The 115,343-nt window shown below is 45.0% G+C and carries 86 protein-coding genes and 1 rRNA gene (2 of these 87 only partly in view); 41 read left to right on the top strand and 46 right to left on the bottom strand.

The window, feature by feature from the left end; genetic code table 11:
- The 3 genes from ADJ77_RS05080 to ADJ77_RS05090 form a co-directional block, all read right to left on the bottom strand.
- Positions 1 to 902, bottom strand: a 16S ribosomal RNA gene (locus tag ADJ77_RS05080); it reaches 629 nt to the left of the window's first position.
- A gap of 915 nt (positions 903 to 1,817) precedes the next feature.
- Entirely contained in the window at positions 1,818 to 2,678 is an 861-nt protein-coding gene (locus ADJ77_RS05085) for an OmpA family protein (RefSeq protein WP_025077908.1), read from the bottom strand.
- A 333-nt stretch (positions 2,679 to 3,011) separates the two neighbouring features.
- Entirely contained in the window at positions 3,012 to 4,622 is a 1,611-nt protein-coding gene (locus ADJ77_RS05090) for a leucine-rich repeat domain-containing protein (protein ID WP_154663384.1), read from the bottom strand.
- A gap of 930 nt (positions 4,623 to 5,552) precedes the next feature.
- Between ADJ77_RS05090 and purL the strand changes: the two genes are divergently transcribed.
- The 3 genes from purL to ADJ77_RS05105 all read left to right on the top strand — a co-directional run bounded on the left by purL (position 5,553) and on the right by ADJ77_RS05105 (position 10,700).
- Complete coding sequence (gene purL / locus ADJ77_RS05095) at positions 5,553 to 9,299, top strand: phosphoribosylformylglycinamidine synthase (RefSeq protein ID WP_050696097.1); 3,747 nt, start codon at positions 5,553 to 5,555, stop codon at positions 9,297 to 9,299.
- A 137-nt stretch (positions 9,300 to 9,436) separates the two neighbouring features.
- A complete protein-coding gene (locus tag ADJ77_RS05100; RefSeq protein ID WP_025077905.1) occupies positions 9,437 to 10,030 on the top strand; it encodes a chromate transporter in 594 nt (197 codons plus the stop codon).
- Positions 10,031 to 10,121: 91 nt separating this feature from the next.
- On the top strand, positions 10,122 to 10,700 hold the full coding sequence (locus tag ADJ77_RS05105; RefSeq protein ID WP_025077904.1) for a chromate transporter: 579 nt from the start codon (positions 10,122 to 10,124) through the stop codon (positions 10,698 to 10,700).
- 361 nt (positions 10,701 to 11,061) lie between these two features.
- Here ADJ77_RS05105 and rseP read toward each other — a convergent pair whose 3' ends face one another.
- From rseP to tsaB, 6 genes are all read right to left on the bottom strand, one after another.
- Complete coding sequence (gene rseP, locus ADJ77_RS05110) at positions 11,062 to 12,462, bottom strand: RIP metalloprotease RseP (RefSeq protein ID WP_025077903.1); 1,401 nt, start codon at positions 12,460 to 12,462, stop codon at positions 11,062 to 11,064.
- A gap of 14 nt (positions 12,463 to 12,476) precedes the next feature.
- Entirely contained in the window at positions 12,477 to 13,634 is a 1,158-nt protein-coding gene (locus tag ADJ77_RS05115; RefSeq protein WP_050696098.1) for a 1-deoxy-D-xylulose-5-phosphate reductoisomerase, read from the bottom strand.
- Between the two features lie 26 nt (positions 13,635 to 13,660).
- Entirely contained in the window at positions 13,661 to 14,182 is a 522-nt protein-coding gene (gene rimM / locus ADJ77_RS05120; protein ID WP_025077902.1) for a ribosome maturation factor RimM, read from the bottom strand.
- A gap of 204 nt (positions 14,183 to 14,386) precedes the next feature.
- Positions 14,387 to 15,700, bottom strand: a complete 1,314-nt coding sequence (gene murA / locus ADJ77_RS05125) for a UDP-N-acetylglucosamine 1-carboxyvinyltransferase (protein WP_050696099.1) — start codon at positions 15,698 to 15,700, stop codon at positions 14,387 to 14,389.
- 11 nt (positions 15,701 to 15,711) lie between these two features.
- A complete protein-coding gene (locus ADJ77_RS05130; protein WP_025077901.1) occupies positions 15,712 to 16,311 on the bottom strand; it encodes a DUF4290 domain-containing protein in 600 nt (199 codons plus the stop codon).
- A gap of 165 nt (positions 16,312 to 16,476) precedes the next feature.
- Positions 16,477 to 17,169 (bottom strand): tRNA (adenosine(37)-N6)-threonylcarbamoyltransferase complex dimerization subunit type 1 TsaB, encoded by a 693-nt coding sequence (tsaB, locus tag ADJ77_RS05135; protein ID WP_025077900.1) that lies wholly within the window; start codon positions 17,167 to 17,169, stop codon positions 16,477 to 16,479.
- Between the two features lie 90 nt (positions 17,170 to 17,259).
- Here tsaB and ADJ77_RS05140 point away from each other — a divergent pair, with 90 nt between their 5' ends.
- From ADJ77_RS05140 to ADJ77_RS05180, 9 genes are all read left to right on the top strand, one after another.
- Positions 17,260 to 18,138 carry a YicC/YloC family endoribonuclease gene (locus ADJ77_RS05140; RefSeq protein ID WP_025077899.1) on the top strand — a complete coding sequence of 293 codons (879 nt, stop codon included), beginning with the start codon at positions 17,260 to 17,262 and terminating at the stop codon, positions 18,136 to 18,138.
- 295 nt (positions 18,139 to 18,433) lie between these two features.
- Positions 18,434 to 19,048: a guanylate kinase gene (gene gmk, locus ADJ77_RS05145; RefSeq protein WP_025077898.1), complete on the top strand. Its 615-nt coding sequence runs from the start codon at positions 18,434 to 18,436 to the stop codon at positions 19,046 to 19,048.
- Between the two features lie 166 nt (positions 19,049 to 19,214).
- Positions 19,215 to 19,871 carry a nicotinate (nicotinamide) nucleotide adenylyltransferase gene (nadD, locus tag ADJ77_RS05150; protein ID WP_082224144.1) on the top strand — a complete coding sequence of 219 codons (657 nt, stop codon included), beginning with the start codon at positions 19,215 to 19,217 and terminating at the stop codon, positions 19,869 to 19,871.
- Positions 19,872 to 20,363: 492 nt separating this feature from the next.
- Positions 20,364 to 22,217: a phosphoethanolamine transferase gene (locus tag ADJ77_RS05155; RefSeq protein WP_050696100.1), complete on the top strand. Its 1,854-nt coding sequence runs from the start codon at positions 20,364 to 20,366 to the stop codon at positions 22,215 to 22,217.
- Between the two features lie 85 nt (positions 22,218 to 22,302).
- Entirely contained in the window at positions 22,303 to 23,472 is a 1,170-nt protein-coding gene (locus ADJ77_RS05160) for an acyltransferase family protein (protein ID WP_025077896.1), read from the top strand.
- A gap of 38 nt (positions 23,473 to 23,510) precedes the next feature.
- Entirely contained in the window at positions 23,511 to 24,536 is a 1,026-nt protein-coding gene (locus ADJ77_RS05165; RefSeq protein WP_025077895.1) for an acyltransferase family protein, read from the top strand.
- On the top strand, positions 24,533 to 25,423 hold the full coding sequence (locus tag ADJ77_RS05170; protein WP_025077894.1) for a decaprenyl-phosphate phosphoribosyltransferase: 891 nt from the start codon (positions 24,533 to 24,535) through the stop codon (positions 25,421 to 25,423). Before ADJ77_RS05165 ends, ADJ77_RS05170 begins: the two co-directional genes overlap by 4 nt.
- 3 nt (positions 25,424 to 25,426) lie before the next feature.
- Positions 25,427 to 26,026 carry an HAD family hydrolase gene (locus tag ADJ77_RS05175; RefSeq protein ID WP_025077893.1) on the top strand — a complete coding sequence of 200 codons (600 nt, stop codon included), beginning with the start codon at positions 25,427 to 25,429 and terminating at the stop codon, positions 26,024 to 26,026.
- An 8-nt stretch (positions 26,027 to 26,034) separates the two neighbouring features.
- On the top strand, positions 26,035 to 26,424 hold the full coding sequence (locus ADJ77_RS05180; protein WP_025077892.1) for a GtrA family protein: 390 nt from the start codon (positions 26,035 to 26,037) through the stop codon (positions 26,422 to 26,424).
- A gap of 252 nt (positions 26,425 to 26,676) precedes the next feature.
- Here ADJ77_RS05180 and ADJ77_RS05185 read toward each other — a convergent pair whose 3' ends face one another.
- From ADJ77_RS05185 to ADJ77_RS05215, 7 genes are all read right to left on the bottom strand, one after another.
- Positions 26,677 to 27,210 (bottom strand): hypothetical protein, encoded by a 534-nt coding sequence (locus ADJ77_RS05185; protein WP_025077891.1) that lies wholly within the window; start codon positions 27,208 to 27,210, stop codon positions 26,677 to 26,679.
- A gap of 46 nt (positions 27,211 to 27,256) precedes the next feature.
- Positions 27,257 to 28,321 (bottom strand): Gfo/Idh/MocA family protein, encoded by a 1,065-nt coding sequence (locus tag ADJ77_RS05190; RefSeq protein WP_025077890.1) that lies wholly within the window; start codon positions 28,319 to 28,321, stop codon positions 27,257 to 27,259.
- Positions 28,322 to 28,328: 7 nt separating this feature from the next.
- Positions 28,329 to 29,396, bottom strand: coding sequence for a radical SAM/SPASM domain-containing protein (locus ADJ77_RS05195; protein WP_025077889.1), 1,068 nt, complete (start codon positions 29,394 to 29,396; stop codon positions 28,329 to 28,331).
- A gap of 519 nt (positions 29,397 to 29,915) precedes the next feature.
- The gene (locus ADJ77_RS05200) at positions 29,916 to 31,613 is read right to left on the bottom strand and encodes a sigma-70 family RNA polymerase sigma factor (protein ID WP_042740843.1); all 1,698 of its coding nucleotides are present in this window, start codon (positions 31,611 to 31,613) and stop codon (positions 29,916 to 29,918) included.
- Between the two features lie 346 nt (positions 31,614 to 31,959).
- Positions 31,960 to 33,009 carry an NAD-dependent epimerase/dehydratase family protein gene (locus ADJ77_RS05205; protein ID WP_025077887.1) on the bottom strand — a complete coding sequence of 350 codons (1,050 nt, stop codon included), beginning with the start codon at positions 33,007 to 33,009 and terminating at the stop codon, positions 31,960 to 31,962.
- A gap of 89 nt (positions 33,010 to 33,098) precedes the next feature.
- Positions 33,099 to 33,833, bottom strand: a complete 735-nt coding sequence (locus tag ADJ77_RS05210; protein WP_025077886.1) for an IspD/TarI family cytidylyltransferase — start codon at positions 33,831 to 33,833, stop codon at positions 33,099 to 33,101.
- 155 nt (positions 33,834 to 33,988) lie between these two features.
- Positions 33,989 to 34,819 (bottom strand): LicD family protein, encoded by an 831-nt coding sequence (locus tag ADJ77_RS05215; protein WP_025077885.1) that lies wholly within the window; start codon positions 34,817 to 34,819, stop codon positions 33,989 to 33,991.
- 336 nt (positions 34,820 to 35,155) lie between these two features.
- On the opposite strand from ADJ77_RS05215, the gene ADJ77_RS05220 reads away from it, so the two are divergent.
- From ADJ77_RS05220 to ADJ77_RS05235, 4 genes are all read left to right on the top strand, one after another.
- Positions 35,156 to 35,638 (top strand): hypothetical protein, encoded by a 483-nt coding sequence (locus ADJ77_RS05220; protein WP_050696101.1) that lies wholly within the window; start codon positions 35,156 to 35,158, stop codon positions 35,636 to 35,638.
- 267 nt (positions 35,639 to 35,905) lie between these two features.
- Positions 35,906 to 37,348, top strand: a complete 1,443-nt coding sequence (locus tag ADJ77_RS05225; protein ID WP_025077883.1) for a lipopolysaccharide biosynthesis protein — start codon at positions 35,906 to 35,908, stop codon at positions 37,346 to 37,348.
- Between the two features lie 60 nt (positions 37,349 to 37,408).
- The gene (locus ADJ77_RS05230; RefSeq protein WP_025077882.1) at positions 37,409 to 37,972 is read left to right on the top strand and encodes a serine acetyltransferase; all 564 of its coding nucleotides are present in this window, start codon (positions 37,409 to 37,411) and stop codon (positions 37,970 to 37,972) included.
- Positions 37,973 to 37,990: 18 nt separating this feature from the next.
- The gene (locus ADJ77_RS05235) at positions 37,991 to 38,818 is read left to right on the top strand and encodes a glycosyltransferase family 2 protein (protein WP_244148534.1); all 828 of its coding nucleotides are present in this window, start codon (positions 37,991 to 37,993) and stop codon (positions 38,816 to 38,818) included.
- Positions 38,819 to 38,988: 170 nt separating this feature from the next.
- On the opposite strand, the gene ADJ77_RS05240 is transcribed toward ADJ77_RS05235, so the two are convergent.
- On the bottom strand, positions 38,989 to 40,353 hold the full coding sequence (locus tag ADJ77_RS05240; protein WP_025077881.1) for a DUF6080 domain-containing protein: 1,365 nt from the start codon (positions 40,351 to 40,353) through the stop codon (positions 38,989 to 38,991).
- A 9-nt stretch (positions 40,354 to 40,362) separates the two neighbouring features.
- On the bottom strand, positions 40,363 to 41,715 hold the full coding sequence (locus ADJ77_RS05245) for a DUF6080 domain-containing protein (RefSeq protein WP_025077880.1): 1,353 nt from the start codon (positions 41,713 to 41,715) through the stop codon (positions 40,363 to 40,365).
- Positions 41,716 to 42,029: 314 nt separating this feature from the next.
- Between ADJ77_RS05245 and ADJ77_RS05250 the strand changes: the two genes are divergently transcribed.
- A complete protein-coding gene (locus tag ADJ77_RS05250; protein WP_050696102.1) occupies positions 42,030 to 44,672 on the top strand; it encodes a DUF2339 domain-containing protein in 2,643 nt (880 codons plus the stop codon).
- Positions 44,673 to 44,797: 125 nt separating this feature from the next.
- On the opposite strand, the gene ADJ77_RS13740 is transcribed toward ADJ77_RS05250, so the two are convergent.
- On the bottom strand, positions 44,798 to 44,971 hold the full coding sequence (locus ADJ77_RS13740; protein ID WP_154663385.1) for a hypothetical protein: 174 nt from the start codon (positions 44,969 to 44,971) through the stop codon (positions 44,798 to 44,800).
- 698 nt (positions 44,972 to 45,669) lie between these two features.
- Here ADJ77_RS13740 and ADJ77_RS05255 point away from each other — a divergent pair.
- The 3 genes from ADJ77_RS05255 (at position 45,670) to ADJ77_RS05265 (ending at position 50,403) form a co-directional block, all read left to right on the top strand.
- Positions 45,670 to 47,697 carry a M13 family metallopeptidase gene (locus ADJ77_RS05255; RefSeq protein ID WP_025077879.1) on the top strand — a complete coding sequence of 676 codons (2,028 nt, stop codon included), beginning with the start codon at positions 45,670 to 45,672 and terminating at the stop codon, positions 47,695 to 47,697.
- A gap of 1,142 nt (positions 47,698 to 48,839) precedes the next feature.
- Positions 48,840 to 49,298: a thioredoxin-dependent thiol peroxidase gene (gene bcp, locus ADJ77_RS05260; protein WP_025077878.1), complete on the top strand. Its 459-nt coding sequence runs from the start codon at positions 48,840 to 48,842 to the stop codon at positions 49,296 to 49,298.
- Between the two features lie 331 nt (positions 49,299 to 49,629).
- Positions 49,630 to 50,403, top strand: a complete 774-nt coding sequence (locus ADJ77_RS05265; protein WP_025077877.1) for a TIGR02757 family protein — start codon at positions 49,630 to 49,632, stop codon at positions 50,401 to 50,403.
- A gap of 737 nt (positions 50,404 to 51,140) precedes the next feature.
- Here the strand turns inward: ADJ77_RS05265 and ADJ77_RS14355 are convergent.
- Positions 51,141 to 51,266 (bottom strand): hypothetical protein, encoded by a 126-nt coding sequence (locus ADJ77_RS14355; RefSeq protein ID WP_262499337.1) that lies wholly within the window; start codon positions 51,264 to 51,266, stop codon positions 51,141 to 51,143.
- A 200-nt stretch (positions 51,267 to 51,466) separates the two neighbouring features.
- Between ADJ77_RS14355 and ADJ77_RS05270 the strand changes: the two genes are divergently transcribed.
- Together ADJ77_RS05270 and ADJ77_RS05275 are read left to right on the top strand one after the other, a co-directional pair.
- Positions 51,467 to 53,623 carry a helix-turn-helix domain-containing protein gene (locus ADJ77_RS05270; RefSeq protein WP_050696103.1) on the top strand — a complete coding sequence of 719 codons (2,157 nt, stop codon included), beginning with the start codon at positions 51,467 to 51,469 and terminating at the stop codon, positions 53,621 to 53,623.
- A gap of 1,130 nt (positions 53,624 to 54,753) precedes the next feature.
- On the top strand, positions 54,754 to 56,943 hold the full coding sequence (locus ADJ77_RS05275) for a glutamine synthetase III family protein (protein WP_050696104.1): 2,190 nt from the start codon (positions 54,754 to 54,756) through the stop codon (positions 56,941 to 56,943).
- A gap of 872 nt (positions 56,944 to 57,815) precedes the next feature.
- Here the strand turns inward: ADJ77_RS05275 and ADJ77_RS05280 are convergent.
- Entirely contained in the window at positions 57,816 to 58,808 is a 993-nt protein-coding gene (locus tag ADJ77_RS05280) for a GNAT family N-acetyltransferase (protein WP_025077876.1), read from the bottom strand.
- A gap of 83 nt (positions 58,809 to 58,891) precedes the next feature.
- Positions 58,892 to 59,719 (bottom strand): glycerol acyltransferase, encoded by an 828-nt coding sequence (locus ADJ77_RS05285; protein WP_025077875.1) that lies wholly within the window; start codon positions 59,717 to 59,719, stop codon positions 58,892 to 58,894.
- Between the two features lie 252 nt (positions 59,720 to 59,971).
- Between ADJ77_RS05285 and mraZ the strand changes: the two genes are divergently transcribed.
- From mraZ to ftsZ, 13 genes are all read left to right on the top strand, one after another.
- Positions 59,972 to 60,484, top strand: coding sequence for a division/cell wall cluster transcriptional repressor MraZ (gene mraZ / locus ADJ77_RS05290; protein WP_025077874.1), 513 nt, complete (start codon positions 59,972 to 59,974; stop codon positions 60,482 to 60,484).
- A complete protein-coding gene (gene rsmH, locus ADJ77_RS05295) occupies positions 60,481 to 61,425 on the top strand; it encodes a 16S rRNA (cytosine(1402)-N(4))-methyltransferase RsmH (RefSeq protein WP_025077873.1) in 945 nt (314 codons plus the stop codon). Before mraZ ends, rsmH begins: the two co-directional genes overlap by 4 nt.
- Positions 61,418 to 62,056 (top strand): FtsL-like putative cell division protein, encoded by a 639-nt coding sequence (locus ADJ77_RS05300; RefSeq protein WP_050696105.1) that lies wholly within the window; start codon positions 61,418 to 61,420, stop codon positions 62,054 to 62,056. The genes rsmH and ADJ77_RS05300 overlap by 8 nt, the downstream gene beginning before the upstream one ends.
- Positions 62,057 to 62,059: 3 nt before the next feature.
- Complete coding sequence (locus tag ADJ77_RS05305; protein WP_050696106.1) at positions 62,060 to 64,213, top strand: penicillin-binding protein; 2,154 nt, start codon at positions 62,060 to 62,062, stop codon at positions 64,211 to 64,213.
- 78 nt (positions 64,214 to 64,291) lie between these two features.
- Positions 64,292 to 65,749: a UDP-N-acetylmuramoyl-L-alanyl-D-glutamate--2,6-diaminopimelate ligase gene (locus ADJ77_RS05310; RefSeq protein ID WP_025077872.1), complete on the top strand. Its 1,458-nt coding sequence runs from the start codon at positions 64,292 to 64,294 to the stop codon at positions 65,747 to 65,749.
- Between the two features lie 70 nt (positions 65,750 to 65,819).
- On the top strand, positions 65,820 to 67,091 hold the full coding sequence (locus ADJ77_RS05315; RefSeq protein WP_025077871.1) for a phospho-N-acetylmuramoyl-pentapeptide-transferase: 1,272 nt from the start codon (positions 65,820 to 65,822) through the stop codon (positions 67,089 to 67,091).
- Positions 67,092 to 67,295: 204 nt separating this feature from the next.
- A complete protein-coding gene (gene murD / locus ADJ77_RS05320) occupies positions 67,296 to 68,627 on the top strand; it encodes a UDP-N-acetylmuramoyl-L-alanine--D-glutamate ligase (protein ID WP_025077870.1) in 1,332 nt (443 codons plus the stop codon).
- A gap of 59 nt (positions 68,628 to 68,686) precedes the next feature.
- On the top strand, positions 68,687 to 69,976 hold the full coding sequence (locus ADJ77_RS05325; protein ID WP_050696107.1) for an FtsW/RodA/SpoVE family cell cycle protein: 1,290 nt from the start codon (positions 68,687 to 68,689) through the stop codon (positions 69,974 to 69,976).
- Between the two features lie 85 nt (positions 69,977 to 70,061).
- Complete coding sequence (gene murG / locus ADJ77_RS05330) at positions 70,062 to 71,168, top strand: undecaprenyldiphospho-muramoylpentapeptide beta-N-acetylglucosaminyltransferase (protein ID WP_025077869.1); 1,107 nt, start codon at positions 70,062 to 70,064, stop codon at positions 71,166 to 71,168.
- A 99-nt stretch (positions 71,169 to 71,267) separates the two neighbouring features.
- Positions 71,268 to 72,644, top strand: a complete 1,377-nt coding sequence (gene murC / locus ADJ77_RS05335; RefSeq protein WP_050696108.1) for a UDP-N-acetylmuramate--L-alanine ligase — start codon at positions 71,268 to 71,270, stop codon at positions 72,642 to 72,644.
- A gap of 65 nt (positions 72,645 to 72,709) precedes the next feature.
- Positions 72,710 to 73,648: a cell division protein FtsQ/DivIB gene (locus tag ADJ77_RS05340; protein WP_025077867.1), complete on the top strand. Its 939-nt coding sequence runs from the start codon at positions 72,710 to 72,712 to the stop codon at positions 73,646 to 73,648.
- Between the two features lie 50 nt (positions 73,649 to 73,698).
- Complete coding sequence (gene ftsA / locus ADJ77_RS05345) at positions 73,699 to 75,150, top strand: cell division protein FtsA (protein WP_025077866.1); 1,452 nt, start codon at positions 73,699 to 73,701, stop codon at positions 75,148 to 75,150.
- Between the two features lie 61 nt (positions 75,151 to 75,211).
- Positions 75,212 to 76,537, top strand: coding sequence for a cell division protein FtsZ (gene ftsZ, locus ADJ77_RS05350; RefSeq protein WP_025077865.1), 1,326 nt, complete (start codon positions 75,212 to 75,214; stop codon positions 76,535 to 76,537).
- A 996-nt stretch (positions 76,538 to 77,533) separates the two neighbouring features.
- Here ftsZ and ADJ77_RS05365 read toward each other — a convergent pair.
- Both ADJ77_RS05365 and recO read right to left on the bottom strand, forming a co-directional pair.
- Positions 77,534 to 78,580: a YeiH family protein gene (locus ADJ77_RS05365; RefSeq protein ID WP_025077862.1), complete on the bottom strand. Its 1,047-nt coding sequence runs from the start codon at positions 78,578 to 78,580 to the stop codon at positions 77,534 to 77,536.
- 257 nt (positions 78,581 to 78,837) lie between these two features.
- A complete protein-coding gene (recO, locus tag ADJ77_RS05370; protein ID WP_025077861.1) occupies positions 78,838 to 79,563 on the bottom strand; it encodes a DNA repair protein RecO in 726 nt (241 codons plus the stop codon).
- Between the two features lie 210 nt (positions 79,564 to 79,773).
- On the opposite strand from recO, the gene rpsT reads away from it, so the two are divergent.
- The 3 genes from rpsT to ADJ77_RS05385 all read left to right on the top strand — a co-directional run bounded on the left by rpsT (position 79,774) and on the right by ADJ77_RS05385 (position 83,508).
- Entirely contained in the window at positions 79,774 to 80,028 is a 255-nt protein-coding gene (gene rpsT, locus ADJ77_RS05375; RefSeq protein WP_025077860.1) for a 30S ribosomal protein S20, read from the top strand.
- Between the two features lie 384 nt (positions 80,029 to 80,412).
- A complete protein-coding gene (gene gyrB, locus ADJ77_RS05380; RefSeq protein WP_025077859.1) occupies positions 80,413 to 82,386 on the top strand; it encodes a DNA topoisomerase (ATP-hydrolyzing) subunit B in 1,974 nt (657 codons plus the stop codon).
- A gap of 237 nt (positions 82,387 to 82,623) precedes the next feature.
- Entirely contained in the window at positions 82,624 to 83,508 is an 885-nt protein-coding gene (locus ADJ77_RS05385) for an AraC family transcriptional regulator (protein ID WP_025077858.1), read from the top strand.
- Positions 83,509 to 83,591: 83 nt separating this feature from the next.
- Here ADJ77_RS05385 and ADJ77_RS05390 read toward each other — a convergent pair whose 3' ends face one another.
- The 7 genes from ADJ77_RS05390 to ADJ77_RS05420 all read right to left on the bottom strand — a co-directional run bounded on the left by ADJ77_RS05390 (position 83,592) and on the right by ADJ77_RS05420 (position 89,307).
- Positions 83,592 to 84,194 (bottom strand): DUF3109 family protein, encoded by a 603-nt coding sequence (locus ADJ77_RS05390; RefSeq protein ID WP_025077857.1) that lies wholly within the window; start codon positions 84,192 to 84,194, stop codon positions 83,592 to 83,594.
- A 243-nt stretch (positions 84,195 to 84,437) separates the two neighbouring features.
- Positions 84,438 to 85,127, bottom strand: coding sequence for a uracil-DNA glycosylase (ung, locus tag ADJ77_RS05395; protein ID WP_025077856.1), 690 nt, complete (start codon positions 85,125 to 85,127; stop codon positions 84,438 to 84,440).
- Between the two features lie 15 nt (positions 85,128 to 85,142).
- A complete protein-coding gene (locus ADJ77_RS05400; protein WP_025077855.1) occupies positions 85,143 to 85,808 on the bottom strand; it encodes a uracil-DNA glycosylase in 666 nt (221 codons plus the stop codon).
- 249 nt (positions 85,809 to 86,057) lie between these two features.
- Complete coding sequence (locus tag ADJ77_RS05405) at positions 86,058 to 86,363, bottom strand: hypothetical protein (protein ID WP_042740838.1); 306 nt, start codon at positions 86,361 to 86,363, stop codon at positions 86,058 to 86,060.
- A gap of 148 nt (positions 86,364 to 86,511) precedes the next feature.
- A complete protein-coding gene (gene gpmI / locus ADJ77_RS05410) occupies positions 86,512 to 88,029 on the bottom strand; it encodes a 2,3-bisphosphoglycerate-independent phosphoglycerate mutase (RefSeq protein WP_050696109.1) in 1,518 nt (505 codons plus the stop codon).
- Positions 88,030 to 88,347: 318 nt separating this feature from the next.
- Positions 88,348 to 88,830: a TonB family protein gene (locus tag ADJ77_RS05415; RefSeq protein WP_025077854.1), complete on the bottom strand. Its 483-nt coding sequence runs from the start codon at positions 88,828 to 88,830 to the stop codon at positions 88,348 to 88,350.
- A 12-nt stretch (positions 88,831 to 88,842) separates the two neighbouring features.
- A complete protein-coding gene (locus ADJ77_RS05420) occupies positions 88,843 to 89,307 on the bottom strand; it encodes an energy transducer TonB (protein WP_050696110.1) in 465 nt (154 codons plus the stop codon).
- Between the two features lie 409 nt (positions 89,308 to 89,716).
- Between ADJ77_RS05420 and ADJ77_RS05425 the strand changes: the two genes are divergently transcribed.
- Together ADJ77_RS05425 and ADJ77_RS05430 are read left to right on the top strand one after the other, a co-directional pair.
- Positions 89,717 to 90,943, top strand: a complete 1,227-nt coding sequence (locus ADJ77_RS05425) for a hypothetical protein (RefSeq protein WP_050696111.1) — start codon at positions 89,717 to 89,719, stop codon at positions 90,941 to 90,943.
- Between the two features lie 61 nt (positions 90,944 to 91,004).
- Positions 91,005 to 93,194: an alpha-galactosidase gene (locus ADJ77_RS05430; RefSeq protein WP_050696112.1), complete on the top strand. Its 2,190-nt coding sequence runs from the start codon at positions 91,005 to 91,007 to the stop codon at positions 93,192 to 93,194.
- A 485-nt stretch (positions 93,195 to 93,679) separates the two neighbouring features.
- Here the strand turns inward: ADJ77_RS05430 and ADJ77_RS05435 are convergent, their stop codons facing one another.
- From ADJ77_RS05435 to ADJ77_RS05465, 6 genes are all read right to left on the bottom strand, one after another.
- On the bottom strand, positions 93,680 to 94,876 hold the full coding sequence (locus tag ADJ77_RS05435) for an SGNH/GDSL hydrolase family protein (RefSeq protein ID WP_050696113.1): 1,197 nt from the start codon (positions 94,874 to 94,876) through the stop codon (positions 93,680 to 93,682).
- Positions 94,877 to 95,174: 298 nt separating this feature from the next.
- Positions 95,175 to 96,080: a helix-turn-helix transcriptional regulator gene (locus ADJ77_RS05440; RefSeq protein WP_042740837.1), complete on the bottom strand. Its 906-nt coding sequence runs from the start codon at positions 96,078 to 96,080 to the stop codon at positions 95,175 to 95,177.
- A gap of 135 nt (positions 96,081 to 96,215) precedes the next feature.
- Positions 96,216 to 96,971 carry a hypothetical protein gene (locus ADJ77_RS05445; RefSeq protein ID WP_025077853.1) on the bottom strand — a complete coding sequence of 252 codons (756 nt, stop codon included), beginning with the start codon at positions 96,969 to 96,971 and terminating at the stop codon, positions 96,216 to 96,218.
- Between the two features lie 30 nt (positions 96,972 to 97,001).
- On the bottom strand, positions 97,002 to 98,669 hold the full coding sequence (locus ADJ77_RS05450) for a RagB/SusD family nutrient uptake outer membrane protein (RefSeq protein ID WP_025077852.1): 1,668 nt from the start codon (positions 98,667 to 98,669) through the stop codon (positions 97,002 to 97,004).
- A 47-nt stretch (positions 98,670 to 98,716) separates the two neighbouring features.
- Entirely contained in the window at positions 98,717 to 101,992 is a 3,276-nt protein-coding gene (locus ADJ77_RS05455) for a SusC/RagA family TonB-linked outer membrane protein (RefSeq protein WP_025077851.1), read from the bottom strand.
- A gap of 1,378 nt (positions 101,993 to 103,370) precedes the next feature.
- Positions 103,371 to 103,973: a ribonuclease HII gene (locus tag ADJ77_RS05465; RefSeq protein ID WP_025077850.1), complete on the bottom strand. Its 603-nt coding sequence runs from the start codon at positions 103,971 to 103,973 to the stop codon at positions 103,371 to 103,373.
- 172 nt (positions 103,974 to 104,145) lie between these two features.
- On the opposite strand from ADJ77_RS05465, the gene ADJ77_RS05470 reads away from it, so the two are divergent.
- A complete protein-coding gene (locus ADJ77_RS05470; protein WP_025077849.1) occupies positions 104,146 to 104,472 on the top strand; it encodes a hypothetical protein in 327 nt (108 codons plus the stop codon).
- A gap of 79 nt (positions 104,473 to 104,551) precedes the next feature.
- On the opposite strand, the gene ADJ77_RS05475 is transcribed toward ADJ77_RS05470, so the two are convergent.
- The 9 genes from ADJ77_RS05475 to ADJ77_RS05515 all read right to left on the bottom strand — a co-directional run.
- Positions 104,552 to 105,769, bottom strand: a complete 1,218-nt coding sequence (locus ADJ77_RS05475; RefSeq protein ID WP_050696114.1) for an aminotransferase class V-fold PLP-dependent enzyme — start codon at positions 105,767 to 105,769, stop codon at positions 104,552 to 104,554.
- Positions 105,770 to 105,823: 54 nt separating this feature from the next.
- Positions 105,824 to 107,167 (bottom strand): Fe-S cluster assembly protein SufD, encoded by a 1,344-nt coding sequence (sufD, locus tag ADJ77_RS05480; protein WP_025077848.1) that lies wholly within the window; start codon positions 107,165 to 107,167, stop codon positions 105,824 to 105,826.
- A 151-nt stretch (positions 107,168 to 107,318) separates the two neighbouring features.
- The gene (gene sufC / locus ADJ77_RS05485) at positions 107,319 to 108,077 is read right to left on the bottom strand and encodes a Fe-S cluster assembly ATPase SufC (RefSeq protein WP_050696115.1); all 759 of its coding nucleotides are present in this window, start codon (positions 108,075 to 108,077) and stop codon (positions 107,319 to 107,321) included.
- Between the two features lie 12 nt (positions 108,078 to 108,089).
- On the bottom strand, positions 108,090 to 108,494 hold the full coding sequence (locus ADJ77_RS05490; protein WP_025077847.1) for a hypothetical protein: 405 nt from the start codon (positions 108,492 to 108,494) through the stop codon (positions 108,090 to 108,092).
- Positions 108,495 to 108,512: 18 nt separating this feature from the next.
- Complete coding sequence (gene sufB, locus ADJ77_RS05495) at positions 108,513 to 109,958, bottom strand: Fe-S cluster assembly protein SufB (RefSeq protein WP_025077846.1); 1,446 nt, start codon at positions 109,956 to 109,958, stop codon at positions 108,513 to 108,515.
- Between the two features lie 365 nt (positions 109,959 to 110,323).
- Positions 110,324 to 113,203 (bottom strand): translation initiation factor IF-2, encoded by a 2,880-nt coding sequence (gene infB / locus ADJ77_RS05500; protein ID WP_025077845.1) that lies wholly within the window; start codon positions 113,201 to 113,203, stop codon positions 110,324 to 110,326.
- A gap of 142 nt (positions 113,204 to 113,345) precedes the next feature.
- A complete protein-coding gene (gene nusA, locus ADJ77_RS05505; RefSeq protein ID WP_025077844.1) occupies positions 113,346 to 114,611 on the bottom strand; it encodes a transcription termination factor NusA in 1,266 nt (421 codons plus the stop codon).
- Positions 114,612 to 114,615: 4 nt separating this feature from the next.
- On the bottom strand, positions 114,616 to 115,083 hold the full coding sequence (gene rimP / locus ADJ77_RS05510) for a ribosome assembly cofactor RimP (RefSeq protein WP_025077843.1): 468 nt from the start codon (positions 115,081 to 115,083) through the stop codon (positions 114,616 to 114,618).
- 156 nt (positions 115,084 to 115,239) lie between these two features.
- Positions 115,240 to 115,343, bottom strand: the 3' end of a protein-coding gene (locus tag ADJ77_RS05515; RefSeq protein ID WP_025077842.1) for a DUF2335 domain-containing protein. The gene runs 403 nt beyond the window's last position; 104 of the gene's 507 nt are visible here — the last part of the coding sequence; its start codon lies off the right edge, out of view; the stop codon is at positions 115,240 to 115,242.

Genomic DNA, 115,343 nt, shown 5'->3' on the forward strand with positions numbered 1-115,343 from the left:
CCGTTGCCGGCGTACTCCCCAGGTGGGATGCTTAATGCTTTCGCTTAGCCGCTGATACCAGGTACCAACAGCGGGCATCCATCGTTTACCGTGCGGACTACCAGGGTATCTAATCCTGTTCGATACCCGCACCTTCGAGCTTAAGCGTCAGTTGCGCTCCCGTCAGCTGCCTTCGCAATCGGAGTTCTTCGTCATATCTAAGCATTTCACCGCTACACGACGAATTCCGCCAACGTTGTGCGTACTCAAGGGAACCAGTATGCGCTGCAAGTCAGACGTTGAGCGTCTACATTTCACAACACACTTAATCCCCGGCCTACGCTCCCTTTAAACCCAATAAATCCGGATAACGCCCGGACCTTCCGTATTACCGCGGCTGCTGGCACGGAATTAGCCGGTCCTTATTCGTACGGTACCTGCAAGGACGGACACGTCCGCCGTTTTATCCCCGTACAAAAGCAGTTTACAACCCATAGGGCCGTCGTCCTGCACGCTACTTGGCTGGTTCAGGCTTGCGCCCATTGACCAATATTCCTCACTGCTGCCTCCCGTAGGAGTTTGGACCGTGTCTCAGTTCCAATGTGGGGGACCTTCCTCTCAGAACCCCTACTGATCGTAGCCTTGGTGGGCCGTTACCCCACCAACAAGCTAATCAGACGCATCCCCATCCATGACCGATGAATCTTTACTTCACATATGATGCCGTCAGTGAAGGCCATGGGGTATTAGTCTGCCTTTCGGCAGGTTATCCCCCAGTCATGGGAAGGTTGGATACGCGTTACTCACCCGTGCGCCGGTCGACGTCCGGAGAGTGCAAGCACCCTTCGCCGTTTCCCCTCGACTTGCATGTGTTAAGCCTGTAGCTAGCGTTCATCCTGAGCCAGGATCAAACTCTCCATTGTAAAATATGTCTTGGTGATGGATGACGGGTGGCGGGTGGTAACGAATACCACGCTGCTCCCGGCACTTCACCGAGTAATCCCTGTTCCAGAACGCCTATCCTGAAATATCAAGCTCAAAGAACCACCTTGTGTTCAAAAGTAATAGGGAAAGGGAAGATCCCGGACCCCAGTACCGAATTGAACGGTTCGTTTCTTTTACCCGTCCATTTGATATAATACCAAACAGACGCTTCTTGTACTACTTCTCTGTCTATGTAAATCTTTTCAAAGAACTCTTTTCCTTGTCGCCTCACTCTTGTCAGCCAGACGGCTTGTTTCGTAAAGCGAGTGCAAAGGTATAGAGAATTTTCATTCCCACCAAATGTTTTGAGGAATATTTTTCAAAAAACTAAAAATTAACCTGTAGTCTTGACACAAGTCAACCCAAAACCGCCAAACACACCCCTACGATTCACCAGAAAGCCCCAAAACAAGAAAAAGCAGAAAGAAAGCAAAAAGACAAAAACAAGCCACCAGGCGCAAAATCGAAAACAAAGGAAGTTTCTTTTCTTCCACGACTTACAGCAATTACCCATAAACAGGCAAAACTGCAAATCAAAGCCACCAAAGCCTGCCCCCTTGCTTCAAAACAATCATCGGACGACTTACCATACTACTATTGATTATCTAAAAGCATATCACTTTTTACAGCAAAAGAAAAATCTGCATCTTGCCAGCATGATGCAGACAAGATGCAGATTCATATATATGTCCAAACGTTTCAGTTCCTATCAATGTAGCAGATACCACACTGCTTCACCAAAGCACTTCCCACAGAAATAAATCATATATACGGAAAGTACAGCCAAAATCCACCTATACCTCCGTGGACATCGCTGGAGAATCAAGGACAGAACGTCATTATTCATAATCAGATTACTTTGCCGACTTAGTCTCAGGAGCCTCACCGATGAGATCCATAAACTGGTCAAGTTTCGGAGTAATGATAATCTGTGTACGACGATTGCGCTGCTTGCCCAACTCAGTATCATTGGTAGCAAGTGGGTTATACTCACCACGACCACCAGCAGTCAGACGCTTAGGATTAACACCGAAACGGTCCTGCAGATACTGTGCCACAGAAGCTGCACGCAGACAAGAGAGATCCCAGTTGTTACGGATATTCTTCATCTTATCATTTGCTGTATTGATAGGCACGTTATCCGTGTTACCCTCAATCAGCACGTCATAATCCTTATAATCAGTGATAATCTTGGCAATCTTGCTCAATGTCTGCTCAGCACGGTCATTCACCTCATAAGAGCCACTCTTATAAAGCATATTGTCAGCCAAAGAGATATAAACAACACCTTTCAGCACCTGTACATCAACCTCCTTGAGTTCCTCACGGCTCAGTGAGCGTGTAAGGTTATTGGTCAGCACCATGTTCAGCGAGTCACTCTTTGACTTCACCTCCACCAGGTGGCGAATGTACTGATTACTCTCATTGATCTGGTCAACGAGTTTAGAAATGTTGATGTTATTTGAATTGGCATTTCTCAAACTGTTATCGAGGCTTCCCTGCAACGCAGCAGCACTTTCCTTTGCCTGAGCCAGCTGATCTTCCAAGCTCTTGATACGTGCATTATTGGCAGCGATAGTTTCCTTGGCATTCTGATAATCTGACGCCAGCCTGTTATTCTCTGTACGACAGTTTTCCAGATCCTTCTTGCTGGCACAACTGCTGAAAGCGAGTGTACCCACAGCCAAGGCTACAATAAAAAGACTCTTTTTCATAATCATATCTTGTTTTGGGTTATTATTCTGTTGTAAAAGATAATGCAGACAGAGCAAACGAAAAATTAAATCTCGTTTTGCCGAATGCAGTTTAATCTACTGCAAAGGTATTATAAAGACGTGTAAAACAAATAGTTGTATAACGAGTTTAGACATTTTTAACCTGAAACTAACAATTAACGAAACTTTTTGATGAAATTATACAGAATAAACGGTTGGAAGACAAAATAAAAGTTGCTTCTATATACAAGTTATTTAAGGGGCATAAGATAGAGCTGGGAATAACGCCAAATCCTATGCAGCCCCTTAAAAAAACGTGAAATAATAATTCAATTATTTTACAACCTTATGCACTGCCCCATTTTTCATTTTTACAATATTCACACCACGAGCCATTGACGCACGACGTCGTCCTTGCAAATCGTATATCTCTGCTACAGTGTCTGACTCATCCTGTATCATATCAATACTATTGACAATGTCAGTACCTTCAAACTCTATTCGCTTTCCCTTATCATTGAATGTAAACACAAACCAACCTAAATCCTTAGCCTTCTTCATACTTTCTTTACTACACTCATTGCCCTCGGGGAATCCTTGTGACGCATATCGAGTATCATACGGATAGAGGTATCTTTTTTTACCTGTAGGAGCCTGTACTAAGTGGTTTACAATTTCATCCATCTTCTCACGCTTGATATTATTCACAGCAACTCCAATTTCTTCCAAACGCGGATTATTTGAAATATCCAGCTCAGTTAGGTTATTATGAGAAACATTAAGCATGCCCAACTTTTTATTTTGAGAAATATCAAGAGAAGTAATCATATTGTCATCACACTTTAAGAAATGCAGGTCTGGATTATTCCTAACATCAAGTCTTGTCAACAAATTACCAGTACAAGTCAAGTTGTAGAGTTTAGGGAGTTGGGAAAGGTCAAGTTCCTGTAAAAAGTTATATTTCAAAGTCAAGTCTTTCAAATTTTCATACTTACTTAAATCAATGGATGAAAGCGCCTGATTGTTACAGGAAATATAGATCATGCTGGCGGGATTTGAACACGAAAAGTCCGTAATCTCTGCTTCGGTGCCAATTTCGAAGCCTGAGATACAAATTCCTCTCACAGAGAATTTCCCATCAGTTCCGGTATACTTCATTTTCAAGGGTACGGGGGCATTAAGCATATACAAATTAGAACACGTTAAATTCTTCAGCTCAAAATACGAAGGAGCAGTGCCTGTCTGTATTTCTATTTCAAACTCCGTACCTGGCGCCATGTTTGTTTTGAATTCTATCTCTTCCCATTTATACGCTGTGTATAACTCAGAATAATCAACCCATTTGTCACCAGCTTGATATGTAAATATCTTTGGCGTCCAGCCCCGATCACGGAACTTCTGTATCTGTTCATCGGTCATGTAATTATTCTCATACGTATAATATGACGCCTTGCCTCTATAACCTGTATTTGGTTTCAAAAACCTCAACTCACCTTGTTTACATTGTGGAAGAGAAGAAGCCAACCGGTCAAAAACTTCACCTCTAAGCAGATTCTTTGAAAGTTCAAGCCACCTCAACTTAGGACAATTCTCTATAACCAAGTCTGAAATGAAATTATTGCCACAATTAACTTCGGACAAAAGTGGACAATCCCTTATTTCAAGGTAAGATATTCTTTCTCCTATAACATAAGGAGAATTACAATTAAAAGAACTCAAATCACCAGTCAGTACAACATCTACTCCAGGAGTAGTTTTGTAAATAGTATATCCTTTGTAGTCCTTTTCTTTCTCAGCACCCGTTATTTTAACATTTGATCCACTATAACGAAAAACAACTTTATCACTTTTGGGTTTAAATTTAACAATAGGTTCAGCCTTCACATGTAAAGATGAACAACAAACCAAAAGTACAAACAAAACTTTAAGTAATCTTGCATTCATTATTTTCAACATCATTAGGTTAATAAATATTTGACGTAAAACAGTTCTATTTTATTTAGCTCACAATATTTCAAAAATAGAAGAGTAACGATTAATTATCCCTTCTTTCATCGCGTTGCAGAACGCACACACCATAGTACTACTAAGTCAAGCGGCAAATTCCAACAACAAACATGGCAAAGATATAAATTAAATTTGAAAAACCTAATATTTTTGAAAATTATTTTTAATTACGTATCATTTTGATTACTAAAATGTATTAGAAAGAATATATCAAACCATAACAAGGTGTTATTTCAAAAAGAAGTAACGTTGAAGATGGTAAAATAATATCTTACATAGCCATGTTCTACAATATATTATGATACACAATTACAGAAATAAAGACATAGTATCAACAACTACTACTAAATAAGTTTTAGACCAGTCTACAATTAGTAAAAAAGACCAAAAGGAGTCAACCAAAATCATTAAAGTATAGAATTATTTTCACGAAAGAAAGAAATTATTTTCATGAAAAGAAATATTTTTCTTCATGAAAAAAAATAATTATCTTCATGAAAAGAAATTCGAGACAGCTGTTCGATGGGGTCTAATCCACACCTTGATGAAAGGGCAGAAGAGTACTTTTAACTATAGAAAAGCTGCTGAATAAGCTATGCCTAAAAGAGTTTTTACAACGGGAAAAACGACTTGGAAAGCCATTAGGAATACACATCAGAAAGATAAGGAAAGTAGCTTCATAGTTACACAAAAATAAGGTTCGCCCTTAATTCCCACTACAACTTCAACAACATAATTCCAAACAAAATAGAGCTTGAAGATTTATAATACCTAAGAAGACTAAAAAACAATCGACAAAAAGGCAGTATATCCAAAGAATATCGTATCTTTGCAAACAGAAGTAACACCAAATTTTATATAAAGACTATGATTCTTTTCTTCAGAACTCAGTCCAAAAGCGTGATTGCCACAGAAGTCAATCATGCGTTATCCGATGCGGAAATCAAAGAACTTTGCTGGCTCTATGGCGATGCTACCTACTTGCAGAACGAAGAGACGCTGCAGGGCTACTATGTGGGACCACGCCGTGAGATGATTACTCCTTGGAGTACAAATGCCGTCGAGATTACTCAGAACATGAGCCTTGACGGCATTTTGCGTATAGAGGAGTACTATCCTGTAAGCAGTAAAGAGGCTGAACACGACCCGATGTTGCAACGTATGTATGACGGTCTGGACCAGACCATCTTCACCGTCAACCACGAGCCTGAGCCTATCAAACGTGTGGAGGACTTGGAGAAGTTCAACGAAGAGGAAGGCTTAGCACTCTCACCAGAGGAGATGGAATATCTCCATAAGATAGAGAAGCAGAACGGCCGACCACTCACCGACTCAGAAATCTTCGGTTTCGCACAGATTAACTCAGAGCATTGCCGCCATAAGATTTTCGGTGGTGAGTTCATCATTGATGGCAAGGTGATGGAGAGCAGCCTCTTCAGCCTCATCAAGAAGACAACAAAAGAGAATCCCGGTAAGATTCTTTCAGCTTATAAAGACAACGTAGCCTTTGCTCAAGGTCCAGAAGTTGAGCAGTTTGCACCAGCAAACCAGAGCACATCCGATTTCTTCCGTGTGAAGCCTATCGAGAGTGTTATCTCTCTAAAAGCTGAAACTCACAATTTCCCTACTACTGTTGAGCCATTCAATGGGGCTGCAACAGGTACAGGTGGTGAGATACGTGACCGCATGGGCGGTGGCGTCGGCTCATGGCCTATCGCTGGAACCGCCGTATATATGACCGCCTACCCGCGTCTGACAGAAGATGACGGTACAAATCCTAATTTACGTGATTGGGAAGACATCCTTCCTGTTCGTCAGTGGCTCTATCAGACTCCAGAGCAGATCCTTATCAAGGCATCTAACGGTGCGAGCGATTTCGGCAACAAGTTCGGTCAGCCACTGATTACTGGTTCTCTGCTTACTTATGAGCATCAAGAGAATGGCGAGAAGTATGCTTACGATAAGGTGATTATGCTTGCTGGCGGTGTGGGCTATGGTACCAAGCGCGACTGTCTGAAGGGCGAGCCACAGGCAGGCAACAAGGTGGTTGTCGTTGGTGGTGATAACTACCGTATCGGACTTGGTGGCGGCTCTGTATCATCGGTTGATACGGGTCGTTATTCAAATGGTATCGAGCTGAATGCCGTACAACGTGCCAACCCAGAGATGCAGAAACGTGCCTATAACCTTGTGCGCGCATTGGTAGAAGAAGACAACAACCCAGTTGTTTCCATTCACGACCATGGTTCTGCAGGACACTTGAACTGTCTGAGTGAGTTGGTTGAAGAGTGTGGTGGCAAGATTGACATGACACAGTTGCCAATCGGCGACAAGACACTAAGTGCCAAGGAAATCATTGCCAACGAGTCACAGGAACGCATGGGCTTGCTCATTGACGAGAAGCACCTCGACCACGTGAAGAAGATTGCAGAGCGCGAGCGTGCACCGATGTATGTTGTTGGTGAGACAACAGGCGATGCTCACTTCGCATTCGTACAGGGCGATGGCGTAAAGCCATTCGACTTAGACGTAGCACAGATGTTCGGTCATTCTCCAAAGACAATCATGAAGGATGAGACCGTAGAGCGCAGGTATGAGAATGTTTCTTATAGTATAAATAAGGTGGAGGAATACCTCCAGCGTGTGCTTCAGTTGGAAGCCGTGGCTTGTAAAGACTGGCTGACCAACAAGGTTGACCGCTCCGTAACGGGTAAGGTAGCCCGTCAGCAGTGCCAGGGTGAGATTCAGTTGCCACTCTCAGATTGTGGTGTCGTAGCCTTGGACTATCGTGGTCACAAGGGTATCGCTACTGCACTCGGTCACGCTCCACAGGCAGGACTCGCTTCACCAGAGGCAGGCTCTGTCCTTTCCGTAGCCGAGTCATTGACCAATATCGTATGGGCACCATTGGCAGACGGCATGGATAGCCTGAGTCTTTCAGCCAACTGGATGTGGCCTTGCCGCTCACAAAAGGGTGAAGATGCACGTCTTTACAGTGCTGTTAAGGCATTGTCAGACTTCTGCTGTGCTATCGGCGTGAACGTTCCAACAGGTAAGGATTCACTTTCCTTGACCCAGCAGTATCCTAATGGTGATAAGATTATCTCTCCGGGAACGGTCATCGTGACCAGTGGTGGTGAGGTGAGCGATGTTCGTCAGGTGGTTTCTCCAGTACTTGTAAACAACAAGAACACACGCCTCTATCATATCGACTTCAGTTTTGACGAGCAGCGTCTTGGCGGTTCAGCCTTTGCACAGAGCCTCGGAAAGATCGGCAGTGACGTTCCAACCGTAAAAGAACCACAGTACTTCTGCGACTGCTTCGATGCTGTACAGGAGATGATTCGTCGTGGATGGATACTCGCTGGACACGACATTTCAGCAGGTGGTTTGATTACAACATTGCTTGAGATGACCTTTGCCAATGCTGAAGGTGGCCTGCATATCAACCTCCACGACATCAAGGGTGACGATGTTATCAAGAAGCTCTTTGCAGAGAATTCAGGCGTCGTAATCCAGGTTGCTGACGAACATAAGGAAGAAGTCAAGGAATTCTTGACAGAAAACTGCATCGGCTTTGCCCGCATCGGCACACCAAGTCCAGACAAACGCACCCTCAGTATTGCTGATGGTGACTGGAAAGCAGCGTTCGATATTGACGCATTACGTGATACGTGGTATAAGACATCTTACCTGCTCGACCGCAAGCAGAGTATGAACGGCATGGCTAAAAAGCGTTACCTGAACTACAAGAAGCAGCCCATCGAGATAAAGTTCAATGCAGACTTCACTGGTACACTTCAGCAGTACGGTCTCGATGCAGACCGTTGGAAGACTTCAACACCTAACACCCAACATCCAACACCAAAGGCAGCTATCATCCGTGAAAAGGGAACCAATGGTGAGCGTGAGATGGCTTACGCACTCTATTTGGCTGGCTTTGAGGTGAAGGATGTCATGATGACCGATCTCATCACAGGTCGTGAGACCTTGGAGGAGGTGAATATGATCGTCTTCTGTGGTGGTTTCTCTAACTCTGACGTACTCGGTTCTGCAAAGGGATGGGCTGGCGCTTTCCTCTATAATCCAAAGGCAAAGCAGGCACTCGACCGCTTCTACGCACGTGAGGACACACTGTCACTGGGTATCTGCAACGGCTGTCAGTTGATGGTTGAGTTGAACCTCCTCAACCCAGAGCACAAACATCGCGCTCACCTCTGCCACAATAACAGCAAGAAGTTTGAGAGTTCATTCCTGAACTTGACCATTCCACAGAACGACAGTGTGATGTTCGGTTCACTGAGCGGCAACAAACTCGGTATCTGGGTAGCACACGGTGAGGGTCGCTTCTACCTGCCAGAGGCTGAAGACAAGTATAATATCATCGCTAAATACAACTACGCAGAGTATCCAGGCAACCCTAACGGCTCTGACTACAACGTTGCAGGTATCTGCTCGGCTGACGGTCGTCACCTTGCAATGATGCCACACTTGGAGCGCGCTATCTTCCCATGGCAGCAGGCTTACTATCCACGTGAGCGTCGTCAGGAAGAGGTTACACCATGGATTGAGGCATTTGTAAATGCCCGAAAGTGGGTTGAAAGCAAACTGTAAAGACTGCTTCTCACCATTAAAGACAACACTGGGAAACGCCCTCATCTGAGTAATAAGCACCTAAGTAGGTATATGTGAACAGATGGGGGCGTCTGTGCCTATCCAATATTGATTCCCCCCACAAATAACAAGACAAAGTGGACAAAGATAACATTTCATCAACACCCAACACCCAACACCCAACACCCAAAGGATTCTACTGGGACGCCTTCAAGACCTTCTTCAAGATTGGAGCCTTTACGCTTGGTGGTGGTTATGCTATGATTTCGATTATTCAGAACGAAGTAGTGGTGAAAAAAAAGTGGATTCCTGAAGACCAGTTCGTCGACCTGATAGCCGTTGCGCAAAGCTGCCCGGGCGTTTTTGCTGCCAACATCAGCATCTTTATCGGCTACAAGATACGGAAGACGCCGGGTGCACTCTGCACCTGTCTGGGCACAGCTCTTCCCTCTTTCCTCATCATTCTCTTTATAGCTCTCTTCTTCCATCAGTTTATGGACATCCCTTGGGTAGCCGCAATGTTCCGTGGAATACGCCCTGCTGTGGTGGCATTGATAGCTGTACCAACCTTCACTTTGGCAAAGAGTGCAAAAATATCATTGGCAAACTGCTGGATTCCTATTGTCACCGCCATTGCCATTTGGTTGTTAGGCGTTAACCCTGTCTATGTCATTATTGCTGCAGGACTGGGCGGATTTCTCTATGGGAAGTTCATCAAGCCGACGGAGTAAAAAACCTCCCCCAGCCCCTCCGAAAGAGGGGAGAGCCTAACGGGATATATTTCGGACAAGAAACAGCACACTAACAACAGAAACAACAATTATGACATTATACTTAGAACTATTCTATACATTCTTTATCATCGGACTCTTTGGATTCGGTGGAGGGTACGGAATGTTATCACTGATACAAACTGAAACGGTTGTGAACCATCATTGGCTCAGCTCGGCTGAGTTTACTAACATCGTTGCTGTTTCACAGATGACACCCGGACCTATCGGCATCAACTCTGCAACTTATTGTGGCTACACAGCTGCACACAATGCTGGATTCAGCGGAGGAATGGCGGTATTGGGTAGTGTCACAGCTACCGTTGCCCTTGTGCTGCCATCACTGATAATGATGATTCTTATCAGCAAGATGTTCCTCAAGTATATGAACACACCCATCGTGCAGTCTGTCTTTGCTGGTCTGCGCCCAGTTGTTGTAGGACTGCTGGCTGCTGCCACCTTATTATTATGCAATGCCGAGAACTTTTCAGCACCGAACGTTAACCCCTGGCAGTTCTATATCAGTCTGTTTCTCTTTGCTGCCACCTTTATCGGCACGATGTGGCTAAAGATAAATCCCATCCGCATGATCTGTTATGCCGCCTTTGCTGGGGCCGTATTATTATATTAGAGGACTCTACCCCCGGCTAAAGGATTAGTCCAAAGCTGCCCAAACTGCTTTTCTAACAATATCCAGCATATTTCCCGACAACTTATTGCAAGACATTTAGCCGTCTATCATTTTCGTATTGACCCTTAGCACCACTCGTGCGGGGGCTTAGCACCATTCGTGCTAACCAACAACACCAACCGTGCCAAGACCAAACATCTTAGGACCTGAGAGCTGAAAGAGTTGTACAGACCTGCAAATGAAAGGCATTATGCAACCTATAACAAACAAAATCACGCAATACCTGCATTTGCAAGTATTGCGTGATTTCTTATTAAATCCCTCTCAGAAAGGCTTATTTCATTAGAAGCAGGTTCTTATCTTACATGATATGCAACCAACGAAGAATATCGTTGAGGTTGGCAAATATCATGAGGAGAATCAGCAGGGTGATACCCACATACTCCGCACGAATCATGAACTTCTCAGATGGTTTACGACGGGTAATCATCTCATAAAGAAGAAAGACCACGTGTCCACCGTCCAATGCCGGAATAGGAAGAATGTTCATGAAGGCAAGGATGATGCTCAGGAAAGCTGTCATCGACCAGAACATATACCAGTCCCAGAAAGGAGGGAAAAGACTGCCGATAGCTCCAAAGCCACCAATGCTCTTGGCACCGTCAGCCGAAGCAAGGTAACGGAAGTTGCCGACGTAGCCACGCAGTACGTTCCAACCGTGCTTGATACCAGCTGGAAAGCTCTCAAAGAATCCGTATTCCTCCTGTACTGGCTTATAGTATGTGGCAAGTGTTGACTGCATAACGCCTAACTTCAAGTCGGGTGTCAGCACCATCTTCAGCGTATCAATCTTTGATTTTCCCTTATGCTGAACAGTCAGCACTATCGAACGGACAGCAAGAGAATCCTTATGAGTATTCTTCACTGACATAACATCACTCAAGACACCCGTCTGATAGTTCATATCCGTCCATGTCTCAACTGGCTTCCCGTTGATAGACTTGATTATATCGCCTGCCTTGATACCAGCCTTGGCAGCAGGAGTACCACCCAGTACGCTGTCAACCTGTGCCGGAATGAAAGGCTCAACAAAGAAAGGACGTGTCTTTATCATCGGCAGCATATCCATGTCACCGGGCAAAGATATACTGTGTTTCTTACCATTTCGCAGTACATCCACACGCTTTGCCTGTGCAATCTGACGGAAGAAATCGCCATTCACATTGGCATACTCACGGAAAGGTCCCTGGTCGGTACCAAGCATCACATCGTGGTCGTGGAAGCCCAAAGCCTTTGCATCAGCATTGAAACGCATACCCATGCTCATGTCAGACACCTTGAAATAGCTATCGCCCCATGTGAACATAATCATGGAATATATGAAGAGGGCAAGCACAAAGTTAACCAATACACCACCAATCATAATCAGCAGACGCTGCCATGCAGGCTTTGTACGGAATTCCCACGGCTCTGGTTCCTTCTTCATCTGCTCGGTATCGAAACTCTCGTCAATCATACCGGAAATCTTGCAATAGCCACCCAACGGCAGCCATCCCATACCATATTCAGTATCATCCTTCTTTGGTTTCCAACTGAAGAGTTTGCCCTTCCACTTACCGATACCCACATCGAAGAAGACGAAGAACTTCTCAACACGAACGCCGAAGAGCTTCGCAAAGAACATGTGTCCGCCTTCATGAAGCAGAACAAGCAAAGAGATTGCCAGAACAAACTGAAGCAACCTGATCAAAAATGTTTCCATTATTTATCAATTCATTATTTATTATTCATAATATCCAGCGCAACACGGCGCGCCTCAGCATCCGTCTGCACATAAACGTCATAGTCTGGATTACTGTCAAATGCTACTTTCCGCATTGTTTCCTCAATAATTTCGCCCATTGCCAGGAAAGTGCAAGCCCCCTTGCGGAAGCCTTCGTTGACAATTTCATTGGCAGCATTGACGATACAAGGCATATTGCCGCCCTTGTTGATGGCTTCGTACGCCATTGCAAGACACTTGAACTTCTCCACATCAGGCTCAAAGAATTCCAAAGGCTGACGGAACAGGTCTAACCTGTCACCACTCAACTGCAACCGTTTCGGGAACGAAAAAGCATACTGAATGGGCAGACGCATGTCAGGAACGCCCAACTGTGCCTTTACACCACCATCAAAGAACTGTACCGCACTGTGGACGATAGACTGCGGATGTACTAACACTTGTATCTTATCTGCTGGTACACCGAAGAGCCACTTGGCTTCTATCACCTCAAATCCCTTGTTCATGAGGGAGGCAGAGTCAATGGTAATCTTTGCGCCCATATCCCATGTAGGGTGCTTGAGAGCATCGGCAGCAGTAACATTCCTCAACTGTTCATGGCTGAAAGTACGGAAAGGACCACCCGAACAGGTGAGAAGAATCTTCTCAATCTCGTTCTCATCCTCTCCTACCAGGCTTTGGAAGATGGCACTGTGCTCACTGTCTACTGGCAGGATAGGCACATGATACTGTTGAGCCAACTGAAGAATCAACTCACCAGCTACAACAAGTGTCTCCTTGTTTGCCAGGCAAATCTTCTTCTTTGCCTTGATGGCATGTATCGTTGGTGCAAGACCAGAATAACCAACCATCGCTGTGAGCACCACATCTATTGATGGCGACTCTACAATATCCTCCAAGGCTTTGCCACCGGCATATACCTTTACATCAGGCATATCAGATAACTCTTGCTTCAAAGCGTCATAGTAAGCCTCATCAGCAATGACAACAGCAGCCGGATTGAAGCGACGAGCCTGTTCTGCAAGTTCCTTCCAACGATGGTTGGCAGTGAGCGCATACGCCTCATAGAGGTCAGGATGCTGACTGATGACATCAAGGGCTTGCGTACCGATACTGCCTGTTGACCCTAATATACAGATTTGTTGTTTCATTTAATTCTTTTGTTTTATGCAGCGGATCAAAGGTCGAGCAGACCTGCAGGAATCCGCATAGTAATCGTCTGAGACGCTATGTCTGTTGCAACAATCAGTTCGTCACTGGCAGGAATAAGAATTTCCTCACCTTCAGGCGTACTCACCTCAAAGAGCGTATTGACTGTTGTTTCATCTACAGCAACAATCTTGCCAATCACATTGTTCGCAGCTTCATCTATCAAGGAATAACCGACAATCTGCGCCCATGACACATCATCTGTCCCTTCCTCTGCCAATTTGCGTGGGAAATAGACATTACATCCTGTCAGTTCACGTGCCTGTGCGTCGCTGTCAATATCGCAGAATTTCATCAGGGCTATCTCGTCAGAACGGAATCGGTATTCCTCCATAAAGAAAGGAACGAGGATTCCGTCAATGTCCAATATAAGGTAATCAGCATCTACCACATCAAAAACGTCATCGGAGAACTGCAGCTGCAACTCTCCGTGTACGCCATGCGGCTTCCCGATGCGCCCTATCTTATAGACTTCTTCCTTCTTTATCATCTTTTCACTTATATCAACAGTGCTGATAAAACTACTGTTTATTTCAACACCAAATTGTTTGTTCAGTAAAACAGTCGACCGTTTTGTTCAAAACCATCAACTCTTTTGAGAAGAAAGGTCAACCCTTTTGCAAGAAAAGGTCAACTCTCTTTACCTAAAACCTACAACACATACTCTCAAAGTGCGGTTTTAGATACGATGAGACTAACATATTTCTGATCGCCGAATCTTCGCGCCAAGGGCATTCAGACGTCCTTCGATATTTTCATATCCACGGTCAATCTGTGCAATATTATCAATACGACTCGTTCCCTGTGCCGTCAATGCAGCTATGAGCAGGGCGATACCTGCACGGATATCAGGGCTGGACATACGTCCGGCACGGAGTTTCCTGGCATTGTCATGACCAACGACCACTGCACGATGAGGGTCGCAAAGGATAATCTGTGCACCCATATCAATGAGCTTATCCACGAAGAACAACCGACTCTCAAACATCTTCTGATGGAAAAGAACACTTCCCTGCGCCTGTGTTGCTACGACAAGAAGCACGGAAATAAGGTCTGGGGTAAGTCCCGGCCATGGCGCATCACTGATTGTCATGATTGACCCGTCAATAAAAGAATCTATCACATAGTGGTCTTGACGAGGAATGATAAGGTCGTCCTCATCTTCTATTATCTGCACACCAAGCCTACGGAAGGTATCAAGAATCAGTCCCAGATTATGAACTGATGCGTCTTTTATACGGATGCCGTCACCGATCATGGCAGCTATTCCTATGAACGAGCCTACCTCAATCATATCAGGTAGAATACGATGTTCTGCAGCATGCAGTTCCTTCACACCTTCAATGGTAATCAGATTGCTGGCAATGCCGCTTATCTTTGCCCCCATTGCATTGAGCATGTGGCAGAGCTGCTGGATGTAAGGCTCACAGGCTGCATTGTAAATCGTTGTTGTTCCTTCTGCCAGGACCGCAGCCATAATGATATTCGCAGTACCCGTAACGGATGCTTCATCCAAAAGCATATAAGTTCCCACAAGTTTATCAGCTTGTATCTCATACACATCACGGTCCTCAACACGCCCGAAGTGTGCACCGAGATTCTTGAAACCAAGGAAATGAGTATCCAGACGGCGACGACCGATCTTGTCGCCACCCGGCTTGGCAATAGTAGCCTTACCGAAACGTCCCAGCAACGGACCAATCATCAGAACGCTGCCACGCAGGGATGAGCACTTCTTCACAAAGTCATTGCTCTCCAGATAGTCAAGGTTCACTTCATCTGCCTGGAACGAGAACTCGTTGGGAGCAAGTTTCTTCACCTTCACTCCTATATCCTGCAAGAGCTTGATGAGATTGTTCACATCAAGAATATCAGGAATATTGCGGATGACTACCTCTTCTTTTGTCAACAGTGTTGCGCAAATCACCTCCAAGGCTTCATTCTTTGCACCTTGTGGAGCAATCGTGCCACTCAGCCGATGTCCACCTTCTATAATAAAGGATTCCATGTGTCGTTATCTTACTTTTTCTTCTTGTTACGGGGCTGGACAAACTCCCTTACATTAATCTTCTCAAACTTGAACGTATCAAGGTCAAGCTGTATCTTACCATCTGTAAAGCGGGCAAGGTCAGATGCTATCTTCTCATCAACACTGGTACCATGTCCCCATTGCATCAGACTACGTTTCATCTGATTGGCAACAGAGCGCACGAAAGCATCCCGACGATCACCAGGTTCCATTGCCTTCAGTTCTTCAAAAGCCTCGAAGAGCAGTTTGCCATAATGTCTTACGGGAATATTCGACATGGGATAAGGCATTGGCTCAGGCTTAGCGGCAATCTTCAATGCCTGCGATACGTCACAGGGATAGTCGATATCCAACTTAAAGTTAGCCATCAATGCCAGATGATCCCATAGTTTCTCCATGTGGTCAACATTCCCACGGTTCTGGGCATTCATCCTGTCCATGATGGAAATGATGGTCTCTGCACACCGCTGACGCTCTTCCTTTGTGGGAAGTCCTACGGCATGGTCTACCATGTTTTGTATCTCTCGTCCATACTGTGGAAGTATGAGCTTCTCTCGCTGTGTGTTATAATCTAATCCGGGTATGTTCATTGGGTGATAGGTGTTAAGTGATGGGTGTTGATGGATTGTGGGAAACGAAATGGTTAGGGATTGACAGACTATAATCGCCTTTATCCTAACAGGCTTCTGTCAGTCACTTTCCATCTTTACTTTACTCTGTCAGTAAGCACCGTCTCAAAGGGAACGGGAAAACGTCTACAACAATGGCTTCGCCTGTTTGGCAACAAAGTCCTTGAGGTAGAATGGAACAAAATAGGCAACATCCTCGAACTTCTCCTCTGCAATACGCTTTTCTGCCAATGGAAACATATTCTTAGCCAAGGCGTCAACTCCCTTGATGAGATGCGCATTAGGATGATTGATAATCTCCATACACTTCTCTGCGCCATTACCAAAGAAGTAAACAGGACCACGGTCAAGGTATTCTTTGTAGGTATCCTCGTCTACTACATCCGCCTGAATGCCACGCACCTCCTTCAAGGCACGATTATATACGGCAGAATAAACCTCCATACGACGTGCATCAATCATCGGAACAAGGAGGGCATTATCCTCTACTTCCTCGTGATGAAGTAATACAGGCACTGCCAACAGTTCCAATGTAGGCACTGCCAACAGCTTCACGCCACGACCATAGCAGATGCCCTTTGCCATGGATACGCCGACACGCAGACCGGTATATGACCCCGGACCGCTACTAACAGCCACTGCATCCAGCGGCAATTCATTATTATCAATAAAGGCGAGTGCCTCGTCAACGAATGTTCCTAACTTCTCTCTATGCTTAGGATCGAGTGTATCTTGCTTCTCGAAGATACTGGACCCATCCTGACTTACTGCAACAGAGCACACATTTGTGCTCGTATCAATGTTTAATATACAAGACATAAAAAACAATTATGTTCTAAATAACATGCAAATATACTCTTTTTATTCCACATTTTTTGTACATTTGCAAAAAATTAACGCGAAAAGCTCATGATACTATCAATGACGGGCTACGGCAAAGCTACCGTAGCCTACAAGGAAAAGAAAATCAACGTTGAGGTGAAATCACTTAACAGCAAGTCGCTCGACCTCTCAGCACGCATCGCACCTCTCTACAGAGAAAAGGAAATGGACATCCGTCGCCTGCTCGCACAGAAACTGGAACGTGGCAAGGTTGACTTCTCCCTTTGGGTTGAAAAGGAGTCAATGGTTGACGCTACTCCCATCAACGCTGCTCTTGTAGAAAACTATTATAAACAAATCAAAGCCATCTCTGAGTCTACGGGTATTCCAGAGCCTGAAGATTGGTTTACGACACTTCTCCGCCTACCCGATGTAACAACCAGAACCGAAGTTGAGGTGTTGGACGAGGAGGAATGGGTAGCAGCACTGCAGGCTATCAACGAGGCTATTGACAAACTCACCGAATTCCGCAAACAGGAAGGTGCGGCACTGCAGAAGAAGTTTACCGAGAAGATTGACAACATCGCCAACCTGCTGAAGAGCATTGAGCCTTTCGAGAAGAGCCGTGTACCAAAAATCAGAGAAAAGATTATCGATGGTCTGAAACAGATTCCTGAGGTAGACTACGACAAGAATCGTCTTGAGCAGGAACTGATTTACTACATTGAGAAACTTGACATCAGCGAGGAGAAACAGCGACTGACTAACCACCTCAAATACTTCCATGAGACGATGGAAGAAAGTGGTCATGGAATTGGCAAAAAGCTCGGTTTCATCGCACAAGAGATGGGACGAGAAATCAACACCACAGGCTCCAAGAGCAACCAGGCAGAGATGCAGAACATCGTTGTCAAGATGAAGGACGAGCTGGAGCAGATCAAGGAACAGGTCTTGAATGCGTTGTAAACGCAAGTTAACCAGCCTTTTTAAGTGACTGATAATGCTGTAATAAGCCACATTGCACTAATTTGAAACAACATTATCAGCCACTTCTATCAAATTTTCTTCACGAAAAAAATTATTTATTTTCACGAAGAAAAATATTTATTTTCATGAAAAAAAATATTTTCTTTCATGATAATAATTTGAAATTAAGACATTGTACCGTTTGAAGAGGTCATTTATAACTATACAAAAAGGCTTCTCTAACAACGTAAATCATATAGTTTAAAACACTCATACCATCCTATATTCATCCAACATGGTAACAACAAAAAACACCACATCAAATGTTCAAAATTCTGCCTGTGGCAGATTACTCATCCTCTCCGCACCTTCTGGTTCTGGTAAAAGCACCATCGTACAGTGGTTGATGCAGGAACATCCAGAATTAAAGTTAGCATTCTCTATCAGTTGCACCACCCGTGCACCACGTGGTACGGAACAGGACGGCGTGGAATATATCTTCCTTTCGCCTGAACAGTTCAAGGAGAAGATTGCTAACGAGGAGTTTCTCGAGTACGAAGAGGTGTATGAGAACCGTTTTTATGGTACATTGAAATCACAGGTAGAGAGCCAGTCTGCAGCTGGTCAAAACGTTGTTTTCGATGTTGATGTAAAGGGGGGATGTAACATCAAGAAGTTCTATGGCAATCGTGCCTTGAGCCTTTTCATCCAACCTCCATCAGTTGAAGAGCTCCGCCGCCGCCTTGTTGGCCGACAGACTGACAGTGCTGAAGCCATCGAAAACCGCCTTGCCAAGGCTTCCTACGAACTCACCTTTGCCGATAAATTTGACAAAATCATCGTCAATGACGACCTTGAGAAAGCTAAGCAGGAGACTTACGAGGTTATAAAGGAGTTTTTAGAAGGATAAAAAGCCTCCCCCGCCCCCTCCGAAGGGAGGGGAGCTTAACCATATACTAAGAATAAAAAGGAACCCTTTATCATAAAGATTGGTATTTTTCCCAGAACAGATAGAATCTCTCCAGGATTACTAAAACAACTAACCCATCTATAACTAACACCCCCAACCACCTCCAATGAAACCATCATCCCACTTCACCCCGTCAGGCACTCCCCTCCCTTTGGAGGGGCTGGGGGAGGCTTCCATCGGCATCTTCGGTGGTTCCTTCAACCCTATCCACAACGGACATATAGCTTTAGCAAAGGCTTTTCTTGAAAAAGAAAACTTAGACCAGGTGTGGTTCATGGTATCACCCCAAAACCCATTCAAGGTGAACCAGCAACTCTTAGCTGACCATCTGCGTCTGGAACTGGTGTGTAAGGCAACAGCTGACAATCCTCATTTCAAGGCTTCGGACTATGAGTTCCAACTCCCGAAACCTTCCTATACTTGGAACACCCTGCAGCAGCTCAGCCATGACTTCCCCACTTACCGCTTCACACTTCTCGTTGGTGGTGACAACTGGGAAGCCTTCGACCGCTGGTATCATGCAGAAGACATACTTGCCAACTACCCGATTGTGGTTTATCCTCGGCAGGGGCAGGCAGTCTCTCGCACAACACTTCCCGATGGCGTAAGCATTCTCAACACGCCTCTCATAAACATCAGCAGCACTGAAATTAGGCAGCGTGTTAAACAAGACGAAGACATCAGCCAGTTTGTTCCTGCAGACATAGAAGGAGATGTCATCCGCCTTTATAAGACAGCTGATACATCCTTGCAACAGGAATAAGCAGAAGGACGGCAACTGAATCCATAAGTCATTGTTCCCCTCCTCTATCTTCTTTGGGAAGCCTACCTCATAAACATTGCTGGTCACCCAATGTCACAGACCTGCTTCAAATCACAGTTTGTCAAAATAATTCCAACGCCTTGAATCGTACTGATGCTTGACAGCACTCCAACTAAGCACTAATTGACATCCAATAGGTGCTTAATTGAAGGCTAAGTAAGGCTTAATCGGAGCCCAATTAAGCACCACTTATTTACTATTTATCGTAACACTCTGTCAGGATGAGCGTTACATCGAACTGAATTTTTCATTTCACCCCTGACTTATTAGTAGGCAAAAAAATCAGATATGTAAAGATACTTCAGCGTTGCAAACACAAGAAAACACAATACAGACTTCACATGAACGGATAACAGTGGCATTAATTTTATACTTAAATTTTGACTTATACTAAAAATAGTGTTAACTTTGCAAGTAAATATATACGTTTACATGAAATTTATTAAACAAGCTGTCTGCTTACTGAATAAGGCATATCAACCCATTAGGGACAATGCCTCATTCTTTTTCTTCATGTACCTTATCGGTATATTAGTATCGTATGCGGAGTTGCCTGCCAACAACCCCAATGCTGCCGTATATGGCAATCTGTGGTTAGAGCTGTTTCTCGATCTGTATATTATCTGCACCATCCTCTCACTGATTCCAAAGAAGATTCGCCGATGGATTCGTGCTTTTCTCTATATCATAGCTTACAGTACAAGCATTGCTGACCTCTTCTGCTGGGTAAAGTTCCAGTCGACATTAAACCCGTCAATGCTCCTACTTGTCGGCGAGACCGATGAACGTGAGGCAAGTGAGTTTTTCAGCAGCTATTTTACGTCTGACCTTATCCTTTCAAGTGTAGGACTGCTACTGCTCGTTATGCTTATCCATATCCTCAAAGCATTTTGGAAGAAGGTAAAACTGCCGCCAGCTATCAGCTACAAAATGATGGTTGTGAGCCAAATCATCAACCACATCCAACCTGTTCTTGGAGGTATTTGCATTGTATTTCTTGGCTGGTCAATTGAATCCTCAGCCCACAACAAGAAAGAAATGGTGCAGATGTTCTCTTTAGACACCATCGGCTCTGTAGAACATGAACTGACAACCACGGATTGCGCACAGTTCTATCTGCCCGTCTACCGCCTTGCTTTCAGCATCTTTTCCAACGAACTGGCATCGCAACAGATTGATCGCCTCATCGAAGCAAAGGACAAGATGGAAGTGGACAGCTGTTCGTTCAAATCGCCCAATATCGTCCTTATCATCGGCGAAAGTTATGGCAAACATCATTCACAGCAATATGGTTACTTCATGCCGACCAACCCTCGGCAGATAAAACGGGAAAAGTCGGGGCTGCTCGTACCTTTCAATGATGTCGTAGCACCATGGAATCTGACCAGCTTCGTGTTCAAGAATGTCTTTTCCCTACACGTTGTCGGACAGGAAGGTGAGTGGTGTGACTATCCACTCTTCCCCTCACTGTTCCGCAAGGCTGGCTATCATGTCACTTTCATAACCAATCAGTTCCTGCCGAAGGCAAAGCAGGCTGTATATGATTTCAGCGGCGGATTCTTCCTGAATCATCCGGAACTTTCGCAGGCAATGTTCGATTCCCGCAATGAACAACTATACCAATTTGACCGCGGTCTGCTCGATGATTACGACAAAAAACAAGAACAACATAACACCGAGCACTACCTCATTATCTTCCATCTCATCGGACAGCATGTCAACTACAAGCAACGTTGTCCGAGCGACCGCCGCCACTTCAAGGCTGAAGACTATGCCAAGAAGCGTGCCGACCTTGACGGGAAACAGCGGAAGATTCTGGCTGATTACGACAATGCCGTACTGTATAATGACTCCATCGTCGACGAGATCATCAAGCGGTTTGAAGACCAGGAAGCAGTCGTCATCTACATGCCGGACCACGGAGAAGAGTGCTATGAGGACAGTCGTGGCTTCATCTGCCGCAACCATTCAGCAGCCATCGACTACGATCTGGCACGCTATGAGTTTGAAATCCCTTTCTGGGTCTACTGCTCACATAAGTATGCAGCCAAGCATCCAGACATTTTCCAGGAAATTATCAGTGCAAGGAACCGCCGCTTTATGACGGATGCTCTACCCCACATGCTGCTTTATCTGGCAGGAATCCACACGAAAGATTACCACTCCGAATATAATATTCTCAGTCCGCAATACAACGAGATGCGACCGAGAATACTCAAGAATACTACGGATTACGATAAACTCTCCCGCCCATCCGACCACCATTCGCAACGTAAAGGAAAGTAAGGAGACAACAGCCATACGAAGCCCGGGCAGGACTTCCAGCTGAAACACACCGGAGAGAACACAAAAGCAGAATACAATAAAAACAATGTTCAATAAGATATTTAAATCTGAACGCAACAGACTTTCGCCCATTTCATCGGAAAGAAACGAAGGCGGAACGCTCACTCGGACGGAATGTAACGCATTACGGGGACTTGCCATCATTGGAATCTTCCTGCACAACTACTGCCACTGGCTGCGACCTGTGGTGAAGGAGAACGAATACCAGTATTTCCAGCACAATGTAGACGGACTCTACCAGGTGCTGCAAGGGCAGTGGGATGAGCTTTTCTTCTTTCATATCCTGTCATTCTTCGGACACTATGGGGTGCCGGTATTCCTCTTCCTGTCTGCTTACGGCTTGACAATGAAGTACGAACAAAGACCAAACACAGCCCCAGCAGGCAGTCAGCAGACACCATCAAACCTGCCACTCTTCGGCTTCATCAAGTACCATTGGCTGAAGCTCTTCCGCATGATGATTGTCGGCTTCGTCGCCTTTACGATGGTTGACGCCATTACAGCAGGACAGCACCATTACAAAATGATGGATATTATCGCTCAAATGGGACTTTTCAACAACCTGCTTCCCCACCCTGACGACATCATCTGGCCCGGTCCTTACTGGTTCTTCGGGCTTATGATTCAGCTTTACATTGTTTATCGGCTCCTTCTCTATCGCCGCCATTGGGCGTGGAACGTGGCTTTGATTGTTGTTTGTTTTGCCATACAGCTGGCTTGCGAGCCAGAGAGTGAGGCACTGAACCGCTGGAGATACAACTTTATCGGTGGTATGCTGCCCTTCGGAGCAGGTCTGCTTTATGCAAGATATGCACGCCCTTGGAGTACAGCTACCAACCTTGTTGCCTTCATCCTTTCCATGTTTGCTATCCTGCTGATGAGTTTCAGCTACGCCACATGGCATCTTGTACCGCTTGCCGTTTGCATTGCTTCCGTTACATTCGTGAAGCTGTTGGGACAGTTGGAAACAGGAACAGGATACAGGAACATATCCATAATGAACGTTCTTTCATGGGTAGGCAGCATTTCTGCAGCCCTTTTCGTCTGCCACCCCATCACAAGAAAGATATTTATTCCTATCTCCAAAGAGGGCGACTATTGGGCAGGTCTCCTGCTTTACATCATTGCATCGCTTTGTCTGGCATGGCTGTTCAAGGAACTGATGAAGAAGATTCCTGGTCCGAAACTAAAATAAAAAAGATATAAGAATCACACGATTTCATCGAAAAAACAATGAAGATAAAAGACATCGAATTAGCTAATATAAGCCGCTACCGTGGCGAGTTGATGGGAGCAGCAATGCTTTTCGTCATCCTCTTCCATGTGAGTTTGCCACGGGAAGACGCTTTCTTCGGATTGAGGAGAATGGGCAACATTGGTGTTGATATCTTCCTTTTCCTAAGCGGTATAGGACTGTGGTTCTCCTGGACTAAGCACCCTTCCCTGCGACACTTCTACCTGCGACGCTTCTTGCGCATCTATCCTGCATGGCTTCTTATTGCCTGTCTGTATTATATCCCCGACTTCCTCTGCCTCGACATCACAAAACATCAAGGGCACAGCACGAATATCATCGATCTCATCGGTGACATTACCATCAACTGGGACTTCTGGCTACACGACGAACTGACCTTCTGGTACATCCCTTGCATTATGTTCCTCTACGTAGTCAGCCCGTTCTATATGCGCCTCATAATCAAGCATCCCATCTACCGATGGCTACCCGTAATAATGATCATGTGGTGCATCCTCGTACAATACGTTACCCCCATTCACGCAGTGGTGGGACACTTGGAAATCTTCTGGAGCCGGATACCCATCTTCTTCATCGGAATCAACATTGCAGCAGCGGTGAAACGGAAGGAAACAATGGATGGTGCATCCATCTGGATGATATGGCTAATATTCATAATGGCACTCGCCTCAAGCATATTCCTTGAACAGGAGAAACACGGACAGTTCCCGATTTTCCTCGAACGTATGCTCTATATTCCTCTCACGGTAACAACAATTCTACTGCTGAACCGTGTCTTCCGACGCACGCCACGAACCATCAACAGTACTTTCAGACTTGTAGGAGCAATGAGCCTGGAGGCATACCTCATCCATGAACACTTTGTACTGGATTACATCGAACTGAACAACTGGACCTACTGGCCTACTTTCTTTGTGACCGCAAGCATCTCCCTGCTACTGGCATGGCTTCTGCATAATGCACTCGAACGAATAATAATCCCCATAGAGAAAAGGATAAAATGAAATACCTCCTACAACTAATCCGCCCACACCAGTGGATAAAGAATCTCATTGTTCTCCTTCCCGTCTTCTTTGGAGGAGCTTTGTTGCAGTGGGAAGCTGTTTATGCAGGACTGATTACAGCCCTGTCATTCAGCCTGGCTGCCTCATCCATCTACTGCCTCAACGACATTGTGGATATAAATGACGACCAACAGCATCCCGTGAAGTGTCACCGTCCGCTGGCATCAGGTGCCGTCAGTATCGCACAGGGCTATATTCTGATGGGAATGATGTTCGTTCTGTCGATGACTTCGACGTTTTTATTACCTGCCCACCAGACTGAAACCGCCAGCGTAATACTCTTTTACTGGCTGCTGAACATAGCCTACTGCCTCCGACTGAAGCGATATGCTATCATTGACGTGTGCATCGTTGCCTTCGGATTTGTCCTTCGGATTCTTGCCGGAGGATATGCCACTAACATCAATCTGAGCAAGTGGATTGTATTGATGACCTTCCTCCTGATGCTCTTCCTGTCCTTTGCCAAACGTCGAGATGACGTTGTAAGAATGAACGAGACAGGACATGCTCCTCGGCAGAACACCATCCGTTACAACCTCACCTTCATCAATCAGGCGATTACGATAACAGCAAGTGTTACCTTGGTGTGCTACATCATGTACACCGTAAGCCCTGAAACTATCCAGAACTTCCACACCGACCATCTTTATCTGACCAGCGTCTTCGTACTTTTAGGACTGCTGCGATATATCCAGATTTCGGTTGTCGACAAGAAGAGCGGCGACCCCACGAAGGTGATGCTACACGACCGTTTCATGCAACTCATCGTCCTGGCTTTCGGTCTGGCATTCCTTTTCATCATCTATGTACTCAAGAACATCCAATAGGAAATGAAAAAGATATATGCTTTCGACTTCGATGGTACACTGACGACCAAGGATACACTTCTCGAATTTATCCGCTTTGCAAAGGGAAGCGGGCTGATGTACGCAGGTTTTCTGCTCTTCTCTCCCCTGCTCATACTGATGAAACTGCATCTTTACCCTAACTGGAAAGCAAAACAAAAGATATTCTCATGGTTTTTCAAGGGTATGAAGATTAACGAATTTGACCTTCTTTGCCGGACTTTCGCACAACAGAACCAACATCTTCTTCGCCCTGAAGGAAAGGAAAAGGTCAGAAAAATATTAGAAGAAGATGACATCACAGTGCTGGTTATCAGTGCAAGCATAGACAACTGGGTACGCCCTTTCTTCGATGAATTCGGAGAAAACATACGGGTAATAGGAACACAGATTGAAATAAAGACCGACCGAGTTACAGGACGTTTTACCACAAAGAACTGCTACGGACAGGAAAAGGTAAACCGCCTGAAAGCACTTTACCCACAGCGTGAGACCTACGAACTGATTGCCTTTGGCGACAGCAGAGGCGACAAAGAACTGCTTGCATACGCAGACAAAGGCTTTTACAAACCTTTCAGGAACTAAAAGAAAAGATGCAGAAAAGCGAAACAAGAAACAAGGAAAAGCTCGGCGAAATCGTCCGTTTCATCATTGTGGGCACATTGGCAACAGCTATCCAATACGGCACTTACCTGTTGATGATTCTCTGGGTACAACCTCTTGGTGCCAATACCATTGCATACCTTGTCAGCTTTACATTCAACTATATTGCATCAACCCGCTACACTTTCCGCGTGAAGTCCACCACCAAACGTGGTGCAGGCTTCATCCTTTCACACATCATCAACTATGCCTTGCAGACCATCTGCCTCCATTTCTTCCTTTGGGCAGGGCTCAGCAAGCAGATAGCAATGATTCCCATGTTCGCTATCTGTGTACCTATCAACTTCCTTTTGGTGCGTTTCTTCCTGCATAAGAAGTAATATTTTTCCCATCAACAAAGCCCGTTCCCGAATTCTTTTCATGAAAAGAAATATTTATTGTCATGAAAATAAATTCTTATCTTCATGAAAATAATTCACGGTAATGTGAACTATGATATAATAAAAATTGCTAAAGGAAGAGCAATATACTTTCTTGAAAGAAGAAAACAGCCCTCTTTGGCATAAAACCCAAGAGGGACTATTCTTAAGAAAAACACTTTTGGAGGTACAAACAGTATCTATGATTTACGGTCAGCATTCTGGCAAACTCTTCCCCGAGTTGAATTTCACACTTGTCTTCTTGTTCTTCTCAATGCTAATCTGACCGTTATACATGACATACTCTTCCATACATTTCATGTCAGTTCCTGCATAATAAACCTTCAGATGATAATTACCAGATGAAAGTTTACTCATCTTGAAGTCAACATCGTAATCACAGGTGCAATCTGCCCAAGAATCGATGTTCCCATTATGATATATAATGAGTGTAATCTGATTGTCATGATTAGTTACATTTACGAAACGTTCACGTATAGCACAATTATCCTTAACATTCTCTATCTTACATTGGGCTGTCCCGTCTTTTCCCAATTCAATGCCAAGAGTTGCAGGTCTTGTGTCATACTCCTGATAGAAATCACTACGTGATTCCGTTTTCGATAAAGCAACTTTACATGCGGAGTTTGTTAGATCATAGACTTTTAGTGCATCAAGAACTACATTTTCTGATGAGCATGCTGATAATCCAATAAGACATATCAGACAATACAATACCTTTTTCATAATTACAATGGATTAAGTATGTTAATATTAAATACGTAATTACTTATTATTTATTGCTTTCATATACCGCAATTTCAGATATTAACGAATAAACATCCTTGACGCTTTCCAATCCAAGAGAGGAGTCTTCCTTGCATCGTTTTTCAACCATATCAGCAAAGGTCTTAATTTCTGAGAAGAAACCTTGAGAGACTATTTGATTATTACCCACAGTCGGAGTAAAGCTGTTTCTCCCATAGAGATTGACAACGGTAACATTGCTATGGAAGACTTTTTCCAATGGTATACCAAATACAACAGAATGTCTTGGGGTGAAATCAAGCCTTTCCATTCTATCCAACTGATACAGCCCCTTATCTGTACTGATACTTAAAAGTTCTTGTGCTTCCTGCCAGGAATAGCCTGTTGAAAGTTCCATTACGCCTGTTATGTCCTTGTGTTCTAATATCAAAAACAAGGTCTGCCCACCATCCCCACAGCTGATAGTATCTGCCATTTTCACCTTTGCTTTGCCAAAAAGAAATATCACATAATCAAGCGGATGGATGAAAAGATCGAGCAAAGCATTACCTTCTGGGTATAGTCCTGTCAAATAACGATAATGATAATGTCTTTTACCTTCCCTTTTTAATCTGTTTTGCAGTATTCGGGTCACAGGTGCAAAGCGTCTTTGTAGTCCGACTACAATATGTTTTGAACCATAAAGTTTGATGGTATCTATCAAGAGCCTAAGTTGCCTTTCATTCTCACAAGGTGGTTTTTCAACAAACAAAGACTTCTCTGCCTTGATGACCTCACTTGCTATGTGAAAATGTGAATGTGCATTGGTGGCAACAAAGATTCCCGAAACCGTATCATCATGTAAAATGTCATGTAAGGATGTTGTGCTTTTGACTCCCTTATACTTTTGAGAAATCAGTCTGGCTTTCTTTTCAGAAGTACAGCAAATGTACTTTATTGGCAATTGAAGATACTGCATGACAGGCAGCAGATTATTGACACAATGGCTGCCAAAACCAACAAGGGCATACTGTTGCGTGTAGGTTTGATTCAATTCCTTCATACTACGCATACTCTTGTACCTGTTGATGATATTATTTAAATATTCCATATTCTAATTATGCTGTTGTTTTTCTGAAGTGTCTTTTATAAGTGATATGTCTGTCATCTGTCCATTGATATTTCCCATAGAACAGTTCTATCAACCTTTTTGGCAGTATTCTTTCCAAATTTCTCAAGAGGATAATATCATACTTCCGATGATAATTTATCCAGCATTGATTACATTCTTTGGAGTATTGACACTGGACTTTACAACTTCTCCGTGAATTGAATATTTCATCAAGTGTATTTTCGTGGATGTTTCCTAAAACTATATCCAAGTTCTGGCACAAGGGAACATCACCGTTTGAATGGATAACCAACTCACTGAAAATGCTATGGCATCGAAGTTTAAGTCTACTGTTCTTCCACTCATCATAAAGAGCAACAAAGTCAAAGTTCTCATCCGTCTGATGTATGGAAGGTGGAATTTGACTGACAAAGTCTTTGTCGTTGGCTTCCATCAGTTCCTTTGTCGTGTCGAAAAAAGACATTGTGCTGTAGATTCCTATACGTATATCGACACCATATTTCTGTGCAACGCTTATCACATGTTCCATATCCTTAAACGAATTCCACGGAGAAAGGCAAAACATCAAGGATATGGGAACTGTGTCTTTACATGCCTCGATTACCTCAACGACCTTGTCATAGCCATCCCGTCCACGCATATAATGATAGGTATCCCTGTTTCCGTCAAGAGATATATACAGATGTTTAGGATGGTGTTTTTTAACAGCAGAGATAACTTTTCCTGTTGCAAGGCAATTAGACAGCAGTGTATAATTGGGATGATGTGTATCAAACCAACTCAATATCCTGTCTGCTTCGGGGTGAAGGATAAATTCTCCTCCTTCCAATCCGACCATTGTCCGTTTGGTTATACACTTGCTGTTCATTATACTGGCTATATCCTTTAAACTTAGATTCTCTATAGGTTTCTTCCAAATGGAACAGTGTTTGCAACGAGACTGGCAGTTTGTAGTAGAATATATCATCAGAGAAGTGAGTTCCTTATGCTGCCTGCGTACCATATTGTTTACAAATACCATTCCATTATGGATGTAGTCATAAATACTGTACATTCTTTTGGGTTTAACTTTTTACTATTAAGAACCAAAAAATGTAAAAAGACTGCATGACGTTAATGATTTTTCCTTCTCGGTTAGTCCATCTTCAGATTTAGGAAAAGTACAGGCGTTACTTATATTCCATTAAACACCTTATTCTTATATATAGAGTTATACTTTCAGAAAGTTAGTCTATCTGTAAAAAGAGTTTCTACATAAACAAAAGACATATCATAAACTCGTTTTTATCATCCATATATAGACTTGAAAGACTATGGACAGGAATACCATTTCGGATGAATACAAAAGTTTCTTCTTCCTTAATCTCTGAAAAAAGCTGTTTTGCAGTTTATTCTTATCAGGTAATCCAAGGAAAACAAATGCCCTATAAAACAATCCTATATGTCTCCTAAGAGAAATTAGATTGTTTTACAGGACATTACCAAGCGTATACCCAGGGATATTGATTTCTGCATTTTAACGGAAACAACTCCCTTGACATTTCCGGATTATCAGCTTACTATCAGTTATAACTTACCAGGTAAGACGCAATCCAAATGGGACTGTTATAATGAACGGATGTTCTGTACGATAAGTTTCAAGTCCGCTACCATTCCCAAAGTAATAGAACATATTTGGTTCTATATACAAGCTGAACGGTTTAAACACCTTATACTGAACACCAACACCTAAATTCACTGACCATTGTTGACGTGTCTTGATGTGTTCCCTTAACATAAACGACGAATCAGATGTAATAATATAATTCTTTTCAAGCGAGTTATGAACAGGCATTTCAAATGTAACTCCGCCTGTTGTATATGCATTGAAACGTCCCTTACCCCATACACGATAGGTTAACCGTAATGGAACACCCACATAATCTATCTTTTGAGTCTTCTGCAGTTTTGTATTTCCATGTTCGCTTTTAAATTCAGATTTCAACCTGGTATAGGTTATACCAGTTCCGAATGTCCAACGAGAATTCAACTGCTTGTTTATAGAAAGGCTGAATGTTCTTGGACGATCATGGTTCGCCACTTCTCTCAATGGACTGTTACCATCTGCCGAATGTTCACGGATCATCAAGGACATCCGTGCCCTTTCAACAGAATCCATCAGACTGTTATTTCGTGCATAATATTCCTCTAAGTCTGACCATGTGTACAGCTTTGCAGTTGCCCCGCCATTGGCATAATCAATTACAGACAGATAGTTAAGATTTGGAATAGAACCATTTGCTTCAGCATTCGATGAATAACCGAAGTTAAAAGTCCATGGATACTTTTTCTTATGCCTTGTATTGAAATTACCATCTCCCCCTAGAACCATTAACTTACCTTGCGGAACTTGTGGAAGATCAAGCAAGCTGTCTTCAATGGTAAAACCTTTAGTCATACACTTATGTAATGAGTCCACATAGGATGGTACTGTTACCTTCTCAGGAACAATGCTATCTGTCCTGATTTGTGAAGTAAGTTTTTCCTCAGAAACAGTTGGAAAAGTTGGAACACTGCCATAATAACCTTTGCTGTTTAAGGGCTCAGAATACTTAGACTTTCCTTTCCTTGCTTTCTCTGCTTTACACTGAACACGTTTTGTCTGTCTCTTCTGGCTCGTCAAGGCTGTCGATTTGTTATTGGAAGTCCCAATATTCCTATCTCTTGTCGCAAAATAAATATATACTGGTATCAAGACAGGTAACAAGAACAGTGCCCAATAGTTGGCAAGTAGTTCACGTAGCATCTTCTTTGCTCGGGACAGCTGGGAAGAAGAACTGTGGGCATTAATCCCAAGCATTGCTCCTATTTCCTTGTGGGACAGACCGTCCAGCACTGAGAGCTTAAACACTTCCCGGTATCCCTCAGGTAATGATTCTAATGCTGACAACAACATCTGCAGCTCTACGCTCTTCTTGTCTTCACCCTCTATATCGGCAGGTTCTATTGTCAAATAGGACAATGGAATATCTGCTTTCCCTGCACTTTGCAGATACCTCAAAGTAAGGTTTCTTACTATTGTTATCATCCACCCCTCCACTTTCGAGTTGTCTTTCAGCGTTTTTATGGAGGTGAAAATGATGATAAAAGCGTCATGCAGAATATCTTCTGCAATACTTTCATCTGCTACATAGTGCCGGCATATCTTCATCAACCTGTTGGAATATGCCTTATATAATTCTCCGAGAGCATCCTGTTCTCCCTGCTTGCATGCGTCTATATCTATGTTCATGGATATATTTTTCCTTTTTATTAAAAGGAGCAGACTATGCTTGAAATACTGCATGAGGGTGGGAGTTTTTTTAAACAAAGAAAGAAAAAAATAATTAAGACACTTGTTTTAATGAAAAAACACCATCAACATATGAATTATAGTGCTTCTACGTTTGCCGCTTCGACTATCTTTCATATAGTAACGGTAACATATCTTCTTTCTTACTACAGGCTCTCATATTGTTTAACATGATATGGTAAACATCACAACATAGAAGAAGTGATGTTTTGGAAAGTATGACCTTTTGAAAGTTCTCTACATTAACATATAAATATTACTCCTGCTTTCTCCTTGTTGAGGTGACTCATACATCATCCACTTTCATGGATTCTATCAGACGGCTGAACATTTCCTTGAGCCCGTACTCTGGCTGCCAACCTATCTGCTTAATACGCTTTGTGTCAAGGCGTAGCTTTGTTACAGGAGAATAACCCAAGCCTTCCTGCGGACATATCACAACCTTCACATTCCCAGGATTGAAACTCTCTGCCACGAACTCAGCCATATTTCGGATAGAAATATAGGTATCACTGTTGGCAACATTATACGCCTCGCCGTTCTCTCCACGCAGCAGAAGATAGAGCATTGCGGTGATAGCGTCTATCGTATAGCAATAGCAACGGCAGAGTTCGCCTGTGGTGTGCAAGATAATATCCTCGTTGTTGATGACACTCCGTGCGAACTGGGCAAAGACACGGTTATCAGTCTTGCTGACTCCCGCACCGAATGTCTGCGCAAGACGTGCTACCTTCACGGGCACTCCATACTCAGCTGCATAATTATGGCACAACGCCTCGGCCGCTCTCTTTGCCAACGGATAGCTGCTACGGGTAGCCATCGGGTCAAGATAGCCCTGCATCTGCTCGGTGAGCGGTTCCGTATCGTCGGTAACAGTACCGTAAACTTCCAGCGTCGAGGCCAAGACAAGTGATTGTACTTTCGCCTCACGTGTATATGAAAGAAGGTTCTGCATGCCCAGATATACCGTATTCATCGTCTCAACAGGCTTGTCAACAAAATCCTTTGAGGCTGTGGGAGCAGCGAAATGGAAGAGGTAATCCACCGTCCTTAGAGGCTTGAAAGGCTCCGACGATGAGAAGTCGTAGTTATAATAACTTATCTCTTCACGTTCCTCACCAAACATACCTGCTGCTTTCTGAATATTCCTTGCAACAGCTATAACATGCAGGTTGATGCCCTTCTCCGTGTACAAAGCCAAAAGGCAACGCACCATACAGGAGCCTAACAGTCCTGTTGCGCCTGTCACTGCTATCACCTTACCTTCGAGTTCCTCAGCCAGAGCAAACTTACCGACAAAGTTCTTTATGTCTTCTTTCAGTACTTTATTATCCATCATTTCAATATCATAGGAAACAACAACAGCCAGCCCCTCTCCCTTGAGAGGGCTGGGATGTTTTTTACTGTTGGTTAGTGGGTTATTGATTACAAACCGAAGATCTGCTGGTCCTCGTGCACTTTCACCATAGCACGTAACACGAAGAAGTCTGTCGGAGTGGTAATCTTGATGTTCTCCATCGGTCCTATGATTGTTCCAAGTTTGTAACCATAATGGCTCATCATCGTACAAGAGTCGATGAAATCGCCCTTTTCTTCCTCTAAGGCACGGCGATGTGCCGCCATGATATCCGACAATCGGAAACTCTGCGGTGCACGTGCAATGAGCGAATCGGCACGTGAGGGAATCTCCAACGAGCCGTCAGCCTGCTTCACAATGAGTGTTTCCGTTGCAGGAATACAGGTAATACAGCTCCCTACTTCTTCCACCTTATTGATATTATCCGTAATTGTTTCTTCCGTAATAAGCGGACGGACACCATCGTGGATGAGGACTGTAGCCTTCTCACTGTCAACACTCCGGCCACGGACGTATGCTTCGGCAGCACACAGTCCGTTGTATATAGATTCCTGTCCCGACTTTCCTCCCGGAACAACCTTCACCACCTTATTGATTTCAAACTTGCGAAGCTGTTTCTCAAGGAAGGGAATCCAGCTCTCAATGCACGCCACAACGATAGCATCTATTCCCGGATGATTGTCGAACAACTCCAAGGTATAGATAATAATCGGTTTCCCGTTGAGGTCGAGAAACTGCTTAGGGCGCGACTTTGTGTGCATCCTTAGCCCTGAGCCACCTGCAAAAATTACTGCTATGTTCATAATTGTATTTTAGGAATTAAAGGAGTTCAAGAGTTGGATGGAGACAATCCACAACTCCTACCTGCTCCCTTTAAAATATAGGGGTGTCTCATTAATAACAGGTGTATATCTGTATCCACACCCTTCCCTGCGATGGAAAGGAGCTTCTTCGCTCCTTACTTAAACACCACGTCCACCTTATGCCTGTCGCGCTTATCCCTCGGTGGCAGGTCCATATAGTTCCCGTAGGCAATACGGCAAAGCTCATCAGGGTCGGCAGGACCCTCAAAGGTATAACCCTCAAAGACTATATCCTTATGTGGCGTCATACAGCGGCGTGGGTTCTGTTCATAGAACCAGGCACCATAAGAGTGCATATAGAGGTCTGGATTGCCAAACAGCCTGCCGACAAGACGGAACATAGGGAAGACGATGTTGTGTAGAAGTTTATAGCTGGTCTGTGCCAACCGGGGGTGACGTCCTGCAAACTTCACGTTCACATTCACCGACAGCTTTGCTGCAAAACGCTGCAACCAAGGAATCATATTACCCTCGTATGGGAATATGTCCACGTGCAGACCTCTAAACTTCTGTGCTTCGTGCATCCTTCGGTCAACACTGTCATTGGCTTCATGACTGCGGTTCTCGCTTTTCAAGTCACGCAGACACGCCCACTCCTTGTAGAAGCCGGGATCCGTATCGTTGTCCTGCAGAACATATTGCGGATGTGGATGCGCTTTCAGATAATCACAGAAACGTTTGAAATCCTTATAGCTTACTACCATATCAATATCATCATCCCACGGAATAAAGCCCCCATGGCGCATTGCTCCGAGCACATTCCCCCCATCGATACGGCAGGGAACGCCTATCTTTTTGGCAGTTTCCTGCAAATAGATAGCCATATCAAGCAGCCTCAGCTGTGCTTTTCTCAGCACGGAACCATTTGGATTATATTCCTGTCGGAGACTTTCCTGCGTCTCTCCAGTGTTGAAAGTTTCAATCATCTTTCCTTTATATACTTGTTGCAAAGATAATAAAAGATTATGACTTCACCTTCTCTCTCTATAAAAACTTATGTTTTGATTTCATGATTTGAACTAATATACTTATATTTGCGGAGGCAATTAAGTTTCTACTTTATTGCTGTCTGTATGGTGTTTTGCCATCAGCACGAGTGGTGCTTGTCTTCAACACTATTGGTGTTTGCCAAGAACACCACATGTGCTGGACAACAACACGTCAGTTAAAAGCGGCAAGTGAGGTTGTTACTGTCAATATAAAACATAGTAAGACACTAACCTTATACAGGAAATGTTTACTGGATAGCATAAATTTATTTGATGATTAGAAAATTATTACGCTGCCTGTTGTGGACCGAGCTGTTATGGCTGGTGTTCAACTGCATATCACCTTGGAAGTTTTGGAGTTATGCGGACGTCATAGTTGACTGTACTTTACCTTGGGTGTTACTTTTCTTCCTTATCCAGCATATCAAGAGGAGAAGGAAGGAGGATGGTGATGCCGTTATAGGTTGTTTGCATACGGTTTTGTGGATGAGTGTTCCTTTCATTATTATAGCACAACTATTCTTTGGCAGGTTATGGCTCTTAAGGAATGATTCAACAAAGATAACGTTTGAAGACGATAAGTATCGCGTAACAATTCTTTATGCACTATTCGCAACACAGATGGATAAGATACAGATTATGGAACACTGCGGTCCATTCTATCACGAAGTATATAGCAGCGACCTCTATGATGTTGATACGGACAAATTGAAAAGTAAAGCTGCTATTGAAGACTTCCTTAAGAAACAGAAGTGATAAATATAGTGGCAGAAAAGTAACTTTACCATTCCTGAGTATATGAGATTTGGCTTTTCCAAAGAAAAGCGTTACATTTGCACGTTAGATTGTTTATGCCTATCAATGTGGGACAGAAAAAACAATATATTCCCTTTTCCACACCTGCAATGAAAAGTTTTTCACGACGAGAACTTTAGATAGCAGAAGGCAACCGACCTCCTGTTGAGACAGAAAACGCTTTGGACAGGAGATAAGAAACAGCGTATCATACAGATACAAGAGCGAATGGAAAAAGAAACACTGAAGGAGAAAACAGCCAAAGGACTCTTTTGGGGTGCATTGAACAACGGAACAATGCAGCTGCTGAATACCGTCATCGGCATCTTTCTGGCACGTCTGCTTTCACCGGCTGATTATGGTCTGGTGGGAATGCTGGCTGTATTCACGGCTATTGCAGGCGCCTTGCAGGAAAGCGGATTTACCGCAGCACTTGCCAACATGGACCATCCCACGGACAATGACTATAATTCCGTGTTCTGGTTCAGTGCCTTTATGGGCTGGATTTCATACACGGTTCTCTTCTTTTCAGCTCCCTTGATAGCTGGTTTCTTTCATCATTCAGAGCTTATCGACCTGTCACGTTTCATCTTTGCATCACTGCTGTTCTCATCACTGGGAACCACCCCTGCCGCTTACCTTTTTAAGAACATGATGGTCAGGGAAACTGCCCTGCTACGCATTACCTGCCTGTTCGTCTCGGGCGTGGTGGGTATTATATTGGCATTGAGGGGCTATGCTTACTGGAGTCTGGCTTGGCAGCAGGTACTTTACATCAGTCTTACCAGCCTGTGGCGTTTCTTCATCATCCCCTGGCGACCGTCTATACATATCGACTTCACCCCCGTAAGAAAGATGTTCTCTTTCAGTTACAAGATTCTTGTAACGACGATTGTCAATACTATCAGTCAGAATATTCTTACCTTCATCTTCGGTCGTTTGTATTCCGCAAAGGCTGTGGGCAACTTCTCTCAGGCGTTCAAGTGGGACACGATGGCAAGTACCTTCGTGTCTGGCACTGTATCGCAGGTGGCACAACCAGTGCTTGTCGAGGTGAACAACGACCCTGAAAGACAGGTGAATGTCTTTCGTAAAATGCTCCGTTTTACGGCTTTCCTGGTTTTTCCGGCTATGTTTGGATTAGCGATGATAGCGCACGAATTCATCATTCTGCTTATATCAGATAAATGGATTGAGAGTATTCCTTTACTGCGTATCCTCTGTGTCAGCGGAGCCTTCCTGCCGTTCTATACGATGTATCAGAATCTGATTATCAGCCGTGGAAAGTCTGTGGTCTATATGTGGTGTACGGTAGCTTTAATCATTGCACAGATAGCCTTTGTCGTTGCTTCTTACCAACAGGGAGTAGAGTTTATGGTAAGTGCCTACACGGTCGTAACAGTCTTGTGGCTCTTTGTGTGGCAGTTCTTTGCCGGAAGGGAGACTGGCTTGCGGCTTATAGATGTGCTGAAGGACATCAGTCCTTACCTCGTGGCATCGGTGGCGGTGATGCTTGTGACCTATTTTATTACCTCTGTTATTCATAACCTCCTGTTTCTGCTTGTAATCAGAATCGTTATAGCAGCTGTGCTTTACTTCCTCATCATGAAGTGGGCAGGTTCACAGATACTCGTGGAGTGCATGAACTATGTGCGCCGACGCAAGCGATAGCAGGGAAAGAGAGTTTGGGATTTTAAGGAATAAGTTGTACATTTGCATAAAAAAGAGAAGATGAACCCATTTGTTCAAGGCGTAATACTCACCGCATCCTCGCTGAGGCTGATACCGCACATCCTGCTTTACAAGCTGCACAGCGAGCTGATTGATGATGACCTTCTGCAAGTGCAGGACCGTAAGCGAGGGGTGTGTAACTTCGTGAAAGTGATGACCCGTGAGCGTACCTTCCGTAACCTGTTCTATTACAGGATAGGAGAATACAAGGCAACGCTCATCAAATGGCTGTGTCCCGGTGAACGGACATTGAACATCTGGTGCCCTTCCATCGGGAAAGGTGCCCACTTTGAACATAATTACGCAACCTATCTGAATGCCGAAAGTATCGGTAAGAATTTCTATTGTCTTCAGCTTGTAACCTTAGGAACAGGGCACCATGAGGGACGGGAAGGGCGACCTGTGATAGGCGATAACGTAAAGATAATGACAGGAGCAACGGTCTTCGGTCCTATCCGTATAGGCAACAACGTTACGATAGGGGCTGGAGCTGTAGTCTTTAAGGATGTCCCCGACGGCTGTACCGTGGTTGGTAACCCTGCCCGAATAGTAAAACAAGCATAAGCGGAGACCATAATAACAATGATGATGGAATATCCAAAGATAACAGTTGTGACACCGTCCTACAATCAAGGACAGTTCATAGAAGCGACATTGAAGTCAGTAATCGGACAGCAATATCCTAACCTGGAGTACATTGTCTGTGATGGTGGATCTACCGATGAAACCGTGGAAATATTGAAAAAGTACACAGATAAGATTACTTGGTGGTGCAGTGAGAAGGACAAGGGACAAAGCGATGCCATCAACAAGGGTATGCGCAGGGCTACAGGCGACATTGTCTGCTGGATCAACAGTGATGATGTACTACTGCCGGGAACACTGCACACGGTTGCAAAGTTCTATCGTGACCATCCTGATACAGACTTCGCCAATGGCTATACGGTCGAGATGGACAAGGAAGGGAAGATTATCAACTTCACGCATATCGTGATGAATCACTTTTTCTTCCGCCACGGTTGTTATAATATCTCACAGCCGGGAATGTTCTGGAGACGTGAGATTTTCGATAAAATCGGCTATATTGATGAGTCTTTCCACGCCAAGATGGATGTGGAATGGCTGATAAGAGTGTACGAAGCAGGACTGAAAGTAAGACGGATCAATCGCAACCTTGGTGCCATTCGTATCTATCCAGAGACCAAGACAGCACAAGGTGGTACCATCTGGAAGCGTGACACAGACGCACTTCGTGAGATGTACCACGGCAAGTACCTGCCTGAAAACGGTCGGTTTTATCGACCTTTCTTCAAGCTCTTCAAGCTCTTGGATGGCTGTAAGTTCCGTAACGCAATCAGGAAATGGCAGTATTGTGGCAAGCCTGTCACGGATTATAAAGAGAATCTCTGACAATCCTTGCTTCAGACTTAACAGACGGGAAAAGGACGGGAAATCCTTGCGCAGAAGAGAAGTTGTCTCCGAACAGGATTCACCAGACCCTCCAGACGCTTTCAAACAAGCGTTTACAAGATTTCAGACATACAAAAAACGACTTCCTCACAGCGTAAGGAAGTCGTTTTTTATTGTGGTGCTACGAAGCCTCGGAGCATGAAAGGAATGATAAGACTAAGGTTATAAGCCATCGAGCCAATGGTAAGGAGTGCCACAAGCAGCCTTACTCCTATCATTGCCTGTCGCTTTCTTATACGCTTGAAAAGGAAGGCTACGGCAATAGGGATGACGAACAACCAGTGTGCTCCCATAATATACACCTCGATAATTCCAAAACCAAGAACAATATGGAGCACTATATCCGTAGCAAACCACAGCAGACATAACCGCAGGAACTTATCCCTCCAACCCACGATGATTCCACCTAAAAACAGCAGAAAGACAAGTAATTCAGCGATGTAATTGAACACACTGCTGTATCTGACTATAATAGGACGCGATTTGTTTACGTCCTCCAACACGTGTTTCTGATGTAACTGTATGCTCTCCCCGAAGAGGTTTTCAACGATTGCATCGGTCCTGGAGCTCGAAAGGTCAGTCCATTCAAAGAACCTATTATCAGCCACCTGCGTCCCGGTACGGCTCTTCATAAACTCGTGTTGCTTCTCATACTTGGCAGCAAACTTACGGTCTTTCTTTAACTTCTTCTCCTTCACCTTTGCCTGTAGCTTGACATCCGGCTCAACAAAGGTTGTCTGCTGGTACGCATAAATGGCAAACAATGCACCAAGGGGGAGGATGAAGCCCAGGAAGAGGTGCTTGATACGGAAGGTACGTTTGCCATTAACGAACAAATCGGCTAATCCTATCTTTGCAATATTGGTAAAGGTAATACCCGTTGCGAAGAACGTCAAGAGCATGGTCTGCCATGCTTTCATGCGCCCTTTTTCCCGTTTCATCGCTTTTCCGGCAATATACAACGTCATTGTCAGGAAGAAAAGCGAGAAGACAAAGTGGTCGGGAACAAAGCAGGTGAGCAGGATGGAGGCAAAAGAAAAGAAGAATACGGTAAGCAAAACAGCGTCTTTCCTCGATAAATCCAGCACTTCTTTGAATATCCTATAGATGAAAAGACTACTGTAGGTAGACGCTATTACATTCAGAAAAGCCTCGATGAAAACGGCAAAATTCGCACCCGTCTCGTCCATCAGCCAGTGGTTGACGTAATAGAATGGATAGAAGAAGGTGGGCAGCAGCGGATGGCGATAGAGCTGATAATAGATCTTCCAGCGTGACATCGTCATATATGACAGATTGTCAAAGCCTGACACCGTATAATGATCGAAGAATAATCCCCAGAAGCCAAAGTTTCCGCCTTTCGTAAACAGGCGGAAGTTATAGGCTACCATAAGCCCGTTCAAGGCTATGAAAGCAATGACAGCCACCAGACAAAAAAGTCTTTCACCCCGTTTGATTGCAAAGATATTCCGCATAACTCCCTCTTATAAGTTCAGTAGATAGTAAGCCGTCTGTCCGCCGTTGTATATCCAGAGGTAGATGGTAAGTACCAGCAGCAGACCACGCAGCAGCCGTCGGGGTTTATGCGACAGTCCTTTCAGAAGATAACCACAGGCTATCGGGATGATGAATGCCCATCCCGCTGTCATGATATACACTTCAGTAATACCAAAGCCAAGAATAAGATGAAGGGTTACATCACATGCAAACCATGCCAACAGCATCTGGAAGAACCGCCTCCGACGACCGAGCAGGATGCCAAGGATGAACAACAGGACGATAACTGCCTCGACAACATAGTTTACTATCCAGCTGTAAGACACGAAAACAGGGCGGTTCCATGACACGTCCTTCAGCAGATAACGCTGGTGCAGCTGGATGGATTCGCCAAAGAAATTCTCTACCAGCGTAGTTGTACGTGGTGTAGAAACATCCAGCCATCTTGTAATTGCTCCTTGTCCTACCGGCTGTCCCAAATGGCTTCTTTGCCAGGCATTGCGTTTCCTGTAGTGTTCAGCAACGCCCTTAGGGTCCTTCTCACGTTTGATTTTCTCAATTTTATGGATGACAGCCTTCTGAGGAACTTCCAGAAGATAGTACTGCGACTGCTGGATTCCTACGAGCAGGAGGACAGGAAGAACAACACCTATGGTGATGTACTTCCACGTAAAGAACTTCCTTCCGTTTGTGAAAAGACCTGCGAGAAGCGTCTTGACACCGTTTGACGTAGCCATACCAGCCGTGAAGAATGTCAGGACAAGCGACTGCCAAGCCGTCAGCATCTGTCCTTTCCTTATCTTCTTGCCGGTGATATACAGCGTCATGGAGAGGAGCATCAGTGAAATGATGAAGTGGTCAGGCACCATCGAAGGTATCAGTATATGTCCGAATGAGAAAAGGAAAAGTGTAAGAATGGTGGAATCCGATTGTTTCAATCCCAGTATCTCACGAAATATCCTATACATGAACAACACTGCATAAAAAGCAGAGAAGATGATGATTACAGCCATGAAATACACGGCAAAGTTATATCCGAACACTTGTATGAGCCAGTGGTTCAACAGGTAGAGCGGATAAAGGAAGGTAAGGTAAAGCGGATGACGTGTAGTAACGAAATGGATACGCATCCCGGAGATGGTTATCCATGACCAGTTATCATAACCCGACATACGGAAGTTCTTGGTAAAGAGACTCCAGAAACCATTGTGTGCTCCCATCGTATAAACGTGGTAATGACTGGCAATGACCAGGGCATTGAACATGACGAAGACTGCAAACATGGCGAGTGCCAGCCAGCGTTCCTCTTTCTTCACCTTGAATATATTGAATATGTGCATTGAACGGCTTTGAATTAGTGGCTGCAAAGATACGAATTAAAGCAGACTAAACAAAGGAATAACAAGAAGAAGTCGCTTTGCACGTATCTTGCAGGCAACCGGAAACTAATTCTTTTCATGAAAAAAAGAATTTCTTTTCATGACAATAAATATTTCTTTTCATGAAGAAAAATATTTCTTTTCATGAAAAGAATTCGGGAACTGCCCCTTTCTACTGTATAAAAAACAATAACAGAAATGAATTTTATTGGTTAAAATTCGTCTTACTCATGCTAAATTACTAATTTTACAACCAAAACAAAATCTTTACGCTTATGGAATTCGAATTCTTAACCTTTTTAGGTCTCTTACTGTTTGGAGCACCACTGGTTGTTTTTATCATTCTCATCACCAAAATGAGCAGCATGAACAATGCGCTTGAAAATATCAGTTTTGACATATCAACGCTGCAGACGATGATTGAGAAGATGCAACAGGAAGGCATCAAGCAGACAGCACAAACAACAGAAACAAAGCCAAAGGACGACCTGGAAAAGGCTGAAGAGCAGGGTACTGAAGCTCCGAAGGAAGAGCCAGACACCCTTGGCTGTAGTAATCCTTACTGGTGGCAAGAGCCTGTGAAAATCGAAACAGAGATTGTCAACGAGACCGAAACGACAGAAAACAAAACAGAAGACATACAGATGGAAGCTGTTGAGACACCTGAGAATGTTGAGGTTCCTGAGCCTATGGAAGTACCGGAAACAACTGAGACAGTCGTGACACAGAACGAAGATGTCAGACCTTCTACTGTGGAGATACCTGTCATGGACACGGAAGAAAAGAGCCCTGAAACGGAAGAAGAAGAACCAGAAGCCGTTGAAGAACCTGTCGAAGAGAAGGAGGAAGAGCCGGCTATGACTATGGAAGAAGAACCAGAAATGGAGACGGAAGAAGAATATACTGTCTCGGAAACGAACTATGAGAAATATATCGGCGAGAACCTCTTCGGAAAAATCGGTATTCTTATTTTCATCATCGGTATCGGTTTCTTCGTGAAATACGCTATCGACCAGAACTGGATCAACGAGACTGCACGCACGATGTTGGGCTATGCCGTCGGAGCCGGTATGCTTGTACTGGCAGAACGACTGCATAAGCGTTATCACACCTTCAGTTCGCTGCTGGCAGGCGGTGCCTTCGGTATCTACTATCTCATTACGGCAATCGCCTTCCATTACTATGACCTGTTCTCGCAGACAACGGCATTCGCTATCCTATGTGCCACGACAATCTTCATGACTGTCGTCTCCATCCTGTACGACAGGAAGGAACTGGCGGTTACAGCACTCATCGGCGGCTTCATTGCACCTTTCATCATCAGCACCGACTCTGACAGTATCATTGCCTTGCAGACCTACATCAGCATTCTGAACATCGGCATGTTCTGCCTTGCTATGTACAAGAAATGGGGAATACTGCCTGTCATTTCCTTCTGTTTCACATACATTATCTTGTGGTGGGCACTGGTGACAACTTCTTTCATTTACAATGATACAACGACATCATACGAAGCCCTATTTGCTTTTGCAACACTGTTCTACATCATCTTCCTATTGCCTGTGGTCTTCATTCTGCGGACAAAGTGCAGCGATAATATGAGAAGCGGACTGTTAACTATCATCACTGCCAACAGCTTTATGTATCTGGCGTATGGTAATTACGTGGCACAACACTGCGAATCAACGTTCTACAAGGGTGGTTTCGTTGCCTTCCTCATTGCCGGTGTCAACCTGGCAATCCACCTCTACCTGCGCTTCCGTGTCGAAGGACAGAACACCCTGCGCAACCTTATGCTGGCTCTTGCAATTGCATTCCTATCTATCGGCATCCCGATGCAGTTCGATACGGACAATATCCTCATGATATGGGCAGCTGAGGCAGTGCTCCTTCTGTGGCTCTTCACCAAGGAAAAGAGCAGGATATATGAATTTGGATTCATCATTCTTTCCTTCCTTACGTTCGCCACACTGTTGTATTACAGGTTTACGGTTATGATAACCGGCCATTCCGGCGACAGCTTATTCTTCAATGAAAACTTCTTTGTGAATATGTTTGTAAGTGTTGCATGCTTTGCAACAGCCATCATCATGGAATACAACAAGGAGCTGTTCAGCGATTCCAAGAGTATGACCAACTATTCCCCTTGCAATGTTATTGCATACATTTTGGGCTTCATCATCCTGTTCCTTGCATTCTGGGATGATTTCCACGCCCATCTCGAACAGCTGAGAGCTGACTATGCTTCCCTGCTCATGGCAAACGTCATACTTTTGGGTGGTGCACTTGCCCTGTGCAAACGCTTTGAAATATACAAATACAAGACTGCATACGACATCAGCATCTACCTCGCTACAGGTTTATATGCCATAGCAGTATGGAATCTGAACACTCCGGATGAACTCACGCTTCGGTGGGCTATGACCCTTGTAACGATTATCTATATTACATACAGTATGCGAGGTCTGCTCCTTGCAGGACTTAACCAAACCATTTCAAATGATGTCCTGGCGGATGAAAATGCGCAGGAAGGCACCTCTGCAAAACCTGCCAACAAGCAACAGCACACCGAGTTTGCCATCATTTCCACACTGGTATGGATCACGGTGACACGTCTGTTGATGCTGACCTTCAACATCTATGACTTCACCACAGCCTTCTCACTCTCGTTGGGTGTTGCCGCTTTCATCCTGATGTGTATCGGCATGCGCTACCACAGCAAGCAAGTACGCCTCGTCAGTCTGGCAGAATTCGGTATCATCATTGGTAAACTCGTTCTGAATGACGTGTGGGCAATGTCAGCACTTGGCAAGATTATCGTCTTCATCAGCCTCGGTGCCATCCTCCTTACGCTCTCTTTCCTCTATCAGAAACTAAAGGATGCGCTTTTTGAGGAGGAGGAGAAAGAACAGGAGTAGGCTTCGGTTCAGACCTTTAACATAAGACAAAGCACCCTCATCCGCCCGGGAATTCATTATCATCCAGGACTGATGAGGGTGCTTGTATTGATATTGTACGAATCATCTTCTATATGACTCATCGGCTAACACCGTCCGGAAAAGAAATTACCAACGCCTAAGACTTTTATTTGTAACGGTGCCGTCTGACTAACACTTCCCATATATAAGTCGGTCATCAGCGTCTTACTATATACAGTATAATGACCATCATGAACCTCTATTGCCATCTTCAGCCGATGTGTTATAGCCTCGCACATATGGTGTTGATGGTAAACACCAATGGTGCTGGGCACTAAATGCGACACAATATATTGTCGGGATGTAAGCAACTTGTTGTCAGGAAAGAGTTGTATTACCAAAAGTAAACAAACCTTATTTGACCAGGATACTTACTTTCCAAAGACAACACAATATCATTAATTTAAAAGATGCTCCGTATCGGAGTGTATGCTATTTCAGTTTTATCGGACAACAATAATTTGCAAAGTACCAACAAAGTGTTTACAACATGTAGAACTCCTCTGCTGGTTGTGCTATATCAAAGACAAAACTACACATTATATATAATAGAAGGGCACAACATTATTCGCAAGTAGTTCTTACTACTCTGTAAAAAAGCATTACACGGCAGTGCAATTAACGTCAAAAACAGTACTCCCCACAGCACGACCCGTGCTTTCACACACAACAACTGATACTTCCCAGACTTTCTTCTTACAGCGTGCAAGACATAGAAGAAGGCCGACTTAGCTGTTAAAAGAATTAAAAAACAACGGCAGTAGCGTAGTTTTTCATCAAAATAAACGACTAATAGAATAACATTTGTCTTTTTTACTTACCTTTGTAAAAAGATAATTCATGATTCGGAACCTTAGCTAACATCACCCTTCAAGGTGAGAGAAAGTAAATTTAAAGAGCTGAAAAATAAACATTCAACACATAAAACAATAAGCAAATGAAAGTAAAAATGCTACTTTTTGCAGCCTCTTTCATAGCCACATCCGCTATGGCACAGGGGTTGAAATCGGGCGTAGACCGCAACAACATGGATCTTAACGTGAAGCCCGGTGAGAATTTCTATGAGTATGCTGCAGGCAACTGGCTGAAGACCCATCCGCTTGACAAGGAGCATCCGATGAACGGAGCCTTCGTTGATTTGGAGGAACTGAACAAGAAACGCATCCGTGAGATGGTGGAAGACTATGCCAGAAAGCCACAGACAAAAGGCACTGTTGCGCAGAAGATTGCCTCAATCTACAACCTCTACATGGACAGCACACGCCGCAACCGTGAGGGATATGCGCCCATCAAACCTGTTCTGGCAAAGGTGCGTGCCGTGAAGAACCGCAAGGAACTCATCAAACTGATGTACGACCTCGATGTGAAAGGTTACGGAACCTTCCCTGTCGGCTTTGGAATGACGGTTGATGCCATGAACTCCAGTCGTTATATCATCGGCATTTCGCAGGGTGGAATCGGGCTTGACCCAGAATACTACACCCAGCCTAACGAGCAGCAGAAGGCTGTCGTAGAGGCTTACAAGAGCCTTAACAACGACTTCCTGAAGATGGTCGGCAATGCTCCGGCAGTTGCCAAGAAGAAGATGGAGGCTGCCTTTGCACTGGAAAACCAGATTGCCAAGGTAAGCTATGACCAGGTCAAGTCACGTGACCCACAGGCAAATTATCACCCGATGACGTGGGAACAGCTCTTGAAAGACTATCCCGGCATTGACTGGAACTATCTTTTGAAATCGGCAGGATTCCCAAACAACGGCGGAAAGGTTGACGTTGGGCAGCCTGAACCAGTCCACGAGGTGGAGAAAATACTTGCTACAGCACCGTTGGAATCACTGAAATCCTACATGGAGCTGGCAGTTGTGTCCAGTGCAGCTGGCATGTTGTCTGATGATTTCTCTAACCGCAGCTTTGAATACACCAAGGTGGCTTACGGCGTTCAGAAGCAGCAGCCACGCTGGAAGCGCGCTTTATCCTTCGTACAGGGCATCATGGGCGAGGCTGTAGGTAAGCTCTACGTTCAGAAATACTTCCCGGAAAGCAGCAAGCAGCACATGATTACATTGGTAAAGAACCTGCAGGATGCCTTTGCACAGCGCATTGAAGAGAACACATGGATGACTGCTGTTACCAAGCAGAAGGCACTGGAGAAACTGCAGGCATTCGACATCAAGATAGGCTATCCTGACAAATGGCAGAACATGGACAGCGTATTCGTAATTGATGATGCCAAGTCCTTGTTCGACAATGTAAAGGGAGTGCAGGAAGCAGCTATGAAATATCGCATTGCCAAACGCTGGGGCAAGCCCGTTGACAAGAAGGAATGGCACATGACACCACAGACTGTCAATGCCTACTACGACCCTACAACCAACAGCATCAACTTCCCTGCAGCCATCCTGCAGCCTCCTTTCTTCGACCCAGAGGTTGACGATGCAGCCAATTATGGCGGTATCGGTGCCGTTATCGGACACGAGATGAGCCACGGTTTTGACGACCAAGGATGCCAGTTTGACAAGGAAGGCAACATGAAGAACTGGTGGACTGAAGAGGATAAGAAGAACTATGACGCCCGCACAAAGGTGCTCGTTGAGTGGTTCAACCAGCAGGAAGTAATCCCAGGATTGAATGTGAATGGTGAAAAGACACTCGGCGAGAACATCGGAGACAACGGCGGTCTGAACATTGCTTTCCGTGCACTTGAGAACAGCATGAAGACAAATCCATTGTCCGACATAGATGGCTTCACCCCAGCCCAGCGTTTCTTCCTCGCATGGGGACGCGTATGGGCAAGCAACGTGGCTCCTCAGTTCGTTGCCTACATTGTCAACTCTGACGTTCACTCACCAAGCATCAGCCGTGTAAATGCTGCCCTGCCGATGATTGACAACTGGTACAAGGCATTCAACGTCAAGGAAGGTGACAAGCTCTTCGTACCACAGGAGAAGCGTGCGCACATCTGGTAAGAGACAAGTTTACAAACAAATATCATTCAAGAAAAGAGCGTGTGTCCAGCTAATGGGCACACGCTCTTTTTTTTCACAACTAATCGGTACGTTCGGATGTACTATATCCCATCAAAAAAAGATGAATATCCTGTTTGTTAACGTAAAACTTTTCACACAGAAACACTGCTGCTGCGAATTATTTTCATGAAAAGAATTATTTATTTACGTGAAGATAATTCGGTACTGACGTAATATGAGAACCCAAAAGAAGAAATAGAGAATGCAAAAACATGACTCCTGAAAAACGAACTTATACTAATCACACAACTGAAAGCAATAAGTTTTATCTTCTGAAAAGTATATAATCTTTACAGCAAAGCATAAAACAAAAACAATATTTCAAGCCAACCCTGATGCTCTCAAGCAAAAATACGACAGGAACTTGTAATATAACCACAAGAACAACAAAGTTTATAACAATCATATCAAAACGCATTTTTTTGATAAGAAACAGCATTTTTTATCTATTAATTCAATAAATAATTGTATATTTGCATCCAACAACAATATTAATCACCCGTCTATAGGGTAAAAAGATTTGTACCAACAGTCCATAGGGAGCGTATCATCAAAGCTGACGGTTCGGAAACAATCCTGCTTAACAACAAAAGACATTGCCGCAGAAAGAGAGCTGACAACACCCCTTCATAAAAGTTCTTTGAGCACATACACATCATAACATCCTTTACTCAAACATTTAAAGGCGTCATCCGCCTCACTTGTTTCAATGCCAAAGATAACAGCAAGGAAACAATGGAACTAACAAGAAAAGTCTTCATGAACAAGGAATTAAACTCTTTCAAAACCAACATAAAACAAGAAAGAACTACCAAGATCCTATTTTTTATGGGATATTTTTAGTTACCAGTGGGACTTCATCGCGAGATGAGGTCCCACGCCTTGTTTCATCATCATACCATACCATGCTGCTGAATAGCTGCTGAATGAAGTAGAATTACGACTGTAAAAAGTTACGTTTCCTGCTCACTTGAGAATGAAAAGCTGTTTTATACCATGATTTATTACCTCGTATTGTAATCATTCCATTTCTTTTCACTATCTTTGCGTTCGGAATAATAATCACTTAAAAAGAAAGAATTATGAACGTAGGAGATAAAGCACCGGAGATTCTGGGTACTGACCAGGACGGAAAAGAAATCAAGTTGAGCGATTACAAAGGGCAGAAGATTGTTCTTTATTTCTATCCAAAGGATTCAACATCGGGCTGCACGGCACAGGCATGCAACCTGCGTGACAACTACGAGGACTTGAAAGCCAAGGGTTACACGGTCATCGGAGCCAGCATACAGGACGAGAAATCGCACAAGAAGTTCATTGAGAAGAACGAATTGCCTTTCCCTCTCATTGCCGATACTGACCTGAAACTGGTTGAGACATTCGGTGTGTACGGTGAGAAGAAGATGTATGGACGCACCTATATGGGTACTTTCCGCACTACTTTCATCATCAATGAAGACGGCATTATTGAGCGTATCCTTGGTCCAAAGCAGATTAAGACAAAGGATCATGCTGCACAGATTCTTGCTGAAGACAAGTAAGCTGTTCCCGTGAGGACAGGGCAATGCACCGATGAAGACGGAATATTGCCGTGTAAAGACATAGTAACAGAAAGGCAGAAACACACTCATACAACAGGAGAAGCGTAATAACAAAAGAACGGAAAAGCACTCTTTGCAGAAAGAGATGTGATAACTGAAAAACGGAACGGCTATGTCCAGACCTCAAGGCGCAGGCAGTAAGAAAACAAAGAGAATGACTCCAACCAGTAAAAGACCCATAAACACTGGGGATACCCACACATCACCCCCCTCTCCACACGGAGAGGGGAAGGGGGTGAGGCTTTCCCAAAAGGAAGTTGCAACAACATCTTTGAAGGAAAAACTCCTTACCCTTGCAGCGCAATATGAAACTCCGTCATTCCTCAACGGTGACCCTTCCTGGTTCATGCACCAGGTAACAGGAAAAAGAAATCAGGAAACAATGGCTTTCATTGCTTCCTGTCTGAGTTATGGTTCACGGCAGGTATTCATGCCTCGCATACAATATCTGCTTGACTGTTCACGAAGTGAGCCATACGAATGGATAAAGAGTGGAAGGTTTCAACTTGACGTTCCTGATGACGACCAGTGCTTCTACCGCCTGTACACAAACGGTATGATGCACGACCTCTTCTGTGCACTGCAGACGATGTTCAAGGAGTTTGGCGACATAGAAGGCTACATCCGCAGTTATGCCGGACTGACTGACACAAGCCAACAGACCGATACAATCACTGCCATTGAAGCCATCTGTAGCTTTTTCCAGAAACAGGAAGTAACGGGGATCATTCCCAAGGACACAAAATCCTGTTGCAAACGTGTGTGTATGTTCCTGCGCTGGATGGTTCGCACTGACTCTCCTGTAGACCTTGGCATATGGTCTGGTCTCATCGACCGGCGTTCCCTCATCATTCCGCTTGACACGCATGTCATACAACAATCCCTGCAATTAGGACTCATCACAAGCAAGACGCCATCGATGTCCATAGCCCGCAAGCTGACTGACAGGCTCCTCCTTTTCTTTCCCGATGACCCACTGAAAGCTGACTTTGCCCTCTTTGGATATGGCGTAGACCCAAAGAAAGATAAAAAGGCAAAATCATAAAAAGACAAAACAAGTTAGAACTAAAAATAACAAGAGGGGATGAAAGGTAAAAAAGCAAAAGGATAAAAGGGTAAAATGCAAAGCATTAAAGAGATAGAAACGACATATAAACCTATTGGGGTATCACGCTATTCACGCCCCCTCTCCACTCGGAGAGAGATTGGGGTGAGGCTTTTTGTCAGACTTTTTCATCCCCTTATTTCGAACCCACGCTCTTTTCCATTCAAATCAAGCCTTGATTGCCTTGTAAAAGGGCGTTAATTGAAGCCTAACTAAGGCTTAATTGAAGTCTAATTAAGCACCTTTTCTTGCACGGTTTTATAACAAGATGATTAACAGCCAGTTGCAAATACGCCGATAACATCATATTTCCCCCGATTTTAAACAAGGCTGCCAATATATTATGTAAAGATAATTCACACCGACAAATGCGACATTATCACATTAATGGAACTGGCAAAGAAATGGTTTGAATACAATTCTAATCACCCTATCCTCCCCATTCTATCTTACACAACAACAGGAACAGACAGAAACAAGAGAGATATCCGCTGACAGAAATCTATACCTCCCACAACAGCTATAACCTGTCTTTCCCCAAACATCCCACAGCCTTCCCGCTCTAAGACAACAGAGCCAATGCTTGAAACCTAATAGAAAGAAAAATCCCGACCTCACTCTATGTGAAGCCGGGACATTGTTTTTTTACTCTCAAATTTCTAAATTGCGTTTTGAATTTAGGCAGTGATGTGCTTATTCAAGTTTACTGCCTTCGCTACCAATGCTGCTACTACAACAGCTGATAATACTGCTACGATCATAATCTTTTTACCTTTAGTGGAGACCATCTGTCTCCGATTCATAATATGTTATCCTTAATCTTTACGAGTGCAAAGGTAGGAAGAAATAACATATCGGACAAGAGTTTTCAGTATCAACACAAGTTTATTGCCATTTTATTACCCTGTGTCAACCCACTTGATTTTTATCAAGCACACAATACTTGCTTTTCTCAAATATTTGAACTAACTTTGTTCCTCGCTATTAACAAACGGACAGAAGAATGGAGAAGAATCAGGAGTTACGCAACGCATGGGACTTTGTTGAACACACAGGGATAAGCATTTTCCTCACAGGAAAGGCTGGCACGGGCAAGACAACCTTCCTTCGCACACTCAAGGAACACAGCAGCAAACGCAGCGTCATCGTTGCGCCGACCGGTGTAGCTGCCATCAATGCGGGCGGTATGACCATCCATTCCTTCTTCCAGCTGCCCCTCTCGCCCTTTGTCCCCGATGCCAGCATCAAGAACCGATTTGACTACAGCAAGGAAAAACGCAAGATTATGCGTACACTCGACCTGCTCATCATTGACGAAATCAGTATGGTACGGGCGGATTTACTGGATGCCATTGACTCTGTCCTGCGCCGTTTCCGCGAACACGATAAGCCCTTCGGCGGTGTACAATTGCTGATGATAGGCGACTTGCAACAGCTTACACCTGTCGTAACTCCCGAAGAAGAGAAAGTGCTGCAGCGTTATTACGACACGCCTTACTTCTTTGGCTCAAAGGCTTTGAGAAGCATCAGCTACGTAACCATCGAACTGACGCACGTCTATCGACAGCAGGACAGCACCTTCATCACCTTACTTAATAATATAAGGGAGGGAAAAGCTACTGCTGCCGACCTGCAACGACTCAACGAACGGTACTCCCCCACCTTCCTGCCAGAGGCTGGCAGCGACTACATCCGACTGACAACACACAACCGAATGGCAGAAAGTTACAATGAAGACCAGCTGCGCAATCTGCCTTCAAGAGCATGTTCGTTCAGGGCTGAGACTGACGGTAACTTCCCAGAATACAGTTACCCGGCTGACTTCAACCTGACGTTGAAGGTCGGTGCACAGGTGATGTTCATCCGTAATGACAACAACGGACGGTACTATAACGGGCGTATCGGGCATGTAACTTACGTTGACAATGAGAAGATTCTCGTCCTTTGCCCTGGCGACGAAGATGCTATAGAGGTTGAGGTTGAGACCTGGGAGAACACCAAATATACACTGAATGAAAAGACGAAACAGATAGAAGCCGAGGTGCAGGGTACTTTCAAGCAGTATCCGCTGCGTCTGGCATGGGCTATCACCATCCATAAAAGCCAGGGACTCACCTTTGAACATGCCATCATTGACGCACAGGCTTCCTTTGCATCGGGGCAGGTATATGTGGCTTTAAGCCGTTGCAAGACCTTGGAGGGACTGGTTCTTGCCTCCCCAATAGGCAATGCTGCCATCATTAATGACAGCAGAGTAAGCGACTATATATCCCATCAGACGGAACAGGCTGAGCAAAGTATCTCTGCCCTGCCAGCCCTGAAGGAAGAGTATTACCGACAGCTACTCATAGAACTGTTCAACTTCAACGACATCAAAATCTATGAAGCAGCCCTCTTCAGGGTGCTGACCGAGTTCTTCTTCAAGTTTCCAAAGATCAATGCACTGCACAAGATGACCCTGTCCGACTTAGACACACGTGTCATAAGCGTATCGATGAAATGGGAAAATGTCATCAGAAGAATGACAACCGTGCAGCTTCACGAGGATGAATTCAAGGAAAGAGTCAAGAAAAGTACGCTTTATTTCCACAGTCAGCTGACCGAATTGTTCAGTCACATGCTTGAAATAACAAGAGATATACAAACGAACAACAAGACTGCTGCCATACGTTTTGAGAATACCTATACTGATCTTCAGCAGACTTATCATGCCAAACGAGAGCTGTTGGAAGCCATCATGGAGGACGGGTTTTCCATAACAACCTATCTTACAGCAAAGCAAGAGGCTATTCTCAACAGTCTAAACGATGGAACGGGCAATAAACGAAGGAAGAAGAAAGAAACAACCAATGCGGTCAAGACCGTTAAGCCCAGTACAATTGAGTTGACTTACAACCTCTTCAAGGCTGGAAAGAATGTCGAAGAAATTGCCAAAGAACGCGGACTTACACCAGGTACAATCCAAGGACACCTTATTCCTTACATCCAGAAAGGAGAGATACAGATTGAACATGTGATTGATAAGAAAAAAATAAACACTATCAAACGTATCGCAAAGGCTGTGGGCAAAGATAGCGGCATGAAAACCATCAAAGAATTATGCCCGTCTGACATAACCTACAATGACATTCTCTTAGTAATGAAAACAACCATGTCCTGATGAAGCATTGAACGACACAAATACAAACCGCAAAAAGATGAATAAAAGCGGTGAAAAGGACAAAAACGACTTCGTAGACTGTTAAATGTACAGACTACAACACTTTTTTACGTTATTAACCGATAAAAAGTGTCGATATTGTCTTTATTCTGCTGGATTTTTTTTATCTTTGCATGGTCAATTAAAGACTATATTGAGTAGCAATCAAATTACGTTTAAATAGTTATTAGTAAGTTAATAGTCAAATTAAAGTAATCAGGACAGTCCTCGTGACGAAGATTACCTGATGAATTTTTTGAGTCAAATAATTTTTTGAGTTATTTAGTTAAGTGGCTGAGTGTATGTCTGCGTGAGCAGGTGTGCACTTTTTTTTAATTCAGAAACCAACATAAAGGGCGCAACACATTTCCACAACTCAGCAAAGAGGAATGTGACTTTGTAAAGAATATGGGACAGAAGAACTAAAGGTAATGGCAGAACGCAAAAGAGCCAATAACGGATTCTATGGGAAATTACGGTGTCCATCGTCATCACGGATAGACAGGAAAGAGATACAAGAGGATTCCTTTTGTCATAAAATCTCCTTACGTTAAGTTCTATTGATGACTAACAGGACTCTGACTAAGCACTAATTGCTCCCAACAGGTGCTTAAATGAAACCTTACTAATGCTTATTTGAAACCCTATCAAGCACTCCTTTCTTCACACAAAATTATAACCAACTGATTATTTGACTATTAAATCACACACGCACCATCTTTCCAAACTTCTGTTTTATAAGTAAGACCGACGGCAATCCATGTAATGAATTTTCAGATTACTCTATTCCAAAGAATCCATCCAAAACTTATAAGAAAAGCCCAGAACCTCATCGAAACAACAGACCGCTCCTTCCCATGTAACAGTCTTTACCACAGTTTACATAAAGCAGAAAAAGCAAGTCCAGACCAATCATCAGGGAAACAGCCTTGACCCTATCGGAAAACCAAAGCACGTTTACTGGCAACTGATACAGGTCAAAACAAGCCAGCATATTGGAAAAAACCGATACATATATCCTAAAATACTTTGTGAGATAACCTGAAAATAAGTAATTTTGCAGCAGGAACTTTCATTTTAAGGTAAAAGATATGGCAAATTTAAGATTTGGAGCTGTCGAGGAAGCATTCAAGAAACGTCCCCTCGAAGTCAACACACCTACGGAACGTCCCGAAGACTTCTACGGCAAGTACGTGTTCAACCGTGCAAAGATGTACAAGTATCTACCAGTTGACGTTTACCAGAAATTAGTGGATGTCATTGACAACGGGACACGATTAGACCGTTCCATCGCCAATGCAGTGGCACAGGGCATGAAGAAATGGGCAGAAGAGCATGGGGCAACCCACTACACCCACTGGTTCCAGCCACTGACAGAAGGAACTGCCGAGAAACATGATGCTTTCATCGAGCATGATGGCAAGGGAGGAATGATAGAAGAGTTCTCCGGCAAACTGCTCGTCCAGCAGGAACCTGATGCCAGCTCTTTCCCTAACGGAGGCATCCGAAACACCTTCGAAGCACGAGGCTACTCAGCCTGGGACCCTACGAGTCCGGTATTCATCATCGAAGACACACTTTGTATTCCCACAATATTCATATCTTATACTGGAGAAGCACTTGATTACAAAGCACCACTATTGAAATCACTGCATGCCGTCAACGTTGCAGCAACAAAAGTCTGTCACTATTTTTATCCCGAGGTCAAGCAGGTTCACACCAATCTCGGCTGGGAACAGGAGTATTTCCTCGTCGATGAAGACCTCTACTTTGCCCGTCCTGACCTCATGCTTACGGGGCGAACACTCATGGGACATGACTCTGCAAAGAACCAGCAGATGGACGACCATTACTTCGGCACCATCCCAGAGCGTGTACAGGCTTTTATGAAGGACCTTGAAATACAGGCGCTTGAATTGGGTATCCCCTGCAAGACACGCCATAACGAGGTTGCGCCCGGGCAGTTTGAGCTGGCGCCAATCTTTGAAGAATGCAACCTTGCAGTAGACCACAATATGCTGTTGATGTCACTCATGAAGAAAGTGGCACACAACCATAGCTTCCGTGTACTCCTCCATGAAAAGCCTTTCGACGGAATCAACGGTTCCGGCAAACATAACAACTGGAGCCTGAGCACTGACAACGGCATCCTCCTCCATGCTGCCGGAAAGACGCCAGGCGATAACCTCCGCTTCGTCGTGTTCATTGTCGAGACGCTGATTGCCGTCTACAAGCACAACGGACTGCTGAAGGCATCGGTCATGAGTGCTACCAACGACCATCGCCTCGGAGCAAACGAAGCACCTCCAGCCATCATATCTTCCTTCCTCGGGAAACAAATCAGCGACCTTCTCGACCATATAGAAAAGGCTGACAAGGACAATCTCTTCAACCTTAGCGGAAAAACAGGGCTACAGATGGACATCCCGGAGATTCCAGAACTGCTCATTGACAATACCGACCGTAACCGTACTTCCCCCTTCGCCTTCACTGGTAACCGCTTTGAGTTCCGTGCTGTCGGCTCGGAAGCCAATTGTGCATCGTCTATGATTGTGCTCAACACCGCTGTTGCCGAAGCTCTGGAGAACTTCGCCAAGCGTGTAGATGCACTGACCGCAAAAGGCGAAGAGCTTACATCTGCCATCGTCGACATCGTTCGTGAGGACATCAAAGCATGCAAGCCCATCCACTTCGATGGAAACGGCTATTCTGACAGTTGGAAGGAAGAGGCCTCCAAGCGTGGACTCGACTGCGAATCAAGCTGCCCAGTATGTTTCGACCGTTACCTTGACGAGGATTCTATCAGGATGTTTGAACAGATGAACGTGATGAAGCGCAATGAACTGGAAGCACGCAACGAGGTGAAATGGGAGACATACACGAAGAAAATCCAGATTGAAGCACGTGTGATGGGCGACCTCGCCATGAATCATATCATCCCCGTAGCAACCCACTATCAGAGCCAGCTGGCAAAGAACGTGCAGAACATGGTCAACATCTTCGGTGATGTAGAGGGCAAGCAGCTCAGCGAGCGCAACATCAAGATTATACGTGAAATCGCCGAACGTACCAACATCATCGAGACGGGCGTTGAAGAACTGGTCAATGCCCGTAAACATGCAAACAAGATAGAGAGCCAGCGTGAGAGGGCTGTTGCCTACCACGACATCATCGCCCCCAAGATGGAAGCCATCCGCTATCAGATTGACAAGCTGGAACTGGTTGTCAGCGACGAGCTATGGACACTTCCGAAGTATCGAGAGCTGCTCTTCATCAGATAAAAAATGCGGTTTCATCGTCTTTCAGAATAATGACAAAGCCCGGCAGAAAGAGGCTGATTCAAAAATGCACCCATGAATAATTTAGGTTCTCCCGTTAAATGCAGAAAAGGCAAATAAACACCATGGCTTTCCATCTTCAACAAACAACTTATTCCCATATCAACCAACATTTGTAAACTATTTTCACACAGTTCAAAACCAACACATGGTCTCTTGGCTTTGAAAAGACGCCCAATTGGCTTGCAATAGATGCCCTTTTGAGGTCTAACTAACGCCCTTTTGAAGTCCAATTAAGCACCTTTTCTTGCACGACTTTATAACCAACTGATTTACTGTTGGTTGCAAACTTGCTTTTTATGCGTGTTTTTGCCTTTATTTGTAGGTGTTTTACCCGAAATTATGTCATGATTTTTCAAGCTGTTGTCTGCGGGATTTCAAAGTATTGATATGAAAAGGTTTTCTGCATCGGAGGATAATAATAAAACAGACAGCCAAGACCGTCTTGGCTATGTTTTTATTTAATGAACATCTTTGGTTCATCCGTTAAAGCTGTACGAAAAGTGTCCACACATTTAACAGATGAACCATAATTTACGGAAAAACATCCCCTGCTTCCGTTAACAAAACCCGATGGAAAGCGCACAAGACATGGGTATCTGCATTTTGAAACAGCCTCTTTCGCTTGCCATGAACTACACAGTCCAAGGCTGAAGGAGCCTTCACTCATGAATTATCTTCATGAAAATTATTCACAACAGGCTGTATGCAGTCCCCGCCACACAAACAAAGAAAAGGCAGACAACCCACTAATCAATGGATTATCTGCCTTTTCCCACCTTTCCCAAATACTGCTGACGGACTACCAGCCGCCGCTATCGCTTCTCCTTATAGATAACATTGTTGGCACCACTGGTAAACTTCAACGCCTCAGGATGCTCATCAACGAAACTCTCAATATGGCGAATACGCTTCTCCTCAAATATTTCATCAATGGCGATAAGGATTCCCGTTTCCTCTACATCCCCAAAACCATAGTTGATTGCCGTACCAAAGAGCTTCATCGTTGGCGAAAGATTCATATAAGCATTCACCAAAGGAGGAATGTTATAGCCCAGCTCACGTATCTCGTGATTCAGAATCTTATAATCCTCCTTGAAGTCATTTCCCTGGAAAAGTGCATCCAATTCAGCTGTAGGAGTATCAATTTTCAGCGGTTTTATCGGGATAATAAGATCATCCTTGTCATCAAAATACTTCTTCAGGAAGTAAAGGATCATATCCCTTCCACGACGAATATAGGAAGGATACATCGTCATCTTTCCAAAGAAATACCTGCAGTCAGAGTTCAATACCGTCAAGGCACCCAGCCCATCCCAAAGGTTATCGAGCGCAAAGATACTCTTCGAGTTCTTACGGACATTCTGATAATCCAGTGAGACGAACGAACGTCCCAGCTCGACCGTGTAAGGCGCATACTCCTTCATGAACTTATCAGAAAAATGGAACATGTGGCCTGTCGCCACAATGGGCTGCCCGTTCTTGCCAATTTTCCACTCACTTCCAAAGATATAACGGTATCCACCGATTATCTCCTCCGCTTCAGGATTCCATACAATCAGCTGCCGGCAACAGTTTTCCATTGTGTCGAATTCATCAATATCCATCGACTTGCCCGTACCACCACCAGCCGAACGAAAGGCGATTTCACGCAGACGCCCGATCTCTCTCATCACATTAGGAGCAGTCCTGGCAGTCACAACATAAATCTCGTTATGGCTCTTGTTGGTCATACGGAGCATCCGATCGGGAGTCAGCTCACTTTTGAGCAGTTCCTTACTGATGGGTTGGATGATTTCTTCTTCCATATTCTCTATTAAATCTTTTGCTTTCTCTAAATCTTGCTGCTTGAATCCTGCCTCGGCATCACCACCTTGTCGTAGCAGGAATATTATAGTTCATATACCTTATCTTCTACAAATTTTGCCCATTCCATCGGAGTACGGCTCCTATCAAAAGTCTGCCAGGGAATTGGTTTACCGATTGCTACACGGAATGTTTTCCCAACGTTCCTGTACATCTCATCGACAAGGAAGAGCATTGCTATGTTAACTTTTCTGACGTACTTGTCACTGAAATGCGCAATACGATAGAATCGTTCAGAGTTACGTCCACCAAAGAAAATCGGCACAACATCCCGCTGATACTCTACGCTCTTCGTGATAAACGTCTTCTTCCACTCAAGGTCATGAATCCGACCATTGATTTTCCGGCTGTTCAGTCCAGCCGGGAACATTAGTATGTGATTGTCACTCTGGAAGCCAGCCTCAACCATCCGGGGAAAATCACGGCTCTGCTTTCCCGTCTTGTTGATGCCGATACACACTGGCTTCAAGCCCGGCAGATTCAGAAGCAGATCATTGACCAGATAGCGGAACCTACCATCATAATGCTTGCCGATGATTGTTCCGAGTGCCACACCGTCCTGTCCGCCAAGCGGATGATTGGAAACAAACGTGTAGAGCTTGCCATCATTCTTGTCAGGGAGATTTTCCAGCCCCTCAATCTTCAGCGTCATATCAAGATAGCGCACACACTCCATGAGCCATTCCGTGCCGGATATGCCACGGGTATCCCAAAGAAACTGATTCACCTCATCCTCGTGGATGATGCGTTTCAACCACTTGACGGCAAAAGAAGGAACGAATTTAGCTTTCGCCCCCATCTTATCTTTCAGAATCTTATCAATGTCTATCGTTTTCTGGATTTCACTGCTCATGTGCCCAAACTTCTCCTAACAAAATGCAAAAATAACGAAACGATTTGGAATAGCTACCTTTTTTGCCAAAAAATATGTATTTGAACAGAAAAAAAAGTAATTCCGAGCAAATTTCAAGAGTATCGAAACATATCCACAACCGTTAATTTTCATAAAAAAAAGATTGTCCCTAAAATATTGTGGAGCATAGTGGGGATATGTGGGGAAAAATGTGTAACTTTGAAGCCAAATACAGTTTTACCAGCAAGCAACATGAGGTTCTTAGGAAATATCGAAGCAAAAACAGACGCAAAAGGAAGAGCTTTCCTGCCTGCAGTCTTCCGCAAGGTGCTCAACGCATCGGGCGAGGAATCGTTGGTGCTGCGTAAAGATATCTTTGAACCCTGCCTGGTGCTTTACCCCCAGTCGGTCTGGAACGAACGCATGGATACACTTCGCCGTCGTCTGAGTCGCTGGAGCCGCCGCGACCAGATGATTTACCGCCAGTATGTGACAGATGTTGAGATGATTACACTGGACGGAAACGGACGCTTCCTGATTCCCAAGCGATACATGAAGATGGTGAATATTGACCAGCAAATCCGTTTCACGGGAATGGACGACTGTATTGAGATTTGGGCAATCAACGAGGGCAGCGAGCCATTCATGTCGGCTGAAGAATTCAGCAAAGCCATGGAAGAAACCATGGGGACGGATGGATTCTTCTTCCCTGACAGCCCTTTGTCTGACAACAAGGCTACAACTACAAAAGACCCAACAACATGATCAAGACCGCAGAGACCTACCACATCCCAGTACTTCTCAACGAAAGCATTGAAGGTTTGAACCTGCATGCCAACGGAACCTATGTGGATGTAACCTTCGGCGGCGGAGGTCATAGCCGGGAAATTCTCTCACGCCTTGAAGCCGGCAGTCACCTCTACAGCTTTGACCAGGATGCTGATGCTGAACAGAACATCGGCAAGATGGGACTGAGCGACGAGCAGGTGGACCGTTTCACCTTCGTCCGTTCTAACTTCAGGTATCTGAAGAACTGGATGCGGTATTATGGCGTAGAACATCTGGATGGTCTTCTTGCTGACCTTGGTGTCAGCAGCCATCACTTTGACGATGAGACACGTGGCTTCTCCTTCCGCTTTGAAGCTCCTCTCGACATGAGAATGAACAAGCGCGCAGGACAGACAGCTGCTGACATTCTCAACGAATATGATGAAGAACGGCTGGCTGACCTTCTCTATCTCTACGGAGAGCTGAAGCAGTCGCGCCGTATCGCCTCAGCCATTGTCAAGGCACGGGGGCAGAAAACCTACAAGACTACCAATGACCTGCTGACAGTTGTAGAACCTTTCTTTCAGCGGGCACGCGAGAAGAAGGATATGGCAAAGATGTTCCAGGCACTCCGCATCGAAGTAAACCACGAAATGGATGCCCTCAGAGAGATGCTTACAGCTGCAACCGAGCTGCTTCGTCCCGGCGGAAGACTGTCCGTCATCACCTACCACTCACTTGAAGACAGGATGGTAAAGAACATCATGAGGGCAGGAAACATAGAAGGAAAAGTAAAACAAGACTTCTTCGGAAAAATCGAAACACCCTTCCGATTAGTCAACAACAAAGTTATAACAGCCAGTAACGACGAACAGGAACGTAACCCACGAAGCCGAAGTGCGAAACTAAGAATAGCAGAAAAGAAAGCAAATGAATGACGAGAACGACAAGAAATACCCAGAACTGACGGCACACCCCTTGCAGGAAGAGCAGACTATTGCCAGAGAAGAGAGCGTGCACGTCACAGAGCCACTCAGCAAGACAGAGACTGAAGAAGAGTCGCCACAGACTGCTGTCAGTAATGAAGACGCAGAACCACTGACGGAGGAAGAGAAAAGAAGACTTAAAAAGGAGGAGGAAAAAAGACAAAGAGAGGAAGAAAAAAGAAAGGAAGAAGAGGATGAGGTAAACGAGCTGAAGGCTGCCATTGCCGAACAGGCACGTGAGGACGAGCAGCCGCAATCATCCAATTTCACCCTACGAAAGATCCTGGGTGGCGACATTCTTTCTGCACGTTTCTTCCGCAACAACATCTGGTTGATTATCACCATTGTCATTTTCGTGATCATCTACATATCGAACCGATACAGCGTACAGAAGTACCTTATCGAAATCGACAAACTCAACACTGAACTGGAAGATGCCAAGTATCGTGCCCTGTCAAGCAGCAGCCAGCTCACGGAAAAAACAAGAGAGAGTCACATACTTGAGATTCTGAAAACCCAGAAGGACAGTGTACTGAAGATGTCTGACCGTCCACCTTATATTATAAATGTACCCGAGAAGTAGAATATGAGTAAGTTCGATAACCGCAAAGTCATGCCCCGCTACAGCGTCATAGCCATCGTTATGACGCTTGCTGCTGTAGCTGTGATTGGCAAGACTATCTATACCATGACCGCAGGAAAAGCCTATTGGATGGAAGTAGCTGCTTCACAGAAAAAAGACAGCGTAACGGTTAAGCCCACCAGAGGCAACATTCTCAGTTGCGACGGACAGCTCATGGCAAGCTCGCTACCAGAGTTCAAGGTCTACATGGACTTCAATGCACTCAAGAATGCTGGCAACGATACTGCTTTCATTGATAGTATCAACTACATCAGTAAAGGTCTGAACGACATATTTCCAGAGAAACCAGCTGCCTACTTCAAGCAGCATCTTATGGAAGGATACCATAAGGAGAGCAAACACTGGGCAATATGGAACAAGAGAATCGACTATAACACGTTCAAGGAGATACAGAGCCTGCCTATCTTTCATCTAAAGAAATACCAGAGCGGTTTCCACTACGACGAATTCAATGCACGCCGCCGTCCGTTCGGCTCACTTGCCCAGCGTACAGTTGGTGACATGTTCGGTGCAAAGGACACAGCCCGTTGCGGACTGGAACTGTCATACGATTCCATCCTTCGTGGCACAAACGGCATTATCCACCGCCGTAAAGTTCGCAACAAGTTCCTTGATATCACAGACACTCCTCCTATTGACGGTGCCGACATCGTTACGACAATAGACGTCAGTATGCAGGACCTCGCAGAACGTGCCTTGATTGATGAGCTGAATGAAATCAACGGCAATGTAGGTGTTGCCATCGTCATGGAAGTTGCAACAGGTGATGTGAAAGCAATTGTCAACATGGACAAATGCAGTGACGGCAAATACCGGGAGGTGAAGAACCATGCAGTAAGCGACTTGCTGGAACCGGGGTCAGTGTTCAAGACAGCCTCCATCATGACTGTTCTTGATGACGGACTCGTTGATACGATGTACACAGTGCAAACTGGAGGCGGTGTATGGAACATGTACGGACGTGATATGAAGGACCACAACTGGACACGTGGCGGCTATGGTACGCTTACGCTTCCATGGACATTGAAGTACAGTTCAAACGTCGGTGTCAGTCGTATCATTGACCTGCACTATCACAAGAATCCAGAGAAGTTCGTTCAGGGAATATATGACCTGGGGCTGGCTACCGACTTGCATATCCCTATCGTGGGGTACTCTCCAGCCAAGATTCGTATGCCACACAAGAACCGCCGTGGACAGTATGACAACTGGAGTGCAACAGCTCTCCCTTGGATGAGTATCGGCTACGAAACCCAGATTCCACCGATTTCAACGCTTACTTTCTATAATGCCATTGCAAATGGCGGAAAGATGATGCGCCCACGCTTCGTAAAACAGGTCGTGAAGAACGGAGAGGTCATCTATGACAATCCTCCACAGGTTATAAAGGAACGCATAGCAAAAGAGAGTACGATAAAGGATATTACCCGCATTCTGACAGAAGTCGTTTCGGAAGGTCTTGGCAGGAAAGCTGGATCTGACAAGTTCCAGGTTGCAGGTAAGACCGGTACGGCACAGATGTCAAAGGGAGCCTTGGGCTACAAGAGCGGCAACATCAACTACCTTCTCAGCTTTGCGGGATTCTTTCCTGCTGACAATCCCCGCTACAGTTGTATCGTCTGCATCCAAAAGACAGGACTTCCCGCATCGGGTGGCGGAATGAGCGGAGTAGTATTCCATCATATTGCAGAAGGAATCATGGCACAGAACTTGAAACTGAGCGTCACAGACGCCTGCGACTCTTCATCCATCCTGATTCCATCAGCAAAGACAGGCAACCTGCTTGCAACTGACTACGTGTTGACAGCCCTCGGCTTCAATGTCACCAACGGCTGGAGCGGTGCCTACCCATTTGGAAATCCCGTATGGGGAACCACAAGGAAAAGTGGCAAGTCGCTCACCTTCCAAAAGGAAGAGGCTTTCAAAGACAACCTCGTCCCCAATGTTCATGGCATGGGTGCGCGTGATGCAGTCTACCTGATGGAAAAACGTGGTATCAGAGTGAGCCTCACAGGCAGAGGACGTGTCATAGGGCAGAGTCTATCACCGGGAGACAGGATTAAGAAAGGCATGAAATGTACCCTCGTACTGGGATAGGAAGCTGTCCTGCAACGAAACAAGGCAAGCATCAAATCCAATCCTATACAGATAAAAGAACAAGAACAGGACAAAGATATGAAGTTAAGCGAATTACTCAAAAACATCAAGACAATTGCTATCCACGGCAATACAGACGTTGAGGTTAAAGGCGTGAACATTGACAGCCGTAAGATAGAGGACGGTCATCTGTTCATCGCAATGAAAGGAACACAGGTAGACGGACATAAATTCATCAGCAAAGCTGTTGAGTCTGGAGCTGTAGCTGTCTTACTGGAAGACATGCCTGAAAACCTGGATGAGAAAATCACATACATTCAGGTAGCATCAACGGAGGAAGCAGCAGGCAAGGTTGCCACCATGTTCTATGGCGAACCTTCACGCAAGCTGAAGCTCATCGGAGCAACTGGAACCAATGGCAAGACAACCATCGCCACCTTATTATATAAGCTGTTCCGCGAATTAGGATATAAGGTTGGCTTACTCTCTACCGTCTGCAATTACATTGACGACAAGGAAGTACCTGCCAGCCACACCACGCCAGACCCGATAGAGCTGAACCGTCTTCTTGCCGACATGGTTAAGGCTGGCTGCGAGTACACCTTCATGGAATGTTCCAGCCATGCCATACACCAGCATCGCATCAGCGGTTTAGAGTTCGCAGGAGGTATCTTCACCAATCTCACCCGGGACCACCTCGATTACCACAAGACCTTCGAGAACTATCGCAATGCCAAAAAAATGTTCTTCGACGGACTTTCAAAGAACGCCTTTGTCATCACCAATGCCGATGACAAGAACGGCATGGTCATGGTTCAGAACACCAAGGCTACTGTCAAGACATACTCTATCAAGCGCATGGCAGACTTCCGTGCAAAGATTCTGGAATGCCATTTCGAAGGTATGTACCTTGAGATTGACGGCAAAGAGGTTGGTGTACAATTCATCGGAAAGTTCAATGTCAGCAATCTTCTCGCCGTATATGGCACAGCAGTCATGTTAGGCAAGAAGCCTGAAGACATCCTGGTTGCACTGAGTACACTGAAGAGTGTCAACGGAAGACTGGAACCTATCCAGTCGCCGGAAGGATTCACGGCAGTAGTTGACTATGCACATACACCTGACGCACTGGAGAACGTCCTCGGCGCCATCCATGACGTACTTGACAACAAGGGCGGACATGTCATTACCGTATGTGGTGCCGGCGGTCATCGTGACAAGGGCAAACGTCCGCTGATGGCACAGGAAGCTGTCAAGCAAAGCGACAAAGTCATCCTCACAAGCGACAACCCACGTGACGAAGAGCCGCAGGCAATTATCGACGATATGCTCGCCGGGCTTGATGCCACACAGCGCAAGAAGGTTCTGACGATTGTTGACCGCAAGGAAGCTATCCGCACGGCAGCCATGATGGCACAGAAGGGCGATGTTATCCTCGTTGCCGGAAAGGGACATGAGAACTACCAGGAGATAAACGGTGTAAAGCATCACTTCGACGACCATGAGGTTATCCGTGAGATCTTCGGCATCAAATAGATGACAGGGGCTTTAAAGAGGATATAGACATACTGCCCCCATAACAAAAACAAAACTAAAAAGAAACAACATGTTATATTATATCTTCCGTTGGCTTGACCAATTCGGCATCAGCGGCTCCCACCTTTGGGGCTACATCAGTTTCCGTGCCATACTGGCCATGATACTTGCACTGATTGTCTCCGCATGGTTTGGAGAACGTTTCATCAAGTACCTCAAGAGAAAACAGATAACAGAGGTTCAGCGTGATGCAGAAATCGACCCGTTCGGTGTCAACAAGATTGACGTACCGTCAATGGGCGGTATCATCATCATCGTAGCCCTGCTGATACCTGTAATCCTGTTGGGAAGATTACGCAACATCTATCTTCTGCTGATGATTGTCACAACAGTCTGGCTGGGATTCCTCGGCGGAATGGATGACTTCATAAAAATCTTCAAGCACGACAAGGAAGGACTGAAGGGTAAGTATAAGATTATCGGACAGGTAACCATCGGACTTATCGTGGGGCTTGTCCTTTGGGCATCGCCTGACGTCAAAGCCAACATGAATCTTGAGGTTGCCAATCAGAACGGAAAGGAGGTAGTCATCAAACACGAGACGAAAGCCGAAAAGACGCTGAAGACAACCATTCCCTTTGTGAAGCTGCACAACCTTGACTACTCCGAGATAGTAGGTTTCCTGGGCGATTATAAGACTGCGGGTGGATGGATACTCTTCGTCCTCATGACCATCTTCGTCGTAACAGCCGTATCAAATGGTGCCAATCTCAACGACGGTATGGATGGCATGTGTGCCGGAAACTCCGCAGTGATAGGTGTCGTACTGGGCATACTGGCATACGTCAGCAGCCATATACAATACGCTGCCTATCTGAACATCATGTATATACCGGGGTCGGAAGAGCTTGTGGTTTTCTTCATGGCATTCATCGGAGCACTGATTGGTTTCCTCTGGTACAATGCCTATCCGGCACAGGTATTCATGGGCGATACGGGCAGCCTCACCATCGGCGGTATCATTGCTGTGGGTGCCATCATCATCCATAAGGAACTCCTGCTGCCCATTCTCTGCGGAGTCTTCTTCGTCGAGAGTCTGAGCGTTATCGTGCAGGTATGGTACTATAAGATAGGTAAGCGCAAAGGTGTAAAGCAGCGCATCTTCAAACGCACACCGATACACGACAACTTCCGCACACAGGACAGCCAGCTTGACCCGGACTGTAAGTATCTCGTGAAAGTGCCACACGGTGCAGTGCATGAAAGCAAAATCACCTTGCGTTTCATCATCGTGACTATCATCCTCGCTGCAATGACCATCATCACGCTCAAGATAAGATAACTGACACAAGGCGTGCTTACCGTTAGCACAGGACGTGCTTACCGTTAGCACAAGGCGTGCTTACCATTAACACAACAGGTGCTCATACACAGTCACCATTCAGTTGGATAACTACCAAAAGGACAGACGACGGATTACCGAATGATTGGTAACAGACCAGCTGACGGGAATATTCCATAAAAAGAGTAAGGAAAGGAAAGATATATGAAAAGAATTGTAATACTTGGTGCCGGCGAAAGTGGTGCCGGTGCAGCCGTACTGGCAAAGAAAGAAGGCTTCGACGTCTTCGTCTCTGACATGTCAGCCATCAAGGACAAGTATAAGAAGATGCTCGATGACCGTGGCATTGAATGGGAAGAGGGACAGCATACAGAAGAGAAGATTCTCAATGCCGATGAAATCATCAAGAGCCCTGGCATCCCAAAAGAAGCTCCAATGGTCCAGAAGCTCATAGCAAAGGGCACACACATCATCAGCGAGATTGAGTTCGCAGGTCGATACACAAACTCTAAGATGATTTGTATCACTGGTAGTAATGGCAAGACTACCACAACAAGCCTCATCTACCACATCTTCAAAAACGCAGGTTACGACGTGGGGTTGGCTGGCAACATCGGGAACAGTCTTGCCCTGCAGGTTGCCGAAGAGCCACATGAATACTATATCATTGAGCTAAGCAGCTTCCAGCTGGATAACATGTACGACTTCCGTGCCAACATTGCCATCCTGCTCAATATAACTCCCGACCATCTGGACCGCTATGACTTCAAGTTCGAGAACTACGCAGACTCCAAGATGCGTATCATTCAGAACCAGACAAAGGAGGACAGCTTCATTTACTGGAATGATGACCCTGTCATCAAGAAGGAACTGGAGAAGTTTGATGTACGTGCGGTATGCTATCCTTTTTCCGAGCTGAAAGAGAATGGAAGTATCGGATATATTGAAGAGGGACAGTACACGATTGAAAAACCTGAACCATTCAACATGGAACAGGAAGACCTGTCGCTGACTGGCCGTCACAACATCTACAACTCACTGGCAGCAGGTATAGCTTCAAACATCAGCGGTATAAAGAAAGAAAACATCCGCAAGAGTCTGAGCGACTTCCCCGGTGTTGAACACCGACTGGAGAAGGTATGCAAGGTTGCAGGTGTACAGTACATTAATGACTCAAAGGCGACCAACGTTGACGCCTGCTGGTATGCACTGGAAAGCATGCGCACACCTACCATTCTCATCATTGGAGGAAAGGACAAGGGAAACGATTACAGTGCCATCAAGGACCTGGTAAAGGAGAAGTGTACAGGCATCGTATATCTCGGTGCTGACAACAAGAAACTGCACGACAACTTCGACAGTCTTGGCATCCCTGTACGCGACACACACTCCATGAAGGATTGTGTTACAGCCTGTGCCGAACTGGCAAAGCCGGGCGACACCGTTCTTCTGAGCCCATGCTGTGCGAGCTTTGACCTTTTCAAGAACATGGAAGACCGTGGCGAACAGTTCAAGAGCCTTGTAAGAGCTTTATAGGAAAAGGCTTGTCAGGTTAATTGGACTAATAAGGCTAATTACCCCATAAGGAAAAAACAATGAAGAATAAATCTCTCAGCAATATATTTAAAGGGGATAAGGTCATCTGGATGGTCTTCTTCTTTCTCTGTATCATCAGCATCATTGAGGTCTACTCAGCCTCAAGCTCACTGTCATACACTGGAGGAAACTACTGGAGCCCTATCATCTACCACTGCACTATTCTTGCCGTGGGAATAGCCTTGATGGTGATTGTGCTGAATATCAAATGCCGTTACTTCAAGCTAATCACCCCTGTCGTCCTTATTCTTTCAGCCTTAATGCTCATCTGGGTGCTCCTCGCCGGGCAGAGTACCAATGGGGCAAGCCGCTGGATCAGCTTTGCAGGCATACAGTTCCAGCCATCCGAGCTGGCAAAAGGGGCACTGGTCTTAGCTATAGCACAGGTACTCAGTGCTATGCAGACCGACCATGGAGCTGACCGAAAGGCGTTCAAATACATCATGTGGCTATCCGCTTTCATCATCGGACTGATTCTCTTTGAGAACCTCTCCACTGCCATGCTTATTGCACTGACAGTGGTTCTCATGATGTTCGTGGGCAGAGTCCCTTTCAACCAGTTAGGACGCCTGATAGGCTTTCTCGCCCTGACAGGTATTCTTCTTATATCCATGGTGATGCTGGTGGGTGACGACAAGAATATCAGAGAAGAGCTGCCTGCCAAGCAGAACCTCACAGAACAGACTGTTGTTGCACAGCAACAAGACCAGTCTCCAGGTTTCTTTGGGAAAATGCTGCACCGTGCCGATACATGGAAGGCACGTATCAAGAAGTTCTTTGATAATGAGTATATTGCACCTAAAGACTATGACCTTGACAAAGATGCACAGGTGGCACATGCCAACATTGCCATTGCCTCCTCGGAGGTCTTAGGCAAAGGACCGGGAAACTCTAACGAACGGGACTTCCTGTCACAGGCATTTTCCGACTTCATCTATGCAATCATCATCGAGGAAATGGGTCTCATAGGAGCTATATTCGTAGCTTTCCTGTACATCATCCTGCTCTTCAGAACAGGAATCATTGCCAACCGCTGCGAGAATTCCTTCCCGGCATTCCTCGCAATGGGCATAGCCTTCCTTCTGGTTACACAGGCATTGTTCAACATGCTTGTTGCCGTCGGGCTGGCTCCAGTGACTGGTCAGCCACTTCCACTTATCAGCAAGGGTGGTACATCTACCATCATCAACTGCGTTTACATCGGTGTCATACTCAGTGTAAGCCGTTCGGCAAAGAAGAAGAAAGAGACGAAAGTAACTGCTGACAAACTCGCTGGGGCAACAGCCTAAATTGGTGGGAAGTCTAAAAAGAAAATTGAAAATAGGAAGAAGACGAAAAAATTGATTACCTTTGTAGGTTATAAAGAAGATGCTAATGGACGAGGAATTAAGAATTATCATCAGCGGTGGCGGTACGGGAGGACATATCTTCCCGGCTGTATCAATTGCCAATGCCATCAAGGCGAAGCATCCGAAGGCAAAGATTCTCTTTGTGGGTGCTGAAGGACGCATGGAGATGCAACGTGTGCCTGCTGCTGGTTACGAGATAAAGGGTCTGCCCATCAAGGGATTTGACCGTGCCCACAAACTGAAGAACTTTGAAGTATTGTTCAAGCTCTGGAAAAGTCTTCGTATGGCACGGCAGATCATCAAAGACTTCAATCCACAGGTAGCTGTGGGCGTCGGAGGCTATGCCAGTGGCGCAACACTCTATGAGTGTGCCAAGATGGGGATTCCCTGTCTTATCCAAGAGCAGAATTCCTACGCCGGTGTTACCAACAAGCTCTTGTCAAAGCGTGTGAAGAAGATTTGCGTTGCTTACGAAGGTATGGAGCGTTTCTTCCCTGCAGAGAAGATTATCATGACTGGCAACCCTGTCCGCCAGAATGTCCTCTCTACCCCACTATCAGTTGAGGAAGCACGCAAGAGTTTCGGACTTGCCCCGGACAGGAAGACGATTCTCCTTGTCGGTGGTAGTCTTGGTGCAAGGACGGTAAACCGTTCTGTCATGGAACACCTTGACCTCATTGCCAACACTGATGTTCAGTTCATCTGGCAGACTGGTAAGTTCTACAACCAACAGATAATGGACTTCATGAAAGGTAAGGAACTGCCGAATCTGAAAATCATGGACTTCATCAGCGACATGGGAGCCGCCTACAAGGCTGCTGACCTTGTTATCAGCCGTGCCGGTGCAAGTTCCATCAGCGAATTCCAACTCATCGGAAAGCCTGTTATTCTGGTTCCAAGTCCGAATGTAGCTGAAGACCATCAGACAAAGAATGCTATGGCACTGGTCAACAAGAATGCCGCACTCTGCGTAAAGGATGTTGAGGCACCTGACACATTGCTTAAACTCGCCCTCGAGACTATTGCCGACGACAGGAAGCTGGCTACGCTGAGCGAGAATGTAAAGAAGATGGGACTCAAGGATTCTGCTGACGTCATCGCTGACGAGGTGTTCCGGCTCATCAAAGGCTAAACCTCACATCAAGCCTCAACCCGTTCCCCTCTTCTGAGACAACGCCTCAGAATACGCACCCCACATCCATCATAACAAAAGAACAAGAACAATTAACACATGGAACTCAAAGATATTAAATCAGTTTATTTCGTAGGTGCAGGCGGCATCGGCATGAGTGCTATTGCCCGCTACTTCCTTCACAAAGGAATGAAGGTAGCTGGATATGACAAGACTCCGTCCGAACTCACCCATAACCTGAAGAAAGAGGGTATGGATATTCACTATGAGGAGAATATCCAACTTGTCCCTGCGGCATGCAAAGAACCGGCTTCAACACTGGTTATATACACCCCTGCCGTTCCTTCAAACCATGCAGAACTGGTTTACTTCCGTGAGAACGGCTTTGAGATTCAGAAACGTGCACAGGTACTCGGCACTCTCACCCGCACACACAAGGGACTTTGCTTTGCCGGCACACACGGAAAGACAACAACTTCCAGTATGTGTGCACACCTTATGCACCAGAGTCATCTGGACTGCAACGCCTTCCTTGGTGGCATTTCCAAGAACTACGGCACTAACTATATCCTCTCTGACCACAGCGACTATGTTGTGATTGAGGCGGATGAATTCGACCGTTCTTTCCACTGGCTCCGCCCTTGGATGAGCGTCATCACCTCTACAGACCCCGACCATCTGGACATCTATGGCACAGAAGAGGCTTACCTTGAGAGCTTCCGTCACTATACGGAACTCATCCAGCAGGGCGGTGCACTCATTATCCGCAAAGGGCTGAAGATGAAGCAGCATGTTCAGGACGGCGTGAAGGTTTACGACTACAGTCGTGACGAAGGCGATTTCCATGCCGAGAATGTGCGCATTGAAAACGGAACCATTACCTTCGACTTCATTTCTCCTATCGAGAACGTAAAGAACATAGAGTTAGGACAACCCATCCCTATCAATATAGAGAACAGCATTTCTGCAATGGCGATGGCACAGCTCAACGGCTGTACGGCTGATGAACTACGTAACGGCATGAAAACATACGGTGGTGTTGACCGTCGTTTCGACTTCAAAATCAAGAACGAACGCCACGTATTCCTCTCTGACTATGCCCATCATCCAAAGGAGATTCTGCAGAGTGCAAAGAGTCTCAAGGAGCTTTACACAGACAGAAAGGTCACAGCCATCTTCCAGCCACACCTCTATACCCGTACACGTGACTTCTATAAAGAGTTTGCTGATGCACTCAGTCATTTTGACGAGGTGGTCTTGACCGAGATTTATCCTGCACGCGAAGAGCCTATTCCAGGCGTAACGAGCAGTCTCATCTACGACAATCTCCGTCCTGACATTGAGAAACAGATGATCCAGAAGGACAACGTCCTCGACTTCGTCAACTCACGGGACTTTGACGTACTAGTAGTGCTGGGCGCTGGCAATCTTGACAATTATGTCCCACAGATTGCCGATATACTCAACAAAAAGTAAAAGAGCAAAAGTTAAATATATAAAAGACAAGAAAGTAAAGGATCTTAAAGCAGAAGAGAGAAGATATGCACATTCGGTGGAAAAAGATAATTATCACTGCGCTGGACATCGTGCTGGCTATCTATCTCATCATGGCTATAACCGCATGGAACAAGCCTGATGAGAGCAAGATGCTGTGCTCCAAGGTGAACATCAACATATCCGATTCCAACAACGCAGGCTTTCTTACCGCCGGAGAAATCAAACATATCTTAGAGAAAGCCCACCTTTACCCACTCAAAAAAAACATGTCGGACATCAATCCGCGTGACATTGAGGAAGCCTTGAAAATAGGACCATTCGTAAAGACAGCAGAGTGTTACAAGACAAAAGACGGACACATCAACATCAGCATCACACAGCGCATGCCGATTATCCGTATCAAAAGCAAACACGGGGCTGACTTCTATCTTGACGACAATGGCGGAATACTTCCCAACTCCAACTACACCAGCGACTTGATTATCGCCACGGGCAATATTGACAACAACTTTGCCCGTCTTTACGTTGCTCCGCTTGCCAAGGCTATCAGTGCTTCACCGCTGTGGTTGAACCAGATTGAACAAATAAATGTCTTGCCAGACAGGGGAATAGAATTAGTCCCGCGCGTTGGCGACCATATCATCTTCATGGGCTATTTGCCACAGAACAAAGGTCCTTGGACACGGAAACATGAGATAAACCTCTTCGTAATGAAGAAGCTGTCACGTCTGGAGAAATTCTACCGATATGGACTTTCACAGGCCGGATGGAACAAATACTCTTACATCGACATAGAATTCGACAACCAAATCATCTGTAAACGACGCGATGAAAAAGCCGAGAAAGCTGAACAGGAGGAACTGACAAAGGAGGCAAAAGCCGAACAGGCTGAGAACAATCAACGTACAGAAGAGGAGGAAAGGGAGAAAGCCCGCAAGGAAGTTGAACGGCAGGAGCATGCCACAGACGGACCTACGGAATAAGAAACAACCAATTTAGGGAATATAAATAAGCAACATAATACTTAACGAATATGGCAGAGTTCATAGTAGCCATTGAATTAGGCTCATCAAAGATTACGGGAATCGCTGGCAAAAAGAATCTTGACGGCAGCATCTCCGTGCTTGCCGTTGTAAAGGAAGACGCATCACAGTGTATTCGCAAGGGTGTCGTCTACAACATCGACAAGACCGGACAGTGCCTCACTGGCATCATCAACAAACTGAGAAAGCAACTGAAGCATGAGATTTCCCAGGTCTATGTTGGCGTGGGAGGTCAGTCCATACGCAGTGTACGCAACGTTATCGTAAAGGATCTGCCAACAGATACTATCATCACGTCAGACATGATTAACGAGTTGATGGATGCCAACCGCAACATGACTTATCCAGAGCAGGAGATTCTCGATGCTGCCACACAGGAATACAAGGTTGACAATCAGTACTCTCTTGACCCGGTTGGTATCAAGGCTACCCGTCTGGAGGGTAACTTCCTCAACATTCTCTGGCGCAAGGCTTTCTACGACAACCTTAACAACTGCTTTGAGAAGTCGGGCATCTCTATTGCTGAGATGTATCTTGCACCATTGGCAATGGCTGATGCCGTACTGAGCGAGGCTGAGAAACGTGGCGGCTGCGTATTGGTTGACTTTGGTGCTGACACGACTACCGTTTCCGTCTATTACAAGAACATTCTCCGCCATCTGGCTGTCATCCCATTGGGTGGCAACAACATCACAAAGGACATTGCAAGTCTGCAGATGGAAGAGAAAGATGCCGAGGCTATGAAGCTCAAGTATGGTTCAGCTTATACGGAGAACAATGATATCGACAACAACCTGAAATATTCCATCGATGCTGAACGTAGCATTGACAGCCGCAAGTTCATCGAGATTGTTGAGGCACGTGTTGAGGAAATCATTGAGAATGTATGGTGCCAGGTACCGTCTGACTATGCTGATAAGCTCCTCGGCGGATTCATCCTCACAGGTGGCGGAATGAACTTGAAGAACATTGAGCGTTGTATCCGCAACATCACACATATCGACAAGATTCGTAAGGCAAACTTCGTCACACACACCATTACTTCAAGCAATGCCGACATTACAGCCAAGCATGGTGACATGAACACCATCCTCGGTCTGCTGGCAAAGGGAGACATGAACTGTGCCGGACCAGAATACAACCCAGCACAGAACAACCTCTTCAACAACAACGAAGTAACAGTAGCTACCCCTACCGAGCAGCCTTACACACCGACGGCAAACAACCGCCAGGGACAGGGAATCGTCCCTACACCAGAAGAGAAGAAGAAGGCCGAAGCTGAACGTCGTAAGCGTGAGGAAGAAGAGCGCAAGCAGCGTGAGGAAGAGGAAGCAAGAGAGCGCGAACTCGAAGAGGAAAAGCGTCGCAACAGCTTCTGGAACAAATTCTCACGCAAAGTGAAAGAGTTTGGAAAAACGATTATAGCCGAGGATGAAGAATAATCAAGCCTTCGCCCTACCCACAACAAAAGAACATAGGAAATTAAAATAGATACATACTGTTATGGTAGACAACAATAACAAAATAGATATATTAGACTTCGGTGACGGTGATGTTGCCGACAGCATCATCAAGGTCATTGGTGTCGGTGGCGGCGGCGGCAACGCCGTTAACCACATGTACAGAGAAGGAATCCATGACGTTACCTTCGTACTCTGCAACACGGATGCACAAGCCCTCAACGACTCTCCTGTTCCAGTTCATCTGCGGCTTGGCAAGGAGGGATTAGGAGCTGGCAACCGCCCTGAGCGGGCACGCCAGGCAGCTGAAGACACGATCGAGGACATCAAGAATATGCTTAATGACGGTACGAAGATGGCGTTTATCACTGCCGGAATGGGTGGCGGTACGGGTACTGGTGCAGCACCTGTCATCGCACGTGTCAGCAAGGAGCTGGGCATCCTTACCGTGGGTATTGTTACTATTCCCTTCCGATTCGAGGGAGCTAAGAAGATTGACCAGGCTTTGGATGGTGTTGAGGAGATGGCAAAGCACGTTGATGCACTGCTCGTTATCAACAACGAGCGTCTACGTGAGATTTATCCGGAACTGAGCTTGCTCAATGGTTTCCGCAAGGCTGATGACACACTGAGCGTGGCTGCCAAGAGTATTGCAGAAATCATCACCGTTCACGGTATTATGAATCTCGACTTCAATGATGTCAAGACTGTCCTCAAGGATGGTGGCGTTGCTATCATGTCAACCGGTTATGGTGAAGGTGAGGGTCGTGTGAAGCAGGCGATTGAGGATGCACTCAACTCACCGTTGCTCAACGATAACGATGTCTATAAGTCAAAGAAGATTCTGCTCTCTATCAACTTCAACAGTGACGACAAGGACAACCCTGGCCTGACGATGGAGGAGATGGGTGACGTAACGGAATTCATGAACCACTTCAGTGCTGACTTCGAACTGAAATGGGGACTTGCCATTGACCCTGAACTTGACAAGAAGGTCAAGGTTACTATCCTTGCAACTGGCTTCGGCATTGAGGACGTTGACGGTATGGGCAACCATATCAAGAAGCAGACACAGGAAGATGCCGCACGTCTTGCAGAGGAAGAGGAGAAAGCTGCTGAGCGTCGCGACCGTCGTGAGCGTTTCTATAAGGACAACAACAGCTCTCAATACAAGCACCGTCCACACATCTACCGCTTCACAGCCGACGAGCTCGACAACGAGGATGTTATCCTTGCTGTAGAGAACACACCGACCTACAAGCGTACCAAGCAGATGATCAAGGACATCAAACGCATCAGTACTCCTGAACAGGATGTACAGGAGAACGAAAACAAGGATACCGTTGAGGGTGTCATCAGCTTCGTATAATAGTGATATTTAGAATAATAAGAAAAGGCTGGACTTCGAAAGAGGTTCAGCCTTTTTTAATTCATCAATCTTCTTCCTCATAAGCAGATAGCCCCCTTCCCGTTTAGGAGGTGTTGCCTTCCTAAAAGTCTCTTTAATCTTATATGCATTCTTATTAAGCCTCCGCACCACAAGTGTTAGACCTCCGCACATAACGTGCTAAGCCTTAGCACACTCGTAAAAGATGGCAAATATTCTCCTATTTAGAAGTACTTTCTTTCTTACAAAGACTGATTCCAGAAATATAATAGACCGCTGGAAGTGGCTCTTTTAGATACAGTTCTACATCATAACGATTGCAAATATCTGAGAGGTCATAGTCAGTAAGTGAGAAAGGACGTTTAAAAGCTCTCCCCTTAAATCTGAAATAAATGTTATCTACTCTGCTAGTCGAATACCCACTCAATGGTACTTTATAAATCTTTTCGGGAAGATAATACGACCTTAATACCAGAGAGAGCCCAACTACTGCCCAACAAATACATGCGTTATTGACTATAGCATCAAAGCCCTTCGATGCTATCAACTTATCATATAAGACTGCCACAACCGTAACAACAATAAAGAGTCCAATATCATAAAATGATGCTACCAAAAATTCAAGATAGATAATATGACATCCTATTATCAATAGCAACGAAAGAAAATTACGTAACTTACTTAACTTCACCTTATTATATAGTTCCTTCATTTTGCCTTATTTATAATATCACATCTATAAATTGTAGAGTAGACTCACCACAAATACGCTCCTCACATAGTCCTAAATATTAATCAATCCAAAGCAAACACCCAAATAAAAACATATTCCCTCGAATGCGCACTTCATCAACACCCAACAATAAACATCCAACACCCAAACGCAAAACATGTTCCCTCGGATGCGCACTTCATCAACACCCAACATTTAACATCCAACACCCAAACAAGCATTTGCACTTCATCAACACCCAACATTTAACACCCAACACCCAACACAGGCACCAGATACTTTGCTAAGCAATAACCTCCAACTATCAGCCAGCACCAAAGGATAGCAGCCAAGAGAAAAGGCTTGAAACCTGCTTTCTTGAACTTATCAATACTCGTCTCTGCACCTAAAGCAGACATTGCCATTGTAAGGAGAAAAGTATCAAGTGTATTGATAAAATCAACAAGCTCTTTCGGAAGTAAATTCAAGGAGTTAAAACCGATGACAACAAGGAAGAGAATAGCAAACCAAGGGATGTTTATCTTGCTACTACCGCCAGCTTCCTCACTTCGTCCTGCAACATCCTTTGCCACAAAGAAAGCAATGACCAGCAATACAGGCACAAGCATCATCACACGAATCATCTTAACGATAATCGCAGAATTGCTCACAGCTGCCCCCATTGCATTACCTGCACCAACGACATGAGCCACCTCATGAATCGTTGAACCAGTATAGATTCCCATTGCGTCTGGCGTTAAGTCAAAGACTCCTGCCCGATAAAGAACAGGATACAGGAACATGGATAGTGTACCGAAGATTACCACCGTCGCTACCGCCACAGCTGTCTTATAAGGCTTCGGACGGATAGCCCCATCCACTCCTAACACCGCTGCAGCTCCACAGATACCACTCCCACAAGCAGCCAAAAGGGCTATACTGCGGTCCATTTTCAAGAGCTTGCCCAGCAAAACACCCAAGAGAATTGTTCCGCATACGATAATCGCATCCACAATTATAGCAGAAAAGCCCACAGCTACCACGTCTTGAAAGGTCAGACGAAAGCCATAAAGGATAATGCCGAAGCGCAACACACGCTTCCCACAGAAGGCAATGCCCGGCACCCAGGTCTCTGGAAGATTATTGCGAAGGCTATTGGCATAAAGCATACCCAGGATGATACCAACGACCATCGGACTTAACGAAAGTGCCTTCACCCATCCCATATCACCGATATAGAACGCTGCACAGGCAAACAAGGTAATCAGCAGCACGCCATGAAGCATACTGCTGAGCTGTTCTGTTAATTTCATAGACTTACATATTATATATAGACAAAGTTAGACACTCAATGTTCCAAGCACACAAAAGTAATAAAAAAACAAACAACAAAATACCAATCGCGAATTATTATCATGAAAAAAAGAAATTATTTTCATGAAGATAAATATTTCTTTTCATGAAGATAAATATTTTTTTTCATGAAAATAATTCAATAAAGACTACCTATAAGTATAATATACGGTTGCTTAGGAGCATTATTAACGCCTGAACAACATCGTAAAGCACCTTAACTAAACAGCTCACGCAGCACGTGAAAGCTCTTCAGTTCGGGCATATCAGGCACATGGATGCGATAATAACGCAGGACCGTATCAGAGATTTGGTTGCGCTCGTGACGGGAAAGGCGGAAGAGGTGCATATTCTCATAGTCCATACGGATGAGACGGTTGATGCCAGCTGCTTCAACAGGGAGCAGGTAGTCAGGATGAAGCGGAACACGACTGGTAAAAGTGGCATTGCGAAGGTCAAAGCAGGCACCGGGCTGAAAGGCATCAAGATTAGGGAAGAAACCCACAAAACGGCTCAGACGCATCATGAAGACAAGGTGGAAATTGGCGTAATCACGCTCAGCCTCATCCAGCCATTCCATACTCGCACACACATAATTATATAGGTGGACATTCTGCTGTTCACCGCGCGTAACATAATAAAGGAATTCAGAAAGGAAAAGAAGAATAGCCGACTTTACCGGATCAAAGGGGATAGAGCCGTAAGGGCGGAGGATGCGCACCTCCTTTATCCGTTGCAATGACGTACGCTGGCGGTAATCAAACTCAAGGTCAAGCAGGGTCAGCGGTTGGAAATACTGCTTCTTGATTTTGCCTTTAGCCGTCTTGGGAATACGTGTAATAAAGGAAATACGCCCCTCGAGCTCGGTAAACATGTCGATTATCAGCGATGAATCACCGAACTTCAGAGAACGCAGAACTATAGCCTTTGACTTTAAAATCATATTAAAAACAATGCAAAAGTACAAAAATACAGCATCTTACAGAAATTTATTCGCAAAAAGTTTGGCTGATTGAAATAAATGGGCTACCTTTGCACCCGCAAAACAGCTATGGTCCCTTCGTCTATCGGTTAGGACGAGAGATTTTCATTCTCTAAAGAGCAGTTCGACTCTGCTAGGGACTACAAGTAAAAATAAAAGAAGAAAACAAAGATGGCAAATCACAAATCATCATTGAAGAGAATCCGTCAGGACAAGGTTAAGACCCTGCACAACAAATATTATGCTAAGACTATGCGTAACGCCGTTCGCAAGTTGCGTAATATGACGGATAAGGAAGAGGCTGTCAAGCTCTACCCTACCGTGCAGAAGATGTTGGACAAATTGGTTAAGACCAATATCATCCACCAGAACAAGGCAGCTAACTTGAAGTCTGCTCTCTGCAAGCACGTAGCTGCATTGGGATAAGAAAGGCTTTCAGTCATAGCTGAAAAGAATAACAGAGCCGTAATCCGAGAGGATTACGGCTTTCGTTGTATAAAGCTATTTTACAATATTGAAGGCAAAACCGACGCCAAAGACAACGGAATTCGCCCCAACAGCAAGCAGGAACACACGAACCATGCAAGCAGAAACACCTTCCTACTGAAAGAAAACAGCAGGCTATCCAACAGAAGAAGAGGGTGAAAAAGCCGTATAAAAGAAAAAAGAAACGAAGAGTCTGCCACTTCCACGAGCTGAACCTTTCAACAAGGATTTTTTAGGAACAGCCTTATGTTTTTTGCAGCTTTTTATTTCCTCATGTAAAGGAAAAAGTGTATCTTTGCATACTATAAGAACAATCTAACAAAAATGGTAGAAAATCAAGAAAACGAGAATAATTACTCCGCCAGTAACATCCAGGTCCTCGAAGGTCTGGAAGCAGTACGCAAGCGTCCTGCCATGTATATTGGCGATATCAGTGAAAAGGGACTCCACCACTTGATTAACGAGACCGTCGACAACTCTATCGACGAAGCTATGGCTGGCTATTGCCAGAGCATCGAGGTTACCATCAACGAAGATAATTCCATCACCGTTGAAGATGACGGTCGTGGTATCCCCGTTGACGAACATGAGAAACTCCACAAGAGCGCCCTTGAAGTCGTTATGACCGTCCTGCACGCAGGTGGCAAGTTCGACAAGGGTTCTTACAAAGTCAGCGGTGGTCTGCATGGTGTGGGTGTAAGTTGTGTGAATGCACTTTCATCACACATGAAGTCACAGGTCTTCCGTGATGGTAAAATCTATCAGCAGGAGTACGAGAAGGGGAAGCCGCTCTATCCTGTAAAGGTTATTGGCGAGACTGAAAAGACCGGTACACGCCAGCAGTTCTGGCCAGATTCGGACATCTTCACGACAACAGTCTACCAGTGGGATATCGTTGCACGCCGTATGCGTGAGCTGGCTTATCTGAATGCAGGCATCAAGATTACCCTTTCCGACCTTCGTCCTGACCCTGAAACAGGCAAGACTCACACTGAAGTCTTCCATGCCAAAGACGGTCTGAAGGAGTTTGTCCGTTACGTTGACCGCCATCGTCAGCACCTCTTCGATGATGTTATCTACCTCAAGACCGAGAAGCAGAACATCCCAATCGAGGTCGCTGTGATGTACAACACCGACTATACAGAGAACATCCACTCATACGTTAACAATATCAACACCATCGAGGGTGGTACTCATCTGCAGGGATTCCGTACCGCATTGACACGTACACTTAAGACATACGCTGACAATGACCCACAGATTTCAAAGCAGTTAGAGAAAGCCAAGATTGAGATTGCAGGTGAAGACTTCCGCGAAGGATTGACAGCTGTCATCTCCATCAAGGTTGCAGAGCCACAGTTTGAGGGTCAGACAAAGACCAAGCTGGGCAACAGCGAGGTCTCTGGTGCCGTCCAGCAGGCTGTCGGTGAGGCACTGTCCGATTACCTTGAGGAGCATCCTAACGAGGCTAAGATGATTTGCAACAAGGTTATCCTTGCTGCTACAGCCCGTATTGCAGCCCGCAAGGCACGTGAGAGCGTACAACGTAAGAACGTGATGAGCGGCGGCGGTCTGCCAGGAAAGCTGGCTGACTGTTCCAACAAGGACCCTAAGGACTGCGAAATCTTCCTTGTCGAGGGTGATTCTGCGGGTGGTTCAGCCAAGCAGGGACGTGACCGTTACACACAAGCAATCCTTCCTCTCCGTGGTAAGATTCTGAATGTTGAGAAGGTTCAGCGTCATCGTGTATTCGAGGCAGAGTCTGTCATGAACATTATTCAGTCTATCGGTGTACGCTTTGGCGTTGAGGATGAAGGCGACTTTGAGGCAAACACCGATAAACTTCGCTACGATAAGATTATCATCATGACCGATGCCGACGTCGATGGTTCTCACATCGACACACTGATCATGACACTCTTCTACCGTTATATGCCAAAGGTTATCGAGCAGGGACACCTGTATATCGCAACTCCACCACTCTACAAGTGTACTTACAAGAAGATAAGCGAATACTGCTACACGGAGCAGCAGCGCCAGGCATTCATTGACAAGTATGCCAACGGAAGTGAAGACGGCAAGACTATCCACACACAACGTTACAAAGGTCTTGGTGAGATGAATCCGGAACAGCTCTGGGAAACCACTATGGACCCGAAGACACGACTCTTAAAGCAGGTAACTATCGAGAATGCTGCTGATGCTGATGAGATTTTCTCAATGCTGATGGGCGATGATGTTGAGCCTCGCCGTGAGTTCATCGAGAAGAACGCAACCTATGCAAACATTGACGCATAAGTCTTTCAAAGCAGGCTAAGAAACAGCTTCCAAAGCTGATAACATAAAGAAACTCCCCTCCTCACACGATGAGAAGGGGAGTTTTTTTTGATTCTATCGGAACGCTTATCACAGCCTTATCATCGTCTATCCACCCCTACAGCCCCCTTATCCCTCTCCAAATTGTTCCTTTTTTCCCATAAACGTACCGAAAAAAGAAATAAATGAGTATATTTGCAGTTTCAAAACAAAAGGAAAATGAACAGAAACATAAGACTCGTCGAAGTAAATGTAGCCCATGCCAAGCATGTCTATCCCGAAGGGAAATACATAGACAACGACCTGATTCTCTTTGAGGATATAACGAAAGTACCGCTTCCTGCAAATCCTTCACGCATGAAGTCGCTCTTCCTTGCGCTCTGTACCAGCGGCAAAGCCCAATACACAGTTGACACAAAAGAACATGAAGTAAGTGCCGGAGATGTCATCATCATAAGTGAAGAGCAGGTTGTAGGCGACTATATCCTATCGCCTGACTGCAAGGGAATAGCACTCATCATGTCATATGATTTCTTCCAAAACATCGTCAGTGGAATACACGGACTCTCAGCTCTCTTCCTCTTTGCACGTACACATCCCGTTTTCCACCTTGAATCAGAACAGACAAAGGCTTTGGAGAACGACATCATACATATAAGACAGAAGATTGAAGATACTGGTCATCGCTTCCGCCGTGAACTGGTCATGACGATGCTGAAGGCACTGATCATCGACATGAGTAACATCATCTACCGCTTCCAACAGGTTGGAGATGAGGGACAGACACGTGCTGAGGTTATCTTCCACAACTTCATACAAGCTGTAGAAAAGAACTACCGCACCGAACGTCGCGTCAGCTGGTATGCCAAGCATCTGTGCATCACGTCAAAATACCTCTCTGAAACCGTGCGCACTGTCAGCAGACGGACACCAAGCGAATGGATTGATTCCTACGTCACACGTGAGTTGCGTGTGATGCTCAGGAACAGTACGATGAGCATCAAGCAGATTGCCGATGAGATGAACTTTGCCAATCAGAGTTTCATGGGTAAATACTTTAAGGAGCACGTGGGGATGAGTCCCTCACAGTTCAGGAAAAGTTGATGGGTTTTAACAAGTAGACGGGTAAACAAGTTACTGCCGATATAGACCAAAGAGGATTATCCTTTGGACAAGTAACTGGTCAACTAATCAACTTGTTCACTTGTCAACTGAAGAGCTACTTCACACAACTCCTCATACCACTCCTTGCCAAATCTGCGGGTGAGCGGTTCCTTCAAGAACTTATAAAGAGGAAGATTCAGTTCTTCTCCTTTTTTTCGTGCATCCGAACAGATACGCCAATGATGGTAATTGATACCGCAGGTACCGTTACCAAAGTCTTTTACACGAATCGGATACAATGAACAAGAAACAGGCTTCACAAAACCGGTCTTACCATTACGATAAGAACGCTCCAGCGCACAAAGGCAACAGCCGTTCTCGTAACAAGTGAACACACAATCCTTACCGCCAACAATACTCGTCACCAGCTCACCTTCTTCATCAGTATAAGCAACGCCCTGCTTGTCGATAACTGCTTGCCCTGAGGCCGACAAATCACCCCAAACGGTATCGAGAACATTCTCAATCTCCATCGTCTCGTCCAAGGTTACGGGTGCACCGGCATCGCCTTCAATGCAGCACTGACCGTGACATTTATCAAGGTCGCAGCAGAACTTTACATTAATGATGTCCGGTGAGACAAGCACATTACCCACCATAAAAATATGATTATACGTATTACCCATCTTTCTTAACGCTAAATTATTTCATTTTCAACTGTCTTTTGCCGTACTCTCTACCCCCTTTGTTCATTGATTCAGGGTGCTTCTTCAAATTATTTTCACGAAAAAAAATCCCTCCGAACCTTATTTTAAGGCTTTAATTTGGAAATCAAGCTATCTTATCCCTATAAGCCTTACAAGGCAAATACGCCTTATACGCATTTAAACAAGCAACTCGTTTACTTATCAACTTGTTCGCTCGCCTACTTATTGACCCACTACCATCCAATCAACAGGCACAATTCCATTCTCCTTTAAATATATATTGCAGCACCCGAAATGGTCTTTTCCATCCCATTCTCCATAACGACAAAAAGCCAAAGGTGAAGGGTGTACTGCCTTTAGTACCATATGCCTATCATTATCTACATGAACAAAACGCTCCTTTCGTTGCGCAATGCGTCCCCATAACATAAAGACAATGTGCTCACGATCAGCATCCAGTGCCCTGATAACAGCATCCGTGAAAAGCCTCCACTTGTATTTCCGATGACTGTTAGGCTGATTCTCACGCACAGTCAGAGTTGTATTCAACAACAACACACCTTGTTCAACCCAGCGTGTAAGGTCTCCCGAAGGCTTATCAGCCCCATCGATACTGACCCCAAGTGCCTTATAGATAGTTCGCAATGAGGGCAGAGGAGATTCTTTTTCAGAGACAGAAAAGCTCAGACCCATAGCCTGACCAGCTTTAAAATAAGGGTCTTGCCCCACAATAACAACCTTTACCTTATGAAAAGGACAAAGGTTGAAGGCATTGAAAATCATCTCTTCAGGCGGATAGCAAGCATTGTTCCTATACTCCCCTGTAACCTTTTCTACCAATTCCTTGTAGTAGGATTTATCCAGTTCATCCTTCAGCTTCTCACGCCATGACTCTTCTAAAACCCATTCCATAGCTATTGACTAACATTACCACTCAATAGGCGAAAGCCCACAAGAAGTCAAATAGGCATTACAACGTGAGAACTGATGCTGCCCAAACCATCCTCCACGGTTCGCAGAGAGCGGCGAAGGGTGTACACTCTCTATGACACAGTGCCGCTGCTGGTCGATAAGACTCTTCTTACTACGAGCAAAACCTCCCCAAAGCATAAAGACCAAGTTCTCTCGTCCATCACTGAGAGCCTTGATAGCCGCATCCGTAAAAGTACCCCACCCTAACTGCTGATGACTGTTGGCTGCGTGTGCACGGACTGTAAGCGTAGCATTCAGCAGGAGAACTCCCTGCTCTGCCCAGCGTGTCAAGTCGCCCGACTGATGGGTTGGCGTACCCAAATCGGCCGCAATCTCCTTATAGATATTCTGCAATGACGGTGGTAGTGGCACTCCATCAGGCACCGAGAAGCTCAAGCCCATTGCCTGTCCCGGCTCGTGATAAGGGTCCTGTCCGATAATCACAACCCTCACCTTATCGAAAGGACAAAGGTTAAAGGCATTGAATATCAGTTGTCCCGGTGGATAACAAGGATACTGTGCGTACTCTTGTCTTACCTGTTCTGCCAGCTGTTGGAAGTAAGGTTTATCAAACTCACCACCCAGTTGCTGTTTCCACGATGGTTCTATCTTTACGTTCATTGCGATATTTTTTATCTGCGAGAATAATATAACGAGAGCAGAAGAATGCTTGCATTCATTATGTCGAGTGCAGATTACTTTCTACAAAAGTAATGCAAACGAGAGCAGAAGAATGCTTGCATTCATTATGCCGAGTGCAGATTACTTTCTACAAAAGTACGATAAAGTTCCGATAATAACAAAAAAGTCGTGCCTTTCCGACACGACTTTCTTATTTTCAAGTAATCAATTACTCTTATTTCACTTGCATTACTTCTTGCAGCACTTCTGTACCTTCTTTGCTCCTTCTTTCTTGCAGACTGGCTGACAGTTCTTTTTTCTTTGGTTACAAGCCTTCGCTGACTGCTTCTTGCAAGCCTTTGATGATTGCTTATCGCAAGCCTTAGTCTGCTGCCTGTCACAATTCTTTCCTGAATTCGGACACTTCTTTGCCTGCTTGTCAACCTGCTGCTGACTGGATGTGTTATCACACTTTACTGCACACTGCGCCTGTGCACTGAGTGTACAAAGACCGAATGCTACTACGAAAGATAACGCTATTTTCTTTAAATCCATAATAATTTACTATTTAAAAATTAGACATTAACATCTATAAAACTCAAAAAGGAAAAATTCCTTACGGGTACAAAGATAAGGAAAAAACAAATCCCAAAGACATTTTCAGCCTTTGGGATACGATTATTTTAGTTTTATTAAAACCTGTTTAGTCATTTATAAGGTTCTCACCTGTCATATCAGCAGGCTGTTCCAAGCCCATGATGTGAAGGATTGAAGGCGCAACGTCAGCCAGTCGACCATTCTTTACAGTTGCTGAATTGTTGTCAGTAACATAGATGAATGGTACAGGATTCAGCGAGTGAGCAGTGTTTGGACTGCCATCCTCATTGATTGCGTTATCCGCATTACCATGGTCAGCGATGATGATTGCCTCATAATCGTTAGCCTTCGCTGCCTCGACAACCTCCTTTACGCAATGGTCAACAGCCCATACAGCCTTTGCAATAGCATTGTAAACACCCGTATGACCCACCATGTCACCGTTAGCAAAGTTCACAACGATGAAGTCGTACTCCTGTGTATTTATAGCACCAACAAGTTTATCCTTCACCTCGAAAGCACTCATCTCTGGCTTCAAGTCGTATGTTGCCACCTTTGGAGAAGGCACCAGGATACGGTCCTCACCCTCATAAGGCTGTTCACGACCACCATTGAAGAAGAAGGTTACGTGCGCATACTTCTCCGTCTCAGCTGTATGAAGCTGCTTCTTGCCGAGCTTGCTGAGGTATTCACCCAGTGTATCCATTACGTTTTCCTTCGGGAAGAGGATATTCACGTTCTTGAAGTTTGCATCGTATGGAGTCATACAGTAGAACTGCAGGTCCTTGATTGTGTGCATACCTTCCTCTGCCATATCCTGCTGTGTGAGTACCAATGTAAGCTCCTTGGCACGGTCGTTACGGAAGTTGATGAAGATGACAACGTCACCCTCCTCAATCTTACCATTCACTGAAGAGTTTGTGATAGGCTTGATGAACTCGTCAGTCACGCCCTCTGCATAGCTTGCCTCAACAGCCTTGACCATGTCAGCAGCCTGTACACCCTTGCCCTCAACGAGCAGGTCATATGCTTCCTTTACACGGTCCCAACGCTTGTCACGGTCCATTGCATAGAAACGACCGACAACCGAAGCGATATGTGCATCATTTGCATCGCATACTTTCTGAATGTCTGCAACGAAACCAGCACCGCTCTTCGGGTCAGTGTCACGTCCGTCCATGAAGCAATGAACGTAAACGTCCTTGAGATTATATTCCTTACCGATCTCGATGAGCTTGAAGAGGTGGTCAAGTGAAGAGTGAACACCACCTGTTGAGGTCAGACCCATCAAATGGAGTTTCTTACCATTCTTCTGTGCATAGCTGTATGCATCAATGATACCCTGGTTCTTCAAGATGTCACCACTCTGGCAAGCCTTGTTGATTTTCACGAGGTCCTGGTAAACGATACGACCAGCACCGATATTCAAGTGACCAACTTCAGAGTTACCCATCTGACCGTCTGGAAGACCTACATCCTCGCCTGAAGCCTGCAACTCAGAGTGTGCACTGACTGCATTCAAATAGTCCAGGTAAGGTGTCGGTGTGTTATAGATTACATCACCCTTACCGTGCTTACCGTTACCCCATCCATCAAGGATCATCAATAAAGCTTTCTTTGCCATAATTATTCCTTTATTTTTTGTTATTATCTTCGTTACTGCAAAGGTACGATAAAAGAATAAGACTGTGGCAAAAAGCCGTTGGAAATTTGAGGTTGAAACTTATAGAAAGAAAAGTATGGATTTAGTCCGCCCTTTGTCATACTGATTGAAAGCATAACCCAGCTGCTTAATAGACTACAGTTACTCTTTTCTACCTATGTGCTGGTGCTTCGCACGGTTGGTGCTCTTGGCAAACACCAACCGTGCGGAGGGCAAGCACCAATCTTAACAACGACTAAACACCTTACAACGTGTGGCTGTAATATGAGCAACCTGTTCTTATAATAACCTGAAAGTGACTGGTACAAGCTGCCAAACTCCTTGCTTCGGTCTTCTTTCCCACTCCCATGCAGGCATCAGTTTCAGCACACGAAGTGCCTCCCTATCCAAATATGGGTCTACGGAACGCATAATCCTAAACAGACAACAACGACCAGAAGGGGTCACAAAAAACTTTACAATAACTCTTCCCGACACCGTATTTTCAGACAATTCGGGCGGATACTGGAGATTTAATGCTATAAAGTTCAACAGATCACCCGGAAATGAAGGTTTCAATCCCTCAACTGTTTCAAACATCTTTGCCCCTAATGTGTCCACATTCAATGTATCGCAAACAGGAGAAACGCTTGGTTCTACACAGTAAGGACGTTCAAAACATTCCTTTTTCTTCGGTTTCATCGACCTTTTCTGCTTCTGCGCATTGACATTACCAACAGCAAACAAACTTACTAATAGGACTAACAACAATTTCTTTATCATGACAATATACTTTTAAAGTTGACTTTTTTGCTTCTTAAATCTAACAGGCAAAACAAACCAAGTCCCACCTTCAGCCATTGAATCCACATTCCACTTCGGCATTAACTTCAATACCCTTAACGCCTCGGCATCAAAAGCAGGGTTCAACGAACGAAGTATCTTGAACTGAGAACAAGTGCCGTCACGTTCTATATAAAACTTAACAATCACCTTTCCTTCAACCTTTTTGTTCTTACGACCAGCTGGCCATACCAGATTATCACTAAGAAACTGTTGGATATTACCTGGAAAAGATGGCATTGGAGGAATACAACAAATAATCTTCACAGGTGTTTCATTTACCACTTTTATAGTATCGACAGAATCTTTCCGAACCTCTTTTTTATCAGATTTCATCGGAATATCCTTCTGTTCGGCATTAACCAATACTGCCATAAAGATACTGAGTGACATTGCTGACAAAATTCGCTTCACCATATAAACCTTTTGATTTATTCTCCTTTACAGCTATTTAACGCTGCCTTTCGAGAAACTATTATAAACAATCTCCTCAACTTGAGAAGACTTGGGAAAACTCTTAAATAAAAACCTGCGCCAACGCTTAAACGCAATCACGTCGCCGCAGGTTTATGATTTGCAGATGACATATATTAGAACTTATTGTCAATGCAAAGGTAAACAAGAATGTCACGCAATGCAACACCCCCTTTGGTATTGACACAGACACAACAGAAAGAAATCTAATTATCAATTACTTACAGACAAACAAACCAATTCTTTGACACAACATAAGTTATAAAAGTTCCTTCTTTTTCGCACTTTACCGAGCTTCAAGATAGCTTTTCACCTCCTTTCCCCTCACCCTGATTTGGCAATACGCAGCAGAATGTGTATCTTTGCAAGTATGAAGAAAAGAACCTTTTTACTACTGGTAAGCCTCTTGACTTTGCTTTCGTGCAGCCAAAAGAAACTTCCCAACTATCCTGCCACAGACGATGGAATCACCCGTATGCGGCTTGACAGTGCAGCTTTCTACATGGCTAAGCACAAGACCCGCAATGCAATGTGTCAGCTGAAAGCAGCAGAAAAGCACCTTTTCACCGTAACAGAAGACTCACTGAAGTTCAACACATACTATCGTATAGCCCAACTGAACGCACAGAACGGCGCATATAAACTGGCACTCGAATACTTCAACCACGCAGCCCGACACAGTAATGGGAACAAACGAAGCCACCGGTTGACCGACATCTATATCGGGAAGGCTTCCGTATTCAACCAAATGGGACAACGTGACTCCGCCCTGCTGTATGTCAAGAAGGCTGAATCCTTCAAGCCTCGCATACGAAAAGACCAGGAACGCCACATCGAAGAGGTGCGGAAACGAATAGAAAAAAGACAGATTTTATCGGTTTCACCGGAGAAAGACATCGAGATTGTGCAGGTTCAGGACCGCTATGAGGTGGCTGTCGCACAGCGTAAAGCCCTACAGCTGCAACTCTACATCGCTTATCTTGCTATCCTTCTGATACTCCTTACAGTGGGCATCGTAATATGGTTTCGCCGTCGTATGCACCAACAACTGCTTGTCTATCGCAGACAACAGGAGGAAACAGAGCAGAACATCCAGCTGACCCTCCGACGCAAGAATGCGACAATTGACGAAATGAAAGCTGAAATTGACAGCAAACTCAACGAACTGGAACAACTGAGACAACAGGTACATATACATAGTGGAGACAACAAAACAGCTGATTCCATCGAGCAGATCAAGCTGGGAATAGACACACTTTACATGATTCTGAAAGGTGGGAACATCTCACAGATGGGCAAACGTGAACAGCAGGCACTCAATGCTATTATGCCTAACTTTGACTATGACCTTGCCTATATCCTCAACAATCCCCGTTATGCCTTCACACCAAAGGAGACATTCTACTACATAATGGAACATAACGGAATGACCGACGAGCAGAAAGCTGATGCCTTCTGCTGTACGTCACAAGCCATAAGGTCAATTAAAAGCAGGATGAAAAAGAAGATGGAAAAGCCGCAAGAGGAAACTGTGGAAGCTGGTATAGACCTCGAAGCAGAGAACAGCATTGCTTTATAACAACTTCATAACAGCAAGAGCGGACACAATATAAATAACAAGAACAATTAAGAATACACAGATGAAAAAGCTATTATTACTCTTCGTCTGCACCCTCCTAAGCCTCAGCATAGGAGCAGCCGACAAACAATCCATCCGCATCAACACGGATAACATTGACCTCATTCTGCAGGTATCACCTAAGAACAGACTCTATCAGGTCTACTTAGGCGAGAAACTGAACAGCACAGCAGACTTCGACCACTTCAACTGGAACATCTATGCTGGCTCTGACGGTGCCTATGGCATTCGTGGGCGTGAGGCTTATCCGGGCTCGGGCGGCGAGGATATGTTTGAACCGGCACTGGCGATTACACACGCAGACGGCAATCAGACTACTTACTTATATTATAAAAAAAGTACACAAAAAGCCGTACCAGGTGGAACAGAAACCATCATAGAGTTAGCTGACGACAAATATGCTGTGCAGGTAACCCTCCATTATGTGGCATATATGAAGGAGAATGTCATCAAGACATGGAGCGAGATAAAGCACAACGAGAAGTCGTCCATCATACTCTGGCGTTACGCAAGTGGTATGTTCTATTTCAACAGTTCCAAGTATTTTCTTACCAACTACCACAGCGACTGGGCTCGTGAAGGTCAGCCAGCCGTACAGCAATTACAGTTTGGCAAGAAGATTGTAGACACGAAACTTGGCACACGCGCAGCCGAACAGAGTGAGCCTTTCTTTGAAATAGGCTTCGACCAGCCTGCACAGGAGAACCAAGGACGGGTGATGCTGGGCACTATCGGATGGACAGGTAATTTCAGTTTTACCTTTGAGATAGACAATGTAAACTGCCTCCGTGTCATCCCCGCCATCAATTCTTACGCTTCAAATTATAAGCTGAAGGCTGGCGAGAATTTCAAAACACCAGAATTCATCTTCACCTTGAGCGAGAACGGAACAGGTCAGGCAAGCCGTAATCTGCAGAACTGGGCACGCAGGTATCAGCTCTGGAACGGCGAGGGAAACCGTATGACGCTTCTCAACAACTGGGAGAATACTGCCTTCGACTTCACTCAGGAGACGCTTGCACTGCTGATGAAGGACGCAAAGGAACTGGGTGTTGACATGTTCCTATTGGATGACGGCTGGTTTGGCAACAAGTACCCACGCAAGGACGATCGTGCCGGACTGGGCGACTGGGAACCAACTCGCACAAAACTGCCCGGTGGTATTCCTGCATTGACCAAAGCTACAGAGACAGCGGGCGTAAAGTTCGGGCTGTGGATTGAACCTGAAATGGTCAATCCTAAGAGTGAACTCTACGAGAAACATAAGAACTGGGTGATTGAACTGCCTAACCGTGAGACATACTACTACCGTCATCAATTAGTGCTCGACCTTTCCAATCCGGAGGTACAGGACTATGTCTTCAGTATCGTAGACCGTCTGATGACGGAGAATCCGAGCATTGTTTACTTCAAATGGGACTGCAACAGCCCTATCACAAACATATACTCTCCTTATCAGAAGGCAAACCAAGGCAACCTATACATCGAATATGTACGCGGGCTTTATAAGGTTCTCGACCGTATTCAAGCAAAATATCCAAAGCTGGAGATGATGCTCTGCTCTGGTGGTGGCGGCCGATGCGACTATCAGGCTTTGAAATATTACGGTGAGTTCTGGCCTTCCGACGATACCGACCCATACGAACGTCTCTACATACAATACAGTATGTCGAAGTTCTTCCCATCAAAGGCACTGGCAGCACACGTCACGAACTGGAACAGACGAACAAGCATCAAGTTCCGGACAGACGTAGCAAGTATGTGTAAACTCGGCTTCGACCTTGACCTGAAAACGATGAAACCGGAGGATTACAAGTTCACACAGGATGCCGTTACTAACTGGAACCGACTGAAAAATGTCATTCTTGACGGAGAGCTCTATCGCCTGATTTCACCCTACGAGACCCATCATATGGCAGTAAACTATGTATCGCAGGACAAGAAGAAGGCAGTGCTCTTCGCCTACGACCTGCACCCACGCTACTCCGAACCACAGCAGGCTGTACGCCTACAGGGGCTGGATGCCAACCGCACTTACACGGTGAAGGAAATCAATCTTATGCCTAACACGACTTCTGCACTGCACTGCAACGGACAAAGATACACGGGTGATTACCTGATGAAAGTGGGGCTGATGGTTCTCTCAGCCTATGAGAGTGCAAGCCGGGTGCTTGAACTGACGGCAGAATAACATTCCTTCCTTTCCAGAAAGGTGTAATCACATTGATTATCAAGCTATAATCAGACTTTTAAAACATATCTTTTCTATAAAAGAAAAGCATTACAACCCCTATTATTCTCACGAAAGCAAACCCATAACTTTCGTGAGAATAATTGTTTTTTTCACGAGAATAAATAATTATTTTCGTAAAAAACATATTTATCAGCGTACTGATAAATCCAGAATATGTAGTTTGTTGGAAGAAACAGAGCCCACAATCAAGCTCTTTATAATAACTGCTACCAGCCCATCCAACGGTTTTAAAGAAGAGCTTGCGTCATCCTCAAGCAGTTTTACAATAATGCATCAGATGCTTTTGGAGAAGAGCCAAAAATATCCTCAATCTATTTCCAACGATAAAACATCTGTCAATCTACCCCACCATAAACTTACCTCTTTTTCCAAGTCATAGCAAAAAAGGAAGCTCCTCTCCTTCGGAGGGGCTGGGAGAAATCCTACATCTTCTTCGCCGCATACTCCCCCATCTCTTTATATCCCGCAGGGTTAGGATGCAACCAGTCACCAATATGCCATTCCTTACGCAACTGTTCAGGTGCAACAGGGTCGCACATAAGGGCATCAAAGTCGATGAAACCGTCGATTTCCCGAGTTGTTCTTATCCATTCATTCACTGTCTTGCGTGCCGCTTCACGTGCTTCGGTAAAATAGTATCTACAGCCACTGAAAGGTGTTATCGTACCCATATAAACCTTCAGTCCACGCTGGTGAGCCTTCGTAATCATCACATGATAGGCTTCAATCAGCTGACGGGCAGTCTCTTCAGGATTGGTAGAAGTGCCAATGTCATTGATTGCCTCAAAGATGATTACCGCACGAAGTCCACGTTGTCCAAGTATATCACGGTCAAAGCGTTCCTTTCCCGGCTGTCCCAACCCCACAGACAGGATGCGGTTATTACCGATTCCAAGGTTCAACACACCCGTTTTCGGAGTTTTCGGAGCACTGGAAACGTTCTCTCCGTTCAGTACAGCTGACATAAAGTCAGGCCAACGGTCCTGCCCATTCGTGGTACTTCCCTTACCATCGGTGATGCTGTTGCCAAGAATGGCAATACTGGAAGCAAAGGAGTCGAACACGTCAATGGCGGAAATATTAAACCAATGGTCTTCCTTGAAGGCTGTGGAGAAATCGGCATAGGCGTTTGTCACGCCACGCATAATGTAAGATGTGGTGCGCGAACCCATGTGAACTGTAGGCTCTTTCGGAGCCTTGAGGTAGTTGATTGTAATCGACAAACGTTCCAAGGGTTGCAGGTTGAACTTCAACGCATCCGAGAACACCGCCTTTCCAGCAGGTATGGTAACACTCCGCTTATTACGAAACAGAAGATACTTTGCCGAGTTCTTCTGGATTTCATGTCCTTCTCCTGCCTTTGCTATATAGACACTGGTAATCTCAACAGGCTCTGAAGAGAGTTCATTACTTAGCTGCAAGCGGATAATACTGCCGCCAATACTGACTTTCACAACCTGCCGCACGGAGCGGTTGGTCATCTGGTTGTTATAAGGCATGAACGCCTTGTCAACGGTCTGTGGTGCACAAGCCCACGTACCCACCCACCGTGCCTGCTGTGCATGGACGATGAGGGCGGTAAATAACAATAAAACTGATAAAATCCTACGTGTAAACATTGTCCTGAATTAAGATCCTCCCCAAGCCCTCCGAAGGAGGAGGATGTTTTGCTGGAGGTGAGAGGATAATAGATGATGATGTACTATAATGAACGATAAAACGGGCAAAATGTATCAAGAGCCCGCTGACAAATACATTTAAGGGTAATGACTTCGTTCTATTTGCAACATTATTATATAGATTAACACTGATGATGAATCGTTTTACGGATAATGACTTCGCTCTGTTTGCAACATTTATTATATAGACCAATAATACAGTTTAAGTGCTTTAAGACAAGCAATTCTTCATTATCATTCAGAAAGGGGCGGAGACGAGGCTGTTTATCTCGTCCTTCATATACGCCTTGAAGCCATCGCCCTCTACGACCTCAATATCCTTGAACAAACCAAGAACAAAGCGACCCAAGCCACGGTAGTCGCAGACTTCTATGTCTAAAAGCCATGAACCGTCTTCATTCGGTGTAACATAATGAGCTCCCTGCGGATATTCCTCCACGAAGAGGTTATGCGACAACTGCCCTAACCGAAGCCTCACACGATGACGTTCCTCACTGCTGAACATAAATATGTCGGTGAATACCTGCCTGTGACTGTCTTCATGCAGCCACGGTGTATCCAACATTTCCACACCCGTCATACGTGAAATCTTGAACGTCTTGTTCGCACCCGACACCAACTCATGGCAACGGACATCCTGATTGTCATGCAGCAGGAGGAAAGGTTCCACGATACGGTCCTTCACAGTATGGCTATGCGGACTGGAATAACCGACCAGACGAACCGTCCTTTTTTCGTTCATTGCCTTGCGTAACATTTTCAAATTACTATCCATCTGACGACGGACAGGGGAATCAGCCGACACAGATAAGCTGTAAGCATTCTCCAGCTTCTGTCGTAGCTGGTTCACCATCTCGCTGTCATTACCTGCCATCATCAGTACACTGTGGATTGTCTTGATATCCCTGTCCGTGAACTGAATCGTCTGCAGTAACTGCGTAAAGAAAGGAGAGCGACGATCAATATGGTAACAACCCTGATTCTTGAACACGATAAAGCCAGCGTGCTTGATGAAGTCGAGCAGATAATAGAAATTCCTACGCGACAACTCCATCCGCTTGCACAGCTCCTCAATCGTATAGTTGCGCCCATCAGACAGGAGAATCAACAGCTCTAATTGTTTCTTTAGTTTGTCAAACCTCATTCTTCAAATGTTATAACATTTATAGAACATAACGCAAAACAAACCACATTAATTGCCTATAACATTAAAAAAGCTCCCTGAACAGATATGATACTGCACAGAGAGCCCTATTTAATTTATAAAAAATCTTTTTACTTAATTCTTCAAAGTCAATGTTTCAACCTTTATACCAAAAGAACCTGCCGAAACTAAATACTTGAAATTGAAAGTAAAAGTCTTTGTTGCTTCATCATAAGAACTACCTTGATCAGCTACAGACATCATACCGTAACTTGGATGAACATAACCAGTCACCATAGAAGCTGGATAAACGGTCACCTTAGAACCATCTGGACTAAATGAGAATCCATAACCTTCTGCCCAAAGACTCTTGATACGGTAACGATTTCCAATCTCAGAATACTCAACATCAACCTTACCCATATCACCAAACATCTCCGACATATATGGGAAAGAGCCTAAAGCCTTATAGTCAAGACCCGTAAACTCAACTGACTGAGATGTCTTCTCACCACCATTTACGGCTACAACAGTTATAGTATAAACACCATGCAAGTCAGTAATATACACATCCTTATAAGCAGAAGCCTTCACATCTATCTTCTTACCATTCGCAACGACATAGTCACTATACTGTGCCTCTGTCATCTTACGAGCTTCCTTAGCAGATTTCAATTCCGACAGATAATAAACGTCGGCAACCGCCGCATTGGTTGCTACACGAATAAGACAATCATTATCCGAATTATATCCTTTACCGACAGTATATTGATAAACTGTTGCAACAGGTGTACCGTCGTTCCCCGGATCTGTACCATACTCTTCTTTACAGCCTGTGAAGACTACGGCTGCAAGAGCAAGTAACAGTAAACTTTTAATATATTTCTTCATAACCTTTTGCTTTAATATTCAACAATGTATTTAGAATGGATATGGATCAGAGTCAGTATCTGGCTGAACAGGGTTAGGGTTCTGTGTCATACCACCATTATTATCAGCCTCTGTACCTACGAATGTCCATACCATCCAGTTAGGTAGTTCCTGAGTATTCCAACGTGCATTCTCCAAATGATTAGTACCAGCATAACTACGAATGATACCCTTGTTGAGACGCTTGATATCGAAAGTAGCGAAGCCTTCACCCCAGAGTTCCACACGACGCTGCCACCAAACCTCATTCTGGAAAAGAGAAGTACTGTTATTATAATAAGCATCGGTATGCGTTCCATAGGTATACTGTGGGTCACGCGTCTTAGCGAATGCCTCCAACAACACTTTTCCACGAGCCTCGTCCTGCATACCAGCAGCCTCAGCCTCTATAAGTTTCATCTCCTCAATACGCATCAAAGGAACTGACACACACCAAGCATCATATTTAACATCAGCCTTACCTGCAACATTACGGAACTTCAATGACAAACCACCAAGACCATACTTCGCATTTTCCTTACCTGACTTATAAACACGTTCAGGATAATTAGAGTAATTCTTCAATTCATTGACAGCATCTTCCTGGGTCATGCCATCAAGAGTAAAGTCAACCCAACACTTGCGACGGAAGTCAGTTGCGGGAATAGTAGAATAAAGATGCCGGTCAATAACCATCACACCACCATAAGAAGAAGCATAACCACCATCAAATCCACCCTCCATAATCATTACAGAGCCCCAAGAGTCATCACCGTCATTTCCCTTAATGTTCGGATCAGTAGGAAGGAACTGTGTAGCAAACATCCATGAGCTGTTAGGTATATTGAAACCATTATCACGGCTCAGATACTGTGCTTCGCTCATCATCGTATAACCTTGCTGCGCCAACTTAGCATACTTCTCGGCATTTGCCCAGTCCTGCTTCTCGAGATAAGTACGTGCCTTGAGTCCATAAACTACACTTACATCAGGAGTGTACTTATCCGCTCTCTTATAATTAGCAAGATACTTCTCGGCAGTATCAAGATCCTTCAAGATAAAGTCAAAAGCCTCACCCCAAGTCATACGCTCACTATGAGTAGCCTCCTGTAATGTACGTGATTCATCAGCCTTAATGGTTGTGAGCGCATTTGCATCCACAACATAAGGCTTTGCTGCATACATACGAACCAAGTCCAGATAGAACATGGCACGCATTGTATAAGCGATACCTGCACCCGTCATCTTTCCAGCCTCAGGCTCCTTGTAGCCTGAAGCACCGGCACTCTTGATAACGTTGTTACAATCAGTAATCCACTTATAGTAGCAAGTCCACGGGAACTGAGTAACCGCATAACCTGCAGAAAGATACTTGACATTGTTATACCAAGTTGAAAAATGATTATTACCTGCTGGGACAATATCCTGCCCCTCAATGTCACGTGTAAGGAAGAACGATGTATAACCAAAATCCCATACTCTATCATTATTTGGAGAGTATGTTCTCTTACCACTGATATTTGTTGTCAGCGCACTAACCATATTATTAAAGGCACCAGGTGCTTTCGCGACTTGGTCCAGTGAGGCTGTACCACTCTGCGGTTCAACCTCCTCGATACAACTTGTAAGCATCGAAGTACCTAAAGCTGCCAGAATGATTGTTGAAAATATTTTATTCATTGTCATATCTGTTTATTATTATTAAAAATGGTATTGCCAATCATTTATTAGAATGACAACTGCAAACCACCCATAACTGTGCGTACAGGTGCATAAGAGTTAACACCTGAATGAGATGTACCCTGGAAGCTGAATCGAGGATCAAGTCCCTTGCGAGCAGACCAGAAGCACAGGTTCTGTCCCTGAATATAAAGACGAATCTTGCTCAACATCAGCTTACGAGCCAGTTTTGTCGGAACACTATAACCAACAGTAAATGACTGGAAGTTAAGATACTTTGCACTTGTAAGGAAGCGAGTTGACTGTGCTGTCAAGTCTGGGTCAGTGTACATAAAGCGTGGAATATCACTGGAAGTATTGTTCGGTGTCCAAGCCTTCAGTACATCCTTAGACAGGTTAGAACCGTCACCCTTTGTTCTGACATTACCCATCAATCCTGCATATCCAAAGTCATAGATCTGACCACCAAGTTGATAATCAAACGTAGCATTAAAGTCGAAGTCATAAACTCTCAATGTAGTTGTGAAACCACCATTGGCTACTGGTAACATCTCGTGAGTATAGTTCGTAGCCTCACTCCAGTCAGTTGTTGTAAAAGAGTGCTTAGAACCAGGCTTACTACTATTTGACAACTTACCAGCCTTGAAATCCCTATAGATATCCTCATCTACCCAATAGAGAGGCTGTCCCTTCTCATTCACACCAGCGTAATCAGCCATCATACCATTATAAAGCGATTTACCCTCAGCATACCACATTGGAATGTTGAATCCAGCACTAACATCTGCCTGTGCGAAACCACCATACTGAGCAGTCTTGGTTGGATCAAGTTTCAAAGCCTTTGCACGGTTGTGAGAAATGTTTGCCGATACATTCCAAATAATATTCTTCGTACGGATAATATCACCGCCAATTGTAAACTCGACACCAGTATTGCGAATATCACCAAGGTTACCATAATAACCACGTACACCGACACTCTCAGGAACTCCCAGCCAGAAGAGCATATCTGTTGTCTTCTTTGTATAGAAGTTGAATTCACCGTTCAAGCGACTCTGGAAGAGTGCAAATTCAAGACCGAGGTTGAAGTTGGTTGTTGTCTCCCAGGTAATATCAGGATTACCAATGGAAGAGAATGAAGGCAACATAGCCTTCTCACCACGTACCAACCTATAACGGTCAATATAATTGAAATCAGGAATACCATCATTACCCTGCTGACCAACAGATACCTTAAACTTCAAGTTATCAACCCACTTAGCATTCAGGCTCTGGAAGAATTTTTCCTTGCTGACAATCCATGCGCCACCGAGACTCCAGAAGTCACCCCAGCGATTATGCTTTGCAAATCGGCTGGAAGCATCACGACGATAAGAAGCCTGCCCAAAATACTTCTGGTCATAGTTGTAGAGCAGGTTAGCGAAGTAACCTTCTACATTATAAATTGTACGATAAGAATGACTATCATAACGATCTGCAAATGCATTGATTTCCTTGATATCAGGTGAGAAGCCACCACGAGCCAAAGCATCCAGATAGTTATAATTAGACTTATACCACTCATGTCCCAGCATCAACTGAACATCATGCAAGCCGAAAGCCTTATGTGCATTCAATGTCTGAACATAGTTCCAACGATAACTTACACCAGCATCCTTGGTAATACGTCCCTTATCGGCAGCTGCTGCACCGATGAAAGGATTCTCATAGAAAGAGAAGCGTGTCAAGAGAAGGGTAATTGAGTTGGTTGAGTTGAACTTCAACCACGGAGCAAACGTAATATCGAAATTGAGCTGTCCCTGCAACTGGTCAAGAATCGTATTCTGCTTATTATACCTGTTTGCTCCAAGTGGGTTACCCGTATTGAGGAAAGGACGGGCTCCGATACCAGGGAAGTTTGTAGCCGGCACACCGAAGTCATACTTCGGATGACCATAACTATCCGTAGCAATTACAGGATTTCCATTAGCATCCAGTGTACGAACATAGAGTGGATAAATAGGAGATATATACTGCGTAAAATAACCAAGATTACCTGCGTCAGTTTTTGTATTGCTCAAGTTAGGATTTGACTCACGATCAGAGTGAACGTATCCAGCATTTGCAAGAAGATGCAACCAGTCAGTAGCTTGATAGTCTGCCTTCAGACGAGCAGTAAAGCGCTCAAATCCAGAATTCTCAAGCACACCCTCCTCCTTCATATAACCAACACTTGAATAGTAGCTCATCTTAGAATCACCACCACTCACATTAACATTATACTCATGACGGAATCCCTTACGATAAGCCTCATCTTTCCAGTTGTCAGGCTGAATGTAATACTTTGTACCATTATACTCATAAGCACGACCGAGGGTAGCCTTTGGATTGAGTTTACCATCAAGTCCTATAAGATTTTCACCAGCAGGAAGCGTATATGGATTATACTGCAAGCCAAAGCTCGGATTCTCTATCAGGTTATCATTAGCCCATTTATTAGCCTGTTCATGAGACATGCCCTGCTTGTAGAAAGCATAATTGTAGAACTGAGAATAGTAAGCCTCCATGAACTCACCTGGATCCTTGAACACATCATAATCCTGAATACTACGGCTGGTGACACCCCACTTTGTCTCAACATTGATATTTGCTTTTCCTTTTCCTTTCTTTGTTGTGATAAGGATAACACCGGCAGCACCACGTGCACCATAAAGTGCAGCTGAAGAAGCATCCTTCAAAACTGTAACACTTTCGATATCATCCTGTGGGATATTACTCAAAGAAGCCGGGTAAGGAGCACCGTCAACGATAATCAACGGATCGGTTGAAGCATAGAGGGAAGCGATACCGCGGATATGGATGTCAGCGTTACCAGCACCTGGGGCACCAGATCCACCAGTCATCTGCAAGCCAGGAACCGATCCTACAAGAGCATCAGCCACATTGGTAGTAATCTTCTTTTTCAAATCGCCAGAGTTTACAACAGCAGCAGAACCTGCAAAAGAAGCCTTTGTCTGTGTACCGAAGGCAACAACCATCACCTCATCCATTACCTTACCGTCTGGATCAAGTGTAATCTTCATGTTCGCCTTAGCTGTCAACGTCTGTGTTTTCATACCAATGTAGGAAACCGTAATTTTAGACCCAGCCTTTGCAGACATAGAGAAATGTCCGTCTATGTCAGTTGCTGTACCTGTCTGTGTACCTACCACGAGGATGGATGCACCAACAACAGGCAGCCCATCTTCCGAGGAGATTACAGTTCCGCTAATCTCTGTTTGCGCCAGTGCTGTTCCTAAACTTAGGAAGAGCCCGACTAAAAACATCATTAGTCTTTTTTCCATAAATTCTCTCTTTTTATTAATATTAAATCTAACTGTCTTCAGAACCAACAATTACAAGTCAGGTATTACGAAAAACTTACACACATGGCAAGTATTATATTTTAACAATTTACAAAGATAGTACAGCAATTTTAAAGTTCCAAGTAGAAACAGGCATAAATTCTATTTTTTCACATTTATTAATACGGAGCATGCAAAAACATTCATAATATTGCATGAAAACAATATAAATATAAGCAAGAATGACGTTAAAAACATGATATTGTAAGCATTACACTTTCTTTTGATTCATAAATCAAGGTTCTACTGTTGATTACTTACAATATGAGCAACTCTTGCTTACGGTGTAAAACAGACAACAGACTGCAAAATATGCTTAATCTGTTCGCACATGATGAAAGATAGTGAGAACATTTATAGCATCAAATTCAAATCGGTTCATCAGACCACAATGGGCTCATAATTATAATTATTCGTATATTTCTTGACATCTTTTATTTTCTTTTCGGTGTCATGTTTGTCTTTATTACTTGACATAGCCCATTACACCTTCGTCACAAAGACAAACATGACATCAAAAAGGAAAAAATCTTTTTAGCCTCTGATGAACGACTTGGGTTAAAGCAGCATACCTTTATGGCTTACCAAGGTCGCAAACAGAGATCAGATCAGGTTCTTCCGTTAAAAGCGTAGATTGGAAACAGTACAAAGGCTTATCCACCTCTATAATATGACTATCCAAGATCAGACGGTCTCATAAAAAGAGGTAAAGCACAAGATAATAAATGCAGAAAACAAATACCATGTCTTCCATCTTCAACAAACAACTTATTCCCATATCAATCAACGATTGTAAACTATTTTCATGCGGTCCAAAGCTAACACATGGTCTCTTGGCTATGAAAAGACGCCCAATTGACTTGCAATAGATGCCCTTTTGAGGTCTAACTAACGCCCTTTTGAAGTCCAATTAAGCACCTTTTCTTGCACTACTTTATAACTAATTGATTTCCTGTCGGTTGCAGACTTGCTTTTTACACGTATTTTTGCCTTTATCTGCAAGTATTTTACCCGAAATTATGTCATGATTTTTCAATCCATTGTCTGCGGATTTCAAAGTATTAACATAAAAAGGTTTTCTGTGTCGGAGGATGATAATAAAAAACAGGTAGCCAAGAACATCTTGGCTATGCTTTTTGTTTAAAACAAGGAAAAAACAATGAGTTACGACGATTAATCCAGATGCAGGGTTTCGAGGAAGCATCACCAACATAAGAATCTGTCAGACTTATGCTGCATGACACCCCTCCCCACTCTCGGTCATCCTTGAGAAAACATGAAGGCTGACACCCATAAAACTCCACGCATAAGGACCTGGTCAGAAGTCGAAAGACAACTGTCCGTCACCTAAGAGATTGTAGCTCTTGCGATGATAAGGTGTGATGCCATGCTCACGGATTGCCAAACGGTGTTTCTCCGTCGGATAACCCATGTTCGACTGCCAGTCGTACTGCGGATATTCCTCTGCCAGTGAAATCATGTAATCATCACGGTAAGTCTTGGCAAGGATGGATGCCGCAGCGATGGAAAGGTACTTCCCGTCACCCTTGACAATCGTCGTTGAAGGCAGGTCACGATAAGGCTTGAAACGGTTTCCGTCAACGATGACCGCTTCCGGGCGCACCTCAAGCTGATCCAAAGCACGGTGCATGGCAAGAAAGGAAGCATTGAGAATGTTTATCTTGTCAATTTCCTCGGGCGTGACAATCCCTACCGCCCATGCCACAGCGTCATGCTCAATCGTCGCACGGAGAGTATAACGTTTCTTGGCAGTCAGCTTCTTGGAATCATTCAACAGTTCGTTCTGATAGTCGGGAGGCAGGATAACAGCTGCAGCATAGACACTTCCAGCAAGGCATCCCCTGCCCGCTTCATCACAACCAGCCTCTACAAGACCTTCGTAATAATGGCTTTTCAACATGAGTTATAGGCTTTAAACGTTAAAGAACCTTTCTATTTAAATTAATATAACAAATATTTTTCTTAGAGTGAACATTCGTTGCACAGAGCGTATCTACTTTTGCAAACGTAAATCAATAAAGGTTTTACACCTTATATATTATATATAGAATACAACTAAAGAAAAAAAGAATATGAAAAAGGAAATGACCCTCACAGAGCGTAACGCATCGTACAACGACCTTAGCCGGCTCTTCACTGATGTAGCAACATGGTTTCATGCACCGATGGAGTGGCTGCGAAGGTACTACAGTGCTGTTCTTGAACAGGAAGTGAGCAACAAACAGGCTTTCTATATCACACAGGCGCAGATAGCGTTTATACTGACAGCCTTCTCGGTCATGTCATCAGTGCTGCTGCATGTAGGATGCCTTGTCTGGTTTATATTCTGCCTTTACAGGATAGGCAACCTCCCCAGACCTCTCAGCAGAAAAACGTGCAGAGATGATGACGCACAATGAAAAAGGAAACAGGCATTTACAACCTCGTTATAAGTGCTTACGAAAACCTGTAAATGCCTGTAACTCCTATTATCTGTCCTTAAAACATCATCGCTACCCGTCTGATACCTGCCACCAGGGCATCAACTTCCTCACGGGTATTATAGAGCCCGAAGGAGGCACGAACGGTGCCAAGGATGCCGAGACGGTTCATCAAAGGTTGGGCGCAATGATGACCTGTCCTCACGGCTATACCTAACTGGTCAAGCAGAGTTCCGAGATCCATGTGGTGAATATCACCGACATTGAAACTGATAACGGCATCACCGCTGTCGCTGCTGTGCCCATATATGTGCATACCCTCAATCTCACGAAGCTGCTGAAGAGCATAGCGTGTGAGGTCCTTTTCGTGTGCAAGGATATTATCCATACCCAAGGAAGACACATAGTTGAGGGCTGTGGCAAGTCCGTGTGTAGCAACATAATCGGGCGTACCTGCCTCGAACTTCAATGGAGGACGCTCGAAGGTTGTCCTTTCAAAGCTGACACGTTCTATCATTTCACCGCCCCCCTGATACGGAGGAAGCCTGTCAAGCCATTCTTCCTTGCCGTAAAGGACGCCAATGCCAGTAGGACCATAGATCTTATGACCACTGAAAGCGAGGAAATCACAACCCAGCTCCTGCACGTCAACTGCAAAATGAGGAACGCTCTGTGCACCATCCACCATGACCGGCACGCCATGTTCGTGAGCAATGCGAATCATCTCCTTTACGGGATTGACAGTTCCGAGGACGTTGCTCACCTGCGTCACGCTGACAATCTTCGTGCGCTCCGTGAAGAGTTTTTCATACTCTTCCAGTTGGAGTTCGCCCTCATCTGTCATAGGAATGACCTTCAACACAATTCCCTTTCGCTGTTCCTGCAATTGCCAGGGAACTATGTTGGAATGATGCTCCATCGTAGAAACAATCACCTCATCTCCTTTCCGCATGCAGCCTTCAGCAAAGCTGGAAGCAATGAGATTCAAGCTCTCAGTCGTACCACGGGTAAAGACTATCTCTGTTGTTGCACGGGCGTTGATGAACTTCCGTACCGTCTCACGTGCAGCTTCATGCATGTCGGTTGCCTGTTGCGACATCCAATGCACACCACGATGCACATTGGCATTTACATTGAGGTATTCTTCCCGCATGGCATCCAGCACACAGAGAGGTTTCTGCGTGGTAGCACCATTGTCAAGGTAAACCAACGGCTTGCCATAGACGGTACGAGAGAGAATCGGGAAGGAGTCCCGGACTTTGGAAATATTGTACATCATTTATTGTATTGGGCTGACAAGGCTTATTAGGCTAATAAGCCTTATACCAAACTATTTACACATCGCACAACCCTGGCACTTATCCAGCTCGCCACGGAACCGCTTCTCAACCAAATGATGAAGACGGTCACGCAACGGCTCAAGCTCCATCTTATCAATCACCTCATTGACAAAGGCAAACTCAAGTAGCAGCTTGGCTTCCTTCTGGTCGATGCCACGCTGCTGCATATAGAAGAGTGCAGCATCATTGAGCTGTCCTACAGTTGAACCGTGATTACACTGGACGTCATCCGCATATATCTCAAGCATCGGCTGCGAGAACATACGGGCTGTCTTGCTGGCGCAGAGGTTACGGTTGTTCTCCTGTGAGAGCGTCTTCTGCGCACCCTTTCGAACCAAGACACGACCAGCGAAGGCGCCGACAGCATTCTCATCAAGCACATACTTATAAAGTTCATTGCTTGTGCAATGAGGTACCTGGTGGTCGATGAGTGTATTGTTGTCAACATGCTGGCTCTTGTCAGCAATCACACAACCGTTACAGAAGCATTCACTACCCTCTCCCTTGAAGACAAGGTCGAGCATATTGCGCGTCACACCGTTATGCAGCGTAATGACATTATGACTCACACGGGAGTTGCGTTGCTGCTCAATGTAGACATTGGAGACACGTGTGTTCTTTGCATGTGTCTCTTCCAGACAGTTAAGCTCCAAACTTGCATTATCTCCGACAAAGGCTTCTATAACCTGTGTTGCAAGGAAGTTACGGTTGTCGGAAGCATGGTCACAGAAGAGGAACTGTGCCTTGGCACCCTCTTCAAGAACGATAAGCACACGGCGGTTTACCATCAAATCGACATCCGAACGGAGGATATTAACGACCTGCACGGTGCGCTCAAGCTGCACGTTCTTTGGCACATAGAGGAAAAGACCATCCTGTGCAAGCATTGTATTCAGGGCAGTTACGGCATCTGCCTCCGTATTGGCAAGACGACCATAATACTTCTTCACCAGTTCTGGATGTTCAGCAGCTACCCGGTTCAAGCTGTCAATGATAACGCCGTCATTCAGCTTTGCCTTTGGAAGAGCCTTACTATAGAACTGGTCGTTAACAACGAAGTAAAGAGAAGTGCTGAGATTTGGCACATCACACTTGAAAGTCTCGTAAGGATTAACGGGTATTTCAAGACGGTTAAGATTCAAACCATAATCTGCCTCAAAGAGCTTCTGCATATCCGTGTACTTATAGCGTTCCACCTTCCTGGACGGAAAACCCTGACGACGGAAATCCTCAAAAGCCTTGTCGCGCACCTCATTGAGCACGGGTGCAGCATGTTCCTTTATCATCTGCTGCGCCTCAGTGTAGAGGTCTATATATTGTTTTTCGCTTTGCATTGTTCTTTCTTTTTTGAGGTTTTATCTAAGGAATGGCGGGAATGGGATGTCTTTCCGGGCTATATACAATAGCAAGGTCAGCCTTATTAAAGCCCCTTTGTTTACATGAAAGGCTCACCCTTCCCCAAGTCACCAACTATTAGCCACCCGATTAATCCTCAGTCTCAACCTCTTCCTTAATCCAATCGTAACCGCGCTGCTCAATTTCCTTGGCAAGTTCCGGACCTGCAGTCTTAACAATACGTCCCTTGTAAAGCACATGAACAACATCCGGCTTAATCATCTCAAGCAGACGTTCATAATGTGTAATAACAATGGTTGATGTTTCATCCGTGTGCATCTTGTTCACTCCATCAGCTACAATGCGCATAGCATCAACATCAAGACCTGAGTCGGTCTCATCGAGAATACTGAGTTTTGGCTCCAACATTGCCATCTGGAAAATCTCATTACGCTTCTTCTCACCACCAGAGAATCCCTCGTTCACACTGCGACGAGAAAGATTTGAATCCATACCGACCACCTGACGTTTCTCACGCATGAGTGCCATGAAGTCGGCAGCTTTCAATGCCTCCAAGCCCTGATAGGCACGCTTGGCATTGATAGCAGCCTTCATAAAGTTGGTCATACTCACACCAGGTATCTCAACAGGATACTGGAAAGAGAGGAAGATTCCCTCATGAGAACGGTCTTCTGGCTTCATCTCCAATAGATTCTTGCCATTAAAGACAGCCATACCATCAGTTACTTCATAGAGCGGATTACCTGTAAGTACGGCACTAAGCGTTGATTTACCCGAGCCGTTAGGTCCCATGATAGCATGCACCTCGCCATCTTTCACCGTGAGGTTGATGCCTCTTAATATTTCTTTGCCTGCAATGGTTGCATGCAGGTTTCTTACTTCTAACATATTGTTTTTGTTTTACTTATTTTTGAAAAGAAAGATATTAATGAAATCAAACACCATATCCATTATAAACTCAGAAGTAGAATAGTCACCACGAGCTATTCTCTCTGCTTTCTCTCGCTCATATCGCTCTTCAGCCAACAACTGCGATGTATCGTTGCCACCAAAGAAAGACTTTGACTTCTTCTTGTAAGGGGGAATATCCTTAATGAAACCAGAACCCGTTACAGTGCGAAAGAGACGACGGTCATAAGGCGTTGAAGTCGTGACGGTGCCCATTACCGAATGACAGATTCTTATCGTATCTTTCTTTATCTGTTCATCAATAAGATACTTCTGCCACGGCTTTAACTGCCATGACTGGGCTTGAAGCATTGTTGTAAGCAACAAGCCAGACGTAACAAGAATAGCCTTTCGCATATTGTTCGTTCTGTTATATTACCCTACTGTTCCTTCCAATGTCACAGAGAGAAGTTTCTGTGCTTCTACAGCAAACTCCATCGGGAGCTTATTGAGCACATCCTTTGCATAACCATTGACTATCAAGCCGACAGCATCCTCTGTAGGAATACCACGCTGATTGCAATAGAAGAGCTGGTCTTCACTGATTTTAGAGGTCGTAGCTTCATGCTCAACAATAGCTGTATCATTATGGATGTCCATATAAGGGAAGGTGTGAGCACCACAGTCCGAGCCTAAGAGAAGGGAGTCGCAACTTGAATAGTTGCGGGCATTCTCGGCATTAGCAGTAGCACGAACCAGTCCACGATAAGAGTTCTGACTATGTCCTGCAGAGATACCTTTGGAGATAATAGTACTCTTGGTGTTCTTACCAATGTGAATCATCTTCGTACCAGTATCAGCCTCCTGATAGTTATTCGTTACTGCAACAGAATAGAATTCTGCCTGTGAGTTGTCACCCTTCAGTATACAAGAGGGGTATTTCCAAGTAATAGCCGAACCCGTCTCCACCTGTGTCCATGACAGTTTTGAGTTCACTCCTCGCAGTTCACCACGTTTCGTAACAAGATTCAACACACCACCTTTACCGTTCTCATCACCTGGATACCAGTTCTGAACAGTAGAGTATTTAACCTCAGCATTGTCCATCACAACGATTTCCACTACTGCCGCATGAAGCTGGTTCTCATCACGCATAGGAGCAGTACAGCCCTCAAGGTAGCTAACATAGGAATCATCATCAGCCACAATCAGCGTACGTTCGAACTGACCCGTATTGATTGCATTGATTCGGAAGTACGAGCTCAATTCCATCGGACAGCGAACTCCCTTGGGAATATATACAAAGGAGCCATCACTGAAGACTGCAGAATTAAGTGCTGCAGAATAGTTATCACGATAAGGAACTACACTTCCAAGGTACTTACGCACCAAGTCGGGATGCTCTTTGACAGCTTCACCGATAGAACAGAAGATAATTCCCTTCTCTGCCAGCTGCTTCTTGAAAGTTGTCTTCACTGACACAGAGTCCATAATGGCATCAACAGCCGTACCACTCAGCGCCAGACGTTCCTCCAAAGGAATACCTAACTTATCGAAAGTCTTTGCTAACTCGGGATCCATCTCCTTGTTCTTTGGCTTCTTCGCCAACGGATCTGCATAATAAGAGATTTCCTGTAGATGCAGTTCAGGAAGATGCAAGTGTCCCCAAGTCGGTATGGGGAGCGTCTCCCAGTAACGGAAAGCCTTCAAACGAAAATCGAGGAGCCATTCCGGTTCCCCTTTCTTCTGCGAAATAAGTCGAACGACATCCTCGTTCAGACCTTTCGGAATGACCTCCGTATGTACATCAGTCGTAAAGCCGAACTCATACTTCTGCTCTGCAACCTTCTTTACAAATTCATTATTCTTGTTCTCAGACATTTGTTTTTGGGATTAAAGAGAGGGTTGTCACACGGGAGTTAAAAGAGCTGGAAGAACTTAGAGGGAGTCAGAAGGGATTTAAAGCCTACACCTATATCGGCTATATGCTTCCTGATATCCCTAACGTTTAGCCCTTCTAAATACAATGTTCACCATTCCTATACCTATTGTTTGACGCACTTAAACCTATCGTTCATATTCATCCAACAATAAGTTCCCGGTCTCCACCATCTCTATTCTCAACATTTATATACACTATGTGCGCATACAATATGTATGCCACAATGTTCAATGGCAACATTTGTTACCACAAAGAAAAAACCGTCTTTACTCCGTTAATGGAGAAAAGACGGTTTTTTATGTTATTACAATTTCTGCTCAACCTCAATCTCCGTGAAGGTCTCAATGATATCACCAACCTGCAAATCATTGTAGTTGACAAGTGAGATACCACATTCAAGTCCTGTTGCGACTTCCTTCACATCATCCTTATAACGCTTCAAAGCATCAATAGGAGCAGTATGGACAACAATACCGTCACGCACTACGCGACCCTTATCCTTGTTGTGAACCTTACCTTCAGTAACCATACCACCGGCAACCGTTCCAACCTTGGAAATCTTGAAGACTTGCTTAACCTCAAACTGACCAGTGACAATCTCCTTCTTCACCTTGTCAAGCATACCAACCATGGTTGACTTCACATCATCAAGAGCGTCATAGATGACAGAATAAGTATTGATTTCAACACCTTCATGGTCAGCCAGACGGCGTGCATCAGCAGAAGGACGAACCTGGAAACCGACAATGACTGCATCAGAAGCTGATGCCAACATGACATCGTTCTCAGAAATCTGACCTACAGCCTTACTGATGACATTCACATTAACCTTCTCCGTTGACAGCTTGATGAATGAGTCAGACAATGCCTCGATAGAACCGTCAGTATCACCCTTCACGATGATGTTCATCTCATGGAACTCACCACGAGCGATTCGGTGAGAGATATCAGACAGTGTAAGACGGGTCTGCGTACGCAAGCCCTGCTCACGCTGCAGCTGTTCACGTTTGTTGGCAATCTCACGAGCCTCCTGCTCTGTCTCCATGACATGGAAGGTGTCACCAGCTGTCGGTGCACCGTTCAGACCGAGGATGATAGCCGGCTCAGATGGTCCGGCACTCTCGATACGCTGGTTACGCTCATTGAACATAGCCTTGATACGACCCCATGAAGTACCAGCAATAACGTTATCACCGATTTTCAATGTACCGTTAGACACGAGAACCGTACTAACATAGCCACGACCCTTATCGAGTGAAGACTCTATGACAGTACCCGTTGCCTTACGATTAGGATTTGCCTTAAGGTCAAGCATCTCAGCCTCAAGCAACACCTTGTCAAGAAGTTCGTTTACACCGACACCCTTCTTGGCACTGATTTCCTGACACTGATACTTACCTCCCCACTCTTCAACGAGCAGATTCATCTGTGACAAGTCCTCACGAATCTTATCCGGGTTAGCTCCCGGCTTATCAATCTTATTGATTGCAAATACCATTGGAACACCAGCTGCCTGTGCATGTGCAATAGCCTCTTTGGTAGTAGGCATCACAGAGTCGTCAGCTGCAATGATGATGATAACGATATCCGTTACCTGTGCACCACGGGCACGCATGGCGGTAAACGCCTCATGACCCGGAGTATCAAGCAAGGTTACCTTGCGTCCATTCTCCAATGTCACTCCATAAGCACCAATGTGCTGGGTAATACCACCCGCCTCTCCGGCAATCACATTCGTATTGCGGATGTGGTCGAGCAAAGAAGTCTTACCGTGGTCAACGTGACCCATGACAGTAACGATTGGAGCACGTGATACGAGATCGTTCTCATCATCCTCCTCCTCGCTAACAGCCTCCTGTACTTCAGCACTTACATACTCCGTCTTGAAATCGAACTCATCAGCAACAAGGTTGATGGTCTCGGCATCCAGACGCTGGTTGATAGACACCATAATACCGACAGACATCAAGGTAGAGATGACATTCGTTACAGGTACATTCATCATCGTTGCCAACTCTGAAACAGTAACGAACTCTGTCAGCTTCAACACCTTGCTTTCCTTGCGCTCTGCCTTAGCCTCAGCATTGAGACGTTCCTGAACAGCATCACGCTTCTCCTTACGGTACTTAGCACCCTTCTTGTTCTGGCTCTTGCTTGTCAGACGGGCAAGAGTCTCCTTTACCTGACGTGCTACAGCCTCATCATCCACCTCCAAAGGCTTCTGATTACGGTTGCGGTTCTTCTTTCCGCTATTCTTGTTACCGGCATTGCCGCCGCTCTTCTTGCCGCCCTGGTTCTGCTGCTGGTTAGCTGCAGCATTGATGTCAACGCGCTCCTTATTAATACGTACACGCTTCTTCTTGCCCTGACCACTACCTTGACCAGCCTTTTCCTCACGCTCCTTGCGGCGTTCCTCCTTACTCTTCTTCTTCGGGCGGGTGCTCTGGTTCAGTGTACTGAGGTCAATCTTGCCCAAGACATTAACCTTTGGTGTATTCAAGATTTTCTTCTCGTTCTTGGTCATGAAGAGACCGCTCTCCTTCTTCTCCTCCACAACAGCAGAATCTGCCGGTTCAGTTGATGCAGCAGAATTGGAACCAGCCTTTGCTTCAGTTTTCACTTCGGTCGCAGCAGCAGGTGCCTCTTTCTTTGCAGGCTCTGCCTTTGCCTCCACTGGCTTCTCAACCTTCGGAGTCTCAACGGTCTTCTCCGGCTTTGGAGCAACAGGCTTAGCCTCTTCCTTTGTTACGACGGGCTTCTTACCTACATCATGTTTCTCAACCTTTTTCTTCTCCCCTGCAGGTTCTACGGCAGCCACAGCAGGAGCAGGTTTATCCTCAGCAGGAGCAACAGCTTTCTTAGCGGCCGGCTTGTTCAGCTGGTCGAGATCTATCTTTCCGACTGGTTTATACTGCTGACGTTCAGCCTTCAAGATTGTTTCACCTTTATGATCTGCCGAGCTTTTCTTCTCTTTAGACTTCTTCTGGAAAAGTTTGGCTGCGTCCTTCTTCACCTCCTTGTCATTATTGAAGGCACCTACGAGAGCCTTGTACTGGTCCTCGCTTAGTTTGAAGTTAAGCTCATTCTTCACCTCGCCTAACTCCGGCTTCTTCTCCAAGAACTCCACTGCCGTCTGAAGTCCTATATTCAATTCTCGAATTGCTTTGTTTAATCTGATGCTCATTAACTTTATTTTTCGGTGTTGGGTGTTAGTTGTTGGTTGTTGATATGCCTTTTGGTAGAGAGGGGTTCCGAACATGGAGTTGCTGAATAGTCACACCCGTTAGCTTTCAGTCAACAGCCATCACCCACCAACCAATCACCTTTTACTGTTCAAACTCTGATTTCAATACGTTCAACACGCTGTCAACGGTCTCTTCCTCCAGGTCAGCCTTCTCAATCAGCATCTCACGTGGAGCGTTGAGCACCTGGCGTGCCGTATCGAGCCCGATGCCCTTGATGGCATCAATAACCCACTGGTCGATTTCGTCAGAGAACTCATCCAGGTAGATATCCTCCTCTGCGCTCTGGTCGTCAAGCTCACGGAAGACGTCGATGGTATAACCTGTCAGCATACTTGCCAGCTTGATGTTCATACCGCCACGACCGATAGCAAGACTTACCTCCTCCGGCTGCAGATAAACCTCAGCCTTCTTGTTCTCCTCATCAACCGTCAGACTGCTCACCTTTGCAGGAGCCAGCGCACGCTGGATAAACAGCTTGGTATTTGCAGTCCAGTTGATAACGTCGAGGTTCTCGTTGCAAAGCTCACGGACAATACCGTGAACACGGCTGCCACGCACACCGACGCAGGCACCGACAGGGTCAATACGCTCGTCGAAGCTCTCGACTGCAATCTTCGCACGCTCACCCGGCATACGGGCAATCTTGCGGATAGCTATCAGACCGTCGTTGATTTCAGGCACCTCAGCCTCAAGCAGACGCTCAAGGAACTCAGGAGCTGTACGTGAAAGGATAATCTTTGGATTATTGTTCTCGTTGTCAACACGATGAATCACCGCACGAACAGTCTCGCCCTTACGATACTGGTCACGTGGAATCTGCTCGCCCTTAGGCAGAATCAGCTCGTTGTTCTCATCGTCAACAAGCAGGACCTCGCGCTTCCATGTCTGGTAAACCTCACCAGAGATAATCTGACCGACACGGTCCTTATACTTATTATACAGCGAGTCATGCTCCAGTTCAAGAATTTTGGAAGCCAAAGTCTGACGAAGGTTAAGGATAGCACGACGACCGAACTTATTGAAGTCCACCTCCTCACTCACATCCTCGCCTACCTCATAGTCAGACTCTATCTTACGTGCATCTGTAAGGCTGATTTGCTTGTTCTCATCCTCAACCTCGCCATCAGCCACAACCACACGGTTACGGTGAATCTCGAAGTCGCCCTTGTCAGGGTTCACAATCACGTCGAAGTTTTCGTCACTACCGAAAATCTTAGCGAGTACATTGCGGAAGCTCTCCTCCAAAACGCTCACCAATGTGGTACGATCGATGCTCTTGGTGTCTTTAAACTCCTTGAAGGTCTCGATCATATTCGGACGTTCTTCTTCTACTTTTCTTGCTGCCATAGCTTTACTTGAAACTTATTATGTATTTTGTATATTTTACCTCATCCATCTTGTACGCATGGTCAACGTCCATCTTGACAGGACGTTTCTTCCCTTCCACTTGTACCTTCTCATTGACTGCCACAACGAAGTCGTTGCCGTCAACGCTCTTCAATACGCCTTTGACTTTCTTTCCGTCCTTACCGAGCACCTCAACTTCCTTTCCGATGAAGTTCTGATACTGCTGCGGAACCTTGAACGGCTGACCCAGACCTGCGGAGCCTACCTCAAGTTCATAGTCTTCCTCATCACGGGAAAGGCGGTCCTCGATATATTTGCTCAATTCCACGCAATCCTCAATCCACACGCCATCGGCATGGTCAATCTCAACGACAATCCTGTCGTCGGAACTGATTTGAATGTCAACCAGGAAGTACTCCTTACCTTCCAGCCACTCGTCAACGAGACTTTTTACAACGTTTTTATCTATCATAAGCGTTTTAATATGAAAAATGAGGGACTATTGAAAGCCCCTCATTCCTCTGAACGTTTGCAAAGTTACAAATATTTTCGACACACACCAAATGTTTTACGGCTTTTTTATCAGCAGAAAAGCGATTTAGACGGAATAAAAGACAAGTCCAACAACTCATTCTTTTTCCACTTCATCTTGTTCTTTTGTATGTGGGTTTTGCTTTAGCACAAAGACCACAGCTAAAGCAATAGCTGCCGCCACCATGCCCCCAGCTGTTA

The organism is Prevotella fusca JCM 17724 (assembly GCF_001262015.1).
GTDB classification, from domain to species: Bacteria; Bacteroidota; Bacteroidia; order Bacteroidales; family Bacteroidaceae; genus Prevotella; species Prevotella fusca.

Coding starts and splice junctions, on each gene's coding strand:
- ADJ77_RS05085 (WP_025077908.1), bottom strand. CDS start 2,678: ATGAAAAAGAGTCTTTTTATTGTAGCCTTGGCTGTGGGTACACTCGCT.
- ADJ77_RS05090 (WP_154663384.1), bottom strand. CDS start 4,622: ATGAATGCAAGATTACTTAAAGTTTTGTTTGTACTTTTGGTTTGTTGT.
- purL (WP_050696097.1), top strand. CDS start 5,553: ATGATTCTTTTCTTCAGAACTCAGTCCAAAAGCGTGATTGCCACAGAA.
- ADJ77_RS05105 (WP_025077904.1), top strand. CDS start 10,122: ATGACATTATACTTAGAACTATTCTATACATTCTTTATCATCGGACTC.
- rseP (WP_025077903.1), bottom strand. CDS start 12,462: ATGGAAACATTTTTGATCAGGTTGCTTCAGTTTGTTCTGGCAATCTCT.
- ADJ77_RS05115 (WP_050696098.1), bottom strand. CDS start 13,634: ATGAAACAACAAATCTGTATATTAGGGTCAACAGGCAGTATCGGTACG.
- rimM (WP_025077902.1), bottom strand. CDS start 14,182: ATGATAAAGAAGGAAGAAGTCTATAAGATAGGGCGCATCGGGAAGCCG.
- murA (WP_050696099.1), bottom strand. CDS start 15,700: ATGGAATCCTTTATTATAGAAGGTGGACATCGGCTGAGTGGCACGATT.
- ADJ77_RS05130 (WP_025077901.1), bottom strand. CDS start 16,311: ATGAACATACCCGGATTAGATTATAACACACAGCGAGAGAAGCTCATA.
- tsaB (WP_025077900.1), bottom strand. CDS start 17,169: ATGTCTTGTATATTAAACATTGATACGAGCACAAATGTGTGCTCTGTT.
- ADJ77_RS05140 (WP_025077899.1), top strand. CDS start 17,260: ATGATACTATCAATGACGGGCTACGGCAAAGCTACCGTAGCCTACAAG.
- gmk (WP_025077898.1), top strand. CDS start 18,434: ATGGTAACAACAAAAAACACCACATCAAATGTTCAAAATTCTGCCTGT.
- nadD (WP_082224144.1), top strand. CDS start 19,215: ATGAAACCATCATCCCACTTCACCCCGTCAGGCACTCCCCTCCCTTTG.
- ADJ77_RS05155 (WP_050696100.1), top strand. CDS start 20,364: ATGAAATTTATTAAACAAGCTGTCTGCTTACTGAATAAGGCATATCAA.
- ADJ77_RS05160 (WP_025077896.1), top strand. CDS start 22,303: ATGTTCAATAAGATATTTAAATCTGAACGCAACAGACTTTCGCCCATT.
- ADJ77_RS05165 (WP_025077895.1), top strand. CDS start 23,511: ATGAAGATAAAAGACATCGAATTAGCTAATATAAGCCGCTACCGTGGC.
- ADJ77_RS05170 (WP_025077894.1), top strand. CDS start 24,533: ATGAAATACCTCCTACAACTAATCCGCCCACACCAGTGGATAAAGAAT.
- ADJ77_RS05175 (WP_025077893.1), top strand. CDS start 25,427: ATGAAAAAGATATATGCTTTCGACTTCGATGGTACACTGACGACCAAG.
- ADJ77_RS05180 (WP_025077892.1), top strand. CDS start 26,035: ATGCAGAAAAGCGAAACAAGAAACAAGGAAAAGCTCGGCGAAATCGTC.
- ADJ77_RS05185 (WP_025077891.1), bottom strand. CDS start 27,210: ATGAAAAAGGTATTGTATTGTCTGATATGTCTTATTGGATTATCAGCA.
- ADJ77_RS05190 (WP_025077890.1), bottom strand. CDS start 28,321: ATGGAATATTTAAATAATATCATCAACAGGTACAAGAGTATGCGTAGT.
- ADJ77_RS05195 (WP_025077889.1), bottom strand. CDS start 29,396: ATGTACAGTATTTATGACTACATCCATAATGGAATGGTATTTGTAAAC.
- ADJ77_RS05200 (WP_042740843.1), bottom strand. CDS start 31,613: ATGAACATAGATATAGACGCATGCAAGCAGGGAGAACAGGATGCTCTC.
- ADJ77_RS05205 (WP_025077887.1), bottom strand. CDS start 33,009: ATGGATAATAAAGTACTGAAAGAAGACATAAAGAACTTTGTCGGTAAG.
- ADJ77_RS05210 (WP_025077886.1), bottom strand. CDS start 33,833: ATGAACATAGCAGTAATTTTTGCAGGTGGCTCAGGGCTAAGGATGCAC.
- ADJ77_RS05215 (WP_025077885.1), bottom strand. CDS start 34,819: ATGATTGAAACTTTCAACACTGGAGAGACGCAGGAAAGTCTCCGACAG.
- ADJ77_RS05220 (WP_050696101.1), top strand. CDS start 35,156: ATGATTAGAAAATTATTACGCTGCCTGTTGTGGACCGAGCTGTTATGG.
- ADJ77_RS05225 (WP_025077883.1), top strand. CDS start 35,906: ATGGAAAAAGAAACACTGAAGGAGAAAACAGCCAAAGGACTCTTTTGG.
- ADJ77_RS05230 (WP_025077882.1), top strand. CDS start 37,409: ATGAACCCATTTGTTCAAGGCGTAATACTCACCGCATCCTCGCTGAGG.
- ADJ77_RS05235 (WP_244148534.1), top strand. CDS start 37,991: ATGATGATGGAATATCCAAAGATAACAGTTGTGACACCGTCCTACAAT.
- ADJ77_RS05240 (WP_025077881.1), bottom strand. CDS start 40,353: ATGCGGAATATCTTTGCAATCAAACGGGGTGAAAGACTTTTTTGTCTG.
- ADJ77_RS05245 (WP_025077880.1), bottom strand. CDS start 41,715: ATGCACATATTCAATATATTCAAGGTGAAGAAAGAGGAACGCTGGCTG.
- ADJ77_RS05250 (WP_050696102.1), top strand. CDS start 42,030: ATGGAATTCGAATTCTTAACCTTTTTAGGTCTCTTACTGTTTGGAGCA.
- ADJ77_RS13740 (WP_154663385.1), bottom strand. CDS start 44,971: ATGTGCGAGGCTATAACACATCGGCTGAAGATGGCAATAGAGGTTCAT.
- ADJ77_RS05255 (WP_025077879.1), top strand. CDS start 45,670: ATGAAAGTAAAAATGCTACTTTTTGCAGCCTCTTTCATAGCCACATCC.
- bcp (WP_025077878.1), top strand. CDS start 48,840: ATGAACGTAGGAGATAAAGCACCGGAGATTCTGGGTACTGACCAGGAC.
- ADJ77_RS14355 (WP_262499337.1), bottom strand. CDS start 51,266: ATGAATCGGAGACAGATGGTCTCCACTAAAGGTAAAAAGATTATGATC.
- ADJ77_RS05270 (WP_050696103.1), top strand. CDS start 51,467: ATGGAGAAGAATCAGGAGTTACGCAACGCATGGGACTTTGTTGAACAC.
- ADJ77_RS05275 (WP_050696104.1), top strand. CDS start 54,754: ATGGCAAATTTAAGATTTGGAGCTGTCGAGGAAGCATTCAAGAAACGT.
- ADJ77_RS05280 (WP_025077876.1), bottom strand. CDS start 58,808: ATGGAAGAAGAAATCATCCAACCCATCAGTAAGGAACTGCTCAAAAGT.
- ADJ77_RS05285 (WP_025077875.1), bottom strand. CDS start 59,719: ATGAGCAGTGAAATCCAGAAAACGATAGACATTGATAAGATTCTGAAA.
- mraZ (WP_025077874.1), top strand. CDS start 59,972: ATGAGGTTCTTAGGAAATATCGAAGCAAAAACAGACGCAAAAGGAAGA.
- rsmH (WP_025077873.1), top strand. CDS start 60,481: ATGATCAAGACCGCAGAGACCTACCACATCCCAGTACTTCTCAACGAA.
- ADJ77_RS05300 (WP_050696105.1), top strand. CDS start 61,418: ATGAATGACGAGAACGACAAGAAATACCCAGAACTGACGGCACACCCC.
- ADJ77_RS05305 (WP_050696106.1), top strand. CDS start 62,060: ATGAGTAAGTTCGATAACCGCAAAGTCATGCCCCGCTACAGCGTCATA.
- ADJ77_RS05310 (WP_025077872.1), top strand. CDS start 64,292: ATGAAGTTAAGCGAATTACTCAAAAACATCAAGACAATTGCTATCCAC.
- ADJ77_RS05315 (WP_025077871.1), top strand. CDS start 65,820: ATGTTATATTATATCTTCCGTTGGCTTGACCAATTCGGCATCAGCGGC.
- murD (WP_025077870.1), top strand. CDS start 67,296: ATGAAAAGAATTGTAATACTTGGTGCCGGCGAAAGTGGTGCCGGTGCA.
- ADJ77_RS05325 (WP_050696107.1), top strand. CDS start 68,687: ATGAAGAATAAATCTCTCAGCAATATATTTAAAGGGGATAAGGTCATC.
- murG (WP_025077869.1), top strand. CDS start 70,062: ATGGACGAGGAATTAAGAATTATCATCAGCGGTGGCGGTACGGGAGGA.
- murC (WP_050696108.1), top strand. CDS start 71,268: ATGGAACTCAAAGATATTAAATCAGTTTATTTCGTAGGTGCAGGCGGC.
- ADJ77_RS05340 (WP_025077867.1), top strand. CDS start 72,710: ATGCACATTCGGTGGAAAAAGATAATTATCACTGCGCTGGACATCGTG.
- ftsA (WP_025077866.1), top strand. CDS start 73,699: ATGGCAGAGTTCATAGTAGCCATTGAATTAGGCTCATCAAAGATTACG.
- ftsZ (WP_025077865.1), top strand. CDS start 75,212: ATGGTAGACAACAATAACAAAATAGATATATTAGACTTCGGTGACGGT.
- ADJ77_RS05365 (WP_025077862.1), bottom strand. CDS start 78,580: ATGAAATTAACAGAACAGCTCAGCAGTATGCTTCATGGCGTGCTGCTG.
- recO (WP_025077861.1), bottom strand. CDS start 79,563: ATGATTTTAAAGTCAAAGGCTATAGTTCTGCGTTCTCTGAAGTTCGGT.
- rpsT (WP_025077860.1), top strand. CDS start 79,774: ATGGCAAATCACAAATCATCATTGAAGAGAATCCGTCAGGACAAGGTT.
- gyrB (WP_025077859.1), top strand. CDS start 80,413: ATGGTAGAAAATCAAGAAAACGAGAATAATTACTCCGCCAGTAACATC.
- ADJ77_RS05385 (WP_025077858.1), top strand. CDS start 82,624: ATGAACAGAAACATAAGACTCGTCGAAGTAAATGTAGCCCATGCCAAG.
- ADJ77_RS05390 (WP_025077857.1), bottom strand. CDS start 84,194: ATGGGTAATACGTATAATCATATTTTTATGGTGGGTAATGTGCTTGTC.
- ung (WP_025077856.1), bottom strand. CDS start 85,127: ATGGAATGGGTTTTAGAAGAGTCATGGCGTGAGAAGCTGAAGGATGAA.
- ADJ77_RS05400 (WP_025077855.1), bottom strand. CDS start 85,808: ATGAACGTAAAGATAGAACCATCGTGGAAACAGCAACTGGGTGGTGAG.
- ADJ77_RS05405 (WP_042740838.1), bottom strand. CDS start 86,363: ATGGATTTAAAGAAAATAGCGTTATCTTTCGTAGTAGCATTCGGTCTT.
- gpmI (WP_050696109.1), bottom strand. CDS start 88,029: ATGGCAAAGAAAGCTTTATTGATGATCCTTGATGGATGGGGTAACGGT.
- ADJ77_RS05415 (WP_025077854.1), bottom strand. CDS start 88,830: ATGATAAAGAAATTGTTGTTAGTCCTATTAGTAAGTTTGTTTGCTGTT.
- ADJ77_RS05420 (WP_050696110.1), bottom strand. CDS start 89,307: ATGGTGAAGCGAATTTTGTCAGCAATGTCACTCAGTATCTTTATGGCA.
- ADJ77_RS05425 (WP_050696111.1), top strand. CDS start 89,717: ATGTGTATCTTTGCAAGTATGAAGAAAAGAACCTTTTTACTACTGGTA.
- ADJ77_RS05430 (WP_050696112.1), top strand. CDS start 91,005: ATGAAAAAGCTATTATTACTCTTCGTCTGCACCCTCCTAAGCCTCAGC.
- ADJ77_RS05435 (WP_050696113.1), bottom strand. CDS start 94,876: ATGTTTACACGTAGGATTTTATCAGTTTTATTGTTATTTACCGCCCTC.
- ADJ77_RS05440 (WP_042740837.1), bottom strand. CDS start 96,080: ATGAGGTTTGACAAACTAAAGAAACAATTAGAGCTGTTGATTCTCCTG.
- ADJ77_RS05445 (WP_025077853.1), bottom strand. CDS start 96,971: ATGAAGAAATATATTAAAAGTTTACTGTTACTTGCTCTTGCAGCCGTA.
- ADJ77_RS05450 (WP_025077852.1), bottom strand. CDS start 98,669: ATGAATAAAATATTTTCAACAATCATTCTGGCAGCTTTAGGTACTTCG.
- ADJ77_RS05455 (WP_025077851.1), bottom strand. CDS start 101,992: ATGGAAAAAAGACTAATGATGTTTTTAGTCGGGCTCTTCCTAAGTTTA.
- ADJ77_RS05465 (WP_025077850.1), bottom strand. CDS start 103,973: ATGTTGAAAAGCCATTATTACGAAGGTCTTGTAGAGGCTGGTTGTGAT.
- ADJ77_RS05470 (WP_025077849.1), top strand. CDS start 104,146: ATGAAAAAGGAAATGACCCTCACAGAGCGTAACGCATCGTACAACGAC.
- ADJ77_RS05475 (WP_050696114.1), bottom strand. CDS start 105,769: ATGTACAATATTTCCAAAGTCCGGGACTCCTTCCCGATTCTCTCTCGT.
- sufD (WP_025077848.1), bottom strand. CDS start 107,167: ATGCAAAGCGAAAAACAATATATAGACCTCTACACTGAGGCGCAGCAG.
- sufC (WP_050696115.1), bottom strand. CDS start 108,077: ATGTTAGAAGTAAGAAACCTGCATGCAACCATTGCAGGCAAAGAAATA.
- ADJ77_RS05490 (WP_025077847.1), bottom strand. CDS start 108,494: ATGCGAAAGGCTATTCTTGTTACGTCTGGCTTGTTGCTTACAACAATG.
- sufB (WP_025077846.1), bottom strand. CDS start 109,958: ATGTCTGAGAACAAGAATAATGAATTTGTAAAGAAGGTTGCAGAGCAG.
- infB (WP_025077845.1), bottom strand. CDS start 113,203: ATGAGCATCAGATTAAACAAAGCAATTCGAGAATTGAATATAGGACTT.
- nusA (WP_025077844.1), bottom strand. CDS start 114,611: ATGGCAGCAAGAAAAGTAGAAGAAGAACGTCCGAATATGATCGAGACC.
- rimP (WP_025077843.1), bottom strand. CDS start 115,083: ATGATAGATAAAAACGTTGTAAAAAGTCTCGTTGACGAGTGGCTGGAA.